This window comes from Plantactinospora sp. CA-290183, assembly GCF_050936375.1.
In the GTDB taxonomy this organism is placed as follows: domain Bacteria; phylum Actinomycetota; class Actinomycetes; order Mycobacteriales; family Micromonosporaceae; genus Plantactinospora.
This window is the reverse complement of the sequence record NZ_JBNJMX010000003.1, coordinates 1-114,329: the sequence shown is the minus strand read 5'-3', so window position 1 is coordinate 114,329 and position 114,329 is coordinate 1. Positions and strand designations below refer to the sequence as shown.

98 protein-coding genes and 2 pseudogenes (1 of these 100 running past the window's edge) are annotated in these 114,329 nt (G+C 73.6%); 40 read left to right on the top strand and 60 right to left on the bottom strand.

What is annotated here, in order from left to right; genetic code table 11:
• The 4 genes in view from ACQEUR_RS08640 to ACQEUR_RS08625 are tightly spaced (at most 18 nt apart) and all read right to left on the bottom strand, a layout consistent with a single transcriptional unit that may run on beyond the window.
• Positions 1–226: the beginning of a mannitol dehydrogenase family protein gene (locus ACQEUR_RS08640; protein WP_433028080.1), read on the bottom strand. Its footprint begins 1,271 nt before the window's first position; the window shows 226 of its 1,497 coding nt (coding positions 1–226); the start codon lies at positions 224–226; its stop codon lies beyond the left edge, outside the window.
• Positions 217–1,527: an enolase C-terminal domain-like protein gene (locus ACQEUR_RS08635; RefSeq protein ID WP_433028077.1), complete on the bottom strand. Its 1,311-nt coding sequence runs from the start codon at positions 1,525–1,527 to the stop codon at positions 217–219. Before ACQEUR_RS08635 ends, ACQEUR_RS08640 begins: the two co-directional genes overlap by 10 nt.
• Positions 1,524–2,960, bottom strand: a complete 1,437-nt coding sequence (gene uxaC, locus ACQEUR_RS08630) for a glucuronate isomerase (protein ID WP_433028074.1) — start codon at positions 2,958–2,960, stop codon at positions 1,524–1,526. The genes ACQEUR_RS08635 and uxaC overlap by 4 nt, the downstream gene beginning before the upstream one ends.
• A gap of 18 nt (positions 2,961–2,978) precedes the next feature.
• Positions 2,979–4,331, bottom strand: coding sequence for a Gfo/Idh/MocA family protein (locus ACQEUR_RS08625; protein WP_433028071.1), 1,353 nt, complete (start codon positions 4,329–4,331; stop codon positions 2,979–2,981).
• Positions 4,332–4,563: 232 nt separating this feature from the next.
• Between ACQEUR_RS08625 and ACQEUR_RS08620 the strand changes: the two genes are divergently transcribed.
• Genes ACQEUR_RS08620 through ACQEUR_RS08600 form a run of 5 tightly spaced genes read left to right on the top strand, consistent with a single transcriptional unit; the run spans position 4,564 to position 9,748 of the window.
• Positions 4,564–5,751, top strand: a complete 1,188-nt coding sequence (locus ACQEUR_RS08620) for a LacI family DNA-binding transcriptional regulator (protein ID WP_433028068.1) — start codon at positions 4,564–4,566, stop codon at positions 5,749–5,751.
• A gap of 18 nt (positions 5,752–5,769) precedes the next feature.
• Positions 5,770–7,113, top strand: a complete 1,344-nt coding sequence (locus ACQEUR_RS08615; RefSeq protein ID WP_433028065.1) for an ABC transporter substrate-binding protein — start codon at positions 5,770–5,772, stop codon at positions 7,111–7,113.
• A gap of 37 nt (positions 7,114–7,150) precedes the next feature.
• Entirely contained in the window at positions 7,151–8,134 is a 984-nt protein-coding gene (locus ACQEUR_RS08610; RefSeq protein ID WP_433028062.1) for a carbohydrate ABC transporter permease, read from the top strand.
• Positions 8,134–9,036 carry a carbohydrate ABC transporter permease gene (locus tag ACQEUR_RS08605; protein ID WP_433028059.1) on the top strand — a complete coding sequence of 301 codons (903 nt, stop codon included), beginning with the start codon at positions 8,134–8,136 and terminating at the stop codon, positions 9,034–9,036. The genes ACQEUR_RS08610 and ACQEUR_RS08605 overlap by 1 nt, the downstream gene beginning before the upstream one ends.
• Positions 9,037–9,046: 10 nt before the next feature.
• Positions 9,047–9,748, top strand: coding sequence for a hypothetical protein (locus ACQEUR_RS08600; RefSeq protein WP_433028056.1), 702 nt, complete (start codon positions 9,047–9,049; stop codon positions 9,746–9,748).
• A 124-nt stretch (positions 9,749–9,872) separates the two neighbouring features.
• Here ACQEUR_RS08600 and ACQEUR_RS08595 read toward each other — a convergent pair whose 3' ends face one another.
• The 3 genes from ACQEUR_RS08595 to cysS form a co-directional block, all read right to left on the bottom strand.
• Positions 9,873–12,458, bottom strand: coding sequence for an Hsp70 family protein (locus ACQEUR_RS08595; RefSeq protein WP_433028053.1), 2,586 nt, complete (start codon positions 12,456–12,458; stop codon positions 9,873–9,875).
• Between the two features lie 138 nt (positions 12,459–12,596).
• Positions 12,597–13,772, bottom strand: coding sequence for a 23S rRNA (guanosine(2251)-2'-O)-methyltransferase RlmB (rlmB, locus tag ACQEUR_RS08590; RefSeq protein WP_433028050.1), 1,176 nt, complete (start codon positions 13,770–13,772; stop codon positions 12,597–12,599).
• The gene (gene cysS / locus ACQEUR_RS08585; protein WP_433028047.1) at positions 13,772–15,187 is read right to left on the bottom strand and encodes a cysteine--tRNA ligase; all 1,416 of its coding nucleotides are present in this window, start codon (positions 15,185–15,187) and stop codon (positions 13,772–13,774) included. The genes rlmB and cysS overlap by 1 nt, the downstream gene beginning before the upstream one ends.
• 137 nt (positions 15,188–15,324) lie before the next feature.
• On the opposite strand from cysS, the gene ACQEUR_RS08580 reads away from it, so the two are divergent.
• Positions 15,325–15,993, top strand: a complete 669-nt coding sequence (locus tag ACQEUR_RS08580) for an IclR family transcriptional regulator (RefSeq protein ID WP_433028044.1) — start codon at positions 15,325–15,327, stop codon at positions 15,991–15,993.
• 139 nt (positions 15,994–16,132) lie between these two features.
• Here ACQEUR_RS08580 and ACQEUR_RS08575 read toward each other — a convergent pair whose 3' ends face one another.
• The 3 genes from ACQEUR_RS08575 to ACQEUR_RS08565 all read right to left on the bottom strand — a co-directional run bounded on the left by ACQEUR_RS08575 (position 16,133) and on the right by ACQEUR_RS08565 (position 21,501).
• Positions 16,133–16,810, bottom strand: coding sequence for an HAD family hydrolase (locus ACQEUR_RS08575; RefSeq protein ID WP_433028041.1), 678 nt, complete (start codon positions 16,808–16,810; stop codon positions 16,133–16,135).
• Between the two features lie 147 nt (positions 16,811–16,957).
• Complete coding sequence (locus ACQEUR_RS08570; protein ID WP_433028038.1) at positions 16,958–18,367, bottom strand: class II fumarate hydratase; 1,410 nt, start codon at positions 18,365–18,367, stop codon at positions 16,958–16,960.
• A 134-nt stretch (positions 18,368–18,501) separates the two neighbouring features.
• Positions 18,502–21,501 (bottom strand): BTAD domain-containing putative transcriptional regulator, encoded by a 3,000-nt coding sequence (locus tag ACQEUR_RS08565; RefSeq protein ID WP_433028035.1) that lies wholly within the window; start codon positions 21,499–21,501, stop codon positions 18,502–18,504.
• 244 nt (positions 21,502–21,745) lie between these two features.
• Here ACQEUR_RS08565 and ACQEUR_RS08560 point away from each other — a divergent pair, with 244 nt between their 5' ends.
• Positions 21,746–22,003: a hypothetical protein gene (locus ACQEUR_RS08560; RefSeq protein WP_433028032.1), complete on the top strand. Its 258-nt coding sequence runs from the start codon at positions 21,746–21,748 to the stop codon at positions 22,001–22,003.
• A 45-nt stretch (positions 22,004–22,048) separates the two neighbouring features.
• Here the strand turns inward: ACQEUR_RS08560 and ACQEUR_RS08555 are convergent, their stop codons facing one another.
• The 3 genes from ACQEUR_RS08555 to ACQEUR_RS08545 all read right to left on the bottom strand — a co-directional run bounded on the left by ACQEUR_RS08555 (position 22,049) and on the right by ACQEUR_RS08545 (position 25,950).
• Positions 22,049–23,719: a fumarate hydratase gene (locus ACQEUR_RS08555; protein WP_433028029.1), complete on the bottom strand. Its 1,671-nt coding sequence runs from the start codon at positions 23,717–23,719 to the stop codon at positions 22,049–22,051.
• 203 nt (positions 23,720–23,922) lie between these two features.
• Positions 23,923–25,347, bottom strand: coding sequence for a PQQ-binding-like beta-propeller repeat protein (locus ACQEUR_RS08550; RefSeq protein WP_433028026.1), 1,425 nt, complete (start codon positions 25,345–25,347; stop codon positions 23,923–23,925).
• A 69-nt stretch (positions 25,348–25,416) separates the two neighbouring features.
• A complete protein-coding gene (locus tag ACQEUR_RS08545) occupies positions 25,417–25,950 on the bottom strand; it encodes an Lrp/AsnC family transcriptional regulator (RefSeq protein WP_433028960.1) in 534 nt (177 codons plus the stop codon).
• Positions 25,951–26,091: 141 nt separating this feature from the next.
• Here ACQEUR_RS08545 and hppD point away from each other — a divergent pair, with 141 nt between their 5' ends.
• The 8 genes from hppD (at position 26,092) to ACQEUR_RS08505 (ending at position 34,440) form a co-directional block, all read left to right on the top strand.
• On the top strand, positions 26,092–27,318 hold the full coding sequence (gene hppD, locus ACQEUR_RS08540; RefSeq protein WP_433028023.1) for a 4-hydroxyphenylpyruvate dioxygenase: 1,227 nt from the start codon (positions 26,092–26,094) through the stop codon (positions 27,316–27,318).
• Positions 27,319–27,350: 32 nt separating this feature from the next.
• Entirely contained in the window at positions 27,351–28,280 is a 930-nt protein-coding gene (locus ACQEUR_RS08535) for an RDD family protein (RefSeq protein WP_433028020.1), read from the top strand.
• A gap of 28 nt (positions 28,281–28,308) precedes the next feature.
• Positions 28,309–29,454 carry an RDD family protein gene (locus tag ACQEUR_RS08530; RefSeq protein ID WP_433028017.1) on the top strand — a complete coding sequence of 382 codons (1,146 nt, stop codon included), beginning with the start codon at positions 28,309–28,311 and terminating at the stop codon, positions 29,452–29,454.
• Complete coding sequence (gene hisC, locus ACQEUR_RS08525; protein ID WP_433028014.1) at positions 29,451–30,569, top strand: histidinol-phosphate transaminase; 1,119 nt, start codon at positions 29,451–29,453, stop codon at positions 30,567–30,569. The genes ACQEUR_RS08530 and hisC overlap by 4 nt, the downstream gene beginning before the upstream one ends.
• 70 nt (positions 30,570–30,639) lie before the next feature.
• Entirely contained in the window at positions 30,640–31,173 is a 534-nt protein-coding gene (locus tag ACQEUR_RS08520) for a hypothetical protein (protein WP_433028011.1), read from the top strand.
• A 148-nt stretch (positions 31,174–31,321) separates the two neighbouring features.
• The gene (locus ACQEUR_RS08515) at positions 31,322–32,785 is read left to right on the top strand and encodes an NF041680 family putative transposase (RefSeq protein WP_433027530.1); all 1,464 of its coding nucleotides are present in this window, start codon (positions 31,322–31,324) and stop codon (positions 32,783–32,785) included.
• A 49-nt stretch (positions 32,786–32,834) separates the two neighbouring features.
• Positions 32,835–33,380 carry a hypothetical protein gene (locus ACQEUR_RS08510; protein WP_433028008.1) on the top strand — a complete coding sequence of 182 codons (546 nt, stop codon included), beginning with the start codon at positions 32,835–32,837 and terminating at the stop codon, positions 33,378–33,380.
• A 130-nt stretch (positions 33,381–33,510) separates the two neighbouring features.
• On the top strand, positions 33,511–34,440 hold the full coding sequence (locus tag ACQEUR_RS08505; RefSeq protein WP_433028005.1) for a hypothetical protein: 930 nt from the start codon (positions 33,511–33,513) through the stop codon (positions 34,438–34,440).
• Here the strand turns inward: ACQEUR_RS08505 and ACQEUR_RS08500 are convergent.
• From ACQEUR_RS08500 to ACQEUR_RS08485, 4 genes are all read right to left on the bottom strand, one after another.
• On the bottom strand, positions 34,421–35,722 hold the full coding sequence (locus ACQEUR_RS08500) for a PQQ-binding-like beta-propeller repeat protein (RefSeq protein WP_433028002.1): 1,302 nt from the start codon (positions 35,720–35,722) through the stop codon (positions 34,421–34,423). The two genes, ACQEUR_RS08505 and ACQEUR_RS08500, sit on opposite strands and share 20 nt — an antisense overlap.
• A gap of 259 nt (positions 35,723–35,981) precedes the next feature.
• A complete protein-coding gene (locus ACQEUR_RS08495; protein WP_433027999.1) occupies positions 35,982–36,179 on the bottom strand; it encodes a DUF397 domain-containing protein in 198 nt (65 codons plus the stop codon).
• Positions 36,180–36,361: 182 nt separating this feature from the next.
• A complete protein-coding gene (gene fahA / locus ACQEUR_RS08490) occupies positions 36,362–37,573 on the bottom strand; it encodes a fumarylacetoacetase (RefSeq protein WP_433027996.1) in 1,212 nt (403 codons plus the stop codon).
• A 22-nt stretch (positions 37,574–37,595) separates the two neighbouring features.
• The gene (locus tag ACQEUR_RS08485; protein ID WP_433027993.1) at positions 37,596–38,453 is read right to left on the bottom strand and encodes a hypothetical protein; all 858 of its coding nucleotides are present in this window, start codon (positions 38,451–38,453) and stop codon (positions 37,596–37,598) included.
• A gap of 94 nt (positions 38,454–38,547) precedes the next feature.
• On the opposite strand from ACQEUR_RS08485, the gene ACQEUR_RS08480 reads away from it, so the two are divergent.
• Positions 38,548–39,714: a homogentisate 1,2-dioxygenase gene (locus tag ACQEUR_RS08480; RefSeq protein WP_433027990.1), complete on the top strand. Its 1,167-nt coding sequence runs from the start codon at positions 38,548–38,550 to the stop codon at positions 39,712–39,714.
• 66 nt (positions 39,715–39,780) lie between these two features.
• Here ACQEUR_RS08480 and ACQEUR_RS08475 read toward each other — a convergent pair whose 3' ends face one another.
• The 3 genes from ACQEUR_RS08475 to ACQEUR_RS08465 all read right to left on the bottom strand — a co-directional run bounded on the left by ACQEUR_RS08475 (position 39,781) and on the right by ACQEUR_RS08465 (position 42,090).
• A complete protein-coding gene (locus tag ACQEUR_RS08475) occupies positions 39,781–40,815 on the bottom strand; it encodes a tetratricopeptide repeat protein (RefSeq protein ID WP_433027987.1) in 1,035 nt (344 codons plus the stop codon).
• A gap of 320 nt (positions 40,816–41,135) precedes the next feature.
• Entirely contained in the window at positions 41,136–41,321 is a 186-nt protein-coding gene (locus ACQEUR_RS08470; RefSeq protein WP_433027984.1) for a DUF397 domain-containing protein, read from the bottom strand.
• The gene (locus ACQEUR_RS08465; RefSeq protein ID WP_433027981.1) at positions 41,314–42,090 is read right to left on the bottom strand and encodes a helix-turn-helix domain-containing protein; all 777 of its coding nucleotides are present in this window, start codon (positions 42,088–42,090) and stop codon (positions 41,314–41,316) included. Before ACQEUR_RS08465 ends, ACQEUR_RS08470 begins: the two co-directional genes overlap by 8 nt.
• Before the next feature lie 202 nt (positions 42,091–42,292).
• Here ACQEUR_RS08465 and ACQEUR_RS08460 point away from each other — a divergent pair, with 202 nt between their 5' ends.
• A complete protein-coding gene (locus tag ACQEUR_RS08460) occupies positions 42,293–42,793 on the top strand; it encodes a hypothetical protein (RefSeq protein ID WP_433027978.1) in 501 nt (166 codons plus the stop codon).
• A complete protein-coding gene (locus tag ACQEUR_RS08455) occupies positions 42,790–43,065 on the top strand; it encodes a hypothetical protein (RefSeq protein WP_433027975.1) in 276 nt (91 codons plus the stop codon). The genes ACQEUR_RS08460 and ACQEUR_RS08455 overlap by 4 nt, the downstream gene beginning before the upstream one ends.
• 44 nt (positions 43,066–43,109) lie before the next feature.
• On the opposite strand, the gene ispF is transcribed toward ACQEUR_RS08455, so the two are convergent.
• The 3 genes from ispF to ACQEUR_RS08440 all read right to left on the bottom strand — a co-directional run bounded on the left by ispF (position 43,110) and on the right by ACQEUR_RS08440 (position 44,885).
• The gene (gene ispF, locus ACQEUR_RS08450) at positions 43,110–43,607 is read right to left on the bottom strand and encodes a 2-C-methyl-D-erythritol 2,4-cyclodiphosphate synthase (protein WP_433027972.1); all 498 of its coding nucleotides are present in this window, start codon (positions 43,605–43,607) and stop codon (positions 43,110–43,112) included.
• Positions 43,608–43,624: 17 nt separating this feature from the next.
• Positions 43,625–44,335, bottom strand: coding sequence for a 2-C-methyl-D-erythritol 4-phosphate cytidylyltransferase (ispD, locus tag ACQEUR_RS08445; protein ID WP_433028959.1), 711 nt, complete (start codon positions 44,333–44,335; stop codon positions 43,625–43,627).
• A gap of 64 nt (positions 44,336–44,399) precedes the next feature.
• Positions 44,400–44,885, bottom strand: a complete 486-nt coding sequence (locus ACQEUR_RS08440; protein WP_121157498.1) for a CarD family transcriptional regulator — start codon at positions 44,883–44,885, stop codon at positions 44,400–44,402.
• 329 nt (positions 44,886–45,214) lie between these two features.
• Between ACQEUR_RS08440 and ACQEUR_RS08435 the strand changes: the two genes are divergently transcribed.
• Positions 45,215–45,949, top strand: a complete 735-nt coding sequence (locus tag ACQEUR_RS08435; protein ID WP_433027968.1) for a hypothetical protein — start codon at positions 45,215–45,217, stop codon at positions 45,947–45,949.
• A 46-nt stretch (positions 45,950–45,995) separates the two neighbouring features.
• On the opposite strand, the gene ACQEUR_RS08430 is transcribed toward ACQEUR_RS08435, so the two are convergent.
• The 3 genes from ACQEUR_RS08430 to ACQEUR_RS08420 form a co-directional block, all read right to left on the bottom strand.
• Positions 45,996–47,087, bottom strand: a complete 1,092-nt coding sequence (locus ACQEUR_RS08430) for a type III polyketide synthase (RefSeq protein WP_433027965.1) — start codon at positions 47,085–47,087, stop codon at positions 45,996–45,998.
• 193 nt (positions 47,088–47,280) lie between these two features.
• Entirely contained in the window at positions 47,281–48,450 is a 1,170-nt protein-coding gene (locus ACQEUR_RS08425; RefSeq protein WP_433027961.1) for an acyl-CoA dehydrogenase family protein, read from the bottom strand.
• 44 nt (positions 48,451–48,494) lie between these two features.
• Entirely contained in the window at positions 48,495–49,304 is an 810-nt protein-coding gene (locus ACQEUR_RS08420) for a methyltransferase domain-containing protein (RefSeq protein WP_433027958.1), read from the bottom strand.
• Here ACQEUR_RS08420 and ACQEUR_RS08415 point away from each other — a divergent pair.
• From ACQEUR_RS08415 to disA, 4 genes are all read left to right on the top strand, one after another.
• Positions 49,303–50,190, top strand: a complete 888-nt coding sequence (locus ACQEUR_RS08415; protein ID WP_433027955.1) for a UbiA family prenyltransferase — start codon at positions 49,303–49,305, stop codon at positions 50,188–50,190. The genes ACQEUR_RS08420 and ACQEUR_RS08415 overlap by 2 nt on opposite strands.
• Positions 50,191–50,350: 160 nt before the next feature.
• The gene (locus tag ACQEUR_RS08410; protein WP_433027952.1) at positions 50,351–51,115 is read left to right on the top strand and encodes a hypothetical protein; all 765 of its coding nucleotides are present in this window, start codon (positions 50,351–50,353) and stop codon (positions 51,113–51,115) included.
• A gap of 70 nt (positions 51,116–51,185) precedes the next feature.
• On the top strand, positions 51,186–52,634 hold the full coding sequence (gene radA, locus ACQEUR_RS08405; protein ID WP_433027949.1) for a DNA repair protein RadA: 1,449 nt from the start codon (positions 51,186–51,188) through the stop codon (positions 52,632–52,634).
• Positions 52,635–52,868: 234 nt separating this feature from the next.
• Positions 52,869–54,053 carry a DNA integrity scanning diadenylate cyclase DisA gene (disA, locus tag ACQEUR_RS08400; protein ID WP_433027947.1) on the top strand — a complete coding sequence of 395 codons (1,185 nt, stop codon included), beginning with the start codon at positions 52,869–52,871 and terminating at the stop codon, positions 54,051–54,053.
• A gap of 20 nt (positions 54,054–54,073) precedes the next feature.
• Here disA and ACQEUR_RS08395 read toward each other — a convergent pair whose 3' ends face one another.
• The 3 genes from ACQEUR_RS08395 to ACQEUR_RS08385 form a co-directional block, all read right to left on the bottom strand.
• The gene (locus tag ACQEUR_RS08395; protein WP_433027944.1) at positions 54,074–54,796 is read right to left on the bottom strand and encodes a hypothetical protein; all 723 of its coding nucleotides are present in this window, start codon (positions 54,794–54,796) and stop codon (positions 54,074–54,076) included.
• Between the two features lie 126 nt (positions 54,797–54,922).
• A complete protein-coding gene (locus ACQEUR_RS08390; RefSeq protein WP_433027942.1) occupies positions 54,923–55,480 on the bottom strand; it encodes a peptide deformylase in 558 nt (185 codons plus the stop codon).
• Positions 55,480–55,992 (bottom strand): glycine cleavage system protein R, encoded by a 513-nt coding sequence (locus ACQEUR_RS08385; protein ID WP_433027940.1) that lies wholly within the window; start codon positions 55,990–55,992, stop codon positions 55,480–55,482. Before ACQEUR_RS08385 ends, ACQEUR_RS08390 begins: the two co-directional genes overlap by 1 nt.
• Positions 55,993–56,154: 162 nt before the next feature.
• On the opposite strand from ACQEUR_RS08385, the gene ACQEUR_RS08380 reads away from it, so the two are divergent.
• Positions 56,155–57,048, top strand: a complete 894-nt coding sequence (locus ACQEUR_RS08380; RefSeq protein WP_433027938.1) for an A/G-specific adenine glycosylase — start codon at positions 56,155–56,157, stop codon at positions 57,046–57,048.
• Between the two features lie 184 nt (positions 57,049–57,232).
• On the opposite strand, the gene ACQEUR_RS08375 is transcribed toward ACQEUR_RS08380, so the two are convergent.
• The 3 genes from ACQEUR_RS08375 to lysS all read right to left on the bottom strand — a co-directional run bounded on the left by ACQEUR_RS08375 (position 57,233) and on the right by lysS (position 62,159).
• Positions 57,233–59,764, bottom strand: a complete 2,532-nt coding sequence (locus ACQEUR_RS08375) for an ATP-dependent Clp protease ATP-binding subunit (RefSeq protein ID WP_433028957.1) — start codon at positions 59,762–59,764, stop codon at positions 57,233–57,235.
• 451 nt (positions 59,765–60,215) lie between these two features.
• Positions 60,216–60,566 (bottom strand): histone-like nucleoid-structuring protein Lsr2, encoded by a 351-nt coding sequence (locus tag ACQEUR_RS08370; RefSeq protein ID WP_433027935.1) that lies wholly within the window; start codon positions 60,564–60,566, stop codon positions 60,216–60,218.
• Positions 60,567–60,704: 138 nt separating this feature from the next.
• Positions 60,705–62,159: a lysine--tRNA ligase gene (lysS, locus tag ACQEUR_RS08365; RefSeq protein ID WP_433028955.1), complete on the bottom strand. Its 1,455-nt coding sequence runs from the start codon at positions 62,157–62,159 to the stop codon at positions 60,705–60,707.
• Between the two features lie 142 nt (positions 62,160–62,301).
• On the opposite strand from lysS, the gene ACQEUR_RS08360 reads away from it, so the two are divergent.
• A complete protein-coding gene (locus ACQEUR_RS08360; protein WP_433027932.1) occupies positions 62,302–63,048 on the top strand; it encodes a class I SAM-dependent methyltransferase in 747 nt (248 codons plus the stop codon).
• Between the two features lie 21 nt (positions 63,049–63,069).
• On the opposite strand, the gene ACQEUR_RS08355 is transcribed toward ACQEUR_RS08360, so the two are convergent.
• From ACQEUR_RS08355 to ACQEUR_RS08320, 8 genes and pseudogenes are all read right to left on the bottom strand, one after another.
• Positions 63,070–63,828 carry a type III pantothenate kinase gene (locus ACQEUR_RS08355; RefSeq protein ID WP_433027929.1) on the bottom strand — a complete coding sequence of 253 codons (759 nt, stop codon included), beginning with the start codon at positions 63,826–63,828 and terminating at the stop codon, positions 63,070–63,072.
• Positions 63,829–64,018: 190 nt separating this feature from the next.
• Positions 64,019–64,903 (bottom strand): carboxylating nicotinate-nucleotide diphosphorylase, encoded by an 885-nt coding sequence (gene nadC / locus ACQEUR_RS08350; RefSeq protein ID WP_433028953.1) that lies wholly within the window; start codon positions 64,901–64,903, stop codon positions 64,019–64,021.
• Positions 64,900–66,612, bottom strand: coding sequence for an L-aspartate oxidase (locus ACQEUR_RS08345; protein ID WP_433027926.1), 1,713 nt, complete (start codon positions 66,610–66,612; stop codon positions 64,900–64,902). Before ACQEUR_RS08345 ends, nadC begins: the two co-directional genes overlap by 4 nt.
• 66 nt (positions 66,613–66,678) lie before the next feature.
• Positions 66,679–67,584: a septum formation family protein gene (locus tag ACQEUR_RS08340; RefSeq protein WP_433027923.1), complete on the bottom strand. Its 906-nt coding sequence runs from the start codon at positions 67,582–67,584 to the stop codon at positions 66,679–66,681.
• 77 nt (positions 67,585–67,661) lie between these two features.
• Positions 67,662–68,087 carry an aspartate 1-decarboxylase gene (gene panD, locus ACQEUR_RS08335; protein WP_433027920.1) on the bottom strand — a complete coding sequence of 142 codons (426 nt, stop codon included), beginning with the start codon at positions 68,085–68,087 and terminating at the stop codon, positions 67,662–67,664.
• Positions 68,088–68,093: 6 nt separating this feature from the next.
• Positions 68,094–68,948 carry a pantoate--beta-alanine ligase gene (gene panC / locus ACQEUR_RS08330; protein ID WP_433027917.1) on the bottom strand — a complete coding sequence of 285 codons (855 nt, stop codon included), beginning with the start codon at positions 68,946–68,948 and terminating at the stop codon, positions 68,094–68,096.
• Between the two features lie 239 nt (positions 68,949–69,187).
• A pseudogene (locus ACQEUR_RS08325) lies at positions 69,188–70,138 on the bottom strand (Rossmann-like and DUF2520 domain-containing protein); the annotation flags it as partial.
• A 207-nt stretch (positions 70,139–70,345) separates the two neighbouring features.
• Entirely contained in the window at positions 70,346–71,647 is a 1,302-nt protein-coding gene (locus ACQEUR_RS08320) for a phytase (RefSeq protein WP_433027914.1), read from the bottom strand.
• Positions 71,648–71,835: 188 nt separating this feature from the next.
• Between ACQEUR_RS08320 and ACQEUR_RS08315 the strand changes: the two genes are divergently transcribed.
• Positions 71,836–72,846 carry an SAM-dependent methyltransferase gene (locus ACQEUR_RS08315; protein WP_433027911.1) on the top strand — a complete coding sequence of 337 codons (1,011 nt, stop codon included), beginning with the start codon at positions 71,836–71,838 and terminating at the stop codon, positions 72,844–72,846.
• 111 nt (positions 72,847–72,957) lie between these two features.
• The gene (locus ACQEUR_RS08310; protein ID WP_433027909.1) at positions 72,958–74,121 is read left to right on the top strand and encodes an NADH-quinone oxidoreductase subunit D; all 1,164 of its coding nucleotides are present in this window, start codon (positions 72,958–72,960) and stop codon (positions 74,119–74,121) included.
• 96 nt (positions 74,122–74,217) lie between these two features.
• Here ACQEUR_RS08310 and ACQEUR_RS08305 read toward each other — a convergent pair whose 3' ends face one another.
• The 4 genes from ACQEUR_RS08305 to ACQEUR_RS08290 form a co-directional block, all read right to left on the bottom strand.
• Entirely contained in the window at positions 74,218–76,338 is a 2,121-nt protein-coding gene (locus tag ACQEUR_RS08305) for a hypothetical protein (RefSeq protein ID WP_433027906.1), read from the bottom strand.
• Between the two features lie 155 nt (positions 76,339–76,493).
• Positions 76,494–77,507, bottom strand: a complete 1,014-nt coding sequence (locus ACQEUR_RS08300) for a glycine betaine ABC transporter substrate-binding protein (RefSeq protein WP_433027903.1) — start codon at positions 77,505–77,507, stop codon at positions 76,494–76,496.
• Between the two features lie 225 nt (positions 77,508–77,732).
• Positions 77,733–78,455, bottom strand: a complete 723-nt coding sequence (locus ACQEUR_RS08295) for an ABC transporter permease (protein WP_433027900.1) — start codon at positions 78,453–78,455, stop codon at positions 77,733–77,735.
• Positions 78,452–79,141 (bottom strand): ABC transporter permease, encoded by a 690-nt coding sequence (locus ACQEUR_RS08290; RefSeq protein WP_433027897.1) that lies wholly within the window; start codon positions 79,139–79,141, stop codon positions 78,452–78,454. Before ACQEUR_RS08290 ends, ACQEUR_RS08295 begins: the two co-directional genes overlap by 4 nt.
• 2 nt (positions 79,142–79,143) lie before the next feature.
• On the opposite strand from ACQEUR_RS08290, the gene ACQEUR_RS08285 reads away from it, so the two are divergent.
• Entirely contained in the window at positions 79,144–80,172 is a 1,029-nt protein-coding gene (locus ACQEUR_RS08285; protein ID WP_433027893.1) for an ABC transporter ATP-binding protein, read from the top strand.
• 18 nt (positions 80,173–80,190) lie between these two features.
• On the opposite strand, the gene ACQEUR_RS08280 is transcribed toward ACQEUR_RS08285, so the two are convergent.
• The 6 genes from ACQEUR_RS08280 to folP form a co-directional block, all read right to left on the bottom strand.
• The gene (locus ACQEUR_RS08280) at positions 80,191–80,499 is read right to left on the bottom strand and encodes a hypothetical protein (RefSeq protein ID WP_433027890.1); all 309 of its coding nucleotides are present in this window, start codon (positions 80,497–80,499) and stop codon (positions 80,191–80,193) included.
• Between the two features lie 89 nt (positions 80,500–80,588).
• Positions 80,589–81,947: an ABC transporter permease gene (locus ACQEUR_RS08275; protein WP_433027887.1), complete on the bottom strand. Its 1,359-nt coding sequence runs from the start codon at positions 81,945–81,947 to the stop codon at positions 80,589–80,591.
• Positions 81,948–82,126: 179 nt separating this feature from the next.
• On the bottom strand, positions 82,127–82,657 hold the full coding sequence (locus ACQEUR_RS08270) for a DUF3180 domain-containing protein (RefSeq protein ID WP_433027884.1): 531 nt from the start codon (positions 82,655–82,657) through the stop codon (positions 82,127–82,129).
• A 52-nt stretch (positions 82,658–82,709) separates the two neighbouring features.
• A complete protein-coding gene (gene folK / locus ACQEUR_RS08265; RefSeq protein ID WP_433027881.1) occupies positions 82,710–83,234 on the bottom strand; it encodes a 2-amino-4-hydroxy-6-hydroxymethyldihydropteridine diphosphokinase in 525 nt (174 codons plus the stop codon).
• 3 nt (positions 83,235–83,237) lie between these two features.
• Entirely contained in the window at positions 83,238–83,609 is a 372-nt protein-coding gene (gene folB / locus ACQEUR_RS08260) for a dihydroneopterin aldolase (protein WP_433027878.1), read from the bottom strand.
• Entirely contained in the window at positions 83,606–84,442 is an 837-nt protein-coding gene (gene folP, locus ACQEUR_RS08255; RefSeq protein ID WP_433028951.1) for a dihydropteroate synthase, read from the bottom strand. Before folP ends, folB begins: the two co-directional genes overlap by 4 nt.
• Before the next feature lie 396 nt (positions 84,443–84,838).
• Here folP and ACQEUR_RS08250 point away from each other — a divergent pair, with 396 nt between their 5' ends.
• The 7 genes from ACQEUR_RS08250 to ACQEUR_RS08220 all read left to right on the top strand — a co-directional run bounded on the left by ACQEUR_RS08250 (position 84,839) and on the right by ACQEUR_RS08220 (position 93,536).
• Positions 84,839–85,153 carry a hypothetical protein gene (locus ACQEUR_RS08250; protein ID WP_433027875.1) on the top strand — a complete coding sequence of 105 codons (315 nt, stop codon included), beginning with the start codon at positions 84,839–84,841 and terminating at the stop codon, positions 85,151–85,153.
• Between the two features lie 16 nt (positions 85,154–85,169).
• Entirely contained in the window at positions 85,170–85,532 is a 363-nt protein-coding gene (locus ACQEUR_RS08245) for a hypothetical protein (protein WP_433027872.1), read from the top strand.
• Between the two features lie 123 nt (positions 85,533–85,655).
• Positions 85,656–89,228: an ATP-binding protein gene (locus ACQEUR_RS08240; protein ID WP_433027870.1), complete on the top strand. Its 3,573-nt coding sequence runs from the start codon at positions 85,656–85,658 to the stop codon at positions 89,226–89,228.
• Positions 89,229–89,230: 2 nt separating this feature from the next.
• Positions 89,231–91,198: an MFS transporter gene (locus ACQEUR_RS08235; RefSeq protein ID WP_433027867.1), complete on the top strand. Its 1,968-nt coding sequence runs from the start codon at positions 89,231–89,233 to the stop codon at positions 91,196–91,198.
• A complete protein-coding gene (locus tag ACQEUR_RS08230) occupies positions 91,195–91,749 on the top strand; it encodes a hypothetical protein (RefSeq protein ID WP_433027864.1) in 555 nt (184 codons plus the stop codon). The genes ACQEUR_RS08235 and ACQEUR_RS08230 overlap by 4 nt, the downstream gene beginning before the upstream one ends.
• A gap of 22 nt (positions 91,750–91,771) precedes the next feature.
• Positions 91,772–92,905: a M23 family metallopeptidase gene (locus ACQEUR_RS08225; RefSeq protein ID WP_433027861.1), complete on the top strand. Its 1,134-nt coding sequence runs from the start codon at positions 91,772–91,774 to the stop codon at positions 92,903–92,905.
• A 16-nt stretch (positions 92,906–92,921) separates the two neighbouring features.
• Positions 92,922–93,536, top strand: coding sequence for a hypothetical protein (locus ACQEUR_RS08220; protein WP_433027858.1), 615 nt, complete (start codon positions 92,922–92,924; stop codon positions 93,534–93,536).
• A 38-nt stretch (positions 93,537–93,574) separates the two neighbouring features.
• Here ACQEUR_RS08220 and ACQEUR_RS08215 read toward each other — a convergent pair whose 3' ends face one another.
• Positions 93,575–94,141, bottom strand: coding sequence for a hypothetical protein (locus ACQEUR_RS08215; protein WP_433027855.1), 567 nt, complete (start codon positions 94,139–94,141; stop codon positions 93,575–93,577).
• Positions 94,142–94,340: 199 nt separating this feature from the next.
• Here ACQEUR_RS08215 and ACQEUR_RS08210 point away from each other — a divergent pair, with 199 nt between their 5' ends.
• Together ACQEUR_RS08210 and ACQEUR_RS08205 are read left to right on the top strand one after the other, a co-directional pair.
• Positions 94,341–96,467, top strand: coding sequence for an FtsK/SpoIIIE domain-containing protein (locus ACQEUR_RS08210; protein WP_433027852.1), 2,127 nt, complete (start codon positions 94,341–94,343; stop codon positions 96,465–96,467).
• Complete coding sequence (locus ACQEUR_RS08205) at positions 96,464–96,913, top strand: hypothetical protein (protein ID WP_433027849.1); 450 nt, start codon at positions 96,464–96,466, stop codon at positions 96,911–96,913. Before ACQEUR_RS08210 ends, ACQEUR_RS08205 begins: the two co-directional genes overlap by 4 nt.
• A 43-nt stretch (positions 96,914–96,956) precedes the next feature.
• Here ACQEUR_RS08205 and folE read toward each other — a convergent pair whose 3' ends face one another.
• The 4 genes from folE to ACQEUR_RS08185 form a co-directional block, all read right to left on the bottom strand.
• Positions 96,957–97,520 carry a GTP cyclohydrolase I FolE gene (folE, locus tag ACQEUR_RS08200; protein ID WP_433028949.1) on the bottom strand — a complete coding sequence of 188 codons (564 nt, stop codon included), beginning with the start codon at positions 97,518–97,520 and terminating at the stop codon, positions 96,957–96,959.
• Between the two features lie 179 nt (positions 97,521–97,699).
• Positions 97,700–99,721, bottom strand: coding sequence for an ATP-dependent zinc metalloprotease FtsH (gene ftsH / locus ACQEUR_RS08195; protein ID WP_433027846.1), 2,022 nt, complete (start codon positions 99,719–99,721; stop codon positions 97,700–97,702).
• A gap of 499 nt (positions 99,722–100,220) precedes the next feature.
• Entirely contained in the window at positions 100,221–100,796 is a 576-nt protein-coding gene (gene hpt / locus ACQEUR_RS08190) for a hypoxanthine phosphoribosyltransferase (protein ID WP_433027842.1), read from the bottom strand.
• Between the two features lie 104 nt (positions 100,797–100,900).
• Entirely contained in the window at positions 100,901–101,032 is a 132-nt protein-coding gene (locus ACQEUR_RS08185) for a hypothetical protein (RefSeq protein ID WP_433027839.1), read from the bottom strand.
• A 191-nt stretch (positions 101,033–101,223) separates the two neighbouring features.
• Between ACQEUR_RS08185 and ACQEUR_RS08180 the strand changes: the two genes are divergently transcribed.
• Positions 101,224–102,204: a GlxA family transcriptional regulator gene (locus tag ACQEUR_RS08180; RefSeq protein ID WP_433027836.1), complete on the top strand. Its 981-nt coding sequence runs from the start codon at positions 101,224–101,226 to the stop codon at positions 102,202–102,204.
• 25 nt (positions 102,205–102,229) lie between these two features.
• Here ACQEUR_RS08180 and ACQEUR_RS08175 read toward each other — a convergent pair whose 3' ends face one another.
• The 4 genes and pseudogenes from ACQEUR_RS08175 to dacB all read right to left on the bottom strand — a co-directional run bounded on the left by ACQEUR_RS08175 (position 102,230) and on the right by dacB (position 108,029).
• Complete coding sequence (locus ACQEUR_RS08175) at positions 102,230–103,891, bottom strand: gamma-glutamyltransferase family protein (protein WP_433027833.1); 1,662 nt, start codon at positions 103,889–103,891, stop codon at positions 102,230–102,232.
• Between the two features lie 159 nt (positions 103,892–104,050).
• Positions 104,051–105,070, bottom strand: a pseudogene (gene tilS, locus ACQEUR_RS08170) (tRNA lysidine(34) synthetase TilS); the annotation flags it as partial.
• A gap of 13 nt (positions 105,071–105,083) precedes the next feature.
• Entirely contained in the window at positions 105,084–106,154 is a 1,071-nt protein-coding gene (locus ACQEUR_RS08165) for a zinc-dependent metalloprotease (protein WP_433027830.1), read from the bottom strand.
• Positions 106,155–106,268: 114 nt separating this feature from the next.
• Positions 106,269–108,029 carry a D-alanyl-D-alanine carboxypeptidase/D-alanyl-D-alanine endopeptidase gene (gene dacB, locus ACQEUR_RS08160; protein WP_433027827.1) on the bottom strand — a complete coding sequence of 587 codons (1,761 nt, stop codon included), beginning with the start codon at positions 108,027–108,029 and terminating at the stop codon, positions 106,269–106,271.
• Positions 108,030–108,621: 592 nt separating this feature from the next.
• Between dacB and ACQEUR_RS08155 the strand changes: the two genes are divergently transcribed.
• Positions 108,622–109,128 carry an inorganic diphosphatase gene (locus ACQEUR_RS08155; RefSeq protein WP_433027824.1) on the top strand — a complete coding sequence of 169 codons (507 nt, stop codon included), beginning with the start codon at positions 108,622–108,624 and terminating at the stop codon, positions 109,126–109,128.
• A gap of 132 nt (positions 109,129–109,260) precedes the next feature.
• Here the strand turns inward: ACQEUR_RS08155 and eccD are convergent, their stop codons facing one another.
• On the bottom strand, positions 109,261–110,694 hold the full coding sequence (eccD, locus tag ACQEUR_RS08150) for a type VII secretion integral membrane protein EccD (protein WP_433027821.1): 1,434 nt from the start codon (positions 110,692–110,694) through the stop codon (positions 109,261–109,263).
• 325 nt (positions 110,695–111,019) lie between these two features.
• On the opposite strand from eccD, the gene eccCa reads away from it, so the two are divergent.
• Positions 111,020–114,329, top strand: a 3,310-nt coding sequence (gene eccCa, locus ACQEUR_RS08145) for a type VII secretion protein EccCa (RefSeq protein WP_433027818.1), incomplete at its 3' end; no start/stop codon positions are given.

The following is a 114,329-nucleotide window of genomic DNA, read 5'->3' as shown; positions in this document are numbered from 1 at the left end:
CGGTGTCGGTGCTGCGCGGCGCCACCCCGACGATGCCCCAGTCGCCACCGGCCCGCGCGAGCGCGACCTCGGTGTAGACCGCCTGGTGGGCCCGGTGGAACGCGCCCAGCCCGAGGTGCACGATGCCGGCCGGGACGCTGCCCGGACGCACCAGCGGGCGACTGGACTCGGGCAGCCGGCGCAGCGCGGCGAGGCCGAGCCGGGACACGCCGCCGGTCACCGCCACACCGGCCCGTCCGGGAAGGAGTACTCGGCGATCGAGGCGGGCCGCATCGTCGCGCTGTAGCCGGGCTGCTCGGGCAGGAGGTAGCGCCCGCCCCGGGTGCGTACCGGGTCGACGAAGTGCTCGTGCAGGTGGTCGACGTACTCGACCATCCGGCCCTCCAGCGAGGTGCCGACCCGCAGGTAGTCGAAGATCGCCAGGTGCTGGACGTACTCGCAGAGGCCGACGCCGCCGGCGTGCGGGCAGATCGGCACCCCGAACTTCGCCGCCATCAGCATCACCGAGAGCACCTCGTTGACCCCGCCGATCCGGCACGCGTCGATCTGGCAGACCCCGATCGCCTCGGCCTGCATGAGCTGCTTGAAGATGACCCGGTTGGCGGCCACCTCACCGGTGGCGACCCGGCACCGCCCGTCGGAGAGCCCGGCCACCGCCTCGGCGATCCGGGCGTGCCCGAGGACGTCGTCGGCGTGCGTCGGCTCCTCGATCCAGTACGGGTCGGCCTCGACCAGCCGGGCCATGTTCTCGATCGCCTCGTCCACGTCCCAGACCTGGTTGGCGTCCATCATCAGCAGCGCGTCCGGGCCGATCTCCTCGCGGATGATCCGCGCCCGGCGCACGTCGTCGTCGATCGGCCCGCCGACCTTCATCTTCATCGCCCGCCACCCCTGGGCGTACGCCTCGCGGGTCAGCGCCCGGACCTTCTCGTCCGGGTAACCCAGCCACCCCACCGAGGTGGTGTACGACGGGAAGCCGTCGCGCTCCAGTTCGGCGAGCCGGTCGGTCCAGCCGACCTGCCCCTTGTCCAGGATGGCGGCCGCCTCCGCCGGGTTCAGCGCGTCGCTGATGTGGTGGAAGTCGATGTTGCGTACCAGTTCCTCGGTCGGCAGCTGCGCGAGCAGCCGCCACAGCGGTACGCCGGCCAGCTTGGCCCGCAGGTCCCAGACGGCGTTGACCAGTGCCCCGGTCGCCATGTGGATGACGCCCTTCTCCGGTCCCAGCCAGCGCAGCTGCACGTCGGCGGTGAGCGACCGCCAGAACGCGACCGGTTCGGCGGCGATCTCCTCGACGGTCAGCCCGACCACGTGGTGCGCCAGTGCCCGTACGGCGGCGCAGGTGATCTCGTTGCCCCGGCCGTTGGTGAAGGTGAACCCGGCCCCGAACACCCCGTCCGGCGCGTCGGTGCGCAGCTCGACGTAGGTGGCGGAGTAGTCGCCCCGGTTGATCGCGTCGGAGCCGTCGCCGGCCGCCGCGGTCGGGAACCGCACGTCGTGCACGTCGACGCCGGTGATGGTGACCGTCACTGGTTCTTACTCCCGAGCTTGAAGACCTTCTTGGGCAGGTGGTACGCGAGGTCGGCGATGGTCTCGGCGGCCTCCTCGATCGGCAGCCGGTGCTCGGCGACCAGCCGGGCCAAAAACCCGGCGTCGATCCGCCGGGCCACGTCGTGGCGTACCGGGATCGAGCAGAACGCCCGGGTGTCGTCGACGAACCCGGCGGTGTTGTAGAAGCCGGCGGTCTCGGTGACCGCCTCCCGGAAGCGCCGCAGCACCTCCGGGGAGTCCAGGAACCACCACGGTGCGCCGAGGTAGAGCGCGGCGTAGCCGCCGGCCAGCGGGGCCAGTTCCCGGGTGAAGGTGTACTCGTCCAGGGTGTAGAGGACCACCCGCAGCCGGGGGTCGTTGCCGTACGCGTCCAGCAGCGGGGTGAGCGCGTGCAGGTATTCGGTGGCCTGCGGGATGTCGCCGCCGACGTCCCGGCCGTGCCGGGTGTACAGCCACCGGTTGTGGTTGCGCACCGAACCCGGGTGCAGCTGCATCACCAGGCCGTCCTCGATGGACATCCGGGCGAACTCCACCAGCATGTGCGCCCGGAACGCCTCGGCGTCCTCGGGGGTGGCCTCGCCGCGCAGCCCGCGCTCGTAGAGGGTGGCCGCCTCGGCCCGGTCCAGCCGCAGGGTCAGCGCGGTCGGGTGCCCGTGGTCGGAGGAGGTGGCGCCGGCGGCGATGAACGCCTCCCGCCGGCTGCGCAGCGCGGCGAGGTAGCCGGCGTACCCGCCGGTGTCCTCGCCGGTCATCGCGCCGAGCCGCTCGACGTTGCCGGCCCAGCCGTCGAACTCCATGTCGACGACGTTGTCCGGCCGGAACGTCGTGACCACCCGGCCGCCCGGCCCGCCCCAGCCGTCGGCGGCGAGCTTGGCGTGCCGGCCCAGGTCGTCCAGCGGCGACTCGGTGGTGGCCAGCACCTCGATGTTGAACCGCTCGAAGAGCGCTCGGGGCCGGAACGCCGGCTCGGCGAGCTGCGCCGCGATCGCGTCGTAGATCTCGTCGGCGGTCTCCGGTGACAGCCGGGTGTGCACCCCGAACACGTTCGCGAAGGTCTCCTCCAGCCAGAGCCGGGACGGGGTACCCCGGAACAGGTGCCAGTGCGCCGCGAACCGCCGCCAGATGGTCCGGCCGTCGGTCTCCACCGGCTCGCCGGTCACCGACGGCACCCCCAGGTCGGCCGGGGGCACCCCCTGGCTGAACAGCATCCGGGTGAGGTAGTGGTCCGGCACGATGATCAGCCGCGCCGGGTCCGGGAACGGGGCGTCGTCGGCGACCATGCCCGGGTCGACGTGCCCGTGCGGCGAGATGATCGGCCGGTTCCGGACCAGCGCGTACAGCTCGCGGGCGATCGCCCGCTGGCCGGGCTCGGACGGGAAGAGCAGGTCGGGCCGGTCGGACTGGGCAGACACCAGCAGGCTCCTCGCGGGTCAGGGAAGGGTGAGCAGGTCGGCGACGCGGACCGGCTGGCCGGTTTCGAAGGACCGGTTCGCGGCCAGGCCGGTGAGCAGGGCGAGCGCGCCGTCCCGGGCGGTGGCCGCCCGGGCGAGCGGGTCGGCGTGCCCGCCGAAGAGTACGGCGGTCATCCGGGTGTCCGCGCCGCCGTGCCCGCCGCGGGTGTAGCCGGCGACCGGCACCTCGCGGGGCTGCTCCCAGAACGGGTGTACGGTCAGCCGCGCCGAGCCCTCCTCGGCGGCCGCCTCGGTGCCGTGCAGGGCGGCGCCCTTCAGCTCGCCGGCCGCCTGCGGGCTGACGAAGTCGTTCTCCACCACGTGCAGCTCCAGCCGCCCCCGGCTGCCGTTGAACATCACCCGGTAGCCCTCCCAGGGCGAGTACGCGGTGAGGTGGTAGGTCATCGTCGCGCCGGTGGAGTACTTGGCCAGCACCGACATGTCGTCCTCGATGGTGACCCCGGGGGCGAAGACGTTCTGGTCGCGGTGGTAGCCGTCCTCGGACTCCGCCTCCAGGTAGAGCGCGCGCAGCCGGGGGTGCTCGGCGAGCCGCAGTGCGAACGGGTCGTCGGCGGCGGCCGGGGCGCCGTGCACCCGGTCGTAGTCGCGGGCGTAGCCGTGCCGGATGCCGTTCTCGCCGTAGAAGAAGAGCCGGCCGGCGGCGTAGACCTCGACCGGGGTCGCGTCGAGCCACCAGTTGACCAGGTCGAAGTGGTGGCTCGCCTTGTGCACCATCAGGCCGCCGGAGTTGGCCTTGTCCCGGTGCCAGCGCCGGAAGTAGTCGGCGCCGTGCCGGACGTCGAGCAGCCACTCGAAGTGGACGGAGCCGACCTCGCCGATCGTGCCCTCGGCGAGCACCTCGCGGACCTTCTCGTGCAGCGGGTTGTAGCGGTAGTTGAACGCCACCGAGACGCTGCGCCCGGTCTCGGCCACCGCCCGCAGGATCCGCTCGCACTTCGGTACGTCGGTGGTCATCGGCTTCTCGGTGACCACGTCGCGGCCGGCGCGCAGCGCGGTGACGATGTACTCGTCGTGGGTCCGGTCGACGGTGGTCACCAGGACCACGTCGACGCGCTCCTTCTCCAGCATGCTGCCGAAGTCGGCCGCCTGGTACGTCGGCACGGCCGGGAAGCCGAGCTCCTCCAGCCAGGCGTTGTGCGCGTTCATCCGGGCCTGGTTGACGTCGGCGAAGGCGACCAGTTCGGCGGTGTCCGGGTGGTCGAGCACCAGCGCCCGGACGAACATCTCGGCCCGGGCCCCGGTGCCGACCAGGGCGTAGCGAAGCCGTCGTCCAGGTGCCGCCGAGCTCCGGCCGTCAGGTGTTGCCGACATCCCGATTCGCCTCCGATTACTGCAAAGGTTTGCAGGAGAAGTAACCACGCCCCCGCCGGCTCGTCAACGATTGGTGGCCAACCTGCGGCCTATGTCCTTTTTGGCGGCCCTGGAATGGCTCCCACGGCTCCGCGCCGCAACAAAGCCGTAACCGAGGCCCGTTGACACCTGAGCAACCGTTTGCATTAATTGGCCAACCAAACGTGACGGCAGCCACACAGAGAGGACTCGCGTGCCAGCCACCATCCGAGACGTCGCGCGGGCCTCCGGAGTGCACATCTCCACGGTGTCGCGCACGTTCTCCGCGCCGCACCTGGTCAATCCCGAGACCCGCAGCCGGGTGCTGGCCTGCGCCGAACACCTCGGCTACCGCCCCAACCGGGCCGCCCGGGCCCTGATCACCGGACGCACCCACAACATCGGCCTGATCATCGCGGACATCGCCAACCCGTTCTTCCCGCCGCTGATCAAAGCGGCCGAGAGCCAGGCGCGGCAGCGCGACTACCACATCTTCATCGCCGACACCAACGAGGACCCGGCGGCCGAGGAGGACCTGGTGCACGCCCTGGCCAAGCAGGTCGACGGCGTGCTGCTGTGCAGCCCCCGGATGAGCAACAGCCTGATCGAGCAGCTCAGCCGCGAGGTGCCGCTGGTCGTGATCAACCGGCAGGTCACCGGCCTGCCCGCGGTGGTGATGGACGTCGGCCAGGGCGCCCGGCTCGCGGTGGAGCACCTGACCGGGCTGGGTCACCGCGAACTCGCGCTGCTCGGCGGCCCGCGCGGCTCCTGGACCAACCGGGAGATCCGCCGGTCGGCGACCACCGCCGCCCGGGCCGCGGACGCCGCGCTGACAGTGCTCGGCCCCAACCCGCCCACCGAGGGCGGCGGGATCGCCGTCGCCGAGCAGGTGCGCCGCAGCGGCGCCACGGCCGTACTCGCCTACAACGACCTGATGGCGATCGGCCTCATCGAGGGGCTCGACTCGCTCGGTGTGCGGGTGCCCCGGGACATCAGCGTGGTTGGCATCGACGACATCGCGCTGAGCCGGCTCACCCGCCCCAAATTGACGACGGTGGCCACGCCAGCCGCGGCCGCCGGCCGGACGGCCGTCGACATGCTCCTGCAGCACGACGGTTCCGCCTCCGTACGCGCCGGGCGCGGCGGACGGACCACCGCAGGCGACGACCGTCGCACCACCGCACAGGTAACGCTCCAGACCGAATTGGTCATCCGCGACTCGACGGGTGTCGGCCCGACATCCCCGGCCGACCGGTTAGCCACCCCGGCACCGGTCGGACAGCCCGGCTCGGCGGCCTCCGCCGACCGGCCCGGACCGGCGGCCACGGCTGACCCGGGTCCGCAGCGCAATGCGGACCCGGGCGACGCGGCCGAGGCCACCCCCGAAGCTGTCGCCTCCTAAACCCAAGGAGTGAGCGCAATGCACCCCGCCACATCCCCGACGGCGAACGCGTCTGCCGCGCGTAGCCACCGTACCCATGTCAGCCGGCGCGGCCTGTTCCGGCGCCTCACCGCCGTGGCCGTCACCCTGCCCCTGGTCCTCGGCGCCGCCGCCTGCGGCGACGACTCCGGCGGCGGCTCCGACGGCAAGGTCGAACTCTCCATCTTCTGGTGGGGCGGCGACGCCCGCGCCACGCTCACCGAGCAGGCGCTCGACCTCTACACCTCGCGCAACCCCAACGTCACCTTCAAGAAGACCTGGCAGGCCAACCAGGGCTACTTCGACAAGCTCGCGACGCTGACCGCCGGCGGCGACCCGCCGGACATCTTCCAGATCGACGACAACTACCTGACCGAGTACGCGTCCCGCAACGCCACCCTCGACCTGACCAGGTACAAGGACGACGGGAAGCTCGACGTCTCCAAGTTCCCGGAGAGCCTCTGGCAGTACGGCGTGGTGGACGGCAAGCTGGCCGGTGTCGCGTTCGGGGAGAACACCCAGGGCCTGGTCTACAACAAGTCGCTGCTCACCAAGCACGACCTGCCCGAGCCGACCACGGGGATGAGCTGGGAGGACTTCATCGCCTGGGCGGCGAACGTCACGAAGACCACCAAGATCCCGGGCACCCAGGACCCGAGCGCCGACTACAAGGCGTTCTGGGTGTGGCTGCGCCAGCAGGGCAAGGACCTCTACAAGGGCAAGGAACTCGGCTTCACCGCCGAGGACGTGACCCGCTGGTTCGAGCTGTGGAAGGGCGCCCGCGCGCAGGGGGCGACCCCCACCCCGGACGTCATCCACGAGGGCAACCAGACCGACATCACCAAGCAGCTCGTGGTCACCGGCAAGGCGGGCACCTCGTTCGTCTGGGCCAACCAGCTGCCGGAGCTGAAGAAGAACACCTCTGACGAACTGGGCGTCGTGGCGTACCCGGGCGACCCGAGCGCGCAGTGGGCCCGGGCCTCGATGTACCTCTCGGTGTTCAAGGGCTCCGACCACGCGGACGTCGCCGTGGACGTGATCAACTTCCTGGCCAACGACCCGGAGGCCGGCAAGATCCTCGGTACCGACCGGGGACTCCCGTCCAATCTGGACATCCGCAAGGCGGTCGCCGAGTCGGTCACCGATCCCGCGATGAAGCTCTCCATCCAGGTGGAGAACGAGCTGGGTACGAAGTTCGGCCCGTCACCGCAGGTGCCGCTCAAGGGACACAGCAAGATCCGTACGGAGCTGGTCAAGGCGGCCGAGGAGGTCCAGTACGACCGGCAGACGCCGGCGCAGGCGGCCGCCGCCTTCCTGGAGATCTGCAAGACCGCGATCGCCTAGCCGGGCCTGTCGTCACACTTCGGAGAGGAGCCGGCTCGTGGCCCTGACCACGGCGCCCAACCCGACTCCGCCGGCCAGACAGTCCGTCCGGACCCCCGCCGACAAGCGCGGGTCCGGACGGATCTGGCAGCGCGAGGGTCTGGCCGGGTATGTCTTCCTGTCGCCCTGGCTCATCGGACTGATGGCCGTCACGGCGATCCCCATGCTGCTGTCGCTCTACCTCAGCTTCACCAACTACGACGTGCTCAGCGACCTGTCCGACGTCGAGTGGGTGGGGCTGGACAACTACCGGCGGATGTTCACCGCCGACGCCTCGTACTGGCACGCGGTGCAGGTGACGCTCACGTTCGCGCTGATCGCCGTACCGCTGAAGCTGGCCGCGGCGCTCGGGGTGGCGCTGCTGCTCAACCGCGCGTGGCGCGGCGTCGGGCTGTTCCGCGGCCTGTTCTACCTGCCGTCCCTGCTCGGCGGGAGCGTCGCGCTGGCCATCGTCTGGGTCAGCATGTTCAACCGCGAGGGGGCGTTCAACTCGTTCCTGAGCCTCTTCGGGATCGAGGGGCGGCCCTGGGTCAACGACCCGGACTGGGCCCTGGAGACCCTGATGGTGCTGGCCATCTGGCAGTTCGGCGCACCGATGGTGATCTTCCTGGCCGGGCTCAAGCAGGTGCCGACCGAGCTGTACGAGGCCGCCTCGGTCGACGGGGCCAGCCGGTTCCGGCAGTTCGTCAGCGTCACGCTGCCGATGCTCTCCCCGGTGATCTTCTTCAACCTGGTGCTGGAGACGATCAACGGGTTCCAGGGCTTCACCGCCGCGTTCGTGCTCAGCAACGGCACCGGCGGGCCCGTGGACTCGACCATGATGTACACGCTGAAGCTCTACATCAGCGGCTTCGTCGAGCTGGAGATGGGCTACGCCTCGGCCATGGCCTGGGTCTTCCTGGTGGCCATCGCCCTGATCACGACGGTCTTCTTCAGCACCGGTCGGTTCTGGGTGCACTACTCGGACGGAGACGGACACTGATGGTTGCCCAGACTCCCGTCATCCCCGACGCCGGCCGCCCGGTCGCCCGGCGCCGTCCCCCGGGCGGCGGCGGCCGGCAGGCGGTCCGGCTGCTGATCCTGGTGGCGATCCTCGCCGTGGTGCTCTACCCGCTGTTCTGGATGATCGGCACCTCGCTGAAGTCGCAGGAGGAGATCGTCAACAACATCGGGCTGCTGCCGAGGGAGTTCACCCCCGGCAACTTCGCCGAGGGCTGGACGAACTTCGACGTCAGCTTCGGCCGCTTCTTCGTCAACAGCGCGATGGTCAGCCTGCTCACCGTGCTCGGCAACGCGGTCTCCTGCCTGCTCGCCGCGTACGCCTTCGCCCGGCTGCGGTTCCGGCTGCGCGGGGTCTGGTTCGCCATCATGATCGGTACGCTGCTGCTGCCCCAGCACGTGCTGACGGTGCCGCAGTACATCCTGTTCCGGAAGCTGGACATGGTCGGCGGCGACTGGCCGTACCTGCCGCTGGTGGTGCCACAGTTCCTCGCCACCGAGGCGTTCTTCGTCTTCCTGATGGTGCAGTTCATGCGGGGCATCCCGCGCGAGCTGGACGAGGCCGCCAAGATCGACGGCGCCAGCGCGTACGGCATCTTCCGGTACGTCATCGTGCCGCTGAGCCGCCCGGCGCTGGTCACCACGGCGATCTTCTCGTTCATCTGGACCTGGAACGAATTCTTCCGGCAGCTCGTCTACATCTCCGACCTGGACGACTACACCGTGCCGGTCGCGCTGACCCTCTTCATCGACTCGACCAGCCAGAGCGCGGTCGGGCCGATGTTCGCCATGTCACTGCTGTCGCTGCTGCCCGTCTTCCTCTTCTTCGTCGCATTCCAGCGGATGCTGGTGGAGGGCATCAACACCAGCGGGCTCAAGGGGTGAGACTGGAACGATGAACGCTCAGGGAACGAGGGATCCGGCGACACCGGCCGGTGGTCCGGCACCGCACGGCGGGCCGACGCCGAACTGGCCGGAGGAGCCGGGCGGCGAGGCGCGCGGCCGGCACGGCTGGCAGGACACCCTGCGCAACGCCAGCGACCTGGCGCTGCTCGGCATCGTCACCACCCTCGCCGCGCTGCCGGTGGTGACCGCGGGAGCCGCGATCGCCACCGCCAGCGCCGCCCTGCACCACTGGATCGAACACGAGCGCTGGCCCGGGGTACGCCCGGTGCTGCGCGACTTCGGCCGGGCGCTGCTGCCCGGTGCCGCCGCCACCGCGCTCGCCGGGATCGCCGCCGTGCTGCTCACGGTCAACCTGCTCGCGCTGACCCGGGGTGTCGTACCGGGCGGCGGGGCGCTGATCGCGGTCACCGCCGTGCTGACCGCCGGAGCCGCCGGCTTCGCCGGGCTGACCGTGGTGCAGGTCGGGCGGCAGGGCGGGCGGGGCTGGCCGGCCGCCGTACGCGCCGCCGGCCGGCTCGTGGCGGTGCGGCCGGTGACGCTGCTCGCCACCACCGGGGTGGTCACGCTGACCGCGCTGCTCTGCGCGCTCATCCTGCCGCTGATCACCCCGATCCTGGCCGGGTACGCCCTGCTCGGCCTGCACGCCGTGACCCGCCGCACCGCCGGTACGGCGCTCTCCCCCAAGGCCTGAACTCCCCCGGCCCGGCGGTGGTACCGCGCCGCACCGTGATGCCGCTGAGTCATAACGATGCCGCAGAGGCATCACGCTCACCGGCGACGCGACCCGGATGGCGGTCGAACAGCAGCGGGCGGCGCTAGCTTCCGGCGAAGCGGGCGAGGACGAACTCGGAGCCGGCGGGACAGACGATCAGCGCGCTGTTCCAGGAGCAGCGTGCCGAGTGGACCCCCTTGAGCTGGCCCAGCTCGTCGAGTTGCCCGGAGCCGGCCACCACCCCGGCCACGCTCGCGTCGTCGGAGTACGTCGACAGGGCGCCGTCGAAGACCAGCAGGTTACCGCCGTCGACCCGTACGCCCACGCCGTCCCGGGTCAGCCTGGCGGCACCGTCCACGGTGAACAGCCGGATGAGGGATCTCGGCGTGCTGCCGCCAACCACCACGTTCTCGCCCACCGGCAGAAGACGCTGCGCCTGCGGCACGTCCCGGCGCCACTCCGCCTGGCCGTTGCCGGCCCCGCCGTCGGTGCGTACCGCGACGAGCTGGGTGGTGTCGCCGTTGGAGCTGGCGGTCTCCAGCAGGCAGACCTGCTGTTCCCCGCAGGGCTGCAGGTCGCTCGGCCGGCGCGTCTTGTCCGGGGCCGTGTAGAGGTTCGTCGCCTCGCCGAGACGGGCCAGGTCGAAGCGGAGCAGCCCGTAACCGCTGGTCGCGGCGGCCACGAAGACCTGATCCTGGTACGCCAGCACCAGGTCCCCGGTGCCGGCCACCTTCGGCCGGGACCGCCTCAGCTCCTTCCCGGTCGCCACGTCGAGGACCCGGATCGAGCCGTCCGCCCCCACCTCCACGAGCCGGGGGTCGTCCTCGCCGGCCAGCACCGTCGGCTCGCCGTCCGGATCCGCCGGGCCGCCGAGCCCGACGGCGGTACGCACCGGATGAATCGCCGAATCGCTGTCGTACTCCCCCTTCGGGCTGGGCGCCACCCACTCCGCACCGCTGCGTACGTCGATCCCGACGACCGTGTCGGCGCTCTTGTCGAGCAGCACGACGTGCCGCTCGAAGTAGCGGACGTCGTCGTTGCCGTCTGTCACCCGGCCCCACAGCTTCCTGCCGTCGTCCGGGTCGTATGCGCTGATCTCCCGGGGGGTGCTGGAGCTGACGGCGTGGGCCCGCACGATCAGCGCGTCCGGCAGGGCCGTGATCCCGGCCCAGTGCTCGGAGCCGCTCTCCGTGGTGATCCACCTCAGCACCGTCGCCGAGCCGGGCTTCAGCACCGCGATGTCGAGCCGCTGGTCGTCGCGCTGGTAGGCGACGTACGCCCGGTCCCCGGCGGTGGCGGTGAAGAGCGACGTCGGGTCCTTCTCCCGGGCGGTGACCCGGCCGATCTCCGCGAAGTCCTGGAAGTCGAGCGCCGGATAGGGGTCCCGGGTCAGGTAGAGCACCGCCGCGGTGACCACCCCGACCAGCGCGAGCGCGACGCCCGCACCGATCCAGGCCGCCCGGCGGCGCCAGCCACGACCCTTCCCGGCCGCTCCCCCCGGGTACGCCGGCACGCCGGGGCTGACCGGGGCCGGCGGCCCGGCCGGGCTGCCCGGGTACAACGGTGGCGGCACGGCGGCCGGAACCGTGACCGGTGGCGGCAGCTCGGCCAGCGCACCCTCGGCGACCGGCAGCTCGGGCTGCTCCAGCACGGTCGGTGCGATCCCCAGCTCGGCGTGGAGCAGCCGGGCCAGCAGCGGTACCCGGGACGAGCCGCCGACCAGGAACAGCCCGCTGAGCTGGTCCACGCCGACCCGGGAGTGCGCGATCACCGAGGCCGCCTCCCGGACACCCCGGCGCAGCAGCGGGGTGACCACGGCCTCCAACTCGTCCCGGGTCAGGTGCAGCGCCTGCTCGATGCCGGGCACCGGCACCGGGGCGACCGTGGACCGGGACAGCATCTCCTTCGCGCCGCGTACGTCGTCCCAGAACTGCCGCCGGTTGCGCCACTCAGCCGTCGTACCGGGGCGGCTGAGCCGCTGCCAGACCGGTCCGTGCCCGGCGGCGACGATCCGGCCGAGCTGCTCGACCAGCGCGGCGTCGAGGTCGAGCCCGCCCAGGTCGGGCACCCCGCCGGAGCCGACCACCGCAAACCGGGGCCGCCCGGTCCCGTCGACTCCCTCGTTGCGGACCACCGCGATGTCCAGGGTGCCGCCGCCGAAGTCGAAGACGGCCAGCGCCGAGCCGACCGGGACGGGCCGGCGCAGCACGTCGGCGAAGTAGCGGGCGGCCGCGACCGGCTCCGGCACCAGCGCGACGGGCGGCCAGCCGGCCCGGCCGACGGCGACGGTCAGGGCCTCCCGGCGTCGGGTGCCCCAGCTGGCCGGGTAGCTGAGTACGGCGGGCGGCAGGAAGCCGGTCGCCTCGACCGCCGCGCTGGCGACCGCCCGCAGGATCCCGGCCAGCAGGTCCACCGTCGGCACCTCACGGTCGCCGAGCAGCACCGTCGGCTCGTCGATCCGCCGCTTCGGGTTCGGCTCGTACCGGGCCGGGTCGGCCTGGGCCAGCCGCTGGGCGTCGCGGCCGGCGTGCAGCCGACCGGCACCGTCGAGGAACACCCCGGAGGGCAGGATCGGCTGCCCGTCGAAGAGCAGTGGCCGGGTACGCCCGTCCGGCCAGCGCAGCACCGCCACGGTGTGGGAGGTGCCGAGGTCGACGCCGAGCCCGTACCCGCCGGCCTGGCCTGCCATGAACCGAACTCCTCCGCCGGGCGAGGGGATGCCCGGCCCTGCATGTTACGCAGCCGACGCCGGCCGCCGACCGGCCAGGCGACGATCACCGGCCGGTCGTCGGCGCCCTCGGTGCGGACCGGTTGCCGAGCGGGCGGGTCAGGCGGCGAGGCGGCGGCGGGAGACCTCGGCGAGCGCCACCGCGGCGGCGACGCTGGCGTTCAGCGACTCGACCTCGGAGACCATCGGGATGCCGACCCGCAGGTCACAGGTCGCCCCGACCAGCCGGGACAGTCCCCGGCCCTCCGAGCCGACCACCACCACGAGCGGACCGATCGCCGCCTCCAGGTCGTACAGGTCGGTCTCGCCGTCGGCGTCGAGGCCGACCACGACGAAGCCCTCCTGCTGGCACATCTTCAGGGCCCGGGTCATGTTGGTGACCTGGCTGACCGGCACCCGGGCCGCCGCACCCGCGCTGGTGCGCCAGGCGGTGGCGGTGATCCCGGCGGCCCGCCGCTCCGGCACGAAGACCCCCTGGGCGCCGAAGGCGGCCGCCGAGCGGATCACCGCGCCCAGGTTGCGCGGGTCGGTGATCCCGTCCAGCCCCACCAGCAGCGGCGACGGCTGCTCCATCGCCATGGTGAGCATGTCCTCGAAGACCTGGTACGCGAACGGCGGCACCTGGATCCCGACGCCCTGGTGCAGCACGCCCCCGGTCATCCGGTCCAGCTCGGTCCGGGTGATCTCCAGTAGCGCGATGCCCCGGTCGGCGGCGGTCCGGGTGATCTCGTTGATCCGGTCGTCCATGTCGATGCCCTGGGCGAGGTAGAGCGCGGTCGCCGGCACCTGGGCGCGCAGCGCCTCCAGCACCGGGTTGCGGCCGACCAGCAGTTCCGGGGCGTCCCGGGCCGGGTTGGACTTGCGGCCCGGCGCCACCCGGGGACCGGTGCGCGGCGCCGGCTTGGCACCCGTACGCCCACCGGTACGCCCGCCGGCGGCCCGGCCGGCGCTGGCGGCGCCCCGGCCGGCGGAGACGCCCCGGCCGCCCTTGCGTCCACCGCCGCCGGCACCCCAGGTGGTGTCCTTGCTGCCCGGCTTGCCGATCTTGGGGGCCCGGCCCTCCTCCTCGGCCGCCCGACGCTCCTTGTCCTGCTTCCAGGCGGTGCGCTTCGGCAGCGGCTCGGTGCCGGAGTAGCCCTTGTGCCAGGGGCGCTCGTCGGCGGGCAGGGTCTTGCCCCGGCCGGAGAGGGCGCCCCGGTTCTTGCCGCCGGAACCGCCGGTGGGGCCCTTCTTCTGGGTCACCCGCTTGCCGCGGCGCTGCGAGTTACCAGGCATCAGTCCTGCTCTCCGATCGTCCAACGCGGCCCGCGTGGGGTGTCCTCGACCACCACACCGGCCTGCTTGAGCTGGTCGCGCACCGAGTCGGCGGCGGCCCAGTCCTTGCGGCTGCGGGCCTGGGCCCGCTGCTCGAGGGCCAGCGCAACCAGCGCGTCGACCACCCCCCGCAGTTCACCATCCTGCCCGGCGGAGTCCCAGGCCGGGTCGAGGGGGTCGACACCGAGGACGTCGAGCATCGCCCGGACCGCCGCGAGGGCCGTACGGGTGGCCTCGTCGTCACCGTCGGCGAGCACGAGCTGACCGTCCCGGACCGTCTCGTGCAGCACCGCCAGCGCGGCGGAGGTGTTGAGGTCGTCGTCCAGCGCGGCGCAGAAGGCGGCGGGAAGCTCACCGGGCCCGCCGGACCCGACCCGCTCGGCCGCCCGCTGGACGAACCCCTCGATCCGCCGGTACGCCACCGCGGACTCGCGCAGCGACTCGTCGGAGTAGTCGATCCGGGAGCGGTAGTGCGGGGCGACCAGGTAGTAGCGCAGCTCCGCCGGGCGGATCCCGAGCGCCGCGACGTGGTCGAGGTCGATGACGTTCCCCAGCGACTTGCTCATCTTGGCCTCGCCGAGGTTGAGCAGGCCGTGGTGCACCCAGTAGCGGGCGAACGGCAGCCCGGCCGCCCTGGACTGGGCCAGCTCGTTCTCGTGGTGCGGAAAGGTCAGGTCGAGCCCGCCGCCGTGGATGTCGAACTCCGCACCCAGGTAACGCCAGCACATCGCCGAGCACTCGATGTGCCAGCCCGGCCGGCCGGGGCCCCACGGCGACGGCCACGCGGCGTCCGCCGGCTCCTCGGGCTTGACGCCCTTCCAGAGCGCGAAGTCACGCGGGTCCCGCTTACCCCGTTCGACGATGTCCTCACCCGCCTGCGTCGCCTCCGGCCGCTGACCGGAGAGCGCGCCGTACTCCGGGTAGGACCGGACGTCGAAGTAGACGTCTGCGGAGTCGTCGTCGGCCGGGTAGGCGTGCCCGTCGGCGATCAACTTCTGGATCAGCTCGTGCATCTCCGGGATGTGCCCCGTGGCCCGGGGCTCGTACGTCGGCGGCAGCACGTTCAGCGACCGGTAGGCGGCGCCGAGGATGACCTCGTTGTCGTACGCGATCGACCAGAACGGGCGGGCCTGCTCGATCGACTTGACCAGGATCTTGTCGTCGACGTCGGTGACGTTCCGGATGAAGGTGACCTCGAAGCCGGTGCGCAGCAGCCAGCGCCGCAGCACGTCGTAGTTGACCCCGGATCGAAGGTGCCCGATGTGCGGCGCGGACTGGACGGTGAGACCACACAGGTAGATTCCCGCCCTGCCGGCTTGCGCGGGGACGAAGTCCCGCACCGATCGGGTGGCGGTGTCGTACAGGCGTAGCGTCACCGTACAAGGGTACCGGCCGATGTCCCGGCCCGGGCGACCGACGACAGCCGGCAGCCGGCAGCCGCCCACCGACCGCTCCCGGCCACCGACCTCCCGCGCCACCGACCCCCCGCGCTGGCGGCCGTACGCTGCCTGGTGTGGTGGCGACGGGTGGGACCGCCGGTCCGGCGGGCCGGGCCGGGGAGACGGCGCAGACGCTGGACCGGGGGCTGCGCCTGCTGCACCTGGTCGCGGACGCGCCCGGCGGACTCACCGTGACCGAGGCCGCGGCCCGGCTCGGCGTGGGTCGGGCGGTGGTGTACCGGCTCCTGGGCGCGCTCACCGAGCACGGCATGGTACGCCGGGACGGCACCGGGCGGCTGCGCCTCGGCGCCGGGCTGCTGCACCTGGCCCGGCGGGCCCAGCCGCTGCTCGCCGAGGGGGCCCTGCCCACGCTGCGCCGGCTGGCCGAGCGAACCGGGGCGACCGCCCACCTGACCGTGGTCGAGGCCGGCGAGGGGGTCGCCCTCGCGGTCGTCGAGCCGAGTTGGACGGCGTTCCACGTCGCGTACCGGGCCGGCTCCCGGCACCCGCTGGAGCGCGGCGCGGCCGGTCGGGCGATCCTGGCCGGCCGGGCCGGCCGGGCGGAGCCGGTGACCAGCAGCGGCGAGCTGCAACCGGGCGCGTACGGCGTCGCCGCGCCGGTGCTCGGGGTGGCCGGGCTGGAGGCGAGCGTCGGCGTGGTGGCCCTGGCCCCCCTGGACGAGGCCGCGGTCGGCGCCCAGGTCCACCAGGCCGCCACCGAACTAACCCAAACCCTCGCCTAACCCACCCCCATGATCGCGGTGATCAGGGAACGGTTCCGCGTGTCGTACGGCGCGTCGGAGGATCAGCTCCCTGATCACGCGGATCACCGGGCGGCCCCGGACGACCCGGGCGGCGGGGGCGGCGAGGGCGAGGGCGGGGTCAGTGCCAGGCGGCGAGTAGCGAGGGCAGCTCGGCGAGGGAGCGGATCTCCGCGTCCGGGCGCAGCCCGGCCGGCCGGGGCAGACCGGCCCGGTTCAGCCATACCGCGCGCAGGCCGGCCGCCTGCGCGGCCCGTACGTCGTGCTCGGGTGAGTCACCGACGTGCACCGCCGCGCCGGGGGTCGTACCGGCGGCCGAGAGCACCGCGCCGAAGAAGCCCGGCGCCGGCTTCTTCGGCACGCCCCCGACGTGTGCGTAGATCTCGAAGGAGAACTGGGCCGAGAGCCCGCACCGGTCCGGCCGGCTGTTGCCGTTGGTGGCGAACCCGAGGGCGTACGACCGGCGCAGTGCGGCCAGCGCCGGCAGGGTGTCGGCGAACGGCCGGGTGGCCGCGAACCGGCGAGCGAAGAAGATCTCGGCGATCCGGTCCAACTCGCCGGCGAGCCCGACCCGGGAGAGCGACCGGGCCAGCGCGGCGCGGCGGATCCGCGTGACCGGCTCGGCGGCCAGGTCGGCGAAGACGGCGGACCAGTCCGACTCCAGCTCGGCGAGGGTCACCTCGCGGGCCGCCGGGGTCAGCCGCCGCATCTCGGCCAGTACCGCGACGAGTGCGCTGGTCACCGCCGGGCGCAGGTCGACCAGGGTCTCGTCCGCGTCGAACACCACGGTCGTCACCACGCAACCACCACCTCCCGCCCCGCACCGCCCCGGCTCGGCCCGCCCGCCGCCCGGCCCGGCGTGATCGTCGTGATCAGGGAGCGGTTACCTCGACACGCCGGGCGACACGCGGAACCGTACCCTGATCACCGCGATCTTGGGGTGGGTCTAGGGGTGGGTCATGCGGAGGACGTCGAGGGCCTCGTCGAGTTGTTGTTCGGTGAGGCGGCCGGCCTCGACGTGGCCGCGTTCGACCACCACCGCCCGGATGGACAGCTCCTTGGCGAGCGCTTCCTTGGCGATGGACGCCGCCTCGTCGTACCCCAGGTAGCGGTTCAGCGGGGTGACCACCGAGGGCGACCCCTCGGCGTACGCCAGGCAGACGTCCACGTTGGCGACCAGGCCGACCACGCAGCGGTCGGCGAGCAACCGGCTCGCGGTGGCCAGCAGCCGGATCGACTCCAGTACGTTGCGGGCCAGCACCGGAAGCATCACGTTCAGCTCGAAGTCGCCCTGCGAACCGGCGAAGCCCACCGTGGCGTCGTTGCCGATCACCTGCGCGCAGACCTGGCGGACCGCCTCGCAGACCACCGGGTTCACCTTGCCGGGCATGATCGACGAACCCGGCTGGAGGTCCGGAATCTGCAGCTCGCGCAGGCCCGCCCGAGGCCCGGAGCCCATCCAGCGGATGTCGTTGGCGATCTTGTAGAGCCCGACCGCGTACGTGCGGAGCTGCCCGGAGGCCTCCACCAGGGCGTCCCGGGCGCCCTGCGCCTCGAAGTGGTTGCGCGCCTCGGTGACCGGCAGCCCGGTCATCTCGCGCAGCTGCTCGACCACCGCCAGGGCGAACCCGGCCGGCGTGTTGATCCCGGTGCCGACGGCGGTGCCGCCGAGCGGCAGCTCCGCGAGCCGGGGCAGGCAGCCCTCCAACCGCTCGATGCCGTACTGCACCTGGGTGGCGTACCCGGAGAACTCCTGGCCCAGCGTCACCGGGGTGGCATCCATCAGGTGCGTACGCCCCGCCTTCACCACCTCGGCGAACTCGTCCACCTTGGACTCCAGGGTGAACTGGAGGTGCCGCAGCGCCGGCAGCAGGTCGTGCACCACCGCGTGGGTCGCCGCCAGGTGGATCGAGGACGGGAAGACGTCGTTGCTGGACTGTGACGCGTTGACGTCGTCGTTCGGGTGCACCTCCCGGCCCAGCTCCCGGGCGGCGAGGGTGGCGATCACCTCGTTGGTGTTCATGTTAGACGAGGTGCCGGAGCCGGTCTGGAAGACGTCCACCGGGAACTGGTCGTCATAGCCGCCGTCTGCCACGTGCGCCGCCGCGGTGGCGATCGCCCCGGCGACGTCCGCGCCGATCACCCCCAGCTCCCCGTTGACCCGGGCCGCCGCCCCCTTGATCTGGGCCAGCGCCCGGATGTGCGCCGACTCCAGCCCTCGGCCGGAAATCGGAAAGTTCTGCACGGCACGCTGGGTCTGGGCCCGCCACAGCGCGTCGACGGGCACCTCCACCTCGCCCATCGTGTCCCGTTCGATCCGGTAGCCGGTCTCCTCTGGTGTGGTCACGGATACCATCCTGCCCCGAGCCGGCCCGACCCGCAGATGATCCCCGCCACCTCACCGGCCGCACCGAAAGCGGCGGCACCGGAAGCGGCGGCACCACGACCGGCGGCACCGGGACGAGCGGCACCGCAACGGCGGCACCGGGCTCAGCCGAGTTCGCGCAGCCGCCGGCACACCTCGTGCTGGTCCGGGGACCCGACCTGGACCAGCAGCGCCAGCGCCCGGGTCCAGTACGAGCGGGCGGCGGCCGGATCGGTCGGCCACAGGCACGCGGCGATGCCGTCCAGCGCGCGGGCCTGCTCGTAGAGGTAGTGGATCCCGGTCGCCGCCAGCAGGGCCTGCTGGTGCTGCTCCAGCGCGGTCGCGGTGTCACCCAGGTCCAGCAGCGCCCGGCCCAGAGCGTTGCGGGAGCTGCACTCACCGGCCCGGTCCGCCGCGTCCCGCATCGCCGCGAGGGCCTCCCGGTGCCGGACCGCCGCCACCGCCGGGTGCCCCCGGGCCCGCTCCGCCATGCCGATCTCGTTGAGCAGGTCACCCTCGGCGAAGCGGTGGCCCCGCGTCCGCTGTAGGCGCAGGGCCCCGTACATCCGGCGCAGCGCCCGGTCGTGCCGGCCCATCCGGGAGTACACCGCGCCGAGCCCGCCCAGGGTGTCCGCCACCAGCGCGCTCTTCCCCGCCTGCCGGGCCAGGAAGAGCCGGTTCCGCAGCACCCGCAACGCCTCCGGGTAGCGGCCCAGCTGCATGTAGCAGGTGCCGAGGTTGGTCATCGCGTTCGGCAGGGTCTGCCAGTCGCCGGACCGGCGGGCCAGCACCAGCCCCCGTTCCAGGTACCGCACGGCCTCCCGGGTCCGGCCCAGCATCATCAGCGGCAGGCCGAGGTTGGCCGTCGCCACCGCCTGCCCCGCGACGTCACCGAGCCGCTCCCACAGGCCGATGACCACCCGCAGCGAGTCCGCCGCGCGCGGGAACTGGCCGAGCCGGAAGTACGCCGACGCGAGGTAGTTCTGCATGGTCGCGATGCCGGCGGCATCCCCCAGTGCCTCCGCGGCCCGCAGCCCGTCGGTGTGCGTCTGGATCAGCTCGTCGAGATGGCCGCCGAGGTAGAGCTGCCGCCAGTTGGCCCGGGCCAGCTGCCAGGCGTACCGGTGCAGGCCCTGCTCGACCGCGAGGTGCACCAGGGCCACCAGGTTGTGCCGTTCCACCTCCAGCCAGCGCCGCCCCTCCCGGGCGGTCACCTCGACCAGGTCGGGTCGGGCCGGCTCACCGGCTACCGCGGCCCGCAGGTTCCCGGTCGGCTCGATGGCGCGGCTGATCGAGGCGGCCACGTACAGGTAGAAGTCGAGCAGTGCCCGCAGGGCCCGCCGCCGTTCCGCCTCGCACTCCACCGCGGTGACCAGCCCGGCGGCGTACTCCCGGACCAGGTCGTGGAACCGGTGGCGCCCGGCGTCCAGCTCGTCCACCAGATGGGCGTCGACCAGTTCGTCGAGCTGTTCCTGCGCGGCCAGCGGTGGCCCGTCGGTCAGCGCCGCGACGGCCGGCCAGTCGAACTGTTCGCCGGGATGCAGGCCGAGCAGCCGGAACGTCCGCTGGGTCGCCTCGGTGAGCTGGGCGTACGACAGGGCGAAGGCGTCGGCCAGGGTCCGGTGCTCGACCGCCAGCTCGGCCAGGACGGGCCGGTCGGCGTCACCGAGCCGCTGGGCCAGGTCGGCCACCCGCCACCTCGACCGGTGCGCCAGCCGGGCGCCGGCCAGCCGGATGGCGAGCGGCAGGTAGCCGCAGCGGCGTACCACCTCCTCCGCCGCGCCCGGCTCGGCCTCCACCCGTTCGCCACCGGCGATCCGGGCCAGCAGGTCGACCGCCTCGCCGGGCTCCAGTACGGACAGGGACTGGGACCGGACGCCGTCCAGCCCCACCAGCCGGCGCCGGCTGGTCACCACGGTCAGGCAGCCGGGCCCGGCCGGCAGCAGCGGACCGACCTGGGCGGTGCTCGCCGCGTTGTCCAGGACGAGCAGTACCCGCCGGCTCGCCAGCTCGGTACGCCACAGCGCGATCCGGTCGGCGGCGTCGGCCGGGATCCGCTCCCCGGGTACGCCGAGCTGGCGCAGCAGCGCGGCGATGGCGGCGGCCGGCGGCAGCGGGCTGTGCACGCTGTGCCCGTGCAGGTCGACGAAGAGGTGCGCGTCCGGATAGCGGGCGCCGAGCGCGGTGGCGACGTGTACGGCGAGGGTGGTCTTGCCACTGCCGGGCATGCCGTCGATGACGTGGACGGCGGGAAAGCTCGGGTTGGTCTCCTCGATCTCCTTCAGCAGCCGGATGACGGTCTCCCGGCGACCGGTGAAGTCCTCGATGGCCCGGGGCAGCGCCCGCACCGGCGGCCGGACCGGCTCGGCCGGCCCGGCGACGGCGGAGCCGACCTCTCCGGCGAGGACCCGCCGGTGGATGTCCCGCAGCCCCGGTCCGGGCTCGATGCCCAGTTCGGCGATGAGGAGGTCCCGCCCGGTGCGGAACACCGTCAGCGCGTCGGCCCGCCGGCCGCTGTCGGCGAGCGCGAGCATCAGCTGCCCCCGCAGCCGCTCGCGCAGCGGGTGCCGCTCGACCAGGTCGGTCAGCTCGGCGACCAGGTCACCGGAGCGGCCGAGCCGCAGCTCCAGCTCGAAGCTGTCCTCCAGCACCAGCATGCGCTGCTCGTCCAGGGAGGCGGCACCGCGCCGGACCAGCGGGCCGGGGATCCCGGCGAGCGCCGGGCCCCGCCACAGTGCCAGGGCGGCCCGGTAGCCGTCGCGCGCCCCGGCCCAGTCCCGCTCGGCGGCGGCGGCCCGGGCGTCGGCGACCAGCCGTTCGAAGACCTGGGCGTCCAGCTCGTCCGGGCCGGTCGCGATGCGGTAGCCGGCCGGGCCGGTGACGATCGTCTCGGCCGGCACGCCGACGGCGGCCAGCGAACGCCGCAGCCGCGACACGCAGGTCTGCAACTGCCCGCGCGCGGTGGCCGGCGGTTCGACGTCCCAGACCGCGTCGACCAGCTCGTCGACCGGCACCACCCGGTTGGGGTGCAGCAGCAGTACGGCCAGGACGGCCCTGTCCCGGCCGGCCGTTATCGCCGATTCACCGCCGCCCACCTGGAGCGGCCCAAGGATCCCGAACCGCATGCCAGCCCCTGACCGAGCTCGTATCTCGCAGCAGAGTAACGCGTCACTTACCCGAAGCAGAATCGCAATGAGAGCGACGTGGCAGCGGATCGAGAGCGCCGGTCCGGACACTGTGCATGGGACGCACCACAACGAGTGAGACAGATCGACGGGGGCGGTGCGTCCGCCGGCCTACAGCGGGTGGTGGACGCACCGTGTCGGAACTGCGCTTGTGCCGCTTCCACGCCTGAGGGAGACGCCGCTGATGGACGCCGCTGACCCACCCGCCCGGCCGGCACCGGCGCCGGCCGCCGGCGACGTGCTGCGGATCGCCGAATCGGACTACTGCTACGGGGTCGGCCCGCTCGTCCTGCGGGTCACCCGGGTCGGCGTGGACCTCGGCCGGTATCCCCGGCTGGAATGGCTGTCGCTGCGCGGCGTGGAGCTGCGCCGGGACGGCAGCGCCGGCCCCGAGCGGCAGGTGCTGGTCCGGGCCAGCGCGCTCCCCGGCGCCGTCGCCTGAGGACCGGGACACCCCCGTCCGGTACGGGGGCAGCCCGGATCCGGCTCAGCGCCGCCCGACGGTCAGCACCGGCTTGGTCACCTCGGCGAAGAAGTCGTTGCCCTTGTCGTCGACGACGATGAAGGCCGGGAAGTCGACCACGTCGATCTTCCAGACCGCCTCCATGCCGAGTTCCGGATATTCCAGGACCTCGACATGCTTGATGCAGTCCTGGGCCAGCCGGGCGGCCGGGCCGCCGATCGAGCCGAGATAGAAGCCGCCGTGCTCCTGACAGGAGCGGGTCACCTGCCCCGACCGGTTGCCCTTGGCGAGCATCACCTGCGAGCCGCCGGCGGCCTGGAACCTCGCCACGTACGAGTCCATCCGGCCGGCGGTGGTCGGGCCGAACGACCCCGACGGGTAGCCCTCCGGGGTCTTCGCCGGGCCGGCGTAGTAGACCGCGTGGTCGCGCAGGTACTGCGGCATCGGCTCGCCCGCGTCCAGCCGCTCGGCGATCTTGGCGTGCGCGATGTCCCGGGCCACCACCAGCGGGCCGGTCAGCGACAGCCGGGTCTTCACCGGATATTTCGACAGCTCGGCCCGGATCTCGTCCATCGGCCGGTTGAGGTCGATCCGGACCACCTCCGCGCCCTGGTCGAGCTGGGCGTCGGTCACCTCGGGCAGGTACCGGGCCGGGTCGGTCTCCAGCCGCTCCAGCCACACCCCGGACGGGGTGATCTTGCCCATCGCCTGCCGGTCGGCGGAGCAGGACACGGCGATCGCCACCGGGCAGGAGGCGCCGTGCCGGGGCAGCCGGACCACCCGTACGTCGTGGCAGAAGTAGCGCCCGCCGAACTGCGCGCCGATGCCGAACTGCCGGGTCAGCTCCAGCACCTCCGCCTCCAGCTCCAGGTCCCGGAAGCCGTGGCCCTGGATGGACCCGCCGGTGGGCAGGTTGTCGAGGTACTTGGCCGAGGCCAGCTTCGCGGTCTTCAGGGCGTACTCGGCGGAGGTGCCGCCGATGACCACCGCGAGGTGGTACGGCGGGCAGGCGGAGGTGCCGATCAGCCGGAGCTTCTCCTCCAGGAACTGCATCATCCGGGTGGGATTGAGCAGCGCCTTGGTCTCCTGGTAGAGGTACGACTTGTTGGCCGAGCCGCCGCCCTTGGCCATGAAGAGAAACTTGTACGTGTCCGGGTGCCCGTCCGGGTCCTCGGCGTAGATCTCCACCTGGGCCGGCAGGTTGCTCCCGGTGTTGCGCTCCTCCCACATGGTGAGCGGGGCGAGCTGCGAGTAGCGCAGGTTGAGCCGGGTGTACGCCTGGTAGACCCCGCGCGACACCGCCTCGTCGTCGCCGCCGTCGGTGAGCACGTGCCGGCCGCGCTTGCCCATCACGATCGCGGTGCCGGTGTCCTGGCACATCGGCAGCACCCCGCCGGCCGCGATGTTGGCGTTGCGCAGCAGGTCGAGCGCGACGAACCGGTCGTTCGGCGAGGCCGCCGGGTCCTCGATGATGGCCCGCAGCTGGCCGAGGTGCGCCGGGCGCAGGTAGTGGGCGATGTCGTGCATCGCCTCGGCGGTCAGCGCGGTGAGGGCCGCGGGCTCGACGGTCAGGAAACGGCGGCCGCCCGGCCCGTGGACGACGTCGACACCCTCGTCGGTGACCAGGCGGTATTCGGTCTGGTCGGCGCCGACGGGCAACAGGGGAGAGTAGGAGAACGGGGCGCCACTGCTCATAGCCGGCAAGCCTAGGCCAGTCCACCCGGCCCGGCCCACCCGCCGGGTCGGCGCTGCGATGCCGCTCTCACCCGGCCGTCCGGGACCGTCCGCCGTCCGCCCCGCCGGGACCGCTCGTCCCGCCGGACCAGGACCGCTCGCCGGTCGGCCGGGACCGGCGTGGCGGCCCTCGACACCGGCCGGGGCCCCCGCCGGCCGGGCGGTCAGCCGTCCTTGCCGCCGTCGGGCGGGCACGCCTCCTGCTTCGGGCCGCCGCAGGCGGTGCCGTCGCCGGGATCGGCATCCGGGTTGCCCGGCCCGGGGCCGGCGGGCGGCGCGGCCGGCACACCGGCGAAGCGGTAGAACCCGATGTCCCGGCCGTCCCCGATCACCATGCCGGTCGGTCCCACCGCGAAGACCTCGGCCGAGGAGCGCAGGAGGGCCAGTTCCCTGCCACTGCGCGGGTCGAGCGCGATGATCCGGTCAGGCTTGCGGTCGACGATCACGGCGGCGTACGGCGTCAGCGCGGCGCCACCGTCCGGGTTGACCGGTCGGGTCCAGCGGGCCGCCTCGATCGCGTGCTCCCGGCCGGCCACCCGCTGCTTGTCCGCGGAGCGGGACAGTGCGTACCGGTCGTCGACCGCGAGCAGCTTCTCGCCCCTGGCACCGACCCAGAGCAGCCGCCCGTCGTACGCGTCGAGCACGGTCTCCCGCGCGTCCGCGGCCACCCCCACCACGACGTTCTGGCCGCCCTGCGGGTCCTCCCGCTGCACGCAGCCGCCACCGTCGGCGGTACGCAGGTTGATCCCCTCCCGGCGCCACACCTCCTGGCCGTTGGCCGGGTCCCGGGCGATGAGGGTGAAGTAGCAGGTGCCGTCCGCGCTGCGCGCCTCGATGCGCAGCATCCGGCCACCGACCACGACGATCCGGTCCTGCTCGCCCGGCTGGGTCTCGTGCACGGTCCGGCCGGTGGCGGTGTCCACGATGTGCACCCGGTGGTCCACCGGGAAGCCGAGCAGCGGCGGCATCATCTCCGGCCCGCCGGCCTCCTCCTGCACCCGTTCCGTGGTCAGCCGGCGGCTGCCGAGCACCTCGGGATTGTCCGCGAAGAGGCCGGCCCGCACGCCGGGCAGGAACGCCGTCCAGAGCGGAGCGTTTCCGCGCGGGTCCCAGGCGGTCAGGGTGCACTCCCGGGGGTCACCGCAGCGCACGTCGAGCAGGGCGTTGCGGTAGGTCCAGACCCCGATCGCCCGGTTGTCGCGGCGGCGCACCGCCCCGCTCTCCGGATCCAGCAGCTCGTACCCCTTGACCAGCAGCTTGCCCACGGCGACGACCGGGTCCCGGTCGCCGCCGGCGACCGCCGCCCAGTCGGCCTTGCGCTCCCAGAGCCGGATGCCGGTGGCCAGGCTGCGCGCCTCCACCCGGGTGCGGTACTCCAGCACCACGGCGTTGCCGGCGATCGTCACGCTCTTCGGGCTGCCGCCGACCCGCTGCTGCCAGACCACGTCGGGGTCGGAGAGCGGCTGGCTGCGGTTGATCCGGTCCCAGATGCTCGGAAAGGGGTTCCAGACGTTGGTCAGGGCGAGCACGACCACCACGACCAGCGCGACGGCCAGCGCGGACTTCACGCCGACGCTCCCCTTCGCCATCCGGCTACGGTAGCGAGGTCCACCGACCGGGGCCGTCAGGGCGCTTTGTCCGTGTCGTGTCCTTTAGCGCTATTTGCACGGTCGGCCGTGAGCGCCCGCCGACGGCGGCCCGTCACCCGCCGGTGGCGCCCCGCCGGCGGAGCGGGCCAGCGGAAGCACCCGGTAGGGGATCTTCTCGGCCAGCGCGATGAGGCTGGACGCCCGGGTGATCCCCTCGTGCGACACGATCTGGTCGAGCACCCGCTGAAGGTCCGTGTTGGACCGGGCAACGATCCGGCAGAGCAGGTCGCCGGAGCCGGTGATGGTGTGCGCCTCCAGCACCTCGGGGATGTCCCGCAGGTGCGCGGTCACCGGGTCGTGGCCGTACCGCTGGCTGATCTCCAGCGTGACGAACGAGGTCACCCCGAAGCCGATGGCGGCCGGGTCGAGCTGCGGGCCGAGGCCCTGGATCACCCCTCGGGCGAGCAGCTTGTCCAGCCGGGCCTGCACGGTGCCCCGGGCCACCCGCAACCGGCGCGAGCACTCCAGCACCCCGATCCGGGGCTCGGCGTCGAGCAGCTCGATCAGTTGGACGTCGAGCCGATCGAGCTGGGCATCCTGCATAGCAGTCACGGGAGATGACCATACTAAATGCACAAGCTGACCACCGGATTGACCGACAGTTGCCCAGGAGGGCCCGGCCGGCGATGCTCGGCACAGACGGCCGCCGCCCGGCCGGCCGCGCTAGGTGAGGGAGGCATGACGATGACCAGCGCTGTCCACCAGCCCCCGGCCACCGGCACGGGTACCCGGCTCGACCTCGAACTGGACGTCGACCGGCTCGTCGGCGCCGTCGAACACGACACCTCGGCCGACCCCTTCCCGGTGGAGGGCATCGACCACATCCGGTTCATGGTCGGCAACGCCCGGCAGGCCGCGCACTACTACTCGACCGCGTTCGGCATGACCCGGGTCGCCTACCGCGGCCCCGAGCAGGGCCACCGGGAGTACGCCGAGTACGTGCTGACCAGCGGCTCCGCCCGGTTCGTCCTCACCGGTGCGGTCCGGCCCGACGCCGCGCAGGCGGCACACGTGGCCAAGCACGGCGACGGGGTGCTCGACATCGCCCTGGCGGTGCCGGACGTCGACGCCGCGTACGCGCACGCGCTGGCGCAGGGCGCCCGTGGCCTCACCGAGCCGTACGACCTCACCGACTCCCACGGCACCGTCCGGATCGCCACCATCGCCGCGTACGGCGACACCCGGCACTCGCTGGTCGACCGTTCCCGCTACCGGGGTCCGTTCCTGCCCGACTTCGTGGCCGCCGCTCCGATCGTGGACCGGCAGCCGATGGTCGACGCCGGTCTCCAGCCCAAGCGCTTCTTCCAGGCCGTGGACCACGTGGTCGGCAACGTCGAGCTGGGCCGGATGGACGAGTGGGTCGAGTTCTACCGCCGGGTCATGGGCTTCACCAACATGGCGGAGTTCGTCGGCGACGACATCGCCACCGACTACTCGGCGCTGATGTCCAAGGTGGTCGCCAACGGGACGCGAAAGGTGAAGTTCCCGCTCAACGAGCCGGCGGTCGGACGCCGCAAGTCGCAGATCGACGAGTACCTGGAGTTCTACGGCGGCCCGGGGGCCCAGCACATCGCGCTGGCCACCAACGACATCCTGGCCACGGTCGACGCGATGCGCTCGGCCGGGGTGGAGTTCCTCGACACCCCCGACTCCTACTACGACGACCCGGAGCTGCGGGCCCGGATCGGCAACGTACGGGCGCCGATCGAGGAGCTCAAGTCCCGCCGGATCCTGGTCGACCGGGACGAGGACGGCTACCTGTTGCAGATCTTCACCAAGCCCGTCCAGGACCGTCCGACGGTCTTCTTCGAGTTGATCGAACGGCATGGCTCGCTCGGTTTCGGCAAGGGGAACTTCAAGGCGCTCTTCGAGGCCATCGAGCGGGAACAAGAGGCGCGGGGAAACCTGTAACACTGTCCTGCGTGACTGAGCAGCCTTCATCCATGTCCCAGCCGGACGAGAACCGGCCGCCGGGCGGTGCCTACCCGCCGCCCGGCGGATACCCGCCGCAGCAACGCCAGCCCGGGTATCCGGCACCGGCCCAGCCGGGCTATCCGCCGCAGCCCGGTTACCCGGCGGCGCCGCCCCAGCCGGGATACCCGGCCCAGCCCGGATACCCGACCCAGTCGGGCTACCCGGCCCAGCCGGGTTATCCGGCACCGCAGTCCGGCTACCCCGCGCCCGGCGCCCAGCCCGGCTATCCCGCACCGGGCGCCCAGCCCGGATACCCGGCCGGCGGTTACCCGCCGCCGGGCGCCCAGCCGGGTTACCCGGCACCGCAGGGCCAGCCCGGGTACGGTCCGCCCGGCTACCCGGCCCGGCCCGGCTACCCCGCCCCGCTGCCGACCAGCCCCGGGGGGCAGCCGCTGGCCCCGTTCGCCGACCGGCTGCTGGCCGTACTGATCGACGGCGCGATCACCGGCGGGATCAGCATGCTGATCATGGTGCCGCTGTTCATCATCTACTTCGTCGCGGCCGGGTCGGCCCTGGCCGACCTGGAGACCCGCCCGGACGGCACCCTCGAACCGGGCTCGGGCGGCGCGGCGGCCGGAACCCTCGGCATGCTGCTGCTGCTCTACGTCGCCGCTCTCCTGCTCAGTCTCCTCGTCGCCTACCTCTACTACGTGGAGATGACGGTGCGGCGCGGCCAGACGGTGGGCAAGCGGGTGATGAAGGCCAAGATCGTCACGCTGGATCCGGCCGGCTCGGTCACCCGGGGCGTCCTGGTCAAGCGGTACGGCACGCAGATGCTCTGCGGCTTCCTCCCCGGCGGGAGCCTCGTCGACGGACTGTGGCAGCTCTGGGACAAGCCGTTCCAGCAGTGCCTCCACGACAAGGCCGCCAAGACGGTGGTGGTTAAGGTTCCAGCGTGAACGTCAGCATTCAATCGAGGTCGTCCCGGTGACGGTGCAGCCGGGCTGGTACGCCGATCCCGCGGAGCCCACCACCCAGCGCTACTGGGACGGCGAGGGCTGGATCGGCGCGCCGCTGCCCGTCGACGCGACCCCGCCGTCCGGGCCGCCACCGGCCGAGCCGGAGCCGGCGGCGCCCGCCACGCCGTCCGGTGCCGTACCTGACTCCTCCGGGGCGCCGGGCGCGACCGCCCCGGCACCGCCAGTTTCACCGGCGGCACCCACCTCGGGAGTGCCGGGCGCACCCACCTCCGGGGTGCCCGGGGCGCCGGGTTCACCCGGCGCTCCGGCGCCGGCCGGGCCGCCCGGACCGGGCTGGCCGGGCTGGGGTGGCCCCGGCACGCCACCGCCACCCGGCACGCCACCGCCGCACGGCACGCCACCGCCGCACGGCACACCACCGCCGCACGGGGCTCCACCGCCGGGCTGGCCGGGCCCGGGCCCCTACCCCTTCCCGTACGGCTATCCGCCGCCACCGCCCCGGCCGCGCGGGCTGGAGCTGGCGCCGCTGGGCACCCGGCTGGTCGCCCGTCTGATCGACATCGCGCTGGTCCTCCTGCTGAACGTCGTGGTCAACGGCTGGTTCGTCTGGCGGTTCTGGCAGGAGATCGAGCCGCTCTCCCGGGCGATCAGCGACGCCTGGCTGGCCGGGGAGCCGCTGCGGGAGCTGCCCCGGGCCAGTCCGCAGGCCGACGGCCTCCAGGTGGTCATCCTGCTCATCGCCGTGGCGCTCTGGTTCGCCTACGAGGTGCCGGCGACGGCCAACACCGGGCAGACCTTCGGCAAGCGGGTGATGGGCCTCAAGGTCGTACCGGTGTCCGACGACGCGCAGCTGGGCTTCGGCGGCTCCTTCCGGCGGTGGAACCTGCTCGGGTTGCCGGTCTTCCTCTGGAGCTGCTGCGGGGTCGGCTTCCTGCTGCAACTGGTCGACTGCGCGTTCCCCCTCTTCGACCGGCCGCTGCGGCAGGCGCTGCACGACAAGCGCGCGCAGACCGTCGTGGTGCAGCTGCCCCGGCACGCCGGGGCACCGACCGGATCGGGTACCCCGACCGACCCCACCGGTCCGGGCGGGGGCGACGCCCCGACCGACCGTTCCGGCCCGCCCACCGACCGCCCTGGAGGTAACGCGTCATGACCAGCCCCACCGGTCCCGCCCCCGACCGGCGTCCCCGGCTGACCCGGGGCGACCTGGACGCGCTGCCGAGCTACGTACCGGGGCGCAGCCCGGCCGACCTGGCCCGCGAGCTGGGCCTGCCCGAGGCGATCAAGCTGGCCAGCAACGAGGTGCCGTACGGGCCGCTGCCCGGGGTGGTGGAGGCGGTCGCCGCGGCGGTGGCGGGGGCGCACCGCTACCCCGACATGGGGGTGATCGCCCTGCGGGACACCCTCGCGGAGCGGTACGGCGTCAGCGCTGACCGGATCGCCACCGGCTGCGGCTCGGTCGCGCTGGCCGAGCACCTGGTGCGGGCGACCTGCCTGCCCGGGGACGAGGTGGTCTACTCGTGGCGCTCGTTCGAGGCGTACCCGATCATCACGGCGACCAGCGGGGCGACCAGCGTGCGGGTCCGCAACGACGCGGGCCACGGGCACGACCTGGCGGCGATGGCGGCGGCGGTGACCGACCGGACCCGGCTGATCCTGGTCTGCAACCCGAACAACCCGACCGGCACCAGCGTGCGCCGGGCCGAGTTGGACCGGTTCCTCGCCGGTGTGCCGGACGACGTGCTGGTGGTGCTCGACGAGGCGTACCGGGAGTTCGTCACCGACGCGGAGGTGCCAGACGGGCTGGAGGCCTACGGCGACCGGCCGAACGTCGTGGTGCTGCGCACCCTGTCCAAGGCGTGGGGGCTGGCCGGGCTGCGGATCGGCTTCCTGGTCGGGCCGCCGGAGGTGGCCGGCACCATCCGCAAGATCGTCACGCCCTTCTCCACCAGCCTGGCCGCCCAGGCGGGCGCGCTGGCCGCGCTGGCCCAGGCCGACGAGGTACACCGGCGGTGTGCGCTGGTCGTCGCCGAGCGGGATCGGGTGACCGAGGCGCTGCGGAAGCTGTTGCCGGCCGGCGTGACCGTGCCGGCCAGCCAGGCGAACTTCGTGTGGTTGCCGTTGGGTGACCGCGCGGTGCCGTTCGGCCGGGCCTGCGAGGCGCGCGGGGTGATCGTGCGTCCGTTCGCGGGCGAGGGGGTGCGGGTCACCATCGGCACGCCGGCGGAGAACGACGCGTTCCTGGCCGCCGCCGAGTCGGCGATCTGAGGAGAAACCACGTCCGGCTCACCCGCCACTCCTATCACAAAACGGACATAGAGCGCGTATAGTTTGACGGGTGCGAGGACTACCGGCCCTTCTGGTGACCCTGGCGGTCGGCGCGGCGGTCTCCGTCGCGCCGACCCCGGCCGTCGCGGGCCGCGGGCTGCTCGAACTCCAGCCCGGCACCCTCTCCATCCACGCCCCGACGAGGGCCAGCCTGGGCACCGTGATCCGCGGTTCCACCCTCGAGCGGGTGCTCGGCACGGTCGAGGTGGACGACCGCCGGTTCAGCAACCCCAACCCGTGGACCGCCACGGTGACCTCGACCGACTTCCGGCTGGTCGGCGGATCGCCGACGCAGGTCATCCCGCGCGCCCAGGTCTTCTACTGGTCCGGCCCGGTGGTCGTACAGACCGGCGGCGGCACAGTGATCCCGGGGCAGCTCACTGCGGCGCAGGCGGTGAGCCTCTCCGCGCCGCGGGTCGCGATGCGAAAGACCACGGGCAGCGGCAACAACCGGCTGGTCTGGCAGCCTCGGCTCCGGATAGTGGTCCCCGTCGCCACCATCGCCGGGACATACACCGGCACGATCACGCACTCGGTCGCCTGACCCGCCTGATTCGATCTATGGAATGGGTCGTTTTGCTTGATCTTTAACCTATGGCGGCCGGTCGGTGACCCCGACTGATCATGGTGACAGCCCTTGGTTGATCATTCTTCTTGTCGAGGGAAGATGATCAATGGCCAAGGGCTGTCTTGTGATCAGTGTGCATGATCGTCATCCGGCTGGTGTGGTCGGGGAGTTGGCGAGGTTCCGGCGGGAGTTCTACGCCTGTCTGACCTCGCGGGCGGATGCGTTGTTCGAGCTGGCCGACGCGGTGTTGTGCGCCGACGGGCCGGTCCGGTCGTTGGTGGAGTTGTCGCTGGTAGGCGAGCACCGTCGTGGTCATGGGGCGTTGTATGACGCCCTCGCCTGCGGCCGGCTGGACATCGATCGGCTGCGCACGGCCCTCGCGGCGGTGCCGTTGCCGCGGGCGGCTGACGGGCGTCTCGTCCTGGCGGTCGACATCACCTGCTGGTTGCGGCCGGACGCGCACACCTCGCCGCAGCGGATTCTGTGTCACACCTACGGCCGCGGCAAGGACCAGCACATCCCGGTCCCGGGCTGGCCGTATTCGATGGTGGTGGCGTTGGAGTCGGGCCGTAGTTCGTGGACCGCGCCGTTGGACGCGGTACGGCTGGCGCCTGGTGACGACGCGGCCACGGTCACCGCCGGGCAGCTGCGGGACATCGTGGGACGGCTGATCGCGGCCGGCCAATGGCAGGCTGGCGATTCGAACATCCTGGTGGTGGCTGACGCCGGTTACGACGCGCCCCGGCTGGCGTTCCTCCTGCGTGATCTGCCCGTGCAGGTCCTCGCGCGGATGCGCTCGGACCGGGTCCTGCGCCGGGCTGCGCCGCCTCGGCAGCCGGGGGTACTCGGCCGTCCGCCCCGCCACGGCGGTGAGTTCGTCTTCGGTGATGCCGCCACCTGGAATGAACCAGATGCGGCCACCATGACTAACACCCGCCTCTACGGCACGGCGTGGGCCCGGTCGTGGGACCGACTGCACCCCCGACTGACTCACCGATCAGCCTGGATCGACGCGGCCCGGGTCCTGCCGGTCATCGAGGGAACCGTCATCCGCCTGGAAGTCGAACACCTGCCCAGCGGTGCCACCCCGAAGCCGGTCTGGCTGTGGTGGTCCGGCGTCGACGCCACCAGCGAAGACGTCGACCGGCTCTGGCAGACGTTCCTGCGTCGCTTCGACATCGAGCACACGTTCCGCCTGTTCAAACAGACTCTCGGCTGGACCTGCCCGAAGACCCGAACTCCGCAGGCCGCCGACCGATGGACCTGGCTGATCCTGGCCGCCTACACCCAACTCCGCCTCGCCCGCGCCCTCGCCGCCGACCTGCGCCGCCCCTGGGAGCAACCCGCACCACCACAGCGTCTGTCACCCGCCCGCGTCCGCCGAGGATTTCGGCACCTCCGCACGAAGGCCACCTGCCCGGCCGGTGCACCCAAACCCTCCCGGCCAGGACCAGGACGGCCACCCGGCCGCCGCAACAACCACCCCACCCCACGCTACGACGTCCACACCACGACCACCACGAACACCAAGACAGCAGCTGCAAAGAAGACGAAGTCCATCAATCCCCGTCCACGCCGCACAGGTTAAAGATCAAGTTTTGGGCATGTAAGGAAACATCTGCCGCTAGATTCCGTCTATGAGAAAAATCGGCCTCTTTCTAGGCATATCGGCGGTCTTACTCGCGGTGGCGGCCCCGGTAGCCGCGCAGCCCACCACCGAGACCGTCATCACCTTCACGGTCGCCCAGGCCGAACTGACCATCGACGCACCGGATCAGGTGAACCTGGGCGCCGCCTTCCCGGGCGAGGAGGTCGAGGGTCAGATCGGCCCGATCCGGGTGAGCGACCAGCGGGCGGCGCCGGTGGCCACCTGGACCGTGACGGTCACCGCGACGGATTTCATCCGGGTCGGCAACACCGGGCTGCCCGAGGAAGACCTTCCCCCGGGCCTGGTCGAGTACTGGTCCGGGCCGCTGCTGGCGAGCACCGGCACCGGCACCTTCCTCCCCGGCCAGTTGACCGAGGAGCAGGAGGTCACCCTCGACCAGGCCCGGGTCGCGCTCCGGAAGACCAGCGGCGCGGGCGTCAACACCGCGACCTTCAACCCGACCCTGGAGATCGATATCCCGGACACCGCGGTGGCTGGCACCTACCAGGGAACGGTGACCCATTCGGTGGCGTGACGGCGCCCCCGCGCTCGCCCTGGTCGGGCTGCTGCTGGTCACGGGCGCCCCGCCCGCGACCGCCGCACCCCACCGGGCCAACCAGCCGGATTCCGACACGGGCGTCGGGATCCGGCTGGTCGACGCGCCGGTGAAACGCCGTACCGACACCCGCGCCCACCGCTACATCGTCGACCACGTCAAGCCCGGCACCACCATCCGGCGCCGGGTCGAGGTGGTGAACGCCTCCTCGGTGCGAAGGAAGATCGACCTCTACGCCGCCGCCGCGACGGTGCACGGGACGGAGTTCGGCTTCGCACCGGAGCGGACCCAGAACGAGCTGACAAGCTGGACGAAGCTCGACCGGGCCAGCGTCGAACTCGGGCCCCGCGAGGAGACCCGGGCCTGGGTGACCGTCGCGATCCCCGCGGAGGCATCGGCCGGCGAGCGCTACGGGGTGATCTGGGCCGAGCTGGCCGGCGACGTGGACCAGGACACCAACGTCCGCAACGTCACCCGGTCCGGGGTCCGGATGTACCTCTCCGTCGGGCCAGGCGGCGAACCGCCCTCCGACTTCGAGATCACCGGGCTGACCGGCCAGCGCCGGCCGGGCGGCACCCCCGTGGTGAGCGCGGAGGTGCGCAACACCGGTGGGCGCGCCCTCGACCTGAGCGGGGAACTCCAGCTCACCGACGGGCCGGGCGGGCTCTCCGCCGGGCCGTTGAAGGTCGACGCCGGCACCTTGGCCATGGGCGCCGCCGGACCGGTCAGCATTCCGCTGGACGCCCAACTGCCGGACGGCCCCTGGACGGTGCAACTCAAGCTGGTCAGCGGCTGGGTGGAGCGCAGGGCCGAGGGGAAACTCACCTTCGGGCCCGCTGTCGTGCCGGCCCCCGCCACCGACCGGGGCTTCCCGCCGCTGGCCACCGTCGCCAGCCTGCTCGCCGCGCTGGTCGCCCTCGCCCTGCTGGGCTGGTACGCCCGCCGCCGCTGGGTGCCGCGCCGGTTCCAGCCCGCTGTACACCGGCACGCGAGCAGCAGCGGTCGACCGCTCGGCGGAATCAGGTGGCGGCGAGGATGACCGGCTGCGCCGCGAGGTAGTAGGCGTCGTCGTCCGCCTCCGGGTGCACCGGTTCGCTGAGCCGCTCCACCGCCACGAACCCCCTGGCCGCGTACACGAAGCCGGGGGCCCAGCTGGTCGAGTCGCGGCCGTACGTCAGCGGGACGCGGGACCGCTCCCGCCCGCTGGCCGCGTCGAGGGTGACCAGCTCGCCGGTGTCGGTCCCCTCGCCCGGTTCGGTGCGCAGGTGCACCCGGCCCGACTGGGTGGTGAGGATCCGGGCCGGGGCGCGGCCGAGCCAGCGCCAGCGCTGCGCGCCGGTGGACACCGAGCGGGCCAGCAGCTCGGGCCCGCGCGGGGTCAGCGCGAGGTCGCCGAGCAGTTCCGTCTCCGGGGCGTCCAGGGCCGGTGCCGCGACCGGAGTGGCACCGTCGACCCGCCAGCCCCGGGTCGCGCCGCCGCTGCTGGTCCGCAGGCCCCGGCAGTCGGAGCGGGCCACCACACAACCGAGCGGTGTCACCTGGAGCGCGGGGGCGGCCCCCGTCGGGCGCCACGGCGCGGCCGGCGCACCGGTCGCCACGTCGTACAGCCGCAGTGAGGTGGTGCCGGCGCAGTCCACGGTCAGCGCCAGCCGGCCGCCGGCCGTGGTGAAGCCCTCGCCCGGCACACCGGCCGGGGTGCCGTCCGGGCAGGTCGGTGCCGCCCCCGCCCGCCACCGGACCTGCCCGGTGGCGATGTCCACGCCGAGTCGTCCGCCCGCCCCGGCCACCAGGACGAACCGGCCGCCGTCCGGGCTGCCGGCGGTGTACAGGCCGGCCGGGGCGTAGACGGTGGCGGCGCCGGTGCGCCGGCCGACGTACCCCTGGTCCGGTCGTGGCCCCTCGGCCCGCCACCGGACCCGGCCGGTCCGGGCGTCCAGCGCGACCAGTTGGCCGTCGGACCATCGGGTGACCACGGTGGTGCCGCTGGCCACCACGCCGGTGAGCTGCGCGGGCCAGCGCCGGTACGACCAGTACGGCGTGCGGCGGGTCTTCGCGTCGAGCGGCTGGTCGGCGCTGACCTGACGGGTGGTGGCGAAGATCCGCAGCCGGTCGTCCACGATCAGCGGTGCGGCGTTGAGGGTGCCGATGACCCGGGGCCGGGCGGTCTCCGGGGGTGGGTAGCCGACCTGGGCCGCCGTCACCACCTCGGCGGGGGCGAGCACCCGGTGCACGACAAAGGCGCTGGCCACCAGCGCCAGCACCGCCCCGACCGCCGCGAACAGGATCCGCGGCCAGCGCCGCGCGCCCTCCGGCGTTGCCATCCCCGCACCTCCGCCGGGCACCCTACCGACCGCCACCCCGGCGGAGCCTGGCAGGTGGCCGGCGGGAGATCGGCCCCTCGGCCCCGTCCCCACGGTACGGCCGGTCCGGGTCGAGTTCTCCGGAAATAGCCAGAGGTGAACGGCGGGACCGGGTCGCGCCCTCCGGCGGATCGGGGCCGGTCCGTGCGCCTCCGGCATCCTCCGTGACGGCCCTGGTCGCGGAGGATGCCGGCGGAGGACGACCGGACCGGCCCGTCAGTCAGCCGTCGAACCGGCCCGAGCGGGTGGCGGCGACGAAGGCCGCCCAACCGGCCGGCCCGAACGCCAGGACCGGGCCGGGATCCTTCGAGTCGCGCACCCCGACGATCCCGGGAAGGTTGTCGGCCACCTCGACGCAGAGCCCCTGGTCGTTGGAGCGGCTGCTCTTGCGCCACACCGCGCGCTCACCGTCGAACATTCTGCTATCCCTTTCGCGTCAATCGCACCTTATGGCGGGTTTTGTCCGCCCTCGTGCTCAACGCGACATGGATGATCCTGTTACTGCACCGGGGCACCCGATCGCACGGCCTGTGCGACCGCGCCGGATCGCCGCCGGCCGAGTCGAGGCAACGATCTCGGGGCGGCGGCGCGGGACGGCCGTCAGCTCGGGCCGGAGCGGGCCGGTTCGATCGTTCCGGCCACCTCGCCCAACCCGACGGTGCGGCCGTCCGGGCCCGGCGCGGTGGCGGTGACGGTGACCGTGTCGCCGTCGGCGAGGAAGGTCCGGGTGGAGCCGTCGGAGAGCGTGACCGGCTCGGCGCCACCCCAGGTCAGTTCGAGGAACGAGCCGACCTGGTCACGGCGGGGCCCGGACACGGTGCCGGAGGCGTACAGGTCACCGGTGCGCAGCGCGGCGCCGTTCACGGTGAGGTGGGTGAGCTGCTGGGCCGGCGTCCAGTACATCTGCGCGAACGGCGGCTCGCTGACCCGGGTGCCGTTCCAGTCCACCGCCAGCCGCAGGTCCAGCCCGAGGTGCGGTACGTCGCGGAGGTAGTCGAGCACCGGCGGGTCCTGCGGCGGCGCCGGCACCCAGGCGTCGGCCAGCGCCTCCAGCGGCACCACCCAGGGCGAGACCGAGGTGGCGAACGACTTGCCGAGGAACGGCCCGAGCGGCTGGTACTCCCAGGCCTGGATGTCCCGGGCCGACCAGTCGTTGACCAGCACCACGCCGAAGACATGCGCCGCGAAGTCCTCGACGCCGACCCGGGCACCGAGTGGGGACGGCACCCCGACCACGAAGCCGACCTCGGCCTCGATGTCCAGCCGGGTCGACGGCCCGAAGACCGGCCCGTCCGGGGTGCCGCGCTGACCGCTCGGCCGGACCACCGGGGTACCGGAGACCACCACCGTGCCGGCCCGGCCGTGGTAGCCGACCGGCAGGTGCCGCCAGTTCGGCAGCAGCGCCGGCTGGCCGGGGCGGAAGATCTGCCCGACGTTGCCGGCGTGCTGCTCCGAGGAGTAGAAGTCCACGTAGTCGGCGACCTCGAACGGCATCACGAGGTCGACCTCGCCGAGCGGGACCAGCAGCGGCGCGACCTCGGCCCGGTGCCCGTCGGCGCTGAGCAGCTCGACGATCCGGTGCCGTACCGTCGTCCACTGGGGACGGCCGAGCGCCAGGAACGCGTTCAGGCTCGACCCGCGCAGCGCACCGCCGGCCAGGACCAGCTCGGCCGCCTCCGCGCCGTGCAGGTCGAGGACGAAGTCCCCGATCCGTACGCCGATCCGGGGCGGTCCGCCCGAGCGGCGGAAGACCCCGTACGGCAGGTTGTGCACCCCGTACGGCGAGCCCGCCGCACCGTCGACCCAGGTCACGCGCCCCCGCCTTCCGTGTCGCTCACTGTTCGAAACCGCCGTTGACCAGGCCCAGCCGGACGAGATCGGTCAGCGGCTCCAGCACACTGCACGAGCCGAACCCGGTCCAGAGCGGACGGTCCTGTTCCCGGCGGGACCGCGCCGCCTCGACCAGCGGCAGCGGGTCGGTCGCGGCGAGCAGTTCGGTCACCTCGGGCACCTCCGCCCCCTCGTACGCGGCGGCGGTGCCGGCCAGGACGTTGACGAACCCGTGGTGGGTGAAGCCGGTCTCCGGGTCGATGTGCCGGATCGCGTGGTGCAGCCCGGCGGTCAGCTTGAACGGCAGTTGCCGGTCCCGGCAGGCGCCGATCACCGCGGCCAGTTCCACCGGGGTGGGGAAGAGTTCGGCGGCCAGCCCGCCGGTGCGGAACTTCGGCGCGATCCGCTTGCCGGCGGCCCGTTCCCGGGCCAGCCGGTCCAGCGCGGCGAGCAGCCCCCAGGTCAGCGGGATCTCGGCGTAGACGTCGGCGTCGTCGAGGTGGGCGGGGAGCCCGGTCAGCGCGGCCAGGCCCGGGTGGGGGTCCTCGCCCCGCTTGCCCACCGCGGCCTCGACCTGGCGGATCCGCACCCGGGGGTCGACCCGGTCGCGCAGCGGGTAGAGCGCCGGGATCGGCACGTCACCGATCACGCCGACGTCGATCCGCTCGTCCTCGTCGAGCAGCTTGGGCAGCTCCGGCAGGGCGGAGGCGGGCACGAGCAGCGGCCCGACCAGGTCGGCGTACCAGGCGGTGCGGTGCCGCCGGTGCGCCGCCACCGCTTCGGCCAGCGGGGCGCTCCCGGGCGGAAAGACGGCGGCGTCGTCGACCAGCGCGGCGAAGAGCCGGGGCACCTGCGTTGACACGAACAGAGAACTTACGGGACGCTACGACTAGCGGACAACACCGTCCGATTATCGGACGACTTCGGCCGCTGACTGGGACAAAACGGAGGTGATCATGCCGTACTATCGCAGCGTCGGCGAGGTACCCCGCAAGCGCCACACCCAGTTCCGGCAACCCGACGGCAGCCTCTACGCCGAGGAGCTGATGGGCCAGGAGGGCTTCTCCTCGGACTCCTCGCTGCTCTACCACCGGCACCTGCCGACCGCGATCGTCGCCGCCGAGGAGTTCACCCCGCCGGCCTGGTCACGGCGGCCGAACCTGCCGCTCAAGCCCCGGCACCTGCGTACCCACAAACTGGACTCGGCCGGCGCCGACCCGGTGCTGGGCCGCCAGCACCTGCTCGCCAACGACGACGTCCGGATCTCGTACGTCGTCGCCGACCGGCCGTCCCCGCTCTACCGCAACGCCGTCGGCGACGAGTGCCTCTACGTCGAGTCCGGCGCGGCCCGGATCGAGTCCACCTTCGGGGCGCTCGGGGTGACCGCCGGCGACTACGTGATCATCCCGACCTCGGTGGTGCACCGGATCGTGCCGATCGCCCCGGACCCGCTCCGGCTGCTCACCGTCGAGGCCTCCGGACACATCGGCCCGCCCAAGCGCTACCTCTCGGTGCGCGGCCAGTTCCTGGAGCACTCGCCGTACTGCGAACGCGACGTCCGGGGACCGCAGGCGCCGCTGCTGGTCGAGGAGACCGACGTCGAGGTGTACGTCCAACACCGGCGCGGCTGGACCCGCCACGTCTACGCCAACCACCCGTTCGGCGTGGTCGGCTGGGACGGCCACCTCTACCCGTGGGCGTTCTCCATCCACGACTTCGAGCCGATCACCGGGCGGGTGCACCAGCCGCCGCCGGTACACCAGACCTTCCAGGGCCCCAACTTCGTCATCTGCTCCTTCGTACCGCGCAAGGTCGACTATCACCCGCTGGCCATCCCGGTGCCGTACAACCACCACAACGTCGACTCAGACGAACTGCTCTTCTACACCGGCGGCAACTACGAGGCGCGGCGCGGCTCCGGCATCGAACAGGGCTCGATGTCGCTGCACCCGGCCGGCTTCACCCACGGGCCGCAGCCCGGCGCGGCGGAGCGGTCCATCGGCGCGGAGAGCTTCGACGAGCTGGCGGTCATGGTCGACACGTTCCGCCCCCTCGACCTCTGCGACCCCGCACTGGCCTGTGAGGACACCAACTACGCCTGGACCTGGGCCCGCCAGGTGTAAGGAAGGGCCCCCCATTATCGCTTTTTGTATAGGAAGGGCCCCTTCTTAACCCGACAGCGGCGGCGCCTAACCGCGCTCGGCGCCGCCGAAGATGACCGCCAGCTCGGCCACCGCGCTGGCGACGATGGCCAGCACCAGCGGCCACGGGCTGCCCACCAGGGCGTAGAGCAGGATCAGGCAGGGCGCGGCGGCCACCGCGTAGACGGCGTAGCCGAGGGTCGGGTCGACCCGCATCAACTGGGCCAGCCGTTCCCGGTTGAGGTTGGGCACCCGGCGGGCGATCCGCCAAACCAGCAGCCCGCCGGTCACCGCCGCCAGCGCCGCCCAGACCCGGGACGCGCCCGGGCTGCCGGCGGCCATGCAGGCCACCAACACGGCGGCCACGATGGAGTACCCGGCGCCGTACATGACGAACTGGCGCAGGCCCATGCCGATCGTACGGCCGCTGTCGACCCGGGCCGGCGCCAGCGCGGCCGCCTCGGCGAGGTGTTCCAGCGCCTCTGAGTAGCGCCGCTGCTCCAGGTGGAGCACCCCGATGTCGTGCCGCGCCTCGGCCAGCTCCGGGTCCAGTCGCAGCGCCTCCCGGTAGGCCCGCTCGGCCAGGTCGAACAGCTCCATCCGGGCCGCGACCAGCCCGAGCACCAGGTGCGCCTGCGGCTCCTCGGGCGCCAGCTCGACACCCCGCCACGCCGCGTTCAGCGCCGGCTGGCCGTTGCGCGCCTCGGCCAGGATCGCCGCGGCGCTCCGCTGGGCGTACGCGTCCTCGGGGCCGAGCGCCAGGATCTGGTCGGCCATCGCGGCGGCCTGGCGGAACTCGCGCAGGTCGACCAGGGTGTGTCCCCGGATCACCAGCGGATGCACGAGTCCCGGGGCGGCGGCCACCGCCGCGTCCGCAGCGGTCAGCGCCTCGGTCGGCTGACCGGCGGCGAGCCGGACCATGGCCATCCTGACCAGCGCCGCGACGTTGTCTGGTTCCAGCGCGAGGGCGAAACCGAGTTCGCCGGCGGCCTCGTCGTAGCGACCGAGTTCGGCGAGGAGTTCCGCCCGCTGGACGTAACCCTCGGCGGAGGAGGACTGATCGGAGGTGGCGTCGCTGGACACGCGCCGAGCGTAGCCGGAAGTGTCTGGATTGGCGCCGTAGCCCCGACCCGCCGAATCCGTCTCCCCATAGGAGCCCGATCAGCGGTACCGTGTACGGGACCAAGCCTGGCGCTCCCCCCGTGGCGTCAGGCTTGGTCCTTTTCGGGCGTCAGTCTTTTGCCCGCTTTGTCCTGTAGGTGCCCGCCGGGGCGCGGCGGACGGCCCGCCAGCGGGCTCCTGGCGCACCGGCCACCGGGCGACGGCCGGATCCCGGACGACCCGCACGGCGGACGCCTGACCCGCGAGCCGGCCGGCTCGCGGGTGGCCGGCCGGCTCGCGGGTCAGGCGTCCGCGACGCCGGAGACGAAGGTCCGCCAGGCCGCCGGGCCGAAGCTCAGCACCGGGCCGGACCGGTCCTTGCTGTCCCGCACCAGCACCCGGCCCGGCAGGTTGTCGGCGACCTCCACGCAGTCGCCCTGGTTGGCGCTGCTCCGGGCGCTGGTACGCCAGTTCGGCTGCTCAGCCATGCTCCTCCACCGCCTTCAGGATCAGGTCCCGCGACTGGTCGACCGGGAGGGCGAGACCGGACACCACCTCCCAGGCGAACTCTAGCTGGCCGAGGTCGTCCGGATCGGTGACCACCTGGCCGCGCAACTGGTTGTCCAGGTAGCTGGCCCAGACTCCGCCGGGCAGCGTGGCCAGCACGAACGGGCCGGACAGCCCGATATGCAGCCCGGCGCTGTGCGGCACCACCAGGATCTGCACCCGGGGCCGGTGCCCGACGTCGACCAAATGGTCAAGCTGCTCCTTGACGATCTCCGGCGGCCCGCAGCGCAGCGCAGCCTCGCCGACGATCGCGGTCAGCATCGGCGGGTCCGGGCGGTCCAGGGTGGCCGCCTGCCGGTCCTTGCGGACCTGGGTGGTCCGCTCGACCGCGTCATCGGGCAGCCGGCCGCCGCGCAGCACCGCCCGGGTGTACGCCTCGGTCTGAAGCAGCCCGGGGATCAGGTTGGGCTGGAACGTCCGGAGCAGCAGGGACCGCCGCTCGTTCTCCGTCCAGGGCCGCAACCACGGCGCCTGCGCGTCCTCGCGGGCCACCTCGGCGGCTCGCTGAAACTCGTCGCCGGTACCGAACAGCTCGTCCAGCCGTTCCGCCGTGTCCGGCTGCGGGATCGCCCGCCCGCACTCGAACGCCGCGATCAACGAACCGCTGACGTTGATCGCCGCGCCCGCCTGCTCCTGGGTCAGCTTCTTGGCTCCCCGCTGCTTCCTGAGCAATTCCCGAAGGTCGCTCACGTATTACCCCCCATTGAGGAAGAGTGCCGGTTATCCGCCGCTATTGGCGTTGGTCCATCTTCTAGGAGGCGGGGCAGACGGTCCAGGGTGGAGCCAACGGGACCGCTCAGCAGGTACGGACGCGGGGCGGAACCGGGCGGGGGCCGTCGTGATCCGCAACGCGTACGGCCCCCGCACTCCATTCGGGAAAGGAGGGGCAATGATGTCCCGACGGCATCGCGTACCAATTCGGCACCGCCGCGCCTGGTACTTCCTGTGGATCTTCTGCACCTGCGGACGCGGCTGGCGGTGCCCCCGCGCCTCGGCGCGCACCCACGGCTTCCACCCGCCGCCGCAGCGTTTCCGGCCGGCCACGGCAACGGCGGCGGCCCGGCGCCGTCTCAACCAGCGCCCGACCTGGGACGCGCCCACCTGGTCCCACCTGGCCAACGGCCGAGCCGGTGGCCTGACCCCCGGCCAACTCCACCGCACCGCCCCGGCCGCGCGGTCCACCAACCCGGCAGCGCCACTGAGCGGCCCGGCCGCGCAGCCCGTCAACCCGGCAGCGCCACTGAGCGGCCCGACCACGCAGCCCGTCAACCCGGCAGCGCCACTGAGCGGCCCGACCACGCAGCCCGTCAACCCGGCAGCGCCATTGAGCGGCCCGACCGCGCAGCCCGTCAACCCGGCGGACCTGCCGGCGCCCCGGGCCGGCTCGCGGTGACCGGGGCCCGGGCGGCGGGGCACCGCCCGTACACCCGGTTCCGGCCGCACACGCCCGCGCGCCCGTGTTTCCGGTGCCGGACCTGCGGGGCCCACTGGCCGTGCCAACCGGCCCGGCTCGCCCTGCTGCGCGCCTACCGGGACAACCGGGTCGGACTGATGATCTACCTGGCCGGCCAGCTCCAGCGGGCGCTACAGGACCTCCCGCACGCCGATCCCGCCGCCCTCGCCGCCCGCATCGTCTACTGGGTCCCCCGCAACCGACCGCCCTGACCGAGCCGGCCACCCGCCCGAGACCTGTTAACCGGGGGCCCTTCCTATGCAGAATCCGATAAGAAGGGGCCCTTCCTTACCAGGAGGGCGACGGCTATGCCGGCTAGGCCCTCGGCGCGGCCGGTGAGGCCGAGGCCGTCGGTGGTGGTGCCGGAGACGGTGACCGGGGCGCCGACCGCCGCCGAGAGCACCTGCTGCGCCTCCGCCCGGCGGGGTCCGATCTTGGGGCGTACCCCGATCACCTGGATGGAGACGTTGCCGATCTCGAAGCCGGCGGCCCGGACCCGGCGGGCGGTCTCGGCCAGCAGGGTCACCCCGGCGGCGCCGGCCCATTCGGGCTCGGCCACCCCGAAGTTGGCGCCGAGGTCGCCGAGGCCGGCGGCGGAGAGCAGCGCGTCGCAGGCGGCGTGCGCCGCCACGTCGCCGTCGGAGTGCCCGGCGAGCCCGTCTACGCCGGGCCAGTGCAGGCCGGCCACCCAGCAGTCCCGCCCCGACTCGTAGCCGTGTACGTCGGTGCCGACGCCGACCAGCGGAAGGATCATGTGCGCAGCGTAGGCGATCAGGGCTGTCCGGCGGCCGGGGCGGCGTGCAGCAGGTGCTCGGCCAGCGCCAGGTCGAACGGGCGGGTGATCTTGAGGGCGTACTCGGATCCGGGCACGCAGGCGACCCGTACCCCCTGCTTCTCGACCAGGCCCGCGTCGTCGGTCAGCGGGTCGACGGCGGCGGCGTGCGCGGCGGCGAGGACGGCCCGGCGGAAACCCTGCGGCGTCTGTACGGCCCGCAGCGCGCTGCGGTCGACGGTGCCGAGCACCGCGCCGTCGGCGGTGACCTCCTTGATCGTGTCGACCACCGGGAGTACCGGGATGGCGGCGTCCTCGCCGCTCCGGATCGCGGCGGCCACCGACTCGACCAGGCCGGTCGGGGTGAGCGCCCGGGCCGCGTCGTGCACGAGGATGATCTCGGGACCGTCCGGCACGGCGGCCAGCGCGGCGGCGACCGACTCCTGCCGGCTGGCGCCGCCGGAGACCACGGTCACGGCGGCGATCGGCGCCAGCAGTTCGCGGACGGCCTGGGTGTCGGCGGGGGGCGCGGCCACCACGATGACGCGGACCGACGGGGCGGCGGCGACGCGCCGCACGGCATGCGCCAGCAGCGGTTCGCCGCCGAGCAGGCGGAGCGCCTTGGGACCGCCGGGGCCGAGCCGGACGCCGGCACCCGCCGCAGGAACGAGGACCGCGACGTCACCGCGCGGATTGAGCTGCGCGGTCACGTCGCGGTCCTCGGACTTTCTCGCGTACGGTGCTGGCACGGACGGATCATGCCAGGCCGGGGCTCTACGCCTCGGTCAGCACCTTGTCGAGGAGGTTCTCCGCCTCGTCCTTGGTGCTCTTCTCGGCGAGCGCGACCTCGCCGACCAGAATGTCGCGGGCCTTGGCCAGCATGCGCTTCTCGCCCGCCGACAGGCCCCGCTCCCGCTCCCGGCGCCAGAGGTCGCGGACAACCTCAGCCACCTTCAGGGGGTTACCGGAGGCCAACTTCTCCAGATTTGCCTTGTAACGCCGCGACCAGTTGGTCGGCTCCTCGGTGTGCGGGGCACGGAGGACATCGAAGACCTTGCCCAGGCCCTCTTCACCGACCACTTCGCGCACGCCCACGATCTCGGCATTCTCGGCAGGCACCCGGACCGTCAGATCACCCTGAGCGACCCTGAGGACGAGGTACTGCTTAGGCTCGCCCTTGATGACCCGAGTCTCGATTGCCTCGATGAGTGCGGCCCCGTGGTGGGGGTAAACAACGGTCTCGCCGACACTGAAAACCATAGGTTCGAAACCCCTTTCGCTGTGTCTAGGGTAACACGCTCAGGCACCCATGTCCCACCGCAGTCCTGACCGTTAGCGCAGCTCAGAGGCCCTGTGAGAGGTCTTTCTTCGGCTTGACAGGACGGCAATCGGTTGATTTAGACACGCTCTGTGACTCGCGGATCACCGGCCGACAAGACGGGTCCGATAAATCGGATCTAGGGCGTTGCTGTCGTTCCAGCATATCTCTTCCCTCTCGGGCACGTCCCCTACTGGCCATACCGGGCCCGGTAGGGGACCCTGGAGGGGAGCGGTGATTCACTCTCGGGTGACCGGCCAGGGGGTGCCAGATGAGCACGTCGGCGGACGGCGACGGACGGCCGGAGAACGGCCCTGACAAGCTGCCCGAGCTGCCCGCCGAGTGGGGTCCGATCGTGATCCCCGACGATCCCGCCGAGCTGGCCGCCGAGGCCGAACAGGTCCGCCGCGAACTGTGGGCCCAGGCCCACCGGAACGCGCCGCTGCGACGCCACTGGCACATCCTCGGCGGGAGCGCACCGGCGCGGCTGGCCATCCTGATCATGTCCGTGCTGCTGCTGGCGACCCTGACCAGCCTCTTCGCGATCATCTGGCCCGGTAACCCGGCTCCGACACCGACCGTCGCCGCACCCACCCCGGCCGGCACCCGCAGCCCGACACTGCCGGCGCTGGACCTGCTCGACGAGGACGGCGGGCTCGTCTCGTTGCGCGCGGCGCTGCCAGCGGTGATCATCCTGACCGACGACTGCGCCTGCGCGGACGAGGTGGCCGGAGCGCTGGGCGCCGTACCCCCCGGGGTGGCCGTGGTCACGGTCGCCCGCCGACGGGCCGCCCCCGGGCCGCCGAGCGGGGCGCCGCCCGGCACCCGTCCCCGCGCGCTCACCGACCCCACCGGCGAACTGCGGACGTCCCTGCGGCTGGCCCCGCCCCCCGGAAAGGCCGCCGCCGTACTGGTCGACCGCTCCGGACGCATCCTGCGGACCGTGCCGGCGCTCAGCTCCGTCGCCGACTACGGGCCCGAACTCGCACAGCTCGGCACCCGTTGACCCGCCCCGCCGGCACCGCCCGCCGCGCCACCGGCCCCGGCCCGGCTCAGCGGCCGGCGGTGCGCTCCAGCAGCGTGGCGTAGAGGGTCAGCCCCGGCCCGAACGCGAGCATCAGCACCGTACGGGGCGGATGCGGGGCGCGACGGAACCGGTCGAGGATCAGCAGCGAGGTCGCCGAGGAGCAGTTGCCGTGCTCGGCCAGCGTCGCCCGCGACCCGGCCAGCGCCTCCGGCGGCAGGCCCAACTCCTCCTCCACCACGTTGAGGATCCGCGGCCCACCCGGGTGCACCGCCCAGCCGTCCACGTCGGAGATCCGCCGCCCGTGCCGGGCCAGCAGGCCGGTCACCAGGTCGGCCACGTGCGCCGCCAGCACCTGCGGCACCCTCGGCGAGAGCCCCATCCGGAAGCCGGTGTCGGTCAGCTCCCAGGTCATGTGGTCGGCCGTCGAGGTGTCGGTCATCGCGGCGACCTCGCGGACGGCGTACCCCGGCCGGCCGCCCGGGACGACCACCACCGCGGCGGCGGCGTCGGAGAAGAGCGCGTGCGAGACGATCTGCTGGGTGTCCATCCGGGCCGAGGAGGGCTGGATGTGCAGGCTGGTCAGCTCGGCGCAGAGCAGCAGCGCCGGCCGGCCCCGCGACGCCACGAAATCGTGCGCGGCACCGAGACCGGGCAGGGCGGCGTAGCAGCCCATGTGGCCGACGAACATCCGCTGGGTGTCCGGCGCCATGCCCAGGTCCCGGGCCAACAAAATGTCCAGCCCCGGGGTGGCGTACCCGGTGCAGGAGCAGACCACGAAGAGGCCCACGTCCCCGGCACCGATGCCGGCGTCGGTCAACGCCCGGCCGACCGCCTCCTTGCCCAGCGGCAGCGCCTCGATCTGGTAGCGGCGCATCCGCCGCTCGGTCGGCCAGTCGGAGACGTCCTCCAACAGCGGGTTCACCGCCGCCTGCCGGGTCTCGACACCGGAGTTGGCGAAGATCCGCCGAGCCAGCGCCCGGGTGGTGCCGTCGAAGTGCCGCGCGAAGAAGCCCTCCCACAGCTCGTCCTGCCGGGCCCCCGGGGGCAGCGCAACCCCCAGTCCGGTGATCACTCCGGTGACGCTCCCCCGCGCCCCGTTCTCCGTACGTCCGCTCACCATGGCCGCCCTCCGATCGCGACTGCACACGCGCCCGTGGTCCGTGCGCCCACCGGAACCAACCCTCGGGCACGGCGCCGGGACTCGCACGTCGTGGCGACCTGCCTACGGAAGCTCACCATGGCGGTGCCCGCCGGAGCACCCGTTCCGCCCGGCGGACCCGGGCCGCGGACGTCCCCTGCCGGACCGCGCGTCACCATCGGGGAGCCGAGCCGTCCCGGTCCGGGTCCCCGCCGAGCGCCGCGATGCCGAGCCAGTCGGCACAGACGTCCGAGGTCGCCGGGTGCAGCGAACCGCACCGGGCGTCCCGGTACAGCCGCTCCAGCGGGTGACCCCGGCGGGTGGCCGAGGTGCCGGCCGCCTCCACCATCGAGGCCGCCACCTCGGCCGCCGTCGTACCGGCCAGCAGCTTGGCCCGCCACACCCAGCGGTTCGTCTCGGCGTCCCCCGGTGCCTCGTCCACCCGGCGGGCCGCCTCGGCCACCGCGAGCTGGGCGGCGGCGGTCGCCGCGTCGGCCCGGCCGACCCGGGCCCGTACCGCCGGCAGGCCGTCGAACCCCCGGGCGGTCAGGTGCTCCACCGCGGCGTCGATCGCGGCCCGGGCCACCCCGACGTAGACGGCCGCGTAGCTGGCCACCAGCCAGTGCGGCATGAGCTGCGCGACCACCAGCGCCAGCCCCTCCACCCCGCCGAGCAGCCGGTCCGCCGGCACCGTCACGTCCAGGTGCAGGTCGTGCGAGGCGGTGGCGCGCATGCCGAGCGCGTCCCAGGTCGGCTCGACCTGCAACCCGTCCGCCGAGGCGGGCACCAGGAACTGCGACACCAGCGACGGGTCCGCCGCACTGCGCGCGGCGACCAGGTAGGCATCCGCGTGCCCCGCCCCGGAACAGAAGGTCTTCGCGCCCTTGACGTGGTAGCCCCCCTCCACCGGCTCGTACGTGGTGGTCAGCTTCGACAGCCGGGAACCGGCGCCGCGCTCGCTCATCGCCACCCCGTACCAGGCGCCGGACGCCGCCTCGGCCAGCAGCCGGTCCCGCGCGGCGAGCGCCTCGTCCGGTACGCCCAGCGCCTCCGCCAGCTCCTCGGTCAGCGCGCCGAGGGCACCGGTCACCGAGGCGTGCATGTTGAAGACCAGCGCCGTCGCGCCGTTGCCCCGGGCCAGCTCGGTGGCGACCGCCGCGTAGCCGCTGAAGTCGGCGCCGAACCCGCCCAGCGCCGGCGGCACCATCAACCCGAACAGCCCCTCCGCCCTCAGGTCGGCGAAGTCCTCGACCGGGAACGCGCCGTCGCGGTCGTACCCGGCCGCCCGGGCCGCCAGCCTCGGAGCCAACCGGCGCGCCGCCGCCACCGGATCCACCGTCATAACCGTCCCCTTCCACACCGGCCCGGCGTCCGTCGCCGCCCCGCCTACCGTTCCCTGGTCCCCCACCCCTGATAGAGCACCGCCGCCGACCAGGTCGGCACGATCCGTGGCGCGGCCGGATCGGGGACGGCCGTTCCCCGCCCCACCGGGTCGCCGGTGCGTCCCCGCGCCCGGCGTACCAGCCAGCGGGCGGTCCCCCGGACCTCCGGCCGGATGCCCCGGACCCGCAGCGTGATGCCGTGCCGGGCGCACTCCCGGACCAGCGCCCCGGAGTCGACGAAGAGCCGGGGATCGTGGATGCCCCGGGGCACCCCCCGGAAGAGTTCGGCCACCCGCACCGCCAGCAGCCGGGACAGCGCGGTGGCGTTGAGCGTGTCGAGCACCAGGGTGCCGCCCGGGCGCAGGAGCCGGGCCGCCTCGGCCACCACCGCCTGCCACTGCGGGACGTGTTCCAGCACCTCACCGGCGGCGACCACGTCCGCGCAGCCGTCCGCGAGCGGTACGGCGGTGACGTCGCCGTTGACCGGCCACACGCCGTGCGCGGCGGCCTGGCCGAGCGCGGAGCGGACGAGATCGACACCGACGTGCCGGTAGCCGCGCCCCGCCACCCGGGGGGCGAGCAGGCCGGCGCCGCAGCCCAGGTCGACCAGGACCGCCCCGGGGCGGGTCGCGGGCGGCACCAGCCGGGCCCGCGCCTCGGCCAGCCAGTGCAGCATCGCGAAGGCGCCGTCGGGCCGCCACCACTCGTCGGCCAGCTCGTCGTACTGCCGGGGATCGTTCGGCGGCAGCACCCGGGACCCGGCGGTCGACGGTCCCCGCCCGGAAGCCGCCCCGGCGTCCTCGTCGTCCCGCATGCCGTCGAGCCTGGCACGTTCGGGCGATAACGACCAGACTTCCCCTATGTCGCAGGTGGTGTTAGGGCTGGTCCGGGCGAGTCACCCGGAGCCGGCGCTCGCGGTGACGACGGTCTCGGCCCTGCTCGCCTGGGGCATCGGGCACCCGCCCGGGGCGATCGCGGCGGTGGCACTCACCGTGCTCGCCAGCCAGCTCGCGATCGGCTGGGTCAACGACCGGCTCGACGCCGACCGGGACGCCGCGGTGGGTCGGCGGGACAAGCCGATCGCCGCCGGCATGATCGGCCGGCGGGCGGTCGGGGTGGCCGGGGCGCTGGCCGCCGTCGCCACCCCGCTGCCGGCGCTGGCCCTCAACCTCACCGCGGCGGCCTGGGCCACCGTCGCCCTCGTCTCCGCCCTGCTCTACAACTGGCCGCTCAAGTCGACCCCGGTCTCCGTGCTGCCCTACGCCGTCTCGTTCGGCACGCTGCCCGCCTTCGTCGTACTGGCGCTGCCCGGCGCCCCGGCCCCGCCGGTCTGGCTGGTGGTGGCGGGCGCGCTGCTCGGCGCCGGGGCACACTTCGCGAACGTCCTGCCCGACCTGGCCGACGACGCCCGCACGGGGGTGCGCGGCCTGCCGCACCGGCTGGGGCGGGCCGGCTCCCAGGCGGCCGCCGCCGGGCTGCTGCTGGGAGCGACCGCGACGCTGGTCCTCGGGCCGCCCGGGCCGCCGTCGTGGGCCGGCCTCGCGGCCATCGCGGTCGCCGCCGTGGTGCCGACCGCCGGCTGGTACGCGGGAAGGGTGGCCGCCCGCCGGGGCGAGCGCCCGGTGGCCGCCTTCCGGGCCGTCATGCTGGTCGCGGTCATCGACGTCGTCCTGCTGGTGGCGAGCGGACGGGTGGTCTGAACCGGCCGGTACGGGACCGGACGGATTACCGGGTCGGCGTCTGGGTGCCGATCACCGCCCACTACCCTGGAGGCCGTTGGAGCGCGGGTTCGTACGCCGCGCCCGTTCCGTCCGGCGCCGATCGCGACGAGCGAGCCGGGACCGCAGCGAGGAGGACCAGGTGACGCGCTCGATCAGGGGGGCCCGGCGGGCCACGGTGGTGCTGGCCGGTACGGCAGTCGCCACCACCCTGCTGCTGTCCGGGTGCGGCGCGGGTCAGATCGCGGAGACCGCCGCACGGCAGCCCACCACGGTGGGCGCGAACGCGCAGACGGCGGACAACCTGTTCAAGGTGCGGAACCTCTTCATCGACTACCTGAACACGACGGGGTACCCGGCCGGCGGCAACGCGCCGGTGAGCGTGGCGCTCTTCAACGACTCTGGTGTCCCGGTGACGGTGCGGGTCAGCGCCGAGGGCGCCCAGTCGGTGGTGCTCGCGGGCCAGGTCTCCGGCACCCCGATGCCGGTCGGCACGCTCTCCGGCGGCCCGGTGCCGAGCGGAGCCGCCAGCGTCACGCCGTCGGCGTCGCCGAGTGCCACCCCGGGCGAGCCCGCCGGATCCCCGTCCGCCTCGCCGGAGGGCTCGCCCTCCGGTTCGCCGTCCGCTGCCGGATCGGCCAGCCCGAGCGCGCAGGCCCCGGCCGGCGCGCCGCCCGAGGTGCAGATCCCGGCAGGCAGTTTCATCGTGCTGACCAGGACCCTCGGGAGCTGGCTCCAGCTCAACGGGCTGGCCGCGCCGCTGCCTCCGGGCGCGTCGATCCCGATGACCTTCGACTTCAACGGCGCCCAGGTGGTCGTGGCGGCGCCGGTCGCCGTGCCGCAGACGCCGGCACCGGTGGCCACGCCGGAGGCCGAGGTGGGCGGCGGGCACGGCGACGAGGGGTGAGCGCGCCCCGGGCGTCCGACCCCGGCCGGGGCACGGGCGTTTCGTCGTACGAGTTGGTTAGCGTGCTGGGGTGACCAGCCGAGCCACCCCCCGCCCCGCCGCAGCCGCCGCGCGCGGCCGGGCCGCGACCCGCGAACCCCGGCCCGCCTACGAGTGCGACGCCTGCGGCCACCAGCCGCCCAAGTGGGTCGGTCGCTGCCCCGAGTGCGGGGAGTGGGGGGCGGTCGTCGAGTCGACGCTCTCCGGTCCCACCGTCGCCGGTCGGGTGGTGAGTTCCCGGGCCCCGGCCGAGCCGGCCCGGCCCATCGCCACGATCAGCGCCGCCCCGGCCCGGGCCCGGCCGACCGGCGTGCCCGAGCTCGACCGGGTGCTCGGCGGCGGCCTGGTCCCCGGGGCCGTGGTCCTGCTGGCCGGCGAGCCCGGGGTGGGCAAGTCCACCCTGCTGCTCGACGTCGCCCAGCAGTGGGCGGCCGGCGCCGGCAGCCCGTCGCTGGTGGTCAGCGGCGAGGAGTCGGTCAGCCAGGTGCGGCTGCGCGCGGAGCGGATGGGCGCCCTGCACGACCGGCTCTACCTCGCCGCGGAGAACGACCTCGGCGCGGTCCTCGGCCACCTGGACGCGGTCAAGCCGGGCCTGCTGGTGCTCGACTCCGTGCAGACCATCTCCACGCCGGGCACCGAGGGGGTGCAGGGCGGGGTCACCCAGGTCCGGGCCGTCACCGCCGCGCTGGTCTCGGTCGCCAAGGAGCGCGGCATCGCGACGGTGCTGGTCGGGCACGTCACCAAGGACGGCCAGGTCGCCGGCCCCCGGGTGCTGGAGCACCTGGTCGACGTGGTGCTGCACTTCGAGGGCGACAAGCACTCCTCGCTGCGGATGGTCCGCGGCGTGAAGAACCGGTTCGGCACCGCCGACGAGGTCGGCTGCTTCGAGATGCACGAGGGCGGGATCAGCAGCCTGGCCGACCCGTCCGGGCTCTTCCTCACCCGCTCCGCCGAGCCGGTCCCCGGCACCTGCGTGACGGTGGCGATGGAGGGTCGGCGGGCGCTCGTCACCGAGGTGCAGGCGCTGATCGGCGCCACGGTCGCCGGCTCGCCGCGCCGTACCGTCTCCGGGCTGGACAGCGCCCGGCTGGCGATGGTGCTCGCCGTCCTCCAGCGCCGCACCGAGCGGCTGACGCTGCACGACCGGGAGGTCTTCGCCGCCACCGTCGGGGGGATCCGGGTGGTGGAGCCGGCGGCCGATCTGGCGGTCGCGCTCGCCGTCGCCTCCGGCGGCCTCAACCTGGCCATCGCGCCCGATCTGGTGGCGATCGGGGAGGTGGGGCTGACCGGCGAGGTGCGCCGGGTCGGTGCGGTGCCCCGGCGGCTCGCCGAGGCGGCCCGGCTCGGCTTCCGGTACGCGCTGGTGCCCGTCGGCTGCGGTCCGGCGGCGAGCGGGGTGACCCCGGAGAACATGCGGGTGACGGAGGTCACGGACGTACGATCGGCGCTCCAGTCGGTGGCCCGGCTGTCCGCTGAGTAACCATACGCTCACGCAAAGCACAATGCCGTACGGTGGCATGCTTGGGCGGCGTACCGCGTACCGGGTAGTTCGTGATCACTCGGCCCGACAAGACTCGTCAATCAAGTGCAAACTGGACACTTCACGGCCGGTTCCAGGCGTCACCGCCGGCAGATGGATGGGAGGGAGCGGCGCAGTGGCACGTCACAGTAACCGCGGCAGCACCGAACGCAGGGCGGTCCGTAGAATGTCGGGGTGCCGATCGACCGCGACGCGAACCGGACCGCCAGCCCGGCTCCCCCTGTCCGCACCGGCGCCGCCGGCTCGGCGGCCCGCACCATCAGCGTCGGCATGACCGTCAACAGCAGCGGCCCGACCGGTGACCCGTTGCGGGCCAACCTGGCGCTGATGGCGCCCGGCACCGCCCTGCGGGACGGGCTGGAGCGGATCCTGCGGGGCCGCACCGGCGCGCTGATCGTGCTCGGCTACGACAAGGTCGTGGAGACGCTCTGCACCGGCGGCTTCCCCCTCGACGTCGAGTTCTCCGCCACCCGGGTCCGCGAACTGTGCAAGATGGACGGCGCGGTGGTGCTCTCCAGCGACGGCACCCGGATCGTCCGGGCGGCGGTGCACCTGATGCCCGACCCGTCGATTCCGACCGAGGAGTCCGGCACCCGGCACCGCACCGCGGAGCGGGTGGCCCGGCAGACCGGCTTCCCGGTGATCTCGGTCAGCCAGTCGATGCGGATCATCAGTCTCTACGTGAACGGCCAGCGGCACGTGCTGGACGACTCGGCCGCGATCCTGTCCCGGGCCAACCAGGCGCTCGCCACCCTGGAGCGCTACAAGCTGCGGCTGGACGAGGTCTCCGGCACGCTCTCCGCGCTGGAGATCGAAGACCTGGTGACGGTCCGGGACGCGGTCGCCGTGGTGCAGCGGCTGGAGATGGTCCGCCGGATCGCCGACGAGATCGCCGGTTACGTGGTGGAACTCGGCACCGACGGCCGGCTGCTGGCCCTCCAGCTCGACGAGCTGATGGCCGGCGTCGACGCCGACCGGACACTGGTCATCCGCGACTACCTGCCCACCGGCCGGAAGGCCCGGACCCTCGACGAGGCGCTGGTCGAGCTCGACCTGCTCACCGCCACCGAGCTGATCGACCTGGTCGCCGTGGCCAAGGCGATCGGCTATCCGGGCGCCTCCGACGCCCTGGACGCGGCGGTCAGCCCGCGTGGCTTCCGGCTGCTCGCCAAGGTGCCCCGGCTGCCCGGCCTGGTGGTCGACCGGCTGGTCGGCCACTTCGGCAGCTTGCAGCGGCTGCTCGGCGCCACGGTGGAGGATCTACAGGCCGTGGACGGCGTGGGCGACGCGCGGGCCCGGGGTGTCCGGGAGGGACTCTCCCGGCTGGCCGAGGCGTCCATCCTGGAGCGCTACGTCTGACCCACCCCGGCCCGCCCGGCTCAGTTGGTGATGGTGATCTTCACCGGCTCGCTGAGCTTGGTGGCGAGCCGGCCGAGGAGCTGATAGCTGCCGGCCGCCGGATAGGGCCCGGTCGCCAACCCGCTGGCGCACTTCGAACTCTCCCGGCCGTTCCACACGATCTTGTACTCGTTCTCGTGGGTGGGCGGGAAGGAGTAGACCTCGTTGGTCTGCACGTTGCCGCAGACGTCGGACGACCAGATCTTGCGGGCCCCGCTCTTGACGAACAGCTCCTGCATGGCGGCACCGACATCCCGGCTACAGGTGCGGTCCGAGACGTTCTTGATCCGGAGCCGAAGCTCGATCGGCTCGCCCCGGCGCGCGGTGGTCCTCGACGCCAGCGGCACCACCGACATCTCCTCGTCGGTACATCCGCCCTCGACCGGTGGGGCGGCCGGCGGGACCGCCCCACCGCCCGCAGGCTCGACCGGCGGCAGTTCCTCCCCGGCCGGCGCGTCGGACGGATCGCCCTCCGGTGCGCCGGACTCGGAGGCACCGGGCTCGGGGCCACCGGACTCCGGTGTGAGCACGGGCGAAGGTCCGGGCGACTGGCCGGGGTTGGCAGTGCCGTTCCTTCCGGTCTCGTCACCCGTTCTGGTGCAGGAGTAGACGAGCACGATCAGGAACAGCAGCGCGGCGCCGAGCACGACGGCTCGACGCCGCCAGTACACGGCGGATGGCAGGGGGCCGACCGTCAAACGCATAATGTCCTCACCGTATCGGGGCGTCCCCCGCCGATCCCCGCGACGCGCCGGGCACCCGCCGACCCCGTACCGGATCCGGCGCCGGACCCCGGCGGCGCGCGACGACCGCGCGGCGGCCGCCGACCGTCAGAGATAGACCTTCCGCTGGTAGATCGCGTGCGCGCCGGCGACCCGGTCCAGGAACAGCCGTCCCGCGCAGTGGTCGATCTCGTGTTGCAGGGCGCGGGCCTCGAAGCCGTCGGTCACCAGCCGGACCGGCGCCCCGGTCCCGGGCAGCACCGCCCGCACCACCACCCGGCTGGCCCGCTTGACGTCGCCGGTCAGGTCGGGGACGGACATGCAGCCCTCCCGGCCCGGCCGCCACCGGCTGGCCTCGTCGATCTCCGCATTGCAGAGCACGAAGGTGCCGTGCGAGGTGAGGGTCTTGGGATGGCCGGTCACGTCGACCGCGAAGACCCGGACCCCGACGCCGACCTGCGGCGCGGCCAAGCCGACGCAGCCCGGCGACACCCGCATCGTCGCCACCAGGTCGGCGGCGAGCCGGACCGTCTCCTCGGCCAGTGGATCGACCTCCGCGCCGGCCCGGCTCAGCACCGAGGCGGGCGCGGTGAGCACCGGCAGCACCTGGCCCGGGGCGCCCAGCGCCGCCGTCGTCCAGTCACCCAGCCCGGCATCCTCCGCCATCACAGCAGATCCGAGTCGGCGCGGCGCAGGGTGACCTCCACGCCCAGCTCCGCGCCCACCTCGGCCAGTCGGCCGACCAGGCCGTCCGCCGCGCCCGACGGCAGCTCCACCTCGGCGACGAGGACGTAGAGCGGCCCGGTGAGCCGGGTGGTCAGGTCGGTCACGTTGCCGCCGACAGCGGCCAGCTCCCTGGTCACCGCCGCGACGATGCCGAGCCGGTCGGCCCCGTGCACCGCCATCAGGTACGGCTCACCGAAGGGCGCGCTGGCCGGCTCCGGCCCGACCTCGCGTACCGTCGCCACCAGTTGGCCATCCGCGACGACGGCCTCCAGGGCGGTGCTCGCCTCGGTCGCGGCCGGGCCCGCGCAGATCAGCGTCATCGCGAAGTGACCGCGGAGCCGGGTCATGGTCGAGTCGGTGAGGTTGCCGCCGACCTGGGCGAGCGCCTCGGTGACGTCCGCCACGATGCCGGGCCGGTCCGGACCGATCACGGTGATCGCCAGCTCGTTCATCCGGGCAGTCTGCCCGGTCCGCGCCGCCCCTCGCCGCCCGCCCCGCCGCCCCGCCCACGTTGCGGGACGGGCACCGCCGGCAGGCTTGTCGCCTTCCCGGCCGGCTCGAGCCGGGCGCCGCTGGACGCCGGGCCGGGACGGCGTGACAGGATCGACGGCGCCATGTCAGAGACGCAGCTCGCCACCGCGGCCATCCGGTGGTACGACGAGAACGCCCGCGACCTGCCGTGGCGGGAGCCCGGCATCGGCGCCTGGCCGATCCTGGTCAGCGAGATCATGTTGCAGCAGACCCCGGTGGTACGGGTGCTACCGGCCTGGCGTGCCTGGCTGACCCGGTGGCCGGTGCCGGCCGCGCTGGCCGCCGACAGTCCGGCGGAGGCGATCCGGATGTGGGGGCGCCTCGGCTATCCACGGCGGGCGCTGCGGCTGCACGAGTGTGCCGTCGCCCTGGTGCGGCGGCACGGCGGCGCGGTGCCGACGGACCTCGACGAGCTGCTGGCGCTGCCCGGGGTGGGCAGCTACACCGCCCGGGCGGTGGCCGCGTTCGCGTACGGGCAGCGGCACCCGGTGGTGGACACCAACGTACGCCGGCTGGTGGCGCGCGCGGTCGCCGGTGCGCCGGACGCCGGACCGGCCACCCGTCCCGCCGATCTGGTCGCGACCGAGGCGCTGCTGCCGGTGGATCCCCCGGCGGCGGCCCGGGCCAGCGCCGCATTCATGGAGCTGGGGGCGCTGATCTGTGTCGCCCGGTCCCCGCGCTGCGTCGACTGCCCGCTGGCCGGGATCTGCGCCTGGCGGGCGGGCGGCCAGCCGGCACCGAGCGGACCCACCCGACGTCCGCAGCGGTACGCCGGCACCGACCGGCAGGTACGCGGCCGGCTCCTCGCCGTACTGCGGGAGAGCGTCGGCCCGGTGCCACGGGAACGGCTGGACCTGGTCTGGGCCGACGACGTACAGCGGGCGCGGGCGTTGGCCGGGCTGGTCGAGGACGGCCTGGTGGAGCTGGTCGGTGAGGCCTGCGTCCTGGCCGGCGAACGCCGCTTCTCCACCCCCTGACACCTCGCCCCCGCCCCCGCCCTCTGCCCGGCGGGGCGCACCCCCAAGATCGGCGTGATCAGGGAGTTGACACCCCGACACGCCGACGACACGCCGGACGTACTCCCTGATCACCGGGAGGGGTGGGCAGAAAACGGGCTCGGCCCGGTGGCTTCGCCACCGGGCCGAGCCCGTTACCGCGTTCTTACTCGTCCGCGCCGGCGGTGGCGGCGTTGCCGAGGTCGGCCGGTACCGCGTCGGGCACCTCGACCGGCTTGTCCGCACCGCGGAAGACCAGCTTGGACTTGTCGGTGTCCTCCGGGTCGCCCTCGCAGTCCACCACAACGATCTGACCCGGGGTCAACTCGTTGAACAGGATCCGCTCGGACAGGTTGTCCTCGATGTCGCGCTGGATCGTCCGACGCAGCGGCCGGGCACCCAGCACCGGGTCGAAGCCCTTCTTCGCCAGGTACTTCTTGGCGTTGTCGGTCAGCTCCAGCCCCATGTCCTTGTTCCGCAGCTGGGTCTCGATCCGCTGGATCATGATGTCCACGATGTGCAGGATCTCGCCCTGCTTCAACTGGTGGAACACGATCGTGTCGTCGATCCGGTTCAGGAACTCCGGCCGGAAGTGCTGCTTGAGCTCGTCGTTGACCTTCTGCTTCATCCGCTCGTAGTTCGAGTCGGAGTCCTCAGAGGCCTGGAAGCCCAGCGAGACCGCCTTGGCCACGTCCCGGGTACCCAGGTTGGTGGTCAGGATGATCACCGTGTTCTTGAAGTCGACGATCCGACCCTGCCCATCGGTGAGCCGCCCGTCCTCCAGGATCTGGAGCAGCGTGTTGAACACGTCCGGGTGGGCCTTCTCGATCTCGTCGAACAGGACCACCGAGAACGGCCGACGCCGCACCTTCTCCGTGAGCTGGCCACCCTCGTCGTAACCCACGTAGCCGGGAGGCGCCCCGACCAGGCGGGAGACCGTGTACCGGTCGTGGAACTCCGACATGTCCAGCTGGATCAGCGCGTCCTCGCTGCCGAACAGGAACTCCGCGAGGGCCTTGGACAGCTCGGTCTTACCGACGCCGGACGGACCGGCGAAGATGAACGAGCCGGACGGCCGCTTCGGGTCCTTCAGGCCGGCCCGGGTACGCCGGATGGCCTTGGACACCGCGCGAACCGCGTCCTCCTGGCCGACGACCCGCTTGTGCAGCTCGTCTTCCATCCGCAGCAGCCGGGAGGTCTCCTCCTCGGTCAGCTTGTACACCGGGATGCCGGTCCAGTTCGCCAGGACCTCGGCGATCTGCTCGTCGTCGACCTCGGACACCACGTCCAGGTCGCCGGCCTTCCACTCCTTCTCCCGCTGCGCCTTCTGACCCAGCAGCTGCTTCTCCTTGTCCCGCAGCTGCGCGGCCCGCTCGAAGTCCTGCGCGTCGATCGCGGACTCCTTGTCCCGACGGACCTGGGCGATCCGCTCGTCGAAGTCCCGCAGGTCTGGCGGCGCGGTCATCCGGCGGATCCGCATCCGGGCACCGGCCTCGTCGATCAGGTCGATCGCCTTGTCCGGCAGGAACCGGTCGGAGATGTACCGGTCGGCCAGCGTCGCCGCCGCCACCAGGGCGCCGTCGGTGATGCTCACCCGGTGGTGCGCCTCGTAGCGGTCACGCAGGCCCTTGAGGATCTCGATGGTGTGCGCCAGCGACGGCTCACCCACCTGGATCGGCTGGAACCGGCGCTCGAGCGCGGCGTCCTTCTCCAGGTGCTTGCGGTACTCGTCGAGCGTGGTCGCGCCGATGGTCTGCAGCTCGCCACGGGCCAGCATCGGCTTGAGGATGCTCGCCGCGTCGATCGCGCCCTCGGCGGCACCCGCACCCACCAGGGTGTGGATCTCGTCGATGAACAGGATGATGTCACCCCGGGTGCGGATCTCCTTGAGCACCTTCTTCAGGCGCTCCTCGAAGTCACCCCGGTAGCGGGAACCGGCCACCAGAGCGCCCAGGTCAAGCGTGTAGAGCTGCTTGTCCTTCAGCGTCTCCGGGACCTCGCCCTTGATGATCTTCTGGGAAAGGCCCTCGACGACCGCCGTCTTGCCGACGCCGGGCTCGCCGATCAGGACCGGGTTGTTCTTGGTACGGCGGGAGAGAACCTGCATCACCCGCTCGATTTCCTTCTCGCGCCCGATGACCGGGTCGAGCTTGCCCTCGCGGGCGGCCTGGGTCAGGTTGCGGCCGAACTGGTCCAGCACGAGGCTGGTCGACGGCGCGGCCTCACCCGGGGTGGCACCCGCGGCGGCGGGCTCCTTGCCCTGGTAGCCGGAGAGCAACTGGATCACCTGCTGGCGGACCCGGTTGAGGTCGGCGCCGAGCTTGACCAGCACCTGGGCGGCCACGCCCTCGCCCTCACGGATCAGGCCGAGCAGGATGTGCTCCGTGCCGATGTAGTTGTGGCCGAGCTGAAGCGCCTCCCGCAGGGACAGCTCCAGGACCTTCTTGGCCCGCGGCGTGAACGGGATGTGCCCGCTCGGCGCCTGCTGACCCTGGCCGATGATCTCCTCGACCTGCTGGCGGACGCCCTCCAGCGAGATGCCCAGGCTCTCCAGAGCCTTCGCCGCGACGCCTTCGCCCTCGTGGATGAGACCCAACAGGATGTGTTCCGTACCGATGTAGTTGTGGTTGAGCATCCGGGCTTCTTCTTGAGCCAGGACGACAACCCGCCGCGCTCGGTCGGTGAACCGCTCGAACATGCCCTCGTGCTCCTCACGTGCCGTGCGCACTCGATCTTGATGGTCCAAGCATCGTGGCGGGGCCACCACCCGGACGTCCGGGGCGGACATCCGTGCTCCCTTACTCTATCGCCGCGAGCCGACTCTCCTGAGGTCGTGTGTTGCTGCAATGAGCCACATACGCGACGTTTCTACCAACCGTCCGCGCTCAACGATGCTTCCCGGACCGTCGACTGTACGCGCAGAGCGAAATTTCGCTCCCGCGGCGGCGACGCGGACCCCGCGCCGTCCACAGGTTGTGGACAACATCGTCCACTGGTTGTGGACAACGTCTGGGGCGCCAGGATGTTCCCCGGAGCACAAGAAAGCACGCCGCCATATGGTCTAAACCCACCATACCCGACAACCCGTACGGGGTGGGTGCGCGGCGACCCGCTCACCCACCCCGTACGGACAGCAGGACGCCGGGCGTCTAGCGCCCCGCCTTGGCGTGGTACTCGTCGACGATCTCCTGGGGGATGCGCCCTCGGTCGGAGATGTCCTTCCCCTCCTTCTTGGCCCACTCCCGGATCGCCTTGTTCTGCTCCCGGTCGGCGGTGGCACCGCCACGCCCGCGCGCCGCGCGACCGCCGACGACGACGCCACCCCGGCCGACCTTGGAGCCGGCCGCCACGTACGGGGCGAATAGGTCCCGCAATTTGCTGGCGTTCTTGTCCGACAGGTCGATCTCGTACTGAACGCCGTCGAGCGAGAACTTGACGGTCTCGTCCGCGTCTCCGCCGTCCAGGTCATCGACCAGCTTGTGAATGATCTGCTTGGCCACGTGCCGTTATCCCTTCGAGCAGGTTCTACCGCAAACAAGAGCACAATAGCTCGCGGGCTGCTTGCTTCGTCAATAGGACCGGGAAACTACGCAGCAAGGGGTGGACGACTACTACTCGGCCCGGAGCATCCGCCGGGACTACTCCGGCCGGACCATGGGGAAGAGGATCGTTTCCCGAATTCCGAGGCCGGTGAGGGCCATCAGCAGGCGGTCGATTCCCATTCCCATGCCCCCGGTGGGCGGCATTCCGTACTCCATCGCCCGCAGGAAGTCCTCGTCAAGGCGCATCGCCTCGTCGTCGCCCTTCGCCCCCTGCCGGGCCTGCGCGACCAGCCGCCGCCGCTGCTCGACCGGGTCGACCAGCTCCGAGTAGCCGGTGGCCAGCTCGAAGCCGAGCACGTAGAGGTCCCACTTCTCGGTGAGGCCCGGCTCGTCGCGGTGCCCACGAACGAGCGGGCTCGTCTCCTCCGGATAGTCCCGGACGAACGTCGGCTGTCGAAGCCCCGGCACCACCAGTTCCTCGAAAAGCTCCTCGGCGAGCTTGCCCGACCCCCACTTGGGATCGACGGCCAACCCGGTCTTTTCGGCGTAGCGCAGCAGGTCCGTCATCTCGGTGCGGACGGTGACCTCCTCGCCCAGGGCCGCGGAAAGCGAGCCGTAGAGGGTCACCGAAGTCCAGTCGCCGCCGAGGTCGAACTCGGTGCCGTCGGCGTGTCGGACCACGGCGGAGCCGCTGACCGCGAGCGCCGCCCGCTGCACCAGCTCACGGGTGAGGGTGGCGATAGTGTCGTAGTCGCCGTACGCCTCGTAGGCCTCCAGCATCGCGAACTCCGGGGAGTGCGAAGAGTCGACCCCCTCATTGCGGAAGTTACGGTTGATCTCGAAGACCCGGTCGATGCCACCGACCACCGCCCGCTTGAGAAAAAGCTCCGGGGCGATTCGCAGATACAGATCAGTATCGAGTGCATTGCTGTGCGTTACGAATGGCCGCGCGGTGGCGCCACCGGGCAGCGGCTGCAACATCGGGGTTTCGACTTCCACGAAACGGCGTTCGTGCAGGGAATCACGCAGACTGCGCAGGGTGGCCGCCCTGGTACGGACCATCTCCCGGGCCTGCGGACGCACGATCAGGTCGACGTAGCGCTGGCGGACCCGCGCCTCCTCGCTGAGCGGCTTGTGCGCCACCGGCAGCGGGCGCAGCGCCTTCGCGGTGACCGTCCAGGAATCGGCGAGGACGGAGAGCTCGCCACGCCGACTGGTGATCACCTCACCGGCCACCCCGACGTGGTCACCGAGGTCGACCAGCCGCTTCCAGGCCTCCAGCCGCTCCGGACCGACCCGGTCCAGGGAGATCATCGCCTGCAACTCGGTCCCGTCACCGTCGCGCAGGGTGGCGAAGCAGAGCTTCCCGGTGTTCCGTACGAAGATCACCCGGCCGGTCACCGACGCGGTCTCCCCGGTGGCGGTGTCCGTCGGCAGGTCCGCGTAGCGGGACCGGACCTCCGCGAGCGTCGCGGTACGCGGAAAACCCAGCGGGTACGGCTCGACGCCGTCGGCGAGCATCCGGTCCCGCTTCTCCCGACGCACCCGCATCTGCTCGGGAAGGTCGTCGACGGGTTCGGCGGGCGGGGGAATCTGCTGGGTCACGGCACGCTTCCTCGGAAATTGTCTACGGCGGAGTCCGGCCCCGAGCGTACTCAAGTGCTCTGCGGCGGTCAGCGGATAACCTGCCGGCATGGTTGACCGGACCCACGCCCTCTCCTTCGGCGCCGCCGCCGACGCCTACGACCGCTACCGCCCCGGCTACCCCCGTACGGCGGTCGCCTGGGCCGTCGACCGACCCGCGCCGGCCCGGGTGCTCGACCTGGCCGCCGGCACCGGCCTGCTCACCCGGGTCCTGCTCGACCTCGGCCACGAGGTGGTGCCGGTGGAGCCGGACCCGGGGATGCGGGACCGGCTGACCGCCGCCACGCCGGGGGTCACCGCGCTGGCCGGGTCGGCCGAGGACGTGCCGCTGCCGGACGGATCGGTCGACGCGATCGTCGCCGGGCAGGCGTACCACTGGTTCGACCCGCCCCTGGCGCACGCCGAGGGGGCCCGGCTGCTCCGCCCCGGCGGCAGCTACGCGGCGCTCTTCAACGAACGGGACGAGTCCGTACCCTGGGTGGCCGCGCTCACCGCGCTCACGGTGGAACTGCTCGACGGCCGGGGTGCCCGGGACGACGGCCCGCCGGTCACCGGTTACGGCGCCGACTTCGGGCCGGTGGAGCGGGCCGAGTTCCGGCACCACACCACGCACACCGTCCAGACGCTGGTCGGCATGATCGGCACCCGCTCGTACTACCTCACCGCGACGCCGCAGCGGCAACGGGAGGTGGACGCGGCGGTCCGGGACCTGGTCCTGGGCCACCCGGACCTGGCCGGGCGGGAGAGCTTCGAGCTGCCGTACCGGACCCTGGTGTTCCGGGCCCACCGCCGCTAGCCGGTCCGCGGGGCCGAGCCGTCAGCGGTTGCGTTCGTAGACCAGCCGCAGCCCGATGAGGGTGATCATCGGCTCGTGGTGGGTGATGGTGCGGCACTCGCCGATCACCAGCGGGGCCAGCCCGCCGGTGGCGATCACCGCCCGCACCTCGCCCACCTCCTCGATCATCCGCTCGACGATCCGGTCGACCTGCCCGGCGAAGCCGAAGTACATCCCGGACTGCAGGCACTCCACGGTGTTCTTGCCGATCACCGAGCGCGGCTGGGCCGGTTCCACCCGCCGCAGCTGGGCGGCCCGCGCCGCGAGCGCGTCGAACGAGATCTCGATCCCGGGCGCGAACGCGCCACCGAGAAACTCGCCCCGGCCGCTGATCACGTCGAAGTTGGTGGTGGTGCCGAAGTCGACCACGATCGACGGGCCGCCGTAGATGGTGAACGCCGCCAGGGTGTTCACCACCCGGTCGGCGCCGACCTCCTTGGGATTGTCGATCGCCAGCTGTACGCCGGTCCGGACGCCCGGCTCCACGATCACGTGCGGGATGTCCGCGTGGTAGCGGGCCAGCATCGCGCGCAGCGAGCGCAGCGCGGCCGGCGAGGTCGAGCAGGCGGCGATCCCGGTGACCTCCACCGCGTCCCCGGCGAGCAGACCGCGCAGGGTCAGCCCCAACTCGTCCGCCGTCGACCGCGCGTCGGTCTTGATCCGCCAGGAGTGGATCAGCTTCTCGCCGTCGAAGGTCCCCAGGACCGTGTTGGTGTTACCGATGTCGATACACAGCAGCATTCGTCAGTCCCGGGGCCCGAGGTGGTACCGGTCGTCGGGGGCCGGCGGCCGGCAATCCGCACCCTAGCAGCGGCGCCCCCGCCGTACGCGGTGCCGGGCACACCGCGCCCGGTCGCGGCTGGCGCCTGGCTGCCCGAGGTGTTAGGCGGGGGCCCTTCCTATACAAAAAGCGATAACAGGGGGCCCTTCCTTACACCCGGGCCCGCAGATCCAGCGCGATGTCCAGGATGGGCGAGGAGTGCGTCAGCGCGCCGACCGAGAGGTAGTCGACGCCGGTCGCCGCGTACTCGGCGGCGGTGGCCAGGGTCAGCCCGCCGGTCGCCTCCAGTTCGGCCCGGTCGCCGACCGCCGCGACGACCCGGGCGAGCAGCTCCGGGGTCATGTTGTCGCAGAGCAGGAAGTCGGCGCCGGCCTCCACCGCCTCCACCGCCTCGGCGACGCTGGTCACCTCCACCTGCACCGGGACCGCCGGGAATGCCGCCCGCACCCGGTGGTACGCCGGGGTGATCCCGCCGGCCGCCAGCTTGTGGTTGTCCTTGATCATGGCGACGTCGTAGAGGCCGAGGCGCTTGTTGGCGCCGCCGCCGGCCCGGACCGCGTACTTCTCCAGCAGGCGCAGGCCCGGGGTCGTCTTGCGGGTGTCCAGCACGGTCGCCTTGGTGCCGGCCAGCGCCTCGGTCCAGGCCCGGGCGTGCGTCGCCACCCCGGACATCCGGCAGAGCAGGTTCAGCGCCGTCCGCTCGGCGGTCAGCAACGACCGGGTCGGGCCGGTCACCGTCGCCAGCACGTCTCCCCGGGCCACCTCGTCACCGTCGCGGGCCAGCGTCGACACCCGCAGCGTACGGGTGCCGGCCAGGTCGAAGACGGCGGCGGCGACGGCCAGCCCGGCCACCACCCCGTCGGCCCGGGCCACCACGTCGGCCGTGTCGACCTGCTCGGCCGGGATGGTGGCGGCGCTGGTCACGTCGAGCCGCTCCGGGCCCAGGTCCTCGTCCAACGCCCCCTGTGCGATGCGTTCCACCACCGCCGGGTCCAGCCCGGCGCTCCGCAACGCCCCTACCGTCGACTCCGTCAGCACAGCGCCTCCCAGCCCTGTTCGAGATTGCCGGCCGGGCCGATCGACCCGATCAGGTGCCCGAGCCAGTCCGCGCCCGACTCCGGGTGGTCCTCCCGCCAGTGACAGCCCCGGGTCTCCTGCCGGGCGTACGCGGCGGCGACCAGGGCGGCGGCGACCGTCACCAGGTTGGTCGTCTCCCAGCTCGCGGTCCGGGCTGCCCCCCGGGTGGCGCCGAGCAGCGTCAGCTCGGCCGAGGTGGCACGCAGTGAGTCCGCCGAGCGGAGCACCCCGGCGCCCCGGGTCATCGACCGGGCCAGTCCGGCCCGCGCGTCCGGGTCCACCGCCCAGCCCGTCCCGCCGCGCCACGCCCCGGTCGGGGCCGGCTCGACCTGCGGCGGCACGTCCCGGGCGATGTCCTGGGCGATCCGGCTGGCGAAGACCAGCCCCTCCAGCAGGGAGTTGCTGGCCAGCCGGTTCGCGCCGTGCACGCCGGTGCAGGCCACCTCGCCGCAGGCGTACAGGCCGGGGATGGAGCTCCGGCCGTGCAGGTCGGTGCGGACGCCGCCGGAGGCGTAGTGGGCGGCCGGGGCGACCGGGATCGGCTGGACCGCCGGGTCGACGCCGACGGCCAGGCAGGAGGCGACGATCGTCGGGAACCGCCGGGCCAGGAACTCCGCGCCGAGGTGCCGGGCGTCCAGGTAGACGTGGTCGGCGCCGGTGGCCAGCAGCACCCGGTGGATCCCCTTCGCCACCACGTCCCGGGGAGCCAGCTCGGCCAGGTCGTGCTGGCCGAGCATGAACCGCTTGCCGTCCGCGTCGACCAGGTGCGCCCCCTCGCCGCGCAGCGCCTCCGAGACCAGCGGCTGCTGCCCGGTGCCGGTCGGGCTGCCGGCGCCGGTGCCCGGCGGCGGGAGCAGCGCGGTGGGGTGGAACTGGACGAACTCCAGGTCGGTCACCGCCGCACCGGCGCGCAGCGCCAGCGCCACCCCGTCCCCGGTGGAGACCACCGGGTTGGTGGTGGTGGCGAAGACCTGCCCCATGCCGCCGGTGGCCAGCACCACCGCCCGGGCGAGGATCGCGCCGACCCCGTCCTCGGCCCCCTCGCCGAGCACGTGCAGGGTGATCCCGCAGGCCCGCCCGGTGGCCCGGCCGTCCGGTGCCGCACCGTCCGTTCCCGGAGCCCGCAGCAGGTCGAGCACGAGGGCGTGCTCGACCAGCCGGATCCAGGGATCCCGCCGGACCGCCGCGTGCAGCGCCCGCTGCACCTCGGCGCCGGTGGCGTCGCCACCGGCGTGCACGATCCGGTCGGCCCGGTGGCCGCCCTCCCGGGTCAGCATCAGCGAGCCGTCCGGGTTGCGGTCGAACTCGGCACCGGTACGGATCAGCTCCCGCAGCCGGGTCGGCCCCTCCTCGACCAGCACCCGGACCGCGGCCGGATCGCAGAGTCCCACCCCGGCCAGCTCGGTGTCCCGGGCGTGCGCCGCCGGGGTGTCCAGCGGATCGAGTACAGCCGCGATGCCGCCCTGCGCCCACCGGGTCGAACCGTCGTCGATGTTGACCTTGGTCACCACGGTCACGTGCAGCCCCGCCTCGCGCAGGTGCAGCGCGGCGGTGAGGCCGGCGATGCCCGACCCGACCACCACCACGTCCGTCGTCTCCACCCAACCGGGCGCCGGCGCGGCCAACAGGTCGGGTAGCACCGGCAACTCAGGGGTCGACAACCGCATCAGCCCAGTCAACCGCGTACCGGCGGCGTGCCGCAGCCCGGGGCGGCGGGAAGTGGCCTGGGACGCTCATCCGGTCCGGACGGGCAGACCACTCGACCCGGCGCCCTTCAGCGAGCGGGTGAACGCCCCGTCGGAGATCCACAGGTAGCAGCGCACGCCCCGGTTGCCGGAGCGCCAGTCGCCCGGCCCGCCGGGCAGCGCCACCACCCCGGTACGGAACCGGACACTGCTCTGCGGCACCCCGGCGTACCGCGCGGCGACCTGGTAGCAGCCGTCGTAGAAGGCCGCCCAGTCCCGCTCCTCGGTCGGGTAGCCGGCCGACGCGGGCGCCGCCCACACCCCGGCGAACTCGCTGTTGTGCCGCCGGCCGCAGTCGATCGGCGGCATCGCTTCGATGGTCCGGTTCCGGCCCATCTCCGCCGCGTAGCAGCCCAGGTGCAGCGGCCCCCGGGTGCCCAGCGCCCCCTTCAGGCTCGCGGTCCGGCTGGCCGTGTCGCCGTTGTCCTCGACGTTGGTGAGTTCGGTGACGTCACAGCGGAACCAGCGGGCACCGCCGGCCCAGGCCTGCGGCGAGGGTTTCGCCATCCCGAGCCAGAGCCGGCCCACCCGCCAGTCGTCGCCGAGGTAGCTCCGGGCGCCGGTGTCGCACTCGCCGTACGCGGCGCGGGCCTCGGTCGAGCCCGGGGCCGGAGGCTCGGCCCGCTCCGCCGCCGCGCCCGTGAAGGTGCCCACGTGCACCGTCTCCAGCCGGTGGTTGGTGGCACAGTCCACCGGCCGGTACGACGACAGGTAGGCGGTCTCGGCGAAGTCCGCCGCGTGGCAGGTCCCGGCGCTCGGGATGAAGACCTGGGGCTCGCCCACCCGGGCCCAGTCGTCGGTGAGGTCGCCGTCGGAGCCACCCGGTGCGGCACACGCGACCACGCCCAGGCCAACGACTCCGGCCAGCGCCAGAGCGGTCATCCATCGACGCATCGCGTCCCTCCCCAGGGCGACCAAGAGTCCGGATGGCTGCACCCTACGGTAGCCGCAGGGGTACCCGGACGGGGTGATCACCCCATGGCGACGAGGTCCCCCCGGACCGGGTCGCCGACCATGCCGGGGGCGGCGGCGGCCGCGTCGGTGCCGAGTTCGATGATCCGGTTGGCCGCGTCGACGTGCACGATCCGGGGCCGGTACGACCGGGCCTGCGCGTCGTCGAACTGGGCGTAGGAGATGAGGATGACCAGGTCCCCGGGGTGCACCAGGTGGGCGGCGGCACCGTTGATGCCGATCACCCCGCTGCCCCGCTCGCCGGGAATCACGTACGTCTCCAGCCGGGCGCCGTTGGTGATGTCGACGATCGCCACCTGCTCCCCGGGCAGCAGGTCGGCGGCGTCCAGCAGGTCGGCGTCGACCGTGACCGAGCCGACGTAGTGCAGGTCCGCCTGGGTCACCGTGGCCCGGTGGATCTTCGACTTGAGCATGGTGCGGAACATTTGGAACTATCCCTCCGGTGCGGCCGGGCTCAGCTCGACCGGCATGTTGTCGATCAGTCGGGTGGCGCCCACCCAGGCGGCCACCAGCATCCGGGCCGGCCCGGTGACCGGGGCGGTGCCCAGGTCCGGGTCGGTTAACACGAGGTAGTCCAGCCGGGCGCCCGTACCGGAGCCGAAGGTCCGGTAGGCGGCGGCGAGCGCGGCGTCGGCACCCCGGCCGGCCGCCGCGGCGTCCGCGCCGACCCGCAGCGCGGCCGACAGGGTGAGCGCGGCGGCCCGTTCGGGGCCCGAGAGGTAGCGGTTGCGGCTGGAGAGCGCCAGCCCGTCCGGCTCGCGGACGGTCGGCACGCCGACGATCTCCACGTCCAGGGCCAGGTCGCGGACCATCCGGCGGATCATGGTGAGCTGCTGGTAGTCCTTCTCGCCGAAGAGCGCGACATCCGGCCGGACCAGGTTCAACAGCTTGAGTACGACGGTCAGCACGCCGGCGAAGTGACCGGGCCGGGTGCTCCCCTCCAGCTCGGCGCCGAGCGGGCCGGGGTCCACCCGGACCATCGGCTCGCCCTCCGGGTAGATCTCCGGCCGTGACGGCGCGAAGACGGTCTCCACCCCGGCGGCGCGGCAGACCTCCAGGTCGGCGTCGAAGGTCCGCGGATAGCGGTCGAAGTCCTCGTTCGGCCCGAACTGGAGCGGGTTGACGAAGATCGTCGCGAGTACGGCGTCGGCCCGGTCCCGGGCCGCGCGCAGCAGCGACTCGTGCCCGGAGTGCAGCGCGCCCATGGTCATCACCACCGCGAGCGTCCCCGTCCGGGGGGCGAGTCGGGCGGCCAGTTCGGCCCGGGTGCGGACGACCTCGGTCATGCCGCCACCTCCCGGTCGGAGTCGACCGCCCGCCGGGCGCGGTCCGTGGCGACCGGCCGGGTGACGTCGCCGCCCGGCGGCCGGGTGACGTTGCCGGCCGGCGGCCGGGTGACGTTGCCGGCCGGCGGCCGGGTGACGTTGCCGGCCGGCGGCCGGGTGACGTTGCCGGCCGGCGGCCGCGTGACGTTGCCGGCCGGCGGCCGCGTGACGCCGCCGCCGGTGCGTCCCGGGCCGCCCGTCTGCCGGTCGCGGTCGGCCAGGACCCCGAGCAGCGACTCGGCGTCCATCGGCCTGAGCCGGCCGGCGGCGATCGCCCGGTCGGCGCTGCGCCGGGCCAGGGCGAGGTAGGCGGGGAGCGACGCCGGGGCGGTCGCCGCCAGCCGGTCCAGGTGCCGGGCGACCGTGCCGGCGTCACCCCGCGACACCGGGCCGGTCAGCGCCGCGTCGCCGAGGCGCAGGGCGTTGTCCAGGGCGGCCCGCAGCAGCGGGCCGAGCACCTTCTCCGGCCGGGTCACGCCCGCGTCGCGCAGCCGGTCGGCGGCCTCGTTGACCAGCGTGACGAGATGGTTCGCGCCGTGCGCGAGGGCCGCGTGGTAGAGCGGGCGGTCCCGCTCGGAGATCCACTCGGGTACCCCGCCCAGGTCGGCGACGAGCCGCACGGCGAGCGGCCGCAGCGGGTCCGGGGCGGTCACCCCGTACGAGATTCCGGGAAGCCGGGCCAGGTCCTCGGCCGAACCGGTGAAGGTCATCGCCGGGTGCAGGGCCAGCGGCCGGGCGCCCGCGGCGACGGCCGGGGCGAGCACGTCCAGCCCGTGCGCGCCGGAGGTGTGCGCGACCACCTGCCCGGACCGCAGCGCCCCGGTGCCGGCCAGCCCGGCCACCACCGGGCCGAGCGAGTCGTCGGGTACGGCGATCAGCAGCAGGTCGACGGCGGCCCGGGCCACCTCGTCGGCGGGACGGATCCCGGTCTCCGGCAGCAGGCGGGCGACCCGTGCCCGGGTGGCGGCCGAGACGGCGGTGGCGGCGACCACCCGGTGACCCGCGCGGGTCAGCGCCGCGCCGAGCACCGCACCCACCCGGCCGGCGCCGATCAACCCGACGGTGAGTCGGGGCGGCGAGCCGACAGGGCCCTGGTCGGCGGCGACCGGCCGCGCGGTGGCGGCGGCCGAGCGCGGACGTGATGCGCTCATTCCAGTGATCCAGTCCTCGACAAGTGGTACCGGTCGATCACCAGTATGCGCCGCCGCCAGGGTCCCGGAACAAGCGGTTGTGGGAACCTTCACCACCCCGGCCCGGGGTGTAAGGAAGGGCCCCCTCTTATCGCTTTTTGTATAGGAAGGGCCCCTTCCTAACCGCCGGCCCGCCGGCCCTGCCGGACACGGGCGCCCGGAGGCGGATCAGCGCAGGGTGCGCAGGAACCCGGCGTCGAGGAACTTGAAGTTGGTGTCCGCCCGGGGCTCGCCGTCCGGGCCGGTCGTTCCCGGGGTGTTCGCCCCGTCGTGCACCACCAGCAGGCCACCCGGATAACCGGGCAGCGGGGTGGATACGACCGCCGCGCCGTCGCATTCCTGGGAGCCGTCCACGGCCCCGTCGGTGACCGCGAACCGGCCCAGCGGCCGGTTGGTCCGCCGGTCGTAGCCGAAGAACGTGTCGTCGCCCTGGCTGGAGACGACCAGCACCCCGTCGGCGCTGGCCGTCGGGTAGATGGTCAGCCCCTCCACGTCGGCCGCGATCCGGCCGCCGTACCCGGGGTCGGCGGCGTGGTCGACCACGCAGTCGTCCTGCCCGGGGTCGAACGCCGCCGGAACGCCGAACTCGCGGGTCCGCTCCACCGACCGGGGCTCGCCGGTGAACCGCCCGTTGCGGACCGGTACCCGCCACAGGCCGACCGTCTCCTGCGCCAGGTAGGCGGTGCCGGTCGCCGGGTCGACCACCATCCCCTCCACCTGCGGTCCGTCGCCCGCATCGGCACACGGCAGCCAGGTCGCGCCGTTCGGCAGCCGGAACGAGGCGGGCAGGGCCAGCCGGTCGACCGGCCGGTACGAGACGGTGCCGCCCCGGGTCACCAGCCGGAAGATGCCCACCTCCGGGGTGCTCCGCCGGCTGACCACCGCGTACCAGCCGCCGTCCGTCCCCCGGTAGGTCGCCAGGCCGTACGCCGTGCGCTGCACGTTGACCTCCGCCTGGTCCCGGCTGAACGCGTACGGGACGTCCGCCGCGGTCACGTCGGCCAGGCGCCGGTTCGCCGGGTCGATCCGGTAGAACCGCAACTGGTCGCGTCCCCGGTCGGTCACCACCGCCAGGTCCACCCGGCGACCGGCCAGCGGAAACCCGGAGACCAGGTCGACGTTGTTGAACCGCCCGGACTCGTCCTCGGCACCGGGGGCGGGCGGGGTGGCGACCGCCTGCCGCTGCCGTCCCCGCAGGTCGTAGACGCGTAGCCCACCGTTCTTCGCCGTGGCGATCACCAGGCTGCCAGCCCGGTCCCCCGGGTGCACCCAGATCGCCGGGTCGTCTCCGTCGGCGTTGCCGCCGGCCTCGTCGTCGTACAGCGACGGCGTCTCCACGGTGGCGCTGACCGACCGGGGCTGCGCCGGTGCCGCCGCCGGGGTCGCGCCGGCCACCCCGCCGGCGGCCAGCAGGACGGGCACGACGAGGGCGGGCAGCACGAACGGCGCGGGCCTGAGCAGTCGTCTCATGGCCGCCGACAGTAGGGCCGGCGTGGTGCCGGACACTGAACGGCGGATGAACCGCGGCCAGCCCAGCGACACACAGCCTGGGCCGCACAGCCGGCACAGCGGCATCCAGCCCGGGTTGCCCAGCCGACACAGCGGCATCCAGCGCGGGCCGCGCGGCGGGCTCGTCCGGGGCCGCCTAGCCTGGGCCGGTGCCCATCGGATGGCGAGCGGCGATGTCCGCCGCGCTCTACGGCGAGGCGGGGTTCTTCGTCGCCGGCGCCGGACCGGCCGCGCACTTCCGGACCAGCGCGCACGGCGTACCGGTGCTGGCCACCGCCGTGCTGCGGCTGCTCGACCGCGTCGACGCCGCGCTCGGCCGGCCCGACCGGCTCGACGTGGTCGACGTCGGCGCCGGCCGGGGCGAACTGCTGACCACCCTCGTCGGGCTCGCCCCGCCCGAGCTGGCCGCCCGGCTCCGGCCCACCGCGGTCGAACTGGCGCCCCGACCCGCCGCGCTCCCCGCCACCGTCGACTGGCGGCCCGACCCGCCGGAGCGGGTGGCCGGGCTGCTGCTCGGCACCGAGTGGCTGGACAACGTACCGCTGGAGGTGGCGACGCCCGGGCCCACCGGCTGGCGTCGGGTGCTGGTCGACCCGGCCACCGGCGCCGAATCGATTGGCGGGCCGGTCGACGCGGCCGAGGCGGACTGGCTGGCCCGCTGGTGGCCCGTGCCGGCGCATCCGGGACCCGCCGACCGGGCCGAGATCGGGCTGTCCCGGGACGCCGCCTGGGCGTCCACGCTGAGCGTGCTGGAACGCGGGCTGGCCCTCGCCGTCGACTACGGGCACCTGCGGGACGGCCGGCCGCCGGCGGGCACCCTCACCGGCTTCCGGGCCGGGCGGCAGGTGCCGCCGGTGCCGGACGGGAGCAGTGACCTGACCGCGCACGTCGCCGTGGACGCGGTCGGCACGGCCGGTGCGGCGGTGGCCGGTACGCCGTACACGCTGGTCCGTCAGCGGGCGGCGCTGCGCGCGCTCGGGGCCGACGGCGCCCGACCCGCGCTGGCGCTGGCCGCCACCGACCCGGCCGGATACGTCCGGGCGCTGGCCCGGGCCTCGACCGCGGCCGAGCTGACCGACCCGGCCGGACTCGGCGCCCACTGGTGGCTGCTGCAACCGGTCGACGTCGACCCGCCCGCCGTCCTCCCGCCCGGGCTGTAAGGAAGGGCCCCTTGTTATCGCTTTCTGTATAGGAAGGGCCCCCTCCTAACCGCGCAGCCCGAGCGCGCACATCGAGCGCACACATCCGGCCGGGACGCCCACCGTGGCACGATGTCGGGCATGACTGCCGACACCGGCGCGCTGCGCGAGCTGACCGTCGGCACCGGGGCGGGCCTCGACACCGCCGACATGGTGCTGAACATCGGGCCCCAGCATCCGTCGACCCACGGCGTGCTCCGGCTCAAACTGGTGCTGGACGGCGAGCGGGTGGTCGCCTGCGAGCCGATCGTCGGCTACATGCACCGGGGCGCGGAAAAGCTCTTCGAGGTACGCGACTACCGGCAGATCATCGTGCTGGCCAACCGGCACGACTGGCTGTCGGCGTTCTCCAACGAGTTGGGCGTGGTGCTAGCGGTCGAGCGGATGATGGGGATCGAGGTGCCGGAGCGGGCCGTCTGGCTGCGCACCGCGCTCGCCGAACTCAACCGGGTGCTCAACCACCTGATGTTCCTCGGCTCCTACCCGCTGGAGATCGGCGCGATCACGCCGGTGTTCTACGCGTTTCGGGAGCGCGAGACGTTGCAAGCGGTGATGGAGGAGGTTTCCGGCGGCCGGATCCACTACATGTTCAACCGGGTCGGCGGGCTCAAGGAGGAGGTGCCGGCCGGCTGGACCGGGCGGGCCCGGGAGGCGATCGGCGAGGTCCGCCGCCGGCTGCCGGACCTGGACAACCTGATCCGCCGCAACGAGATCTTCCTGGCCCGTACGGTCGGGGTCGGGGTGCTCTCCGCCGCCGAGGCCGCCGCCTTCGGCGCCTCCGGCCCGGTGGCCCGGGCCTCCGGCCTGGACCTGGACCTGCGCCGCGACGAGCCCTACCTGGCGTACGGGTCCCTCGACGTGCCCGTGGTCACCAAGTCCACCGGGGACTGTCACGCCCGGTTCGAGGTGCTGCTCGACCAGGTGTACGTCTCCCTCGACCTCGCCGAGCGCTGCCTCCACGAGGTCGACCGGATCGGCGGGCCGGTGAACGTACGGCTGCCCAAGGTGGTGAAGGCACCGGAGGGGCACACGTACGCCTGGACCGAGAACCCGCTCGGCATCAACGGCTACTACCTGGTGTCACGGGGCGAGAAGACCCCGTGGCGGATGAAGCTGCGCACCGCGTCGTACGCCAACGTGCAGGCGCTCGCCACGCTGCTGCCGGGGTGCCTGGTACCGGACCTGATCGCGATCCTCGGCTCGATGTTCTTCGTGGTCGGCGACATCGACAAGTGAGGCCGGGCGGCCGGGCGGCCGCCGTTCCCGGCCCACCATCGCCGACGCCGACGCACCGTCCAGCTACGCCCGGCTCAGCACCCGCCGGCGCCCGGCTCAGCGGTAGCCGTCCGTGCCGTAGCCGTACTCGCCGGCACGTCGGGTCCCGCCCGCCCGGGGTGCCTCGTCCACCGGCGGGTAGCCGTACTCCTCGTCGTCGCGGTGCCGGCGTCCCCGCCGGGCCGGCTCGGGTTCCGGCTGCGGCCGGGCCGGGCCCCACTCGGCGCCGGACGGGGCCCATGCGGCGGTCTGCTCGACGCCACCGGGCGGCAGCGCGGCCGGGCGGGCACGCCGGTCGGCGCCGCCCATCCGGTCCGTCGGCTCCTCGTCGTCCCAGGAGTCGCGGCCCCGGCCGCCCCGGGGCTCGGGGGACCGGTCGTCCTCGTCGGCCCACCGAGCCGGCCCGCGCGGCCCGGCCGGCCGGCGCTCGTCGTCGGCGGCGGACCGGCGGCGGCCCGAGCCGCGCTCGTCGTCCGGCCGCGACTCGCCCCGGCGCACCTCGGCCCAGCGGTCCTCGACCCGCATCTCGGTGCCGGACTCGTCGGTACGCACCGAGGCCCGCCGCTCACCCATCCGGACCTCCTGGCCGCCCTCGTCGTCGCGGACCGACGACCACCGGTCACCGGCCCGCAGGTCGGACCAGTAGGAGTCGTCGGCGGGGTCGCCGGTCTCCAGGTCCGGATCGGGCTCCGCCGACCGGCCGCGCCAGGGCATCTCGCCGAGCTTCATGTCGCCCAGCCGCATGTCGCCGAGGCGCATGCCCGCGAACCGCCGGCCGCCCGAGGAGTCCTCGTCCGGATCGTCGCCCCGACCGCCCGGCGGTCGTCCGGCCGGTTCCTCGTCCCGGTAGCCCCGCTCGTCGCGGTAGCCCCGGTCGTCCCGGTGGCCCCGCTCCTCCCGGTAGTTCCGCTCGTCGCGGTGATGCCGCTCGTCGCGGTGATGCCGCTCGTCGCGGTGGTCCCGGTCGTCGTCGTTGCCCCGGCCGCCGTACGTGCCGCCCCGGGGCGGCCCGCCGCCGTAGGTGCCACCCTGCGGGGCACCGCCGCCGTAGGTGCCACCCTGCGGGGCACCGCCGCCGTAGGTGCCACCCTGCGGGGCACCGCCACCGTAGGTGCCACCCTGCGGGGCACCGCCGCCGTAGGTGCCACCCTGCGGGGCGCCGTAGCCGCCGTACACGCCGCCGCTGCGGGTGTCCTCCTCGTGCGCGCCGACGATGGTGTGCCGGGTGGTCACCTGCACGGTCTCGGTGTGCCGGACCACGCCGCCGGCCAGGTGCGGCCCGGGCGGACCGCTGGCCGGCGACCAGGCCGGGGCGTACTGCCCCGGGGGCATCGCGCTGTGCTGTCCGGGCCGCTGGCCGTGGGCCGGCCCCGGCGGCGGCTCCGCCCGGCCGTACCGGCCCCGCCCCGGGTCGCTCCGCTCCTCGGCGGGATAGCCGCCCTGGTCGTACTCGGCCGCGGGGTGGCGGGGCGGATAGCCGGCGACGTCCGGGCCGCCGTACTCGCGCCCGCGTACCGGCGGGGCCTCCGTACGCGGTGCGTCCGGGCGCCCCGCCTCGACCCGGGCCGCACCGACGCTCGGCGGTCCGGCCGGCGTCCGGCCGGCCGGTGCCGGGTCACCGGGCGCCCAGCCGGCCGAGGGGGCGACGACGGCGCCGCCGACCGGGACCCCGGCCCGGACCGGACCGGTACCGGCCGCGCCCGACGGCGGGCTGGTGGCGGAGGTGTCCTCGGCCGACCCGTTCGCGGCGGGCCGGACGCGGCCCCGCTCGGCACCGCTGCGGCCCGGGTCGGTGGCGGTCCGCAACGCGTCGACCTGGCCCCGCAGCGCCTCGACGTCGCCCTGCACCGTCTGGAGCTTCTCGCCGAAGGCCTTGTGGGTGGCGCGGGCGGCCGTCGCGATGTCGTTGCGGAGTTCGCCGCGCAGATCGTCCAGCTCCTCGATCAGCGTTTCCTCGAGATCCAGCCGGCCGCTCTCCGCGTCGCCCCGCATGGTGATCGACAGTCCGATGAGGACGACCGCCAGCACCGCGAGGACGGCCGCGACCCGCAACGGCCCGTTCCCCTGTCCCACCAGGAGCAGCAGGGCAGCCAGCGGGGCCAGCCCGACGCCGACCCAGAACAGGATCGTCAGCAGGGGTCGACGACGTGACTCCTCGGGGGCCTCCCGGTCTGACATGGAAGTCGAGCCTACCCACAGTTGGCGGCAACCGGAACGCCGGCACATGACCTGCGACGCAACGCCTGGGCAACGCCGGTACCGCCGTCGACGACCGCGGCCGGCACCGCCCGCGGGCGGTGCCGGCCGCGACCTGCGAGCCGGGGTACGCCGGGCTACCTGGCGAGCTCACCGTCGGAGGAGAAGACCAGACCGACGCTGATCTCGCCGCGCCGCAGCGCCGACTTCGTCTGCGACCCACCGGCGTCCAGGGAGCTGAACCGGCCGGCGTTGAAGTTGTAGACCTGGGTCAGCCCGGCCTGGCACTTCGGCCGCTGCGGGCACTCCGGCGGGCCCCCCAGCACGGTCGCCGCGCCGGAGCACTTCGCCGCCAGGTCACTGAGCGTACGCACGCCGTGCTTGTCGGCGAACTCCCTGGTCACCGCGAACGCGTTCTGCGTCTGGGCGGCGGAGGGCTTGCCGAAGCTGAGACCCACCTTCCCGCCCACGTTCTTCAGCCCGTCGACGGTCTGGTTCAGGTCCGGCGAGGAGATCGGCGGGGGCGACGCCGCACCCGGCTTGCCGTTCACCTTGTTGTTGAGGAAGTCCGCCATCGTCGCGGCGTACTCGGGCACGACCTGGATGTCGCCCTTCTCCAGTGCCGGCTCGTACAGCTCGCGGTTGCCGATCTGCTGGACCCGGACCTGGTAGCCGGCCGCGGAGAGCGCGATGCGGTACAGCTCGCCCAGGGTCTGGCTCTCGCTGAAGTTGGCGGCGCCGACGACGATCGAGCCGGTCCCGCCGGTGGGGATCCCGGCGGTCAGGTTGTTGGCGGCGGCGAACTGCTCCGCGGCCACCTTCGCCGTCTTCCGCTCCACGCCGACGGCCCGGTTCAGCCCGATCAGCTTGGGGGTGTCGAGGCTGTCGGAGACCTTGTCGAGCGCGGCGACCAGCTGCGGCTGGGCCGCCTCGCTGTTGATCGCCGGAATGATGTTGTCGCTGTTCTGCAGCTTCTTGTCGTCGTCGAGCACGACGAAGTCGTTGCCGGCCACCGGTGCGCAGCCGGCGCCCTGGGCACCGGTGGCCGGAGCCTGCGTGCCGGACGATCCGGCACCTCCGCAACCGGCCAGGAAACCTGCCGCCGCGACCGCGCTGATCGCGCCGATCGCCAGCCGTGTACGTGCGCGCATGTCGCCCGCCTTCCGTGTCCCGGCGCGACCCCCGGACGGGGCCGGCCGCGTGTCCGACGGGCGACCTTCCGTGTCTCGACCGCCCGCGACCCTCCACGAAACATCTTCTCGTCCGCACCGACAATCCGAGGCGAGCTTTGTCACCAGACCGTCACCGGGAAGGTCACGATCCGCGTCCATTCGGACACGGAGCGCTCAGCAGGGCCCGGAGCGGGCAACGGACGGTCAGGAGCCGGTGATCGCCGCCGCCGCCCGCTGGTCGGCCCGACGGCCACCCCGGCGCAGGGGGCGCGGCGTGACAAACCGCTCGACCAGCGCGAAGACCAGCTCGACCAGGAGGGCGAGCAGGGCGACCAGCAGGCCGCCGGCCAGGATCTGCCCGCCGCCGATCGAGATGCCCAGCCCGAATCCGGCACTGATGATCTGCCCCAGTCCGCCGCCGTTGACGAAGGAGGCCAGGGCGGCGGTCGCCACCACCTGCACGGCGGCGGTACGGAATCCGGCCGCCAGGTAGGGGATTGCCAGCGGCAGTTCCACCCGGCGCAGCAACTGCCCGCCGGAGAGCCCCATCCCCCGCGCCGCCTCCCGGGTCTCCGGGTCGACCTGCCGGATCCCGGTGTACGCGTTCGCCAGCAGGGGCGGCACCGCGAAGACGGCCAGCGCGACGATCACCGGCGGCTTGCCGAAGCCCAGCACGGTCAGCGGCAGGATGCTCAGCAGGGCGATCGTCGGGATGGCCAGGGTGACGTTGGAGATCAGCACCACGAGGCCGCCCCCCCGGCCGGCGTGCCCCAGCCAGAGGCCGACCGGCCAGGCGACCAGGCAGCCCAGCGCGACCGCCGCCGCCGAGATCACCAGATGCTCGCCCAGCCGGTCCAGGATGCCGCCGGGGTTGTTCCAGTTCAGCGGATCGTTGAGCCAGAGGATGGCCTGCTGGAACGGGTTCATCCGGCCACCCGCCGTCGGCTCCAGGGCGTGAGCAGCCGACCCACCGCCGCCAGGATCAGGTCCAGCACCAGAGCCAGGGCCACGCAGAGGATCGTGCCGGTCATGATCTCGGCCTTGAAGGTGTTGTTGCGGAACCCGCCGATGATCAGCTGCCCGAGCCCGCCGTGCCCGACCAGCACCCCGACGGTCACCAGCGCCACCGTCGAGACGGTGGCCAGGCGCAGCCCGGTGAGGATGCCGGGCAGCGCGAGCGGCAGATCGATCCGGATCAGCCGGGCGAGGCGGCCGTACCCCATGCCCTGGGCCGCGTCCCGCACCTCCGCCGGCACCTGGTTCAGCCCGGCGAGGGAGTTCCGGATGATCAGCAGCAGGGCGTAGAGGACCAGCCCGATCAGCACCGTGGTGGTGCCGGTACCCACGTACGGCGCGATGAAGGCGAACAGCGCCAGCGAGGGGACGGTGTACAGCACACCGGAGAATGCGAGAATCGGCCCGGTGAGCGGCCGGAACCAGTACGCGAGCACCGCCAGCGGGATCGCCAGCAGGGCGGCGATCGCCACGGCCTGGGCGGTCAGCGAGGCGTGCTCCCGCAGCGCGGAGAGGATCGTGTCTGAGTTGTCCTGCAGGTACTGCCAGGAGAACCACGGATTCCCCGGGTCTGCCCGGTAGATCGCGCGGAAGGACATACGTGGACGTTACCCCGCCGGCCCATCCCGCCGGACCGGCCGACGCGGCGCGCGCCGCGGCGATCACCCTGGACGGAATCCGCAAGCGGTACCCGGACGGGACCGTCGCCGTCGGCGGCCTCAGCCTGGAGATCAAGGCCGGCGAACTGGTGGTGCTGATCGGCCCGTCCGGGTGCGGCAAGTCGACCGTGCTCCGGATGATCAACCGGTTGATCGAGCCGACGTCGGGACGGATCATGCTCGGCGACGAGGACGTCACCCGGACGGACCCGGTCCAGCTCCGGCGGCGGATCGGCTACGTGATCCAGAACGTCGGGCTCTTCCCGCACCAGACGGTCCGGGCGAACGTCGGCACCGTACCCCGCCTGCTCGGCTGGCCCCGGGCCCGGATCCGGGACCGCGGCGACGAACTGCTCGCCCTGGTCGGCCTCGACCCGGCGACGTTCGGCCCGCGCTACCCGCACGAACTCTCCGGCGGCCAGCGGCAGCGGGTCGGCGTGGCCCGGGCGCTCGCCGCCGACCCGGTCGTGCTGCTGATGGACGAGCCGTTCTCCGCCGTCGACCCGATCGCCCGGGCGCGGCTGCAGGAGGAGTTCCTCCGGCTACAGGCGGAGGTGCGCAAGACGATCGTGCTGGTCACCCACGACCTGGACGAGGCGGTCCGGCTGGGCGACCGGATCGTGGTGCTCTCCCAGGGCGGTCAGCTGGAGCAGTACGCCTCGCCGGCCACCCTGCTCGGCGAGCCGGCGTCGGCGTTCGTCCGGGAGTTCGTCGGCACCGACCGCGCCATCCGGCGGCTCGCGGTCACCCCGGTCACCCCGGAGCTGCTGCGACCGCTGCCGCCCGGCGACCAGAGCGCCGAACTGCCGACCGTGCGGATCGACTCGTCGCTCTACGACGCGCTGGCCGTGCTGCTCCGGACGAACGCCGACGATGCCCGGGTGACCACCCAGCAGGGCGAACCGCTGGGGCTGCTGAGCCGGCACCGGATCCTGAGCATCGACTATCCGGCCGATCCGGTCGGCGACTGACCCGGATCAACGCTCGGGTCAGTGACTCTGCAGGTAGTCGATGAAGGCGGCCCGCAGCAGCGGTTCGGTCTCCTCGTATCCGTGACCGGTGAACTCCCGCCAGAGCGCGACCGCCTCGTCCACGGTCGGCCCGGCCGCGTTCGGGGAGCCGTCCAGCACCGCCGCCTCGTCGGCGTTCGGCAGGTGGCGGAAGACCGACCAGAAGAAGCCGAGATCGCGCCGCTCCCGGGCCAGGGCGAACGCCCGTTCCCGTAACTCCTCCGTGGTCAGGGCGTCCAGTTCGGCGAAGGTGGGGGCGGCACGACCCCCGGAGCCCGATTCGGTCATGACGCCGAGCCTAACCCGGCCCCGGCCGGCTCGTCGGGACGCGGCGCCGCGCACCCCGCCCGGCGCGCACCGGGCACGGCACGCCGGGGTCAGCGGTCGGTCCCACCCCACCGGTCGGCTCCCCACGGGTCGGACCGGTTCTCCGTGGGCTGCTCCGGCAGGGACGAGGTCCAGGCCTCCGGCCGGTCCGCCCGGGGTGGGTCCCAACTCGGCCCCGGCTCGGGCTCGTCGTCCCACTCCGCCATCCCGCCGATCAGCGAGCGCGGCCGGCCGTACGACTCGACGAGCCGGGTCACCACCAGGCCGGCGGCCACCGCGACGGCGGCGACGGCGGCCGGCGCGATGTCGAGGTTCCGCTCGTCGGCGTACCGGATGAAGAGGGCGAGCGCGACGACCGCGAACAGGCCGCCGGTGATCCCGCCCCGCCGCCCGAAGGCGCTGGCGCCGCCGAGCAGCGCCGCCCCCATCGCCAGCCCGGTCCACTCGATGCCGGTGGTCGGCGGCACCGGCCCGCTGCCCCCCGCGGCGAGCAGCACACCGGCCAGCATCGCGAAGACCATCGACAGCACCACCGAGCCCCCGGCGATGATGCCGGCCACCGCGCCCCGGCGGACCGCCGGGTCGCCGACCGGACGGAACCGGCCCAGGGTCCGGCGTACCGCCTTGATGCTGCCGAAGAGCCCGGCGAGTACGGCGGCCGCCGCGAAGCCGCCGAAGAGGTAGAGGGCGTGCCGGGTCGGGTCGTACCCGCCCTGCACGTCGACCGGCCCGGTGCGCTGCTCGATGAAGACCACGACGGCGAGCGCGGCGGCGAGACCGGCCGCCCAGCCGGGCACGTGCAGGCCGGCGACGAGCACCGCGACCAGCAGCCCGAGCGCCACCGCGGCGATCATCGCCGGGATCATCGCGGCCAGCACTCCGCGGTCGGAGTTCTCGGCGAAGTGCAGCGCGGAGGCGACCGCGACCGGTCCCACGGCGAGGTTGGGCGCCCCGGCCCGCAGCGTCGCGCTGGCACCGAGGCTGAGCAGGCCCACCGCGGCGGCGAAGACCAGCAGGCTGTTCAGCTCGTCGCCGCGGATCGCCGCCGGATAGTCCCGGTTGAACAGGAAGACCAGCACCGCCGCCGCCACCAGCAGGACCAGTTCCCAGAGCAGGTGTACGGCGAGCCGGTCCCGGCCGGGCTCACCGTGCGTCGGATCGTCGAAGACGTTCTCCAGCCCGGCCGTCGGTACGCTCCGGCGCCGCCCCGGCTCCGCCGACGCGGCGGGCTCGGCGGCACCGACCGGCTCGCGGTCCATGAACCGGCCGGCGACGTGCCCGCCGGCGGTACGGGGTTCGGCGCCGTCCGGATAGTCGGGGTCGCGGGCGTACCGGGACTCCTCGCGGGCACCCACCGGATCCATCCCGCCGCCGTCGCGCCGCCGATAGATCGAATCGTCGTACGCCATCTCGCGCGCCTCCTGGTGTCGTCCAGTCGACCGGGCCGCGAACATGGCGGGGGTCTCGCGGTCGACCATCCGGCCCGGTCCGGCGGACCGATGGATCCGGGCCGATCGGAGGCACCGTACCCGCGCCCGTACCCGGTCGTCACCCCCGGTGTCCACCGGCGGCCATCCGGGCCGGACTCTCAGCGCTGGCCGTGCCGGTTCAGGCCGTCGTCCTCAGCGTCCCGGTCCGGATCGTCCGGCACCCGGCAGGACCGCTCCAGCCAGAGCGCCGCACCCAGCAACACGAGCGACGCGAACAGGCCGGTGCTGGCCGCCGGTACGTCGTTGACGGCGGCCCGGGTCTGCTCGATCAGCAGCCAGGCGTCCAGGCCGGCGTAGAAGCCGGCGAAGATCGCACCGACCAGTGCCGACGCCTTGGCGAGCACGACGAAGCGGGCCACCGTGAGGGGTTCGACCGGATCCTGCCCCGGTCGCCGCTCGATCCGGGCCCGGGTGTTCGCCGCGGCGTACCCCTCCAGCACCGCCAGCGCCAGCAGCGTGGCGATGGGCAGCCAGGGCAGCGGCGGGATGTGGTTGTAGAAGAGGCTGACCAGGAGCCAGGCCACCGCCGCCGAGGCCAGGCCGGCCACCACCAGCGTGGCGGGTCTGGTCGGACCCATCCGGCCCCGTTCGGACTCCGGCCCGCGCGGCCCGGACTGCCGCCCGGTCATGCCCGCTCCTCGCCCCGGTCGTTCACACCGATCGCTCCCTACGCCTCGCCCGTCAATCCGACTCTATCCGTAGATCGGGTCGGGGGCGCAGGTCCATTACGTCGGTGGCGACCGGCTCGGCGGACATCAGGTCGGTCAGCCACCCGTGGCCGGGCAGCCGCCCGTACGGCTGGATGTCGATCCACGGCCGGAGCACGAACGCCCGCTCGTGGGCCCGGGGATGCGGCAGGGTCAGCTCCGGGTCCTGGCTCAGCACCGGTTCCCCGTCCTCGTCCCAGACCGCGACGACGTCGACGTCGAGGCTGCGCGGGCCGTAGCGCCGCCCGGGGTCGCGGACCCGGCCGGCGGCCTCCTCGGCGGCCCGCGCCCGGTCCAGCCAGTCCCGGGGGCTCGCGGTCGGTCCCGCCACCAGCAGTGCGGCGTTCAGGTACCACGGTTGGTCAGGGTCACCCCAGGGCGGCGTCTCGTAGACCCCGGAGGCCACCAGGAGTACGTCGTGCAGCGAGGTCACCGCGGCGCGCAGGTGGGCCAGCCGGTCACCGAGGTTGCTGCCCAGGGAGAGCACGGCGAGGGTCACCGCTCACCGCCGCCGGGTCAGCGTGACCGCCACGTCGGCGAACTCGTGCCGGATCGGCGCCTGTGGCTTGTGCACGGTCACCGTGCTGGCCGCCACCCGGGGGTCGGCCAGGCACTCGGCGGCGAGCCGCTCGGCCAGCGTCTCGATCAGGTTCACCGGTTCACCGGTCACGACGGCGACCAGCCGGTCGGCCAGTTCGCCGTAGTGGACGGTGTCGGCCACGTCGTCGGAGCGGGCGGCGGGGGCGAGGTCCAGTTCGAGCACCACGTCGACGACGAAGTCCTGACCCTGCTCGCGCTCGAAGTCGTAGACGCCGTGCCGGCCCCGGGCCCGCAGCCCGGTCAGCACGATCCGGTCGCCCGGCCGGCCGGTCACCGCGCCGGCCCCGCCGCCGGTGGCCCGCCGGCCGCCAGCCGGGGAGACCCGCTGGCCCGCCACACCGCCAGGGCGTCCACGGTCTGGCGTACGTCGTGCACCCGTACCCCCCAGGCGCCGGCGGCGACCGCGAGCACGCTGGTCGCGACGGTGGCGGCGGTCCGTTCCGCCGGCGGCCGGGGTGCGCCGTCCGGGCGGGCCAGCAGCGCGCCCAGGTACGACTTGCGGCTGGCGGCGAAGAGGAGCGGGTAGCCGAGCGAGATCAGCTCGGACAACCGGGCGGTGAGCTGCCAGTTGTCGGCCGCCCGTTTGGCGAAGCCGAGCCCGGGGTCGACCACGACGCGGTCGGCGGCGACCCCGGCGGCCAGCGCGTCGGCGACCCGCTGGGCCAGTTCGGCCCGGACGTCGGCGACCACATCGGAGTAGCGCGCCAGTTCCTGCATCCGCTTGGCGTGCCCCCGCCAGTGCATGAGGATCCAGGGGCAGCCCGCCTCGGCGACCACCGTGGCCATGTCCGGGTCGGCGAGCCCACCGGAGACGTCGTTCACCACCGTCGCCCCGGCCGCCAGGGCGGCGGCCGCGACGCCGGCCCGGTAGGTGTCGATGCTCATCGGCACGCCCCGGGCGGCGAGTTCACGGATGACGGGCAGCACCCGGCGGGCCTCGGTCTCGGCGTCGACCCGGTCGGCGCCGGGCCGGGTGGACTCACCACCCACGTCGATCAGGTGCGCACCCTCGTCGTGCATCCGTACGCCGTGCCGCACGGCGGCGTCGAGGTCCGCGTACCGGCCACCGTCCGAGAAGGAGTCCGGGGTGACGTTCAGGACGCCCATCACCACCGGCCGGGGCGAGCGGAGCAGGTGGTCGGGGGCCGTGTCCTGGCCGCCCGGCTCGGCGGGGCGGTGGGCTGACTCGGTCACGGCTAGACGGTACCCACCCCGGCCGCGTTGCCCCTTCGGGCGGGCCGTCGGAGCACGTGAAAACCTGCCCTATCGGGCTGATTCGTGGCACTGAACCCCGCTTGTTCGAAACAGGCACGCGCCGTACGCTCGCATCAGCCAGTTGCCGAAGCTAAAGAGATGGGCCGAATCGGGACATAGGTATCCACAACTCATCACCCTTCGGGGTGATCAGGGAACTAAGGGTCGATCTACCACCCCACGAACGGCCCGGTCCGCAGGACTTGACAACAGTGCGGTGCCTGAAAAGCCGCACCGGGGAGGATTCCGATGTACGCCACGGAGCTGGTGGAGACGGCACTGCCGGTCGCCACGCAGGCGCTCCACACCTTCACCCTCGTCACGGCGGCCGAGCCGGCGCCGGAGGGCATCGACACCGACGGTGTCGTCAGCTTCTTCGCCACGAACATCGCGCCCATCCTGCTCGCCGTACTCGGAGTGATCTTCATCGGCCGGGCGAGCAAGGGCGAGGTCTCCAAGGTGCTGACCAGTTCGGCGATCGCCATCCTGGGCCTGGCCTTCATCGCCGGGGCGGCGACGCTCTTCTTCGTCGGCGACTACCTGATCAACCTGATCTTCGAATAGACCGCGGAGCACGGACATGCGGCTGCGCACCGACGACGACATCTATCGAGCCCGCCTGGTCTACCTCGGCCCGCCCGGCTACACGCTGCCGGTACACCTCCCGTACACCCAGTACGGGCTGTTCATGATCCTGGTCCCTCTCTTCATGTTCATTCACTGGCTGTTCACGCTCCGGGTCGAGCTCATTCCGGCCTGGGAGATCGCCCTCGCGATCGTCACGACCTCGTTCGTCTTCCGGTACGTCGATCCCGACCGCCCCGCCCGCATGGTCATCCGGACCGCGTTGACCGACTGGCGGCGCACCCGCGAACCGGCCGTCGAACAGCGGGACCCGCGCCTGGTCGCGACCCGCGTCCGGATCCGGGAACAGTTGACATGACCGAACGAACCGAGGTGACGGCATGAGCGAGCGAATCGGCCGGCCCAGCGCACACGAGCCTCGCGCCGGCGACACGAGCGGCAGGACATCGGCGTCGACGGTGCTCGCCGGCGGGGCGACGGTATGACCCGCCCCCCTGCGCCGGGTTCCTCCCACCCGGCCGGTCGGCAGACCGACACCAACGGTAACGGTGCGCACGCCTCCGGCTACCCATCGTTCGAGCACGAGGACGACACCGAGTACGACGCCGCGCTGCTCAGCAACACCGGGCACGGGCGGGTGGCGGTCTTCCAGGCGCCGCAACCGCCGGTCCGGGGCCGTACCGCCCCGCCCCCCGGCGCCGAGCCGGCCCGGCCGGCCCCGCCCCCGGAGCTGCCGGACATCGACTCGCCGTTCCTCGACCTCTTCGGGGCCGGGCCGGTCCAGCCGGCGCCCTCCGCCGCGCCGCCGGGCCGTCCGGTGCCCGTCCCACCCGCGCCGCGCCACCCGGTGAACCCGCCCGCGTCCCAGCCCGCGCCGGTCCCGCCCGCACTGCCGCAGCAACCCGCCCGCTGGGGCGACCCGTCCGACGGCACGGTCGGGCATCCGCGGTGGGGGTCCGAGCCGGCCGGCACCCCGGCCCGCCCGGCGACCGTTGGGGCCCGCCCGCTGCCGCGCCCCGCGCCCGCTCCCCGCGAACTCGGGGCGCGGTCCCGCGACATCGAGGTCCTGCCCCCGGACATCGAGCCGCTGCCCGACCTCGACGCCCTGCCCCGGGGCACCGGAGGCGCGACCCGCGCCATCCCGATGCCGGCCCAGCCCGCCGACCCGCCGCCGCACCACATCGACCCGCCGCACCACACCCACCCGCTGCCGCAGCACGAGCCGGTGGCGTACGAGGTCGAGGCGTTCCCCCGGGACGTCGGCGAGATCGCCGCCGCACCGGTCGCGACGCCGCCCCGACCGGCCGCGCCACACCAGCGGGGCGCCGAGCACTCCGGCTACCTGCCGGTGGTCCGCGAGCCGGACGAGCAGCCGGTCCCGGGGCGGCGACCGGACCGGGAGCCGCCGGTCCCGCCGAGGCAGCGACGGCCGAAGTCGAAGCGGACCCAGCCGGCACCGTTGGTCGTGCCGAAGCAGCAGCGGATGCGCCCGCCGAAGCGCTTCGGCGACCGGGATCCGGCGGTCGAGCTGGCGATCACCGAGATCGCCGGGCACGTCACCTTCACCCCGAACACCGTGACCGCCTGGTACTGGCTGCCCGAGGTGCGCTGGGCGTTCCGCCCGGACGCCGAGCGGGAGGCGCTGCTGAGCGCCATCTCCGAGCAGTACGCCGGCCTGGCCGGCTTCCGGCTGCACCTGCGGCGTACCACCCGGCCGTTCCCGGCCGACGAGTGGGCGCGGACGATCGACTCGCACACCCCGCAACCGCTGGGTACCGTCCCCGGGGCGCCGAGCTGGGCCGACCACCTGGTGGCCGCCCAGCGGCACCTGATGTCGGTCAACCACGCCGAGGGGCAGACCTACCTCGGCGTCACGTTCGCCCGCCGGTCGCTGGGCAACTCGCTCGCCGAACGGATGCTGCGGGCCTTCGGCCGGGGCGTCGCCGACGGCGAGCGCCGCAAGCTGGGCCGTACGGTGGAGCAGTTCGACGAGGTCCTCGGTGCGTTCGGCATGCGCGGCCGGCAGGTGACCGCGCAGGAGCTGGAGTGGTTGCTCTACCGCTCGGTGGCGCTCTGCATGGCCCCACCCGGCACGCTCTCCCCGATCACCGACGGGCGCTGGGAGCGCGGCGACCTGCTGGCCCTGACCGAGCAGGTCGAGCGCTACCGCACGCCGTACGGGTCGACGGTGAAGCTGGTCAACCGGATGACCGGCGAGGAGCGGCACGTCGCCGTCCTCGCCGTCGGCCGGATGGAGCCGCTGGAGATCCCCGAGCGGCACGAGCCCTGGCTGCACTTCCACGAGCGGCTGCCGTGGCCGATGGAGCTGTCGACCCGGGTCGACATCCTCGGTCCGGGCGACTCGTTCCGCAACCTCGAACACCGGCTGCGGATGATCCGCTCCCAGCAGCTCGACTACGCCGAGCACGGCATCGACGCCCCGCCGGAGCTGGAGCGGCTGGCCAAGCGGGCCCTGGTGATCGGCGACGAGATGACCACCGGCCTGCCGGTGGAGTCCGCCCGGGCGCACGGCTGGCACCGGATCGCGGTCGGCGGCCGGACCCGGGAGGAGTGTCTGGAACGGGCCCGCCGGCTCATCCAGCTCTACTCGCGGGAGCTGCGCATCTCGTTGCAGCACCCGAAGAACCAGGACTGGCTGGCCCGCGAGTTCATCCCGGGTGAGCCGATCGCGAACACCGGCTACCTGCGCCGGATGCCGGTCAACCTGCTCGCCGCCGCCCTGCCGCAGGCCGCCTCCAACGTCGGCGACCGGCGCGGTGACCTGATCGGCCGTACCGCCGGCACCTGCCGCCGGCCGGTCTTCCTCGACCTGCACTTCCCGATGGAGGTACGCGAGCGCTCCGGGCTCGCCGTCTTCGTCGCCGAGCCCGGTGGCGGAAAGTCGACCCTGCTCGGCGCGCTGGGCTACCTGGCCGCCCGACGCGGCGTCCAGGTGACCCTGCTGGACCCGTCCGGCCCGCTGGCCCGGCTCTGCAACATGCCGGAGCTGCGGCCGTACTCCCGGGTGTTGAACCTGACCGGCTCCGAGCAGGGCACGCTGGCGCCGTACGCGCTGATCCCGACCCCGCTGCGGACCGAGTTCCCGGTGGGCGCGGGCGGCGACCGGGAGTTCCAGATCGCCGTCTCCAACGCCCGGGCCGAGCGCCGGATGCTGGTCCAGGACATCTGCATGATGCTGGTTCCCCCGCAGGTGGCCCGGGAGGCCTCCACCGCGACCCTGCTGCGGCACGCGGTACGCCAGGTGCCGGCCGAGGAGACGTCCACCCTGGACGACGTGGTCGCCTGCCTGGCCGGGCTGGAGGACGAGGGCCGGGAGCTGGCGAACCTGCTGCTGGACACCGCCGAGATGCCGCTCGCGCTGCTCTTCTTCGGCCGCCCGCCGGAGCACCTGCTCGGCGCGGACGCCACGCTGACGGTGATCACGATGGCCGGGCTGCGGCTGCCGGACCTGAAGATCGAGCGGGAGTACTGGTCGGCCGAGGAGGCGCTGGCCCTGCCGATGCTGCACACCGCGCACCGGCTCGCGGTACGGCGCTGCTACGGCGGTGCGATGTCCGCCCGGAAGCTGGTCGGCCTCGACGAGGCGCACTTCATGGAGGGCTGGCGGTCCGGCCGCTCCTTCCTGGTCCGGCTCGCCCGGGACTCCCGGAAGTGGAACCTCGCCGCGCTGGTCTCCTCGCAGAACCCGAAGGACATCCTCGGGCTGGACGTGCAGAACCTGGTCTCCACCGTCTTCGTCGGGCGGATCGCCGAGGACACGGAGATCGCCTCCGAGGCGTTGCGCCTGCTCCGGGTGCCGGTCGACGACGGTTACGAGGCCACCCTCGCCTCGCTGTCCAACGTGGACTCCGCCTCGGCGGACCGGCTCGGCTTCCGGGAGTTCGTGATGCGGGACGTGGACGGCCGGGTGCAGAAGGTACGGGTCGACGTGTCGTACGTCCCGGGCCTGCTCGACCACCTCGACACCACCCCGGTCACGGCCAGGGCCGCGACCTCGAACCTGCCGTCCCCCGTCGCTGACCTGGAGGCGTGACCATGGCGAGGACCGGAGGACGCGTCGCCGCACTGCTCGCCGCCACCGGGATGCTCGCGGCGGCCACCGTGCTCCTGCCGGTCTTCGGCGGCACCGCGACGGCGGCTCCGGTCCTCGCCGGCACGTCCGTCGCGCTGGCCCAGGCGCCGGTCCACGCCCAGGCCAGGGCCGCCCTCTGCACCACCGAGGAGTGGCAGGCCAACTTCCGCGACTGCGTCGAGCGGCTGGAGGACGTCGGCCAGGCGGAACTCAACTGCTACAACCCGCCGACCCCGACCGACCCCTCGACCGGGGTCCCCGGGTTCTTCCTCGGCTCCCAGCCGGAGTCGGCGCAGAAGCCCGGCCGCAAGGGCATGTACGGCGAGTACGGCCTCGGCGGCTACAGCTACGAGACGTACGACGACACCGGTGGCTGCGCCTCGGACGTGATCGACCCCGGCGCGAAGATCATCAACCGGCTCGCCAGCTTCGAGATGAGCACCGCGACCACCATCATCGGCGCCTCGAACGCGGTCCGGGAGCGCGCCTGGGACCCGAGCACGATGTGGGACTGGGCCGATCCGATGGTCGCCCAGGCCACCCGGGCGGTCTACGAACGGGTCTTCAGCGTCTTCGGCATCATCACCCTCTGCGTCGTCGGCCTCTACCTCCTCTGGCGGTCCCGCCAGTCCGACATGAGCAACGCGATGACCACCGCCGGGTGGGCCGTACTGGTGATGGTCGCGGTGACCGCCATCGCCGCCTGGCCGGTGAAGTCGGCGAACATCGCCGACGGGACCCTGATCACCACCCTGGGGGTGGTGCACGAGGCGGTCGGCCCGCGCGCCAAGAGTATCCCGGCGGACCAGTGCGCCGCGCCCAACCCCGCCTCCTGCGCGGACAACCGGCCACCGGCGCTGCGGGCCAGCGACACCGTGACCGAGACGATGCTCTACCGCAACTGGCTGCGCGGCGCGCTCGGCTCCGCCGACAGCGAGACCGCCAAGCGGTACGGCCTAGCCCTCTACGACGCCAAGACGCTGAGCTGGGCCGAGGCGGCGCAGCTCAAGGCGAACCCGGCCAGCCGGACGACGATGATCGAGGCCAAGCAGGACCAGTGGCGGAAGGTCGCCAACCAGATCAAGACCGAGGACCCGGAGGCGTACGAGTACCTGCGCGGCGCCCGGGACTCGGACCGGATGGGCAGCGGCCTGATCGCCATCCTGGCCGCCGCGCTCTTCGCGATGTTCGACCTGACCGCCTCGCTGCTGGTGCTGCTCGGCTTCCTGCTGTTCCGCTGGGCGGTCATCGCGGCCCCGATCCTCGGCACCGTCGGGCTGATGCGCCCGGCCAGTGCCGGGCTGCGCCGGCTCGGCAACGCGGTGGTGGCCGCCGTGTTCAACATCGCCATCTTCGGCACCGGCGCCGCCGTCTACCTCTTCGCGGTCGACCTGATCATGAGCACCCCCACCCTGCCGGGTTGGCTGCAGGTGGTGCTGGTCTGGCTCTGTGGCGTGGTCGGCTGGCTGCTGCTGCGCCCGTACCGGCGGATCACCCAGCTGGGCGGCAAGGACAGCACCGAGGTGGTCGGCTCCGCCGGCTCGTGGCACCGCCGGTTCTTCCGGGACATGCGGGCCGCCTCCCGGCTCGACCCCGACGCCGACGTCGACGTCCGGGTGAAGAGCCGCACCCTGGTGATCCAGCAGTTCAACACCCGGCCGGAGGCCCGGCACGAGGACCCGTCACACGCCGCCGAGAGCCGGCCGGACGGTGTGGAGCGGACGCCCGAGCGGGTCGGTGCGGCCGAGCCCGCGGAGCCGCACCGGCCCGGCCCCACGGCAGCGCCGTCGCGGCGCCGGGCGGGCGAGTGGACCGAGCCGGACGTGCCGGCGGAGCGGCCGTCCTACGTCATCTACCGGCCGGGGTCGGCCGAGCCGGCGCCGGAGCCGAAACCGGCGTCGAGCCCCCGGATTCGGTCCGAGGCCCGGTGAGCGCGGTGCGGCGGGCGATCGAGTTCCTGTTCACCCGGGTGCTGCGGTCCCGGCTCGGCGTGGCGCTCCTGCTCGGGGTGGTGATCCTCGGCATCGTCGGGGCGGCCCGGCTGCTCTCCGGGTCGATCGGCGACATCGCCGACGGGGTCCGGGGCCCGGCCCAGCCCATCGTCACCGAGGACCCGGAGGCCGGTGACGACGGGCTGACCGTCACCGTCGACCCGACCCCGTACACGAGTCCGGGCGCCCCGGTGCCGGCGGCGGTGGCCCGGTCCTTCGGCACCGCCTGGGTCGCCCACCGGGGCGTGACCGCGCAGCGCTGGCTCGACGAACTGCTGCCGCTGGCCACCCCCGAGCTGGCGGAGAAGCTCACCGGCGTCGACCCGGCGGGCGTACCGGCCGACCGGTTGACCGGCGACCCGGTCGTCATCCCCCGCAGCGACAGCCTGGTCGAGGTGACCATCCCGGTGGACTCCGGCGAACTCCGGCTCGGCCTGCTGGCGACCGAGGGCCGGTGGCGGGTGGACACGGTGGACTGGAGCCGGGGATGACCGTGCGGCGGGAGGGTCGGGGATGAGCGGGACGGGACGGGTCAGGCGGCCGAGACGACCGGTCGCCCTCGCGGTGGTGCTGACCGCGGCCATCGCCCTGCTCTGCTGCACCGGCGGGACCGGGGCGGTGGTCATCACGCAGCTCGCCGGGGCGGAGGAGGACAACCTGGCGATGAACGCCTTCGGCTGCGGCGTCGACACCGAGATCGAGGTGGACGGCGACCTGCCGCTGGTCGCCCCGTACGGCCGGGCGCAGATGCGCAACGCCGCCGTCATCATCCGGGTCGGCAAGGAGATGAAGGTGCCGCCCCGGGGGTGGGTGATCGCGATCGCCACCGCGATGCAGGAGTCCGGCCTCGCCAACCTGCCGCACCTGGGTGCGGACAACGACCACGACTCGCAGGGAATGTTCCAGCAGCGGCCCAGCATGGGCTGGGGCACCCCGGCGCAGGTACGCGATCCCGCGTACGCGTCGCGGAAGTTCTACGAGAGGCTGGTGCGGGTCGACAACTGGCAGCGCCGGCCGCTGACCGTCGCGGCGCAGCGGGTGCAGCGCAGCGCCTTCCCCGACGCGTACGCCAAGCACGAGCCGATCGCGACGCAGATCGTGAACGCGTTGACCGGCGGCGCGGCGCGGGCCACCGGGGACACCACGGAGCTGCGCTGCACCACCGGCGCGGACATCGCCGCGTCGGGCTGGACCGCCCCGATTCCCGGTGCGGTCGGCTCGGGGTTCCGTAGCACCCGGCGGCCGAACCACCAGGGTGTGGACATCGGGGCGCGCAAGGGCGTCGACATCCGCGCCGCGGCGGCCGGCCGGGTGGTGGTGTCCCACTGCGACCCGGACAACCGGGGACGGCTGAGCTGCGACGTCGACGGCCATCCCGGCAAGGGCGGCTGCGGCTGGTACGTCGACATCCTGCACGCCGGGAACGTCATCACCCGGTACTGCCACATGGTCCGGGCGCCCCTGGTACGCAAGAATCAGCTGGTGGAGGCCGGACAGGTGATCGGCAAGGTGGGATCGAGCGGCAACTCGTCCGGCCCGCACCTGCACTTCGAGGTCCACCTGCGCGGCGACCGGAGCAAGCGCGGCGCGACCGACCCGGTGCCGTTCATGCGGGAACGGGGCGCGCCGCTCAAGGGCCACGGTTGAGCCGGCGGTCCCGTCCATGAGCCACGATCCCCTGCCGGATCCGTTCGCCGGCCAGCCGGACTGGGCCCCGGCGCCGCCCCGACCGATCGTGATCGCGGCGGCGGGCGGCCGGGTCGAGCTGCGCGGCCGGCGGGTCCTCGTCGGCCTGCCCGGCCTCGGCTGGCGGGCTGACCTGCGCGCGGACGAGCGCGTGGTGCAGGGCAGTCGCACCTACGTGCCGGTGCTGGCCGAGCACGAGTGGTACCGGGCGGAGGCGGAGCAGGTCGAGGTCTTCGCTCCGCTCGTGCCGGCCGACCGGGTCTGGGTGGAGACGCTGGGTGAGCGCCCGTCCGCGGTGGTACCGGGCCAGACCCGGGCCGACGTGCTGTCCCGGCTGGTGTCGCTGGACGCGCCGACGCACCGCCCACCGCTGCCGGTGGTGGAGGCGGACGCGGTCTCCGGCCGGCGGGTGGTGCAGGTGGACGAGGGCGTCGAGCGCCGCGACCTGCGCGCGGTCACCGAGGTCCACACCAGCGCCGAGGGTGACATCTGCGTACGGGTCACCTCGGAGCTGGAGTGGTACCGCTGGGGGTGGAGCGGCCGGCCGCCCACCACCCTGGAGGTGCCGGTGCACCTGCTCTGGATCGAGTGAGGCGACGGGAGATCCGCACCCCGGGAAGGTGGGTCCGGTCAGCCGGCCGGGGCGGCCTGGCAGACCCGCCAGCCATCCTCCTCGCGCACGGTGAACCGCCACCGCTGGTGGTCGACCTGGAAGAGCCCGCCCTCCGCGTAGCGGATCTGCAACTCCACGGAGACCTCGGCGGAGGAGTCCTGCTTCCGCACGTCCAGCGGGCCCCACTTGACGTCGAAGGTGACCTGGAAGCGCTGCTCCCGGGCCCGCAGCTCGGAGCGGAGGCTGTGCAGGTCGCCCAGGGACGACTCGGCGCAGACCATCTGGTCGGCGAGCACGTCGTTGCGGTCGACGAGGTAGGCGCGCAGGTAGCTGTCGACCACCACGTCCGGGGCGCTGCGGTCGGGCGCGGTGAACCGGTCGTACGCGACGTACGCGACGGCGGCGCCGCCGAGGCAGAGGAGCGCCAGCGCGCCACCGACCACCGCCAGGGCGAGGCGCAGCCGCCGCCGTGGCGGAGGTGCCGGTGGCGGTGCGACCGGCTCGGGGACGGCCTGTCCGGGCGGGGTCCGCTGGGTGGGTACGCGGGTCACCTGGGAATCGGCCGGGGGGTGCACTGATTCCACACCCCGAGGCTAGCCGCTGGGGCGCCGGGACCCAATGGCCCCGAATTCCAGCTTGATAACCAAAAGGGGGCAAGATGGGCACTATTGCCGGCACCGGCGGGTCGCACCGCCCCGCGTACCGGCGCAGCTCCCCGGGAATGACAGTCCGCTGGGTTACCGTCTCAGTCCAGGACGGGGCGCCGGCCACAAGCGACAGGAGTTGGCTGCGGTGGACAGCTGGAGGGCACGGGCCAGCCAGGCCGCCGCGCTGCACCGGCGCGCCGCCGCCACCGCCGCCGCCGCCGGCGTGGTGCTGGACGCCACCCGGCCCGCCCCCGCCGACCAGCGCGAGCAGCACGAGCTGGCCGAGCGGCTGCGCGCCGCGGCGGGCCTGCTGACCCCGGGCTGGCTCGGCGCACCGCTGGACGCCCAGTCCGAGGAGGCCCCGCTGGGCGGGCCCGGGCTGCCGGCCTTCGTCCGGATCGGCATCGCCCAACCGCTCGACGACGCGCGCTTCCCGGCGGTGGTCCCGCTGCTCGGCACCGGCCACCTCACCGTCGACGCGGACAGCCGGGATCCGAGGGTCGCCGGCCTGCTCCGGGCCGTACTGCTGCGCCTGCTGGCGGCCGCCCCCGCCGGCTCGCTGCTGGTCCGGGCCGTGGACGCGGCCACAGCGGGCCAGGTCTTCGCCCCGTTCGGGCCGCTGGCGGACGCCGGCCTGATGCCGCCGCCGGTCACCGACCACGCCGGGCTGCGGGCCGTGCTGGCCGAGGTGGAGCAGTGGGTACGGCCACCGCGTCGGGCCGCCACCCGTCGCAACCGGCACGACCGGACGCTGCTGCTGGTCATCGGTTCGCTGCCGGAGTTGACCGAGGGAGCCGACCTGCTCCGGATCGGCGCGCTGGCCGAGCAGGGGCCGGAGGCGGGACTGCACCTGATCGTGGCGGGCTGGCCACCGCCACCGTTGACCGCCGAGACCACGCAGCCGCCGCTGGCCCGGACCACCATGATCACAGTGCGCAACCCGTACGCGGTGGTCGGCGACCCGCCCGGCGGATCGTTCGGCAGCCCGGGCCCGTACCTCCCCTCGACCGGGCTCAACGCGCCGGTCTTCCTCGACGAGGCTCCCCCGCCCCGGCTGCTGGACCGGGTCTGCCGCGAGCTGGCCGCCCGGTTCGAGGCCGACTACCACCGCACCCTCGACGACCTGCTGCCCGACCCCGCCGACGGGTGGGCGTCCAGCGCCGCCGAGGGGCTCACCACCACCGTCGGACACGACGGGGAGCGGTCGGTGACGCTGACCTTCGACGAGCGCACCCCGCACTGGCTGATCGGCGGCCGGCCCGGTGCCGGCCGGAGTGCGTTCCTGGTCAACGTGCTCTACGGCCTCTGCGCCCGGTACCGACCGGACGAGCTGGCACTGCACCTGCTCAGCTTCGCCGACGGCGCCCAGTTCACCGACTTCGCGCCGGACGGGCCCGGCGAGGGTGGCGGGGCCGGGTTCGCCGGGCCGTGGCTGCCGCACGTCCGGCTGGTCGGCACCCGGGTCGACCGGGACCACGCCCTCGCCGTGCTGCGCGAACTCGACGCCGAACTCGACCGCCGGGCCGCCGGCGCCGGCACCGGACCGGAGGACCGGCGGTGGCACCGGGTCGTCTGCGTGCTGGACGAGTTTCCGGTGCTGCTCGGCGGGGACGACGAGGTGGCCGTCGAGGCGCTCGCCCGGCTGGAGTCACTGGCCCGCCGTGGCCGCCTGTACGGCGTACACCTGATCCTGACCGGTCGTCCGGCGCCGGCCCTGGCTCCGCTGCGCGCCCGGCGGGATTCCGTCTTCGCCCAGTTCCCGGTGCGGGTGGCGCTGCCCGGCGGTACGGACGTGCTGGAGCCGACCAACGACTCGGCGGCCGGCCTGCCGCTGGGCGCCGCCGTGGTCAACACCGCCGGCGGGCTGGGCGGGCCGCGCGGCGCGACCCGGGGGCACGAGCGGGTGGTCCGGTTCCCCGACCCGCACCTCGACGGCCACACCCTCACCGCCCTGCGGCACCGGCTGTGGGCGCAGCGGCCCGCCAGCACGTCCGAGCCGGTCACCTTCTCCGGCCGGCCGGTCCCGCGCCCCGGGGACGAGCCCGACGTCGGGTGCCCGGTCGCCGAGCCGCAGCGTCCCGCCGACCTCGACGGCCCCGGCACGTCCGCCGGCCCAGGCAACCGCACCGGCCCCGGTGAACGGGCCGGGCCCGGCCCGGTCGACCTGGCCGGCCCCGCAGGCCCCGGTCGGCCCGACCCGGGCGGGCCGGCGCCGGCCGGGGTGACCGTGCCGTCCGCCAGACGGCCGGAGGGGGGAGCATGAGCACCGACCCGTGGCAGGACTACCTCGCGGCGGCGCGACGGCTCGACGCCGTCCGGCAGGCCGCGACCAGTGCCGCCGGGCAGCAGGCACAGGGGGTGCAGAGCGCTCGGCAGGAGCTGACCGGGGTACGGGCCCGACTGGTGCCGCAACAGACCCGGCTGCGCGCGCTGGGCGTACCGGAGCGGGAGCTGCTGCCGTCGGAGCCGGAGGTGGCGGCGGCCGGGCAGGCGATGGCGGCCGGTCCGGAGGCGGTCCTGGCGGCGCTGCGGGAGGCCCGGGCGGCGGCCGACGCCGCCGACGCCGCGACGTTCCCGGCCGGCATGGGGCCGCTGCCCTGGCCGGCCGACTGGCGGCGATTCCTCCTGCTGTACGGGTCGGCGGCGCTGGTCCTGCTGGTGGTGCTCGCCGCCGTCTGCCTGGTCGGCGTGGCCGCCCTACGCAACTGACTCCCCGCCCGCCGGGCGGGCCGGTCCGGGCGGCCGCCCCGGGTCAGGAGTGGATGATCAGGGACATCGCCTCGGCGCGCGACTTGGCGTCCCGCTGGAACACTCCGCGCACGGCCGAGGTGATGGTCTTCGCGCCCGCCTTCTGGATGCCGCGCATCGCCATGCACATGTGCTCGCACTCCAGCACCACGAGGACGCCGCGCGGTTCGAGCTTCGCCATCAGCAGGTCGGCGATCTGCGTGGTGAGCCGCTCCTGCACCTGGGGCCGCCGGGCGTAGACCTCGACCAGGCGGGCCAGCTTGGACAGGCCGGTGATCCGGCCGTGCTCGCCGGGGATGTAGCCGATGTGCGCCGAGCCCCGGAACGGCAGCAGGTGGTGTTCGCAGAGGCTCATCACGTCGATGTCCCGGACCAGCACCAGCTCCTCGTGGTTGGCCTCGAAGGTGGTGCTGAGCACCTGGGCGGGGTCGACCCGCAGCCCGGCGAAGAGTTCGGCGTACGCCCGGGCGACCCGGGCCGGCGTCTGCACCAGCCCGTCGCGGTCGGGGTCCTCGCCGACGGCGATCAGGATCTCCCGGACCGCCTTCTCGATCCGGGCCAGGTCCATGGTCTGCTCGACGGGGCGACCGCCGAGCCGGCCGTTGATCAGCCGGGCGGCGAGGTAGTCCAGCTCGTCGTCCGGTTCGGTGGAGGAGACCGCCTCGCTGGGAACGGCCGCTGCCGCGGGGCTGGACACGGGCAGGCCGCCGGCAAAATCGCCGGCGGCCTGATCGCTGGTCGGATCGTTCAGTGGGTGCCGTCCGAGTTGGGCGAGGGATTGTGGTTGCCCCCGACCGTCGCCTGGACGCCGTCCGCCTCGGCCTGAGCCTTGAGGCTCTCCTTCTCGGCCGGGGTGAGCACCGGCGGCTCGGTCGACGGCTGCCGCTTGCCGAACCCGTTGTACGGCGCCATCGGCGGCCGCTTGACCACCCGGGCGCAGATCCGGGCCATGTCGGCGGTGGAGAGCGTCTCCTTCTCGATCAGCTCCAGCACGAGGTTGTCGAGGACGTCCCGGTACTCGACCAGGATCTCCCAGGCCTCGTCGTGGGCCAGTTCGATCAGCGAACGCATCTCCGCGTCGATCTCGGCGGCCACCGAGTCGGAGTAGTCCCGCTCGTGGCCCATGTTGCGGCCCAGGAAGGGCTCGTCCCCGCCGGTGCCGTACTTGATGGCGCCGAGCTTGGAGCTCATGCCGTACTGCGTGATCATCGCCCGGGCCAGCGCGCTGGCCTTCTCGATGTCGTTGCTGGCACCGGTGGTCGGCTCGTGGAAGACGAGTTCCTCGGCGGCCCGGCCACCCAGCGCGTACGCCAGGGTGTCGATCATCTCGGCGCGGGTCTGGGTGTACTTGTCCTCGGTGGGCAGCACCAGGGTGTGCCCCAGCGAGCGGCTGCGGGAGAGGATCGTCACCTTGTGCACCGGGGCGGAGTGCGGCAGCGCCCAGGCCACCAGCGCGTGCCCGCCCTCGTGGTAGGCGGTGATCTTCTTTTCCTTGTCGCTCATCACCCGGGTCCGCCGCTGCGGGCCGGCCACCACCCGGTCGATCGACTCCTCCAGCGCGTCGTTCGAGATCGCCCGCTTGTCGCCCCGGGCGGTCAGCAGCGCCGACTCGTTGATCACGTTGGCCAGGTCGGCACCGGTGAAGCCCGGGGTACGCCGCGCCACCGCGTCGAGGTCGACGTCCGGCGCGAAGGGCTTGCCCTTGGCGTGCACCCGAAGGATCGCCTTGCGGCCCTCCATGTCCGGGGTGTCCACCGCGATCTGCCGGTCGAACCGGCCGGGGCGCAGCAGTGCCGGGTCGAGGATGTCCGGCCGGTTGGTCGCGGCGATCAGGATCACGCCGCCCTTGGTGTCGAAGCCGTCCATCTCGACGAGGAGCTGGTTGAGCGTCTGCTCGCGCTCGTCGTGGCCGCCACCCATGCCGGCGCCACGGTGCCGGCCGACCGCGTCGATCTCGTCGACGAAGACGATGGCCGGCGCGTTCGCCTTGGCCTGCTCGAAGAGGTCGCGCACCCGGCTCGCACCGACACCGACGAACATCTCGACGAAGTCGGAACCGGAGATCGAGTAGAACGGCACCCCGGCCTCGCCGGCCACGGCCCGCGCCAGCAGCGTCTTACCCGTACCGGGCGGGCCGAAGAGCAGCACACCCTTGGGGATCTTGGCGCCGAGGGCCTGGTACCTCGCCGGGTTCTGCAGGAAATCCTTGATCTCGTGCAGTTCCTCGACGGCCTCCGCGGAGCCCGCCACGTCGGCGAAGGTGGTCTTCGGGGTGTCCTTAGTGATCATCTTCGCCTTGGACTTGCCGAAGTTGAGCACCCGGGACCCGCCACCCTGCATCTGCGACATGAAGAGCAGCAGCAGGATCACCAGGATGGCGATCGGCAGCAGGTTGACCAGCAGCGTCACGAAGACGTTGTCGCCGGAGACCTCGGTGTCGGTCGCGCCGGTGATCTTGCCGGCCGCCTTCGCCGCGGTGACCTGGTTCCAGATCTCGTCGCCGACCTCGGCCGGGAACTGAGCCTGGATCTTGTCGGTGTCGGTGTCACCGAACTTGGCCTTCTGTGCCAGGTCGAGCTGGAGCGTCTGCTCCTTGTCCTGGAAGTTGACCTTCTCGATGCCGCCCTTGTTGAGCTGGTCGAGGACCACGTTCGTCTCGACCTGGTGATAGCTCGGGCCACCACTGAAGAATGAGCTGAGCCCTATCGCGCCGATGATCACCAGGATGATCCAGACCACCGGGCGGCGGAAGAAACGCGTACGTTCCATGCTGTTGTCGAGCGCCGTAACGCCCGGACCCTCCTGATCGACGTCCTGACCGTCTGGTTACCTGCGTTCGCCGCCGGAGCGACGGCCGAAACCGTCCCCTGCGGGCCGGCCTCGACGCCGGGCGCTCTGACACCGCGCCACGGTCATTCGACGGTACACCGTGGGCGCGAGGAGCGAGCCTGCGAGCCCTCGGCGGGCAGGTTCACCCGCACCCGTGTGCCGGGATGGCGCCGGACCGAGGGAAGCTTCGCCAGCGCCACCGCCACCACCGCATACCGTAACCGCGTTTCCTGGGAGCGCGCTGTACGTAGGCTCTATATTTCCCGTCTGGCAACCAGGACCAACCAGACGTACCGGGTGGCCGGCGCGGGACAGCGGCCGGACCGACGCGCCGGGGGAGCCGCGCGGACGGGTGCCGGAAACAACCTCGCAGCGGTGGGCGACGGCTCCGGTCCGGGCTGAGAACGCGCTCAGGAAGCGGGTCGAACGCCGGCCGGAGTCAGCTGCGGGCGTAGACCTCGGGCTTGAGCACCCCCACGTAGGGCAGCTCCCGGTAGCGCTCGGCGAAGTCGAGCCCGTAGCCGACGACGAACTCGCTCGGGATGTCGAACCCGACGTACTTCACCGGCACCGCGACCTGGATCGCGTCCGGCTTGCGGAACAGCGCGACCACCTCGACGCTGGCCGCCTCCCGGGACTCCAGGTAGCGCAGCAGCCAGGAGAGCGTCAGCCCCGAGTCGACGATGTCCTCGACCACGATCACGTGCCGGCCGGCGATCTCCCGGTCCAGGTCCTTGCGGATCCGCACCACCCCGGAGGAGGTGGCGGCCTGCCCGTACGAGGAGAGGGCCATGAACTCCAGTTCGACCGGCGGCCCGTGCCGGCCGAGCGCCCGGGCGAAGTCGGCCACGAACATCACCGCGCCCTTGAGGACGCACACCAGCAGGAGTCCCTCGGGGGCCGACGCGTAGTCCGCCGACACCTCCTTGGCCAGTTCCGCGATCTTTTCCCGAATCTGTTCCTCCGAGATGATCACGTGGTCGATATCGGCGTCATACCAGGAGCCCTGAGCCATGCGCCTAGCCTGCCGTACGCCGGTTCGGGCCCGTCGCCGGGGCGGCCCCTTCGCGCGGGCCGCGCCCCGGCTGGCCAGGCACTCGCTCCCGTCCCGGCGCGAGGTCAGTGGCGTGCCGACCAACGCCGGCCCCCGGTGGTCGGCTTCCAGTCGGCCGAGTCCCGGCTGTCGGCGGTGAACCCGAGGGCGGAGGCGAGGACGAGAACGGCGAAGAAGAGCAGGACGAAGAGTTCCATGGCGGCGTGACCTTCCGGTCTCCGTGGCCCGTACCCGGTCTCCCGGGATCCCGGACCAGCTGGTTTCTGTGGTTCGCCGCCGATGCGCATCGGCTTTCGGTGTCCAGTGTCGTCCGCCGTTCCGGAGCCAGACAGTGGCAGCATTGCCAGACACCATCGAATTTCTGCCACTTACCCGGTACGCTTCCGCCATGTTGCGCAACGTCGCCGTGATCGCCCTGGACAACGTCGCCGCCTTCGAACTCGGGGTGCTCTGCGAGGTCTTCGGCACCGACCGGACCGCCGACGGCTTCCCCGGCTACCGCTTCGACATCTGCACCGTCGACGGCGGACCGGTGCGCACCGCCTCCGGCTTCGGGCTCGTACCGCACGCCGACCTCGGCCCGACCACGGACGCCGACCTGGTGGCCGTCCCGGCGCACAGCATCGGCGCACCGGTCCCGGACGCGGTCCTGGCGGCGCTGCGCCGGGCCGACGCCCGCGGCGCGTACGTGCTCAGCGTCTGCTCGGGCGCCTTCGTGCTCGGCGCGGCCGGCCTGCTCGACGGGCGCGAGTGCACCACCCACTGGCGGCACGCCGACGAGCTGGAAGAGATGTTCCCGCTGGCCCGGGTCCGCTGCAACTCGCTCTACGTGCAGGACGGCAACCTGCTGACCAGCGCCGGCACCGCCGCCGGGATCGACGCCTCCCTGCACCTGGTCCGCCAGGAGCACGGCTCGGCGCTCGCCACCAAGCTCGCCCGCCGGATGGTGGTGCCGCCGCACCGCGACGGCGGGCAGGCGCAGTACATCGAGGCACCCATGCCGCGTACGCCGGCGGCACCCACCCTGGAACCCGTACTCAGCTGGCTGGTCAGCCACCTCGACCAGCAACTGACCGTCGACGACCTGGCCGGGCGGGCGCACATGGCCCCGCGTACCTTCGCCCGCCGGTTCCGGGCCGAGACCGGCACCACACCGCACGACTGGATCACCAACCAGCGGATCCTGCTGGCCCGGCGGCTGCTGGAGGAGACCGAACTCGGCGTCGAGGCGGTGGCCGCGCGGGCCGGCTTCGGTGACGCCGCCACCCTGCGGCACCACTTCGCCCGCCGGCTCGGCGCCACCCCGCAGGCCTACCGGGCCACCTTCCGGGACCGGGTCCCGCAGGACGCGGGCAGCCCCCCGGGGTGACCGGAGCGTCCGGCCACCCCGGGGGTCAGAAGCCGGTCGCGCAGCCGTCCGCCCGGGGCTCCGAGCCGGCCACGTACCCGCCCTCGGGCAGCCGCCAGATCGCCTGGCCGTACCCGAAGGCGGACGGGTCGGCCTCCACGGTGATCTCGTGGCCGCGCGAGCGCAGCTCCGCGACCGCGTCCCGGCCGGCGTCGTCGGCCAGCAGCGCGGGCTCGACCAGCACCGAGCGGCCCGCGTGCCAGTACCAGCGCGGGTGGTCCAGCGCGGCCTGCGGGTCGAGCCCGCCGTCCACCGTGGACGAGACGAGCTGTACGTGCCCCTGCGGCTGCATGTGCCCGCCCATCACCCCGAACGGGCCCACCGGCGCACCGCCGCGGGTCAGGAAGCCCGGAATGATGGTGTGGAACGGCCGCTTCGCCGGCGCGACCACGTTGGGGTGGGCCGGGTCGAGGCTGAATCCGGCGCCCCGGTTCTGCAGGCCGAAACCGAGACCGGGCGGCACCACGAACGACCCGAAGCCCAGGTAGTTCGACTGGATCAGGCTCACCATCATCCCGGCGGAGTCGGCGGCGCAGAGGTAGACGGTGCCGCCCAGGGCCGGATCACCCGGGGCCGGAGTGCCGGCCCGGGGCGTGACCAGCGCCCGGCGGGCCGCCGCGTACTCCGGGGTGAGCAGTTCGGCGGTCGGCACCGCCACCCGCTCCGGATCGGCCACGTACGCGTGCGCGTCGGCGAAACCGAGCTTCGTCGCCTCGATCTGCCAGTGCAGCCGCTCGGCCGGCGACATGGCGGCCGGCTCCACCCCGTCCAGGATGTTGAGGGCGAGCAGCGCCGCCACCCCCTGGCCGTTGGGCGGCAGCTCCCACACGTCGTACCCCCGGTAGCCGGCCCGTACCGGATCCACCCAGGTGGAGGTGTGCCCGGTCAGGTCGTCCGCGTCGAGCAGGCCACCGGTGCGCGCCGCGTGACCGACCAGCGCCTCGGCGATCCCGCCCGAGTAGAAGTCCGCCGTGCCGGTGGCGGCGAGCCGGCGCAGCGTCCCCGCCGCGTCGGGGTTGCGCCACCGCTCGCCGGCCCGGGGCGCCCGCCCGCCGTCGACGGTGAAGACCCGGCCCCACTCGGCGAACTCCGCACCGGCCGCCGGGGCGCCGGCCAGCTCGGCGTACGCCAGTACCGAGCGGGCCCAGCCGGCGGCGACGTTCGGCGACACCGGGAAGCCGTGCTCGGCGTAGCCGATCGCGTCGGTGAAGAGGTCGGCGAAGGGGAGGCTGCCGAACCGGTCGTGCAGGTCACGCCAGCCCGCCGGCCCTCCGGGTACGGTCACCGGCAGCCAGCCCCGGGCCGGCATCGCCGGGCCGGTGGCCTGGGCGCCGCCGTGCGCCGGGGTCGGCTCCGCGCCCCGGCCGCCGTTCGCGACGAGCACCATCTCCCGGGTCAGCCCGGCGGGCGAGCGCCCCGAGGCGTTCAGCCCGTGCAGCCGGCGCCCGTCCCAGACGATCGCGAACAGGTCACCGCCGATGTCGTTGGAACCGGGCTGGACCACCGTCAGGGTGATCGCGGTGGCCAGGGCGGCGTCGACGGCGTTGCCGCCCCGACGCAGCACCGCGAGTCCGGCGGCGGCGGCGAGCGGCTGGCTGGTGGCGACCGCGCCGTGCGGCGCGAAGAGCGGCTGGCGAGGGTGCGGCATGCCCCATGTCTACTCCGGCGCCGGTGCCTCGATCCACTCCGGCGCCCCGGGAACCGCCCGCCGCTCCGGCGCCGCACCCTGGCCCGGCACCCCGTGCCCGCCCGGCGACTCAGGCCCGCCCGGCGACCCCCGGTGACCCGTGGCCGCGCTTTCCCCGGTGCTGAGCACCGCGCCGCGCCGGACGACCCGGATCCCACCCGGCAGGTACGCCGGCCCCTGCCCGCGCCACGCCGTCACCAGGGCGTCCAGCGCGTCGACGTGCCGGTGCGACAGTGCGGCCGGCGGCGCACCCAACTCCCGGGCGTACCGGTGCAGCACCCGGGTACGCACCGCGGCCGGCAGCCCGGCGAGCACCGGTACGGCCAGTCCACCGGCCGCCGCGTCGGCCACCGCACGGGGCCCGTCGGCGGCCTCTCGACAGGCGGCACGGGCCCGGTCGTAGGCGGTGGCGGCCAGCGCGTCCAGCGCCGCGTTGTCCGCCCCGAGCAGCCGGGCACTGCGCGCCAGGTTGTCGAGCACGGCCGGACCGAGCGCCGCCACCAGCGCCGGCAGCACGTCGGCCCGGACCCGGGCCCGGGCGTACCGGTCGTCGGTGTTGTGCGGGTCCTCCCACGGGGTCAGCCCGAGCACCGCGCACGCCTTGCGGGTCTGCTCGCGGGAGATCTCAAGCAGCGGGCGGCACAGCGTCACGCCGGCCAGCTCCCGGGTCACCGGCATGCCGGCGAGACCCCGGGGGCCGGCGCCCCGGGCCAGCGCCAGCAGCATCGTCTCGGCCTGGTCGTCGCGGGTGTGCCCGAGCAGCACCGTCGTCGCGTCGTGCCGGCGGGCCACCTCGACCAGCGCCTCGTACCGGGCCTGCCGGGCCGCCGCCTCCGGCCCGCCCGGCCGGCCGGCCACCTCGACGACCGCCACCTCGGCCGGGGCGAACCCCGCGCCGGAGGCCCACCCGACCACCGCCTCGGCCCGCCGGTCCGAGCCCGGTTGCAGCCGGTGGTCGACGGTGACCAGCCCGGCCGGGATCCCCAGCCGGGGCGCCACGAACGCGGTGGCCTCGGCCAGGGCGAGCGAGTCGGCACCACCGGAGCAGGCGACCAGCACCGGCCGGTCCCGGCGTACCCCGGTCAGGGCCCGCCGGACCGCGACCCGGACGGCCGCGACCGGCGGCGGCACGGCGGCCACGGCGCGGCCTCGGTCAACCGGCGGACGCGACGGGGCCGACCGGGCCGTGCACCCGGGCCACCCACGCGTCCGGGTCGGAGAGCTCCTCCAGCCGGGGCAGGGTCAACGGCGAGCTGAAGATCCGGTTGAAGCCCTCCATGCCGACCCGCTCCACCACGCCGTGCACGAACTTGCGGCCCTCGGCGTACTGGCGCATCTTCACATCGACCCCGAGCAGCTTGCGGATCGCCTTCTCCAGCGGGTTGCCCGTCTCGCGACGGCGGTTGAACCGCGCCCGGATCGTCTCCACGGACGGGATCACCCCCGGCCCGACCCCGTCCATGACGAACTCGGCGTGCCCCTCCAGCAGCGTCATCAGTGCGGTCAACCGGTCCAGTACGGCGCGTTGGCCGGGCGTCTGCACGATGTCCAGCACGCTGGCCCGGCTCTCCGGGTTGCGGATCGCGTCGGAGAGCGTCCCGACGCCCCGGCGCAGCCGCTCCAGGACGTGCTCACCACCGGCCTGCGACGCGTCGACGAAGGCCTGCACCTCGCCGAGGAAGTGCCCGCGCATCCACGGCACGGCGGTGAACTGCGTGCGGTGGGTGACCTCGTGCAGGCAGACCCAGAGCCGGAAGTCCCTCGGCACCGCCTGCAACTTCCGCTCGACCTCGACGATGTTCGGCGCGACCAGCAGCAACTGGCCGGGGTCGGCGGAGAAGACCTCGTACTGGCCGAGCACCCGGCCGGAGAGGTACGCCAGCACCGTACCGGCCTGTACGCCGGTCAGCCGCGAGCCGATGCTGTCGGTGAGGACCCCGGGCGGCTTCTCGCCGGAGAGCCGGTTGATCAGCGGGGTGATCACCTCACGGAGACCGGCGATGTTGGTGGCCGCCCAGTCGCGCCGGTCCACCACCCGTACCGGTGGGTGGGCGACCTGGGCCCGCAGACCGGTGTAGTCCAGCACGTGGCTGGCGGCCTCGTCGGTCAGCCGCCGGAGGTCGGCCACCACCTCGGTGGCCTCGTCATAGGAGACCCGGGGGCCTGATTTTCCCAGCGCCCCGGCGGTGGCGGCGGCCAGATCCCAGTCCACGAACTGCGCCATGCGTCCACCGTACCCGCGCCGGCACACCCCGAGCGGGGTGTAAGGAAGGGGCCCTTCCTATCGCTTTGTGTATAGGAAGGGCCCCTTCCTAACGCCTGTGGCGGCGGGTGGCCGTCAGCGGCAGCCGCAGGCGGCCAGGGCGTCCGCGATCCGGTCCAGCGCCGGCTGTGCCTGGTCGGGCCCGCCGGGCACCCCGTTGGCGAGTACCGCGAAGGCGAGCAGTCGGCCCTCCGCCGTGGTCACCACGCCGGAGATCGCGTGTACCCCGCTGAGGGTGCCGGTCTTGGCCCGTACCACGCCGGCGCCGCTCCCCGTGGCCGTGCCGGGGGAAGCGCCGCCGGACGGGCCGAAGCGGTCCTCCAGGGTGCCCGACCAGGCGGCCACCGGCAGGCCGGGGAAGACTCCCGCGAGTTCCGGCCGGCTCCCGTCGGCGGCCCGGGAGAGCAGTTCGGTCAGCAGCCCCGGGGTGATCCGGTTGCGGCGGGACAGGCCGCTGCCGTCGGAGAGCGCGGTCTGCGCCTCGGGCAGTCCGAGTTCGGCCACCACCGCATCCATCGCCTCGCCCGCGCCGTCGAAGGAGCCCGGCTTGCCGCGGGCGAGCGCCACCTGCCGGGCGAGCGCCTCGCCAACCACGTTGTCGCTCTCCCGGAGCATGAACTCCACCAACCGGATCATCGGCGGCGACTCCACCCGACCCAGCTCGGTACCGGGCGCCGCCGTGGCGGAGGGGCTGGCGCTGGTCGCGGCGACCGGCGCCGTGGCGGAACCGGCGGGAGCGCTGCCCCTGCTCACCGCGGAACCGGGCAGTCCCAGCTTGCCGGCGAAGGCCCGGCCGGCCGCCAGGTCCGGGTTCTGTGACCGTGCCTGACCCCGGCCCTGGTCCTTCGGGTCGAGCCGGGCACCGTCGACCATCAACGCGGTGATCACCGCCCCGAATCCGCCGGTGTGGGCGTCGGAGTCCCATCCCGGGCCGACGTTCGGGCCGGGGAAGAGGCTCCCGTCCACCGTCACCTTCGTCGGTGCCGTACCGCCGAGCGCCTTCTTGACCTGCGTGGCGAGCCGGTCCAGCCGCCCCGCCCCGGGGTACCAGCCGGTCTCGTCGACCGCCAGTGTCGGATCGCCGGCTCCGATGACCACGACCTCGCCCGGGTTCTCCCCGGCCACCACCCGGGTGGCGATCCGGTGGGCCGGGCCTCGGGCGGCCAACACGGTGACGGCGGTGACCAGCTTGGTCGTCGAGGCGGGCACCAGGGGCTTGTCCTGGCCGCGCTCGAAGAGCGGCTGGTCGCTCACCGCGTCGACCACGGAGATGTTCACGTCGTCGCCGAGCACGGAGCTGCTGAGCAGCGGGGCCAGCGCGGCGCGTACCCCGTCGGGGGTCGGCGCCGGGGCGCTGTTCCCGGCGGCCGTGAGCACCGGCGGGGGCGGCGGTTCGGCGAGGTCGGGCCCGGCCTGCGTGGCCGCCCGGTCGCCGCCCAGCCAACCGTCCACCGGACCGGGCCGGACCACGACCACCCCGGCCGCCGCGAGCCCGAGGACCAGCACGGCGGCGAGCGCGACGATCAGGGTACGCCGGCGCCGCCGGCCCACCGGCGGGTCCTCGGCCGGCGGCGGCTGGGCGGGCGGTTGCGCGGCCGGTGGCGGCCCGCCGGCCGGGACGACCGGCGGGTTGGTCGGCCAGGCGCGGGCGTGTGCCGGCGGTGCCGCCGGGTTCGGGTACGGCGGCGGCGCTCCGGCCGGGCCCTGCTGCCCCGGTGTCGATGCCGGCCCCTGCTGTCCGGGCGACGCGGCCGGATTCGGGTACGCCGGCGGCGCGGCCGGAGCCGGGTGGCCCGACGCCGGTGCGGCCGGAGCCGGGTGACCCGGTGCGGGCATCGACCCGTTCGACGGCGGGATCGGCAGCGAGGCCGGCAACGGCACCACCGCCCGGCCACGTGCCGGTGCGGAATTCGGGCCGCCCTGCGGTCCGCCGGCCTGGCCGGGCTGGGGTCGATCGCCCTGGCCCTGCCGGGGTCCACCACCCGGCCCCGGCTGCGGCCCACTGGCCGGGTGCGGCTGCGGCCCACTGGCCGGCCATGGCGGCGGTCCATTGACCGAGCCGGACTGCGGTCCGGAGGCCGGGCCGGACTGTGATCCGGAGGCCGGGCCGGACTGCGGCCCGGAAGCCGGGCCGGACTGCGGGCCGACCTGTGGTCCGGAAGCCGGGCCGGGCTGCGGCCCGCTGGCGCCCGGCACGACCACGCGACCGCGCGGCGGCTGCTCCGACTGACCTTCGCCCGTCAGGCCCGAGTGTGAATCTTCACTCCCCACCCGCCCCTCCTCCCCGTCCGGTTCCGCCTAGGCGACACTACTTTGGTCCGAGCACCGCGGGGCGGCCGGCGCGACACTTGGGTCGCGAGGTCACCCTGTGCCGGTGCGCACCGTTGTGTTCCGTAGGCCAGCGCCGGCAGACGAGGGAGCGTGCGAGATGGATTTCGACGTCACGGTTGAGATCCCGAAGGGTCACCGCAACAAATACGAGGTGGACCACGCGACCGGCCGGATCCGGCTGGACCGCACCCTCTTCACGTCCACCCAGTACCCGGCGGACTACGGTTTCATCGAGGGCACGCTGGGCGAGGACGGCGATCCGCTCGACGCGCTGGTGCTCGTACCCGAACCCACGTTTCCAGGCTGCCTCATCCGGTGCCGGACCATCGGCATGTTCCGGATGACCGACGAAAAGGGCGGGGACGACAAGGTCCTCTGCGTGCCGTACGAGGATCCGCGGCAGGAGCACCTGCGCGACATCCACCACCTCGGCGAGTTCGACCGGCTGGAGATCCAGCACTTCTTCGAGGTCTACAAGGATCTGGAGCCGGGCAAATCGGTCGAGGGCGCCACCTGGGTCGGCCGTACCGAGGCCGAGGCGGAGATCCGGGCGTCCTACCGGCGCCAGCAGGAGGCCGCCGAGCGGGGCGAGTCGCCGCACTGAGCCGTGCGCCCCGGCACACCACCGGGGCCCACGCCCGATCATGAAATTGTCGCCGAGACCGGTCCGGTCTCGGCGACAATCGCGTGATCGGGATGAGTCGGGATCAGCCGGGCGGGCCGGGGCGGCCCGCGATCAGCCGAGCAGGCCGCGAGCCCGGCCGTAGAGCCCCAGCACCGCGCAGGCCACCGGGACCACCGCCACCACCATCAGGGTGTCGAGGATGTCGGCGGCCCGACCCAGGTACGGCGTCGGCGGGCGCTGCGAGTAGGTCGCCCCACCCGCGACCACCACCAGCGCGAGCACCAGGGCGCCGGCCGCCAGCCCGAGCAGGCCGAGTTCGCCGAGCCGGCCCGCCAGGGCGATGCCGAGCACGGTGAACGAGGCGACCCCGGCGACCACCAGCGGCACCCGTTGCCGAATCGTGACGAAGAGCCGGGAGCGCAGCAGCAGGCCCGCCGCCGAGACCGCCACCAGCAGCCGGCCACCGACCCCGCCGGACGCGACCAGCAGCACGGACGCCGCCACCGCCAGCACCGCGTGCCCGATCAGCATCCCGGTGAGCATCTCCTCGGTACGCGCCACCGCCGCGAAGACCCGGTTGCGGTCCGGCCGCTCCCGCGCACCGGTCTGGGCCGGCGTCGAGGTGGCCGTGGTGAACCCCTCGGCCGCCTCCGCCCCGGTGGGCAGGGTGATCGGCGGCATCGGCAGCTTGCCGAACCGGATCGCCAGCAGCGGCAGCATGCCGATGGCGCAGACCAGCACCGCCATCAGCAGGGCGGCGGCGCCGGCGGCCGAGAGCACGAAACCGGCCAGCGCGGTGAGCGCGCCGAGCAGCCCGACGGCGACACCCGCGGCGTAGACCCGCAGCCCGGCGGCCACCCCGACCATGCCGAGCACGGCGACCAGCAGCAGCGCGACCGAGCCGGCCAGCACCTCCGGGGCGCCGAGCCAGGCGACCGGCCTGAGCACGCCGGCCGGGTCACCGGAGGCGACCAGCAGGGCGCCGCCGAAGAAGGCGTACGGCAGCGCGTAGCCGCCCAGCGCGGCGCCGGCCGTCGCGTCCCCGTACGCCCGGGAGGCCACCACGGCGGCCAGCGACAGCACGACGGCGGCGCCGAGCGCGACGAACGTGCCCAGGTCCCAGCCCGGCCCGCCGCCGACCACCGCGAAGAGCCCGACGGCGAGCAGCCCGCCGGCGGCGCTGAGTGTCGCGGCCCGGGTGTTCAGTCCGGACCAGGCGCTGCCGCGGCGCCGGGCCCCGTCCGCGATCGCCTCGACCACGTCGTCGTACTCCAGCTCCGGCCACTGTGCGCGGGCCGGCACCAGGTGCAGGACGTCGCCGTCGCGCACCCCCTGCGGCAGCAGCGCCTGGCCCGCCGCGAGAGCGGCCCCGTCGGTACGGCGCAACAACCACCCGCCGTGCTTCTCGCCGTCGTCGGCCAACCCCTCGCCGGCGTGCCGCAGCACCTCGGGCAGGAGCTCGGCCAACGGGAGGTGTTCGGGCAGGGCGACATCCACCCGTCGTTGCGGCGCGCTGATCGTGACGCGGGCGAGCCCGGTACTCATCGACAGTCCTCCATCGAGGGGGCAACCCATGGCTGCGCGGACGACCGCACTTTACCTAGGATGGGTCGTGCTCGTCCGACCGAGCACGAGGACATTCGCGACGCAGGTCGTCGCACGGCCCGCCGACGTCGTCCACTCTTCCAGTTGGCGTGGCCTTAGCGGGGAGGTCTCAGATGGACACGGGTAGCCACTGCGGGCGCGGTGGACGCCGCGCCGCCGGGGCCGTGCGGCCCGGCGGCGGGCAACCGCGTTACGGCCCTGGTGCGCGGATTTCCGCCGGTCAGGGCCGGGTTGCCGAGGTGGCGCGGCGGGTTGGGGACGTGCGGTGAGCACCGTCGTCATCAAGCGCCCGCCACGGCGACCGGCACCGGACATCCCGACCGGCGAGCTGGCGGTCGAGGCGCCGCCGGAGATCCCGCAGGCGACCGGCGGGCGCTGGCAGCAGATGATGATGGTGCTGCCGATGCTCGGCGGCTCCGTCGCGATGGCGATGATGTTCGGCCGCGGCGGCGGCACCTACTCGTACGTCGTCGGCGCCATGTTCGGCATCTCCTCGCTCGCCATGGTCGCCTCCTCCTGGGGCAGTTCCTCGGGCTCGCCGAAGAAGTCCGAGATGATGGCGGCCCGCCGCGAATACCTGCGACACCTCGCCACCCTGCGGCGCCGGGTCCGGGAGACCGCCGCCAAGCAGCGCGCCGGGTTGTTCTACCGGCACCCCGACCCGGCCCAGCTCTGGTCCACTGTGGGCAGTCACCGGGTCTGGGAACGCCGCCCGAGCGACGGGGACTTCGGCGTCGTGCGGGTCGCGGTCGGCCCGCAGACCCTGGCCACCCCGCTCGTGCCGCCGGTCACCCGTCCGCTGGAGGACCTCGAACCGATGACCGCCGGCGCGCTGCGCCGGTTCCTCGACGCGTACTCGGTGGTGCCGGACCTGCCGGTGGCGCTGAGCATGCGCGGCTTCGCCCGGGTCTTCATCCGCAGCGGGCCGCAGGGGCGCGAGTTCGCCACCGCCGAACCGACCGGTGGGCCGCCCCAGGCGCTGGCCCGGGCGGTGGTCGCCCAGCTCTCGGTCTTCCACGCCCCCGAGGAGCTGCTGATCGCGATCTGCGCCGGCCCCGAGCGGCGGGCCCGGTGGGAGTGGGCCAAGTGGCTGCCGCACGTCCACCACCCGGTCAAGACCGACGCGCTCGGCGCGGTACGCCTGGTCGCCAGCTCGGCGGTCGAGCTGGAGAAGCTCATCGACGACGTGGTCGGCAACCGGTCCCGGTTCAGCCCGTCCGGCCCGGCGACCGACGGCCCGCACGTGGTGATCGTGCTCGACGGCGGTGACCTCAACGGCGCCAGCTACCTGGCCGGGGACAGCGGCATCGACGCCGTCACCATCATCGACCTGGACAGCTCGCCGCCCCGGCTGCTGGACCGGGCCACCCTGGTGCTGGAGATCGCCGGCGGCCGGTTGAACACCTTCTCGATGGACGGGCAGGCCGAGGTCGGCACCCCGGACCGGCTCACCATCGAGGAGGCCGAGGCGGTCGCCCGGCGGCTCGCCCCGCTGCGGCTCGCGGCGGCCTCGAAGGGCTCCTCGGACGCCCCGCTGGCCACCGAGATGACCCTCGGCGAACTGCTCGGTGTCGGCGACCCGGAGAACTTCAGCACCGCGCAGGGCTGGGCACCCCGCCCCAACCGGGACAAGCTGCGGGTGCCGATCGGCGTGGGCGCCGACGGCGGCGCGATCGAGCTGGACCTCAAGGAGTCCGCCCAGGACGGCATGGGCCCGCACGGCCTGCTCATCGGCGCCACCGGTTCCGGCAAGTCCGAACTGCTCCGCACCCTGGTGCTCGGCCTGGCGGCGACGCACTCCTCCGAGTCGCTCAACTTCGTCCTGGTCGACTTCAAGGGTGGCGCCACCTTCGCCTCGCTGGACCGGCTGCCGCACACCGCCGCGGTCATCACCAACCTCGCCGACGAGCTGCCCCTGGTCGACCGCATGGTCGACGCGATCAACGGTGAGATGATCCGCCGGCAGGAGCTGCTCCGCCGGGCGGGCAACTTCGCCAGCCTGCGGGACTACGACAAGGCCCGCTCCGGCGGTGCCGCGCTCGCCCCGCTGCCGTCGCTGATGATCATCTGTGACGAGTTCTCCGAGCTGCTCTCCGCCAAGCCCGACTTCATCGACCTCTTCGTGCAGATCGGCCGGCTGGGCCGGTCGCTCGGCGTACACCTGCTGCTCGCCTCGCAGCGGCTGGAGGAGGGCCGGCTGCGCGGCCTGGACACCCACCTGTCGTACCGGGTCGGTCTGCGGACCTTCTCGGCACTGGAGTCCCGGGCGGTGCTGGGCGTACCGGACGCCTTCGAGCTGCCCCGCGCCCCGGGCCACGGCTACCTCAAGTTCGGCACCGAGCCGCTGATCCGGTTCAAGGCCGCGTACGTCTCCGGCCCGTACCACAAGAGCAGCGTCGCCGGCGTCGGCGCGCAGGGCCAGTCCGGTCCGCGACTGCTCTCCTACTCCACCCACTTCGTACCCGTGCCGGAGCCGGTCAAGCCGGCGACCCCGGCCCCCGTCCCGGAGGACTCCAAGGCGGCCAGCCTGCTCGACATCATGGTGTCCCGGCTGGTCGGCCAGGGCCCGCCGGCCCACCAGGTCTGGCTGCCCCCGCTCTCCCAGGCGCCGGCCCTGGACGAGGTCCTCGGCCCGGTGCTCGCCGACCCGGCCCGGGGGCTCACCTTCGGCAACCCCGAGCTGCACGGCGCGCTCCAGGTGCCGGTGGCACTCGTCGACAAGCCGTACGACCAGCGCCGTGACCTGCTCTGGCTCTCCCTGGAGGGCGGTGCCGGGCACGTCGCCATCGTCGGCGGTCCGCAGTCCGGCAAGTCGAGCCTGCTGCGGACGCTGATCTGCGGCCTGTCGCTCACCCACACGCCGGCCGAGGTGCAGATCTACTGCCTCGACTTCGGCGGTGGCTCGCTGGCCTCGCTGCGCGACCTGCCGCACGTCGGCGGGGTCGCCGGCCGGTCGGACGCGGCGGCGGTGCGCCGTACCGTGGGTGAGATCTCCACCCTGCTCACCGACCGGGAGCAGCGCTTCGCCGAACTCGGCGTGGACTCGATGGGGGCGTACCGCAAGCGGCGGGCCGCGGCGAACGGGGTCGGCGTCGGAGCCGACCCGTTCGGTGACGTCTTCCTGGTCGTGGACGGCTGGCCGACCCTGCGCGGCGAGTACGACGACCTGGAGCCGCTGGTCACCGACATCGCCACCCGGGGCCTCTCGTACGGCGTGCACGTGGTCGCCGCGGCGCCCCGCTGGATGGACTTCCGGCCGGCGATCCGGGACCTCTTCGGCTCCCGCCTGGAGCTGCGGCTCGGTGACCCGACCGACTCGATCGTCTCCCGCAAGTCGGCGGCGAACGTGCCGGAAAAGTCGCCCGGCCGGGGCATCACCGCGGAGAGCCTGCACTTCCTGACCGTCCTGCCGGAGCTGGCCAGCCTAGGCGGGCAGACGAACGCGCTGGTCAAGGCGGTCTCCGGCAACTGGCACGGCGCGCCCGCGCCCCGGGTCCGCCTGCTGCCGCCGGTGCTGCCGTACGCCGACCTGGACATCATGGGCACGCCCGGCCTGCGGCTGCCGATCGGCATCT

Excerpts from the sequence above, each read along its gene's own strand:
- ACQEUR_RS08625 (WP_433028071.1), bottom strand. The coding sequence starts at position 4,331 with ATGTCGGCAACACCTGACGGCCGGAGCTCGGCGGCACCTGGACGACGG.
- ACQEUR_RS08615 (WP_433028065.1), top strand. The coding sequence starts at position 5,770 with ATGCACCCCGCCACATCCCCGACGGCGAACGCGTCTGCCGCGCGTAGC.
- ACQEUR_RS08605 (WP_433028059.1), top strand. The coding sequence starts at position 8,134 with ATGGTTGCCCAGACTCCCGTCATCCCCGACGCCGGCCGCCCGGTCGCC.
- ACQEUR_RS08600 (WP_433028056.1), top strand. The coding sequence starts at position 9,047 with ATGAACGCTCAGGGAACGAGGGATCCGGCGACACCGGCCGGTGGTCCG.
- ACQEUR_RS08595 (WP_433028053.1), bottom strand. The coding sequence starts at position 12,458 with ATGGCAGGCCAGGCCGGCGGGTACGGGCTCGGCGTCGACCTCGGCACC.
- rlmB (WP_433028050.1), bottom strand. The coding sequence starts at position 13,772 with ATGCCTGGTAACTCGCAGCGCCGCGGCAAGCGGGTGACCCAGAAGAAG.
- ACQEUR_RS08570 (WP_433028038.1), bottom strand. The coding sequence starts at position 18,367 with ATGGTATCCGTGACCACACCAGAGGAGACCGGCTACCGGATCGAACGG.
- ACQEUR_RS08565 (WP_433028035.1), bottom strand. The coding sequence starts at position 21,501 with ATGCGGTTCGGGATCCTTGGGCCGCTCCAGGTGGGCGGCGGTGAATCG.
- ACQEUR_RS08560 (WP_433028032.1), top strand. The coding sequence starts at position 21,746 with ATGGACGCCGCTGACCCACCCGCCCGGCCGGCACCGGCGCCGGCCGCC.
- ACQEUR_RS08555 (WP_433028029.1), bottom strand. The coding sequence starts at position 23,719 with ATGAGCAGTGGCGCCCCGTTCTCCTACTCTCCCCTGTTGCCCGTCGGC.
- ACQEUR_RS08550 (WP_433028026.1), bottom strand. The coding sequence starts at position 25,347 with ATGGCGAAGGGGAGCGTCGGCGTGAAGTCCGCGCTGGCCGTCGCGCTG.
- ACQEUR_RS08545 (WP_433028960.1), bottom strand. The coding sequence starts at position 25,950 with ATGCAGGATGCCCAGCTCGATCGGCTCGACGTCCAACTGATCGAGCTG.
- hppD (WP_433028023.1), top strand. The coding sequence starts at position 26,092 with ATGACCAGCGCTGTCCACCAGCCCCCGGCCACCGGCACGGGTACCCGG.
- ACQEUR_RS08535 (WP_433028020.1), top strand. The coding sequence starts at position 27,351 with ATGTCCCAGCCGGACGAGAACCGGCCGCCGGGCGGTGCCTACCCGCCG.
- hisC (WP_433028014.1), top strand. The coding sequence starts at position 29,451 with ATGACCAGCCCCACCGGTCCCGCCCCCGACCGGCGTCCCCGGCTGACC.
- ACQEUR_RS08510 (WP_433028008.1), top strand. The coding sequence starts at position 32,835 with ATGAGAAAAATCGGCCTCTTTCTAGGCATATCGGCGGTCTTACTCGCG.
- ACQEUR_RS08500 (WP_433028002.1), bottom strand. The coding sequence starts at position 35,722 with ATGGCAACGCCGGAGGGCGCGCGGCGCTGGCCGCGGATCCTGTTCGCG.
- ACQEUR_RS08495 (WP_433027999.1), bottom strand. The coding sequence starts at position 36,179 with ATGTTCGACGGTGAGCGCGCGGTGTGGCGCAAGAGCAGCCGCTCCAAC.
- ACQEUR_RS08480 (WP_433027990.1), top strand. The coding sequence starts at position 38,548 with ATGCCGTACTATCGCAGCGTCGGCGAGGTACCCCGCAAGCGCCACACC.
- ACQEUR_RS08470 (WP_433027984.1), bottom strand. The coding sequence starts at position 41,321 with ATGGCTGAGCAGCCGAACTGGCGTACCAGCGCCCGGAGCAGCGCCAAC.
- ACQEUR_RS08460 (WP_433027978.1), top strand. The coding sequence starts at position 42,293 with ATGTCCCGACGGCATCGCGTACCAATTCGGCACCGCCGCGCCTGGTAC.
- ispF (WP_433027972.1), bottom strand. The coding sequence starts at position 43,607 with ATGATCCTTCCGCTGGTCGGCGTCGGCACCGACGTACACGGCTACGAG.
- ACQEUR_RS08440 (WP_121157498.1), bottom strand. The coding sequence starts at position 44,885 with ATGGTTTTCAGTGTCGGCGAGACCGTTGTTTACCCCCACCACGGGGCC.
- ACQEUR_RS08435 (WP_433027968.1), top strand. The coding sequence starts at position 45,215 with ATGAGCACGTCGGCGGACGGCGACGGACGGCCGGAGAACGGCCCTGAC.
- ACQEUR_RS08425 (WP_433027961.1), bottom strand. The coding sequence starts at position 48,450 with ATGACGGTGGATCCGGTGGCGGCGGCGCGCCGGTTGGCTCCGAGGCTG.
- ACQEUR_RS08415 (WP_433027955.1), top strand. The coding sequence starts at position 49,303 with ATGCCGTCGAGCCTGGCACGTTCGGGCGATAACGACCAGACTTCCCCT.
- ACQEUR_RS08420 (WP_433027958.1), bottom strand. The coding sequence starts at position 49,304 with ATGCGGGACGACGAGGACGCCGGGGCGGCTTCCGGGCGGGGACCGTCG.
- ACQEUR_RS08395 (WP_433027944.1), bottom strand. The coding sequence starts at position 54,796 with ATGCGTTTGACGGTCGGCCCCCTGCCATCCGCCGTGTACTGGCGGCGT.
- ACQEUR_RS08390 (WP_433027942.1), bottom strand. The coding sequence starts at position 55,480 with ATGGCGGAGGATGCCGGGCTGGGTGACTGGACGACGGCGGCGCTGGGC.
- ACQEUR_RS08385 (WP_433027940.1), bottom strand. The coding sequence starts at position 55,992 with ATGAACGAGCTGGCGATCACCGTGATCGGTCCGGACCGGCCCGGCATC.
- ACQEUR_RS08380 (WP_433027938.1), top strand. The coding sequence starts at position 56,155 with ATGTCAGAGACGCAGCTCGCCACCGCGGCCATCCGGTGGTACGACGAG.
- ACQEUR_RS08375 (WP_433028957.1), bottom strand. The coding sequence starts at position 59,764 with ATGTTCGAGCGGTTCACCGACCGAGCGCGGCGGGTTGTCGTCCTGGCT.
- lysS (WP_433028955.1), bottom strand. The coding sequence starts at position 62,159 with ATGCGGGTGCGTCGGGAGAAGCGGGACCGGATGCTCGCCGACGGCGTC.
- ACQEUR_RS08360 (WP_433027932.1), top strand. The coding sequence starts at position 62,302 with ATGGTTGACCGGACCCACGCCCTCTCCTTCGGCGCCGCCGCCGACGCC.
- ACQEUR_RS08355 (WP_433027929.1), bottom strand. The coding sequence starts at position 63,828 with ATGCTGCTGTGTATCGACATCGGTAACACCAACACGGTCCTGGGGACC.
- ACQEUR_RS08345 (WP_433027926.1), bottom strand. The coding sequence starts at position 66,612 with ATGCGGTTGTCGACCCCTGAGTTGCCGGTGCTACCCGACCTGTTGGCC.
- ACQEUR_RS08340 (WP_433027923.1), bottom strand. The coding sequence starts at position 67,584 with ATGCGTCGATGGATGACCGCTCTGGCGCTGGCCGGAGTCGTTGGCCTG.
- panD (WP_433027920.1), bottom strand. The coding sequence starts at position 68,087 with ATGTTCCGCACCATGCTCAAGTCGAAGATCCACCGGGCCACGGTGACC.
- panC (WP_433027917.1), bottom strand. The coding sequence starts at position 68,948 with ATGACCGAGGTCGTCCGCACCCGGGCCGAACTGGCCGCCCGACTCGCC.
- ACQEUR_RS08320 (WP_433027914.1), bottom strand. The coding sequence starts at position 71,647 with ATGAGACGACTGCTCAGGCCCGCGCCGTTCGTGCTGCCCGCCCTCGTC.
- ACQEUR_RS08310 (WP_433027909.1), top strand. The coding sequence starts at position 72,958 with ATGTCGGGCATGACTGCCGACACCGGCGCGCTGCGCGAGCTGACCGTC.
- ACQEUR_RS08305 (WP_433027906.1), bottom strand. The coding sequence starts at position 76,338 with ATGTCAGACCGGGAGGCCCCCGAGGAGTCACGTCGTCGACCCCTGCTG.
- ACQEUR_RS08300 (WP_433027903.1), bottom strand. The coding sequence starts at position 77,507 with ATGCGCGCACGTACACGGCTGGCGATCGGCGCGATCAGCGCGGTCGCG.
- ACQEUR_RS08295 (WP_433027900.1), bottom strand. The coding sequence starts at position 78,455 with ATGAACCCGTTCCAGCAGGCCATCCTCTGGCTCAACGATCCGCTGAAC.
- ACQEUR_RS08290 (WP_433027897.1), bottom strand. The coding sequence starts at position 79,141 with ATGTCCTTCCGCGCGATCTACCGGGCAGACCCGGGGAATCCGTGGTTC.
- ACQEUR_RS08280 (WP_433027890.1), bottom strand. The coding sequence starts at position 80,499 with ATGACCGAATCGGGCTCCGGGGGTCGTGCCGCCCCCACCTTCGCCGAA.
- ACQEUR_RS08275 (WP_433027887.1), bottom strand. The coding sequence starts at position 81,947 with ATGGCGTACGACGATTCGATCTATCGGCGGCGCGACGGCGGCGGGATG.
- ACQEUR_RS08270 (WP_433027884.1), bottom strand. The coding sequence starts at position 82,657 with ATGACCGGGCGGCAGTCCGGGCCGCGCGGGCCGGAGTCCGAACGGGGC.
- folP (WP_433028951.1), bottom strand. The coding sequence starts at position 84,442 with ATGGGCGTCCTGAACGTCACCCCGGACTCCTTCTCGGACGGTGGCCGG.
- ACQEUR_RS08250 (WP_433027875.1), top strand. The coding sequence starts at position 84,839 with ATGTACGCCACGGAGCTGGTGGAGACGGCACTGCCGGTCGCCACGCAG.
- ACQEUR_RS08245 (WP_433027872.1), top strand. The coding sequence starts at position 85,170 with ATGCGGCTGCGCACCGACGACGACATCTATCGAGCCCGCCTGGTCTAC.
- ACQEUR_RS08240 (WP_433027870.1), top strand. The coding sequence starts at position 85,656 with ATGACCCGCCCCCCTGCGCCGGGTTCCTCCCACCCGGCCGGTCGGCAG.
- ACQEUR_RS08235 (WP_433027867.1), top strand. The coding sequence starts at position 89,231 with ATGGCGAGGACCGGAGGACGCGTCGCCGCACTGCTCGCCGCCACCGGG.
- ACQEUR_RS08225 (WP_433027861.1), top strand. The coding sequence starts at position 91,772 with ATGAGCGGGACGGGACGGGTCAGGCGGCCGAGACGACCGGTCGCCCTC.
- ACQEUR_RS08220 (WP_433027858.1), top strand. The coding sequence starts at position 92,922 with ATGAGCCACGATCCCCTGCCGGATCCGTTCGCCGGCCAGCCGGACTGG.
- ACQEUR_RS08205 (WP_433027849.1), top strand. The coding sequence starts at position 96,464 with ATGAGCACCGACCCGTGGCAGGACTACCTCGCGGCGGCGCGACGGCTC.
- folE (WP_433028949.1), bottom strand. The coding sequence starts at position 97,520 with ATGGACCTGGCCCGGATCGAGAAGGCGGTCCGGGAGATCCTGATCGCC.
- ftsH (WP_433027846.1), bottom strand. The coding sequence starts at position 99,721 with ATGGAACGTACGCGTTTCTTCCGCCGCCCGGTGGTCTGGATCATCCTG.
- hpt (WP_433027842.1), bottom strand. The coding sequence starts at position 100,796 with ATGGCTCAGGGCTCCTGGTATGACGCCGATATCGACCACGTGATCATC.
- ACQEUR_RS08185 (WP_433027839.1), bottom strand. The coding sequence starts at position 101,032 with ATGGAACTCTTCGTCCTGCTCTTCTTCGCCGTTCTCGTCCTCGCCTCC.
- ACQEUR_RS08180 (WP_433027836.1), top strand. The coding sequence starts at position 101,224 with ATGTTGCGCAACGTCGCCGTGATCGCCCTGGACAACGTCGCCGCCTTC.
- ACQEUR_RS08175 (WP_433027833.1), bottom strand. The coding sequence starts at position 103,891 with ATGCCGCACCCTCGCCAGCCGCTCTTCGCGCCGCACGGCGCGGTCGCC.
- ACQEUR_RS08165 (WP_433027830.1), bottom strand. The coding sequence starts at position 106,154 with ATGGCGCAGTTCGTGGACTGGGATCTGGCCGCCGCCACCGCCGGGGCG.
- dacB (WP_433027827.1), bottom strand. The coding sequence starts at position 108,029 with ATGCCCGCACCGGGTCACCCGGCTCCGGCCGCACCGGCGTCGGGCCAC.
- ACQEUR_RS08155 (WP_433027824.1), top strand. The coding sequence starts at position 108,622 with ATGGATTTCGACGTCACGGTTGAGATCCCGAAGGGTCACCGCAACAAA.
- eccD (WP_433027821.1), bottom strand. The coding sequence starts at position 110,694 with ATGAGTACCGGGCTCGCCCGCGTCACGATCAGCGCGCCGCAACGACGG.